The sequence below is a fragment of the Nonomuraea sp. NPDC049158 genome (assembly GCF_040648335.1).
GTDB lineage: Bacteria > Actinomycetota > Actinomycetes > Streptosporangiales > Streptosporangiaceae > Nonomuraea.
Map to the genome: position 1 here is coordinate 1 of NZ_JBEZDM010000026.1, position 115343 is coordinate 115343.

At 66.5% G+C, this 115343-nt stretch carries 102 protein-coding genes and 2 pseudogenes (1 of these 104 running past the window's edge); 43 read left to right on the plus strand and 61 right to left on the minus strand.

Features of this window, described 5'->3' with window-relative positions:
* A partial coding sequence (locus AB0B61_RS39765; RefSeq protein ID WP_358443917.1) for a hypothetical protein occupies positions 1 to 1292 on the minus strand: 1292 nt, incomplete at its 3' end.
* On the opposite strand from AB0B61_RS39765, the gene AB0B61_RS39770 reads away from it, so the two are divergent.
* Positions 1188 to 1493, plus strand: coding sequence for a hypothetical protein (locus AB0B61_RS39770; protein ID WP_358443925.1), 306 nt, complete (start codon positions 1188 to 1190; stop codon positions 1491 to 1493). The genes AB0B61_RS39765 and AB0B61_RS39770 overlap by 105 nt on opposite strands.
* Before the next feature lie 156 nt (positions 1494 to 1649).
* On the opposite strand, the gene AB0B61_RS39775 is transcribed toward AB0B61_RS39770, so the two are convergent.
* The 11 genes from AB0B61_RS39775 to AB0B61_RS39825 form a co-directional block, all read right to left on the minus strand.
* Entirely contained in the window at positions 1650 to 3494 is a 1845-nt protein-coding gene (locus tag AB0B61_RS39775) for a DUF262 domain-containing protein (protein WP_358443590.1), read from the minus strand.
* A 331-nt stretch (positions 3495 to 3825) separates the two neighbouring features.
* Complete coding sequence (locus AB0B61_RS39780; RefSeq protein WP_358443593.1) at positions 3826 to 5670, minus strand: ATP-dependent helicase; 1845 nt, start codon at positions 5668 to 5670, stop codon at positions 3826 to 3828.
* On the minus strand, positions 5667 to 7622 hold the full coding sequence (locus tag AB0B61_RS39785) for an AAA family ATPase (protein ID WP_358443595.1): 1956 nt from the start codon (positions 7620 to 7622) through the stop codon (positions 5667 to 5669). Before AB0B61_RS39785 ends, AB0B61_RS39780 begins: the two co-directional genes overlap by 4 nt.
* Before the next feature lie 120 nt (positions 7623 to 7742).
* On the minus strand, positions 7743 to 9704 hold the full coding sequence (locus AB0B61_RS39790; RefSeq protein ID WP_358443597.1) for an N-6 DNA methylase: 1962 nt from the start codon (positions 9702 to 9704) through the stop codon (positions 7743 to 7745).
* 3 nt (positions 9705 to 9707) lie between these two features.
* Complete coding sequence (locus tag AB0B61_RS39795; RefSeq protein WP_358443600.1) at positions 9708 to 10601, minus strand: serine/threonine-protein kinase; 894 nt, start codon at positions 10599 to 10601, stop codon at positions 9708 to 9710.
* The gene (locus AB0B61_RS39800; RefSeq protein ID WP_358443602.1) at positions 10598 to 12724 is read right to left on the minus strand and encodes a UvrD-helicase domain-containing protein; all 2127 of its coding nucleotides are present in this window, start codon (positions 12722 to 12724) and stop codon (positions 10598 to 10600) included. The genes AB0B61_RS39795 and AB0B61_RS39800 overlap by 4 nt, the downstream gene beginning before the upstream one ends.
* Complete coding sequence (locus AB0B61_RS39805) at positions 12721 to 19086, minus strand: DEAD/DEAH box helicase (RefSeq protein ID WP_358443605.1); 6366 nt, start codon at positions 19084 to 19086, stop codon at positions 12721 to 12723. Before AB0B61_RS39805 ends, AB0B61_RS39800 begins: the two co-directional genes overlap by 4 nt.
* On the minus strand, positions 19083 to 20165 hold the full coding sequence (locus AB0B61_RS39810) for a virulence RhuM family protein (RefSeq protein WP_358443608.1): 1083 nt from the start codon (positions 20163 to 20165) through the stop codon (positions 19083 to 19085). The genes AB0B61_RS39805 and AB0B61_RS39810 overlap by 4 nt, the downstream gene beginning before the upstream one ends.
* A gap of 55 nt (positions 20166 to 20220) precedes the next feature.
* Positions 20221 to 25182, minus strand: coding sequence for a class I SAM-dependent DNA methyltransferase (locus AB0B61_RS39815; protein WP_358443611.1), 4962 nt, complete (start codon positions 25180 to 25182; stop codon positions 20221 to 20223).
* Complete coding sequence (locus AB0B61_RS39820) at positions 25182 to 27926, minus strand: helicase-related protein (RefSeq protein WP_358443613.1); 2745 nt, start codon at positions 27924 to 27926, stop codon at positions 25182 to 25184. Before AB0B61_RS39820 ends, AB0B61_RS39815 begins: the two co-directional genes overlap by 1 nt.
* Before the next feature lie 10 nt (positions 27927 to 27936).
* On the minus strand, positions 27937 to 28938 hold the full coding sequence (locus AB0B61_RS39825; RefSeq protein WP_358443616.1) for a serine/threonine-protein kinase: 1002 nt from the start codon (positions 28936 to 28938) through the stop codon (positions 27937 to 27939).
* A gap of 350 nt (positions 28939 to 29288) precedes the next feature.
* Between AB0B61_RS39825 and AB0B61_RS39830 the strand changes: the two genes are divergently transcribed.
* The gene (locus AB0B61_RS39830; RefSeq protein WP_358443618.1) at positions 29289 to 29495 is read left to right on the plus strand and encodes a hypothetical protein; all 207 of its coding nucleotides are present in this window, start codon (positions 29289 to 29291) and stop codon (positions 29493 to 29495) included.
* A 179-nt stretch (positions 29496 to 29674) separates the two neighbouring features.
* Positions 29675 to 30913, plus strand: coding sequence for a helix-turn-helix domain-containing protein (locus tag AB0B61_RS39835; RefSeq protein WP_358443621.1), 1239 nt, complete (start codon positions 29675 to 29677; stop codon positions 30911 to 30913).
* Between the two features lie 667 nt (positions 30914 to 31580).
* Here AB0B61_RS39835 and AB0B61_RS39840 read toward each other — a convergent pair.
* The gene (locus tag AB0B61_RS39840) at positions 31581 to 31856 is read right to left on the minus strand and encodes a winged helix-turn-helix domain-containing protein (protein ID WP_358443624.1); all 276 of its coding nucleotides are present in this window, start codon (positions 31854 to 31856) and stop codon (positions 31581 to 31583) included.
* Positions 31857 to 31952: 96 nt separating this feature from the next.
* Here AB0B61_RS39840 and AB0B61_RS39845 point away from each other — a divergent pair, with 96 nt between their 5' ends.
* Together AB0B61_RS39845 and AB0B61_RS39850 are read left to right on the plus strand one after the other, a co-directional pair.
* Complete coding sequence (locus AB0B61_RS39845; protein WP_358181550.1) at positions 31953 to 32162, plus strand: hypothetical protein; 210 nt, start codon at positions 31953 to 31955, stop codon at positions 32160 to 32162.
* Between the two features lie 4 nt (positions 32163 to 32166).
* The gene (locus tag AB0B61_RS39850; protein WP_358443627.1) at positions 32167 to 32460 is read left to right on the plus strand and encodes a hypothetical protein; all 294 of its coding nucleotides are present in this window, start codon (positions 32167 to 32169) and stop codon (positions 32458 to 32460) included.
* Between the two features lie 187 nt (positions 32461 to 32647).
* On the opposite strand, the gene AB0B61_RS39855 is transcribed toward AB0B61_RS39850, so the two are convergent.
* The 3 genes from AB0B61_RS39855 to AB0B61_RS39865 all read right to left on the minus strand — a co-directional run bounded on the left by AB0B61_RS39855 (position 32648) and on the right by AB0B61_RS39865 (position 35546).
* Positions 32648 to 32917: a hypothetical protein gene (locus AB0B61_RS39855; protein WP_358443630.1), complete on the minus strand. Its 270-nt coding sequence runs from the start codon at positions 32915 to 32917 to the stop codon at positions 32648 to 32650.
* Positions 32918 to 33195: 278 nt separating this feature from the next.
* Positions 33196 to 35196, minus strand: coding sequence for a hypothetical protein (locus tag AB0B61_RS39860; protein WP_358443633.1), 2001 nt, complete (start codon positions 35194 to 35196; stop codon positions 33196 to 33198).
* Between the two features lie 41 nt (positions 35197 to 35237).
* Positions 35238 to 35546 (minus strand): hypothetical protein, encoded by a 309-nt coding sequence (locus tag AB0B61_RS39865; RefSeq protein ID WP_358181541.1) that lies wholly within the window; start codon positions 35544 to 35546, stop codon positions 35238 to 35240.
* 267 nt (positions 35547 to 35813) lie between these two features.
* On the opposite strand from AB0B61_RS39865, the pseudogene AB0B61_RS39870 reads away from it, so the two are divergent.
* Positions 35814 to 36002: pseudogene (locus AB0B61_RS39870) on the plus strand (hypothetical protein); the annotation flags it as partial.
* 110 nt (positions 36003 to 36112) lie between these two features.
* Here AB0B61_RS39870 and AB0B61_RS39875 read toward each other — a convergent pair.
* The gene (locus AB0B61_RS39875) at positions 36113 to 36790 is read right to left on the minus strand and encodes a PASTA domain-containing protein (protein ID WP_358443636.1); all 678 of its coding nucleotides are present in this window, start codon (positions 36788 to 36790) and stop codon (positions 36113 to 36115) included.
* Positions 36791 to 36913: 123 nt separating this feature from the next.
* Here AB0B61_RS39875 and AB0B61_RS39880 point away from each other — a divergent pair, with 123 nt between their 5' ends.
* On the plus strand, positions 36914 to 37357 hold the full coding sequence (locus AB0B61_RS39880; RefSeq protein ID WP_358443639.1) for a hypothetical protein: 444 nt from the start codon (positions 36914 to 36916) through the stop codon (positions 37355 to 37357).
* Positions 37358 to 37492: 135 nt separating this feature from the next.
* Here the strand turns inward: AB0B61_RS39880 and AB0B61_RS39885 are convergent, their stop codons facing one another.
* Positions 37493 to 37699: a DUF397 domain-containing protein gene (locus tag AB0B61_RS39885; RefSeq protein WP_358443642.1), complete on the minus strand. Its 207-nt coding sequence runs from the start codon at positions 37697 to 37699 to the stop codon at positions 37493 to 37495.
* Positions 37687 to 38520, minus strand: a complete 834-nt coding sequence (locus AB0B61_RS39890) for a helix-turn-helix transcriptional regulator (RefSeq protein WP_358443644.1) — start codon at positions 38518 to 38520, stop codon at positions 37687 to 37689. The genes AB0B61_RS39885 and AB0B61_RS39890 overlap by 13 nt, the downstream gene beginning before the upstream one ends.
* Before the next feature lie 184 nt (positions 38521 to 38704).
* Here AB0B61_RS39890 and AB0B61_RS39895 point away from each other — a divergent pair, with 184 nt between their 5' ends.
* Positions 38705 to 39388: an ATP-binding protein gene (locus tag AB0B61_RS39895; RefSeq protein ID WP_358443647.1), complete on the plus strand. Its 684-nt coding sequence runs from the start codon at positions 38705 to 38707 to the stop codon at positions 39386 to 39388.
* Between the two features lie 444 nt (positions 39389 to 39832).
* On the opposite strand, the gene AB0B61_RS39900 is transcribed toward AB0B61_RS39895, so the two are convergent.
* The 3 genes from AB0B61_RS39900 to AB0B61_RS39910 all read right to left on the minus strand — a co-directional run bounded on the left by AB0B61_RS39900 (position 39833) and on the right by AB0B61_RS39910 (position 42064).
* Positions 39833 to 41074 carry an HNH endonuclease gene (locus tag AB0B61_RS39900; protein WP_358443650.1) on the minus strand — a complete coding sequence of 414 codons (1242 nt, stop codon included), beginning with the start codon at positions 41072 to 41074 and terminating at the stop codon, positions 39833 to 39835.
* A gap of 204 nt (positions 41075 to 41278) precedes the next feature.
* A complete protein-coding gene (locus AB0B61_RS39905) occupies positions 41279 to 41725 on the minus strand; it encodes a nitroreductase family deazaflavin-dependent oxidoreductase (protein ID WP_358443652.1) in 447 nt (148 codons plus the stop codon).
* A gap of 63 nt (positions 41726 to 41788) precedes the next feature.
* Positions 41789 to 42064, minus strand: a complete 276-nt coding sequence (locus tag AB0B61_RS39910) for a S4 domain-containing protein (protein ID WP_358443654.1) — start codon at positions 42062 to 42064, stop codon at positions 41789 to 41791.
* Positions 42065 to 42399: 335 nt separating this feature from the next.
* On the opposite strand from AB0B61_RS39910, the gene AB0B61_RS39915 reads away from it, so the two are divergent.
* Positions 42400 to 43068, plus strand: a complete 669-nt coding sequence (locus AB0B61_RS39915) for an HIT family protein (protein WP_358443656.1) — start codon at positions 42400 to 42402, stop codon at positions 43066 to 43068.
* Here the strand turns inward: AB0B61_RS39915 and AB0B61_RS39920 are convergent.
* Positions 43065 to 43793, minus strand: a complete 729-nt coding sequence (locus tag AB0B61_RS39920; protein WP_358443659.1) for a class I SAM-dependent methyltransferase — start codon at positions 43791 to 43793, stop codon at positions 43065 to 43067. The genes AB0B61_RS39915 and AB0B61_RS39920 overlap by 4 nt on opposite strands.
* Before the next feature lie 143 nt (positions 43794 to 43936).
* On the opposite strand from AB0B61_RS39920, the gene AB0B61_RS39925 reads away from it, so the two are divergent.
* From AB0B61_RS39925 to AB0B61_RS39940, 4 genes are all read left to right on the plus strand, one after another.
* Positions 43937 to 44869, plus strand: a complete 933-nt coding sequence (locus AB0B61_RS39925) for a hypothetical protein (RefSeq protein WP_358443661.1) — start codon at positions 43937 to 43939, stop codon at positions 44867 to 44869.
* Entirely contained in the window at positions 44866 to 46308 is a 1443-nt protein-coding gene (locus tag AB0B61_RS39930; protein WP_358443663.1) for a sulfotransferase, read from the plus strand. The genes AB0B61_RS39925 and AB0B61_RS39930 overlap by 4 nt, the downstream gene beginning before the upstream one ends.
* 58 nt (positions 46309 to 46366) lie before the next feature.
* Positions 46367 to 47593, plus strand: coding sequence for a hypothetical protein (locus tag AB0B61_RS39935; RefSeq protein WP_358443665.1), 1227 nt, complete (start codon positions 46367 to 46369; stop codon positions 47591 to 47593).
* Between the two features lie 79 nt (positions 47594 to 47672).
* On the plus strand, positions 47673 to 47885 hold the full coding sequence (locus AB0B61_RS39940; protein ID WP_358443667.1) for a hypothetical protein: 213 nt from the start codon (positions 47673 to 47675) through the stop codon (positions 47883 to 47885).
* Between the two features lie 108 nt (positions 47886 to 47993).
* On the opposite strand, the gene AB0B61_RS39945 is transcribed toward AB0B61_RS39940, so the two are convergent.
* The 6 genes from AB0B61_RS39945 to AB0B61_RS39970 form a co-directional block, all read right to left on the minus strand.
* Positions 47994 to 48146: a hypothetical protein gene (locus tag AB0B61_RS39945; protein ID WP_358443669.1), complete on the minus strand. Its 153-nt coding sequence runs from the start codon at positions 48144 to 48146 to the stop codon at positions 47994 to 47996.
* 260 nt (positions 48147 to 48406) lie between these two features.
* Positions 48407 to 49012, minus strand: a complete 606-nt coding sequence (locus tag AB0B61_RS39950; RefSeq protein WP_358443671.1) for a DUF6461 domain-containing protein — start codon at positions 49010 to 49012, stop codon at positions 48407 to 48409.
* A gap of 9 nt (positions 49013 to 49021) precedes the next feature.
* Positions 49022 to 49537 (minus strand): VOC family protein, encoded by a 516-nt coding sequence (locus tag AB0B61_RS39955; protein ID WP_358443672.1) that lies wholly within the window; start codon positions 49535 to 49537, stop codon positions 49022 to 49024.
* A 254-nt stretch (positions 49538 to 49791) separates the two neighbouring features.
* Positions 49792 to 50205, minus strand: a complete 414-nt coding sequence (locus AB0B61_RS39960; RefSeq protein WP_358443674.1) for an RNA-binding S4 domain-containing protein — start codon at positions 50203 to 50205, stop codon at positions 49792 to 49794.
* 190 nt (positions 50206 to 50395) lie between these two features.
* Positions 50396 to 51958, minus strand: coding sequence for a protein kinase (locus AB0B61_RS39965; protein WP_358443677.1), 1563 nt, complete (start codon positions 51956 to 51958; stop codon positions 50396 to 50398).
* Positions 51948 to 53279, minus strand: a complete 1332-nt coding sequence (locus AB0B61_RS39970) for a DUF4407 domain-containing protein (RefSeq protein ID WP_358443680.1) — start codon at positions 53277 to 53279, stop codon at positions 51948 to 51950. Before AB0B61_RS39970 ends, AB0B61_RS39965 begins: the two co-directional genes overlap by 11 nt.
* A gap of 296 nt (positions 53280 to 53575) precedes the next feature.
* Here AB0B61_RS39970 and AB0B61_RS39975 point away from each other — a divergent pair, with 296 nt between their 5' ends.
* Genes AB0B61_RS39975 through AB0B61_RS39985 form a run of 3 tightly spaced genes read left to right on the plus strand, consistent with a single transcriptional unit; the run spans position 53576 to position 57931 of the window.
* On the plus strand, positions 53576 to 55021 hold the full coding sequence (locus AB0B61_RS39975; protein WP_358443682.1) for a hypothetical protein: 1446 nt from the start codon (positions 53576 to 53578) through the stop codon (positions 55019 to 55021).
* Positions 55008 to 56009, plus strand: coding sequence for a hypothetical protein (locus AB0B61_RS39980; RefSeq protein ID WP_358443685.1), 1002 nt, complete (start codon positions 55008 to 55010; stop codon positions 56007 to 56009). Before AB0B61_RS39975 ends, AB0B61_RS39980 begins: the two co-directional genes overlap by 14 nt.
* A complete protein-coding gene (locus tag AB0B61_RS39985) occupies positions 55997 to 57931 on the plus strand; it encodes a hypothetical protein (RefSeq protein ID WP_358443687.1) in 1935 nt (644 codons plus the stop codon). The genes AB0B61_RS39980 and AB0B61_RS39985 overlap by 13 nt, the downstream gene beginning before the upstream one ends.
* Positions 57932 to 57977: 46 nt before the next feature.
* Here AB0B61_RS39985 and AB0B61_RS39990 read toward each other — a convergent pair whose 3' ends face one another.
* The gene (locus AB0B61_RS39990) at positions 57978 to 59180 is read right to left on the minus strand and encodes an NAD(P)/FAD-dependent oxidoreductase (RefSeq protein WP_358443690.1); all 1203 of its coding nucleotides are present in this window, start codon (positions 59178 to 59180) and stop codon (positions 57978 to 57980) included.
* 66 nt (positions 59181 to 59246) lie between these two features.
* On the opposite strand from AB0B61_RS39990, the gene AB0B61_RS39995 reads away from it, so the two are divergent.
* Positions 59247 to 59840, plus strand: a complete 594-nt coding sequence (locus AB0B61_RS39995) for a PadR family transcriptional regulator (RefSeq protein WP_357943506.1) — start codon at positions 59247 to 59249, stop codon at positions 59838 to 59840.
* A 630-nt stretch (positions 59841 to 60470) separates the two neighbouring features.
* Positions 60471 to 60557, plus strand: a pseudogene (locus AB0B61_RS40000) (hypothetical protein); the annotation flags it as partial.
* Between the two features lie 29 nt (positions 60558 to 60586).
* Here the strand turns inward: AB0B61_RS40000 and AB0B61_RS40005 are convergent.
* Together AB0B61_RS40005 and AB0B61_RS40010 are read right to left on the minus strand one after the other, a co-directional pair.
* Positions 60587 to 61480 carry a sigma-70 family RNA polymerase sigma factor gene (locus AB0B61_RS40005; RefSeq protein ID WP_358443693.1) on the minus strand — a complete coding sequence of 298 codons (894 nt, stop codon included), beginning with the start codon at positions 61478 to 61480 and terminating at the stop codon, positions 60587 to 60589.
* 63 nt (positions 61481 to 61543) lie between these two features.
* Positions 61544 to 61951, minus strand: coding sequence for a VOC family protein (locus AB0B61_RS40010; protein WP_358443695.1), 408 nt, complete (start codon positions 61949 to 61951; stop codon positions 61544 to 61546).
* 200 nt (positions 61952 to 62151) lie between these two features.
* On the opposite strand from AB0B61_RS40010, the gene AB0B61_RS40015 reads away from it, so the two are divergent.
* The 4 genes from AB0B61_RS40015 to AB0B61_RS40030 all read left to right on the plus strand — a co-directional run bounded on the left by AB0B61_RS40015 (position 62152) and on the right by AB0B61_RS40030 (position 66166).
* Complete coding sequence (locus AB0B61_RS40015; RefSeq protein ID WP_358443698.1) at positions 62152 to 62832, plus strand: response regulator transcription factor; 681 nt, start codon at positions 62152 to 62154, stop codon at positions 62830 to 62832.
* Between the two features lie 47 nt (positions 62833 to 62879).
* Complete coding sequence (locus tag AB0B61_RS40020; protein WP_358443700.1) at positions 62880 to 64283, plus strand: HAMP domain-containing sensor histidine kinase; 1404 nt, start codon at positions 62880 to 62882, stop codon at positions 64281 to 64283.
* Between the two features lie 73 nt (positions 64284 to 64356).
* Positions 64357 to 65412 (plus strand): serine hydrolase, encoded by a 1056-nt coding sequence (locus AB0B61_RS40025; protein WP_358443702.1) that lies wholly within the window; start codon positions 64357 to 64359, stop codon positions 65410 to 65412.
* Between the two features lie 70 nt (positions 65413 to 65482).
* Positions 65483 to 66166 carry a hypothetical protein gene (locus AB0B61_RS40030; RefSeq protein WP_358443705.1) on the plus strand — a complete coding sequence of 228 codons (684 nt, stop codon included), beginning with the start codon at positions 65483 to 65485 and terminating at the stop codon, positions 66164 to 66166.
* Positions 66167 to 66200: 34 nt separating this feature from the next.
* Here AB0B61_RS40030 and AB0B61_RS40035 read toward each other — a convergent pair whose 3' ends face one another.
* The 4 genes from AB0B61_RS40035 to AB0B61_RS40050 form a co-directional block, all read right to left on the minus strand.
* On the minus strand, positions 66201 to 66512 hold the full coding sequence (locus AB0B61_RS40035; RefSeq protein ID WP_358443708.1) for an aldo/keto reductase: 312 nt from the start codon (positions 66510 to 66512) through the stop codon (positions 66201 to 66203).
* Complete coding sequence (locus tag AB0B61_RS40040; RefSeq protein WP_358443710.1) at positions 66502 to 67605, minus strand: FAD-dependent oxidoreductase; 1104 nt, start codon at positions 67603 to 67605, stop codon at positions 66502 to 66504. The genes AB0B61_RS40035 and AB0B61_RS40040 overlap by 11 nt, the downstream gene beginning before the upstream one ends.
* An 84-nt stretch (positions 67606 to 67689) precedes the next feature.
* On the minus strand, positions 67690 to 68160 hold the full coding sequence (locus AB0B61_RS40045) for a hypothetical protein (protein WP_358443717.1): 471 nt from the start codon (positions 68158 to 68160) through the stop codon (positions 67690 to 67692).
* Positions 68161 to 68268: 108 nt separating this feature from the next.
* Entirely contained in the window at positions 68269 to 68811 is a 543-nt protein-coding gene (locus tag AB0B61_RS40050; RefSeq protein WP_358443720.1) for an XRE family transcriptional regulator, read from the minus strand.
* A gap of 94 nt (positions 68812 to 68905) precedes the next feature.
* On the opposite strand from AB0B61_RS40050, the gene AB0B61_RS40055 reads away from it, so the two are divergent.
* A complete protein-coding gene (locus AB0B61_RS40055; protein ID WP_358443722.1) occupies positions 68906 to 70117 on the plus strand; it encodes a benzoate/H(+) symporter BenE family transporter in 1212 nt (403 codons plus the stop codon).
* A gap of 35 nt (positions 70118 to 70152) precedes the next feature.
* On the opposite strand, the gene AB0B61_RS40060 is transcribed toward AB0B61_RS40055, so the two are convergent.
* From AB0B61_RS40060 to AB0B61_RS40090, 7 genes are all read right to left on the minus strand, one after another.
* Positions 70153 to 71730, minus strand: coding sequence for an SMI1/KNR4 family protein (locus AB0B61_RS40060; RefSeq protein WP_358443724.1), 1578 nt, complete (start codon positions 71728 to 71730; stop codon positions 70153 to 70155).
* Positions 71731 to 71908: 178 nt separating this feature from the next.
* Positions 71909 to 72205, minus strand: a complete 297-nt coding sequence (locus tag AB0B61_RS40065; protein ID WP_358443727.1) for a GlsB/YeaQ/YmgE family stress response membrane protein — start codon at positions 72203 to 72205, stop codon at positions 71909 to 71911.
* A gap of 217 nt (positions 72206 to 72422) precedes the next feature.
* Positions 72423 to 73397 (minus strand): LysR substrate-binding domain-containing protein, encoded by a 975-nt coding sequence (locus AB0B61_RS40070; protein ID WP_358443730.1) that lies wholly within the window; start codon positions 73395 to 73397, stop codon positions 72423 to 72425.
* A 98-nt stretch (positions 73398 to 73495) separates the two neighbouring features.
* Positions 73496 to 73693, minus strand: coding sequence for a hypothetical protein (locus AB0B61_RS40075; RefSeq protein WP_358443733.1), 198 nt, complete (start codon positions 73691 to 73693; stop codon positions 73496 to 73498).
* A gap of 110 nt (positions 73694 to 73803) precedes the next feature.
* Entirely contained in the window at positions 73804 to 73977 is a 174-nt protein-coding gene (locus AB0B61_RS40080; RefSeq protein ID WP_358443735.1) for a CsbD family protein, read from the minus strand.
* Positions 73978 to 74310: 333 nt separating this feature from the next.
* Positions 74311 to 75279: an acyl-CoA desaturase gene (locus tag AB0B61_RS40085; RefSeq protein WP_358443738.1), complete on the minus strand. Its 969-nt coding sequence runs from the start codon at positions 75277 to 75279 to the stop codon at positions 74311 to 74313.
* 70 nt (positions 75280 to 75349) lie between these two features.
* A complete protein-coding gene (locus AB0B61_RS40090; protein WP_358443741.1) occupies positions 75350 to 75661 on the minus strand; it encodes a UBP-type zinc finger domain-containing protein in 312 nt (103 codons plus the stop codon).
* 385 nt (positions 75662 to 76046) lie between these two features.
* Between AB0B61_RS40090 and AB0B61_RS40095 the strand changes: the two genes are divergently transcribed.
* Together AB0B61_RS40095 and AB0B61_RS40100 are read left to right on the plus strand one after the other, a co-directional pair.
* Positions 76047 to 76340 carry a hypothetical protein gene (locus AB0B61_RS40095; protein WP_358443743.1) on the plus strand — a complete coding sequence of 98 codons (294 nt, stop codon included), beginning with the start codon at positions 76047 to 76049 and terminating at the stop codon, positions 76338 to 76340.
* Positions 76341 to 76662: 322 nt separating this feature from the next.
* Positions 76663 to 77061 carry a lipopolysaccharide assembly protein LapA domain-containing protein gene (locus AB0B61_RS40100; protein ID WP_358443746.1) on the plus strand — a complete coding sequence of 133 codons (399 nt, stop codon included), beginning with the start codon at positions 76663 to 76665 and terminating at the stop codon, positions 77059 to 77061.
* 72 nt (positions 77062 to 77133) lie between these two features.
* Here the strand turns inward: AB0B61_RS40100 and AB0B61_RS40105 are convergent, their stop codons facing one another.
* Complete coding sequence (locus AB0B61_RS40105) at positions 77134 to 77391, minus strand: hypothetical protein (RefSeq protein WP_358443749.1); 258 nt, start codon at positions 77389 to 77391, stop codon at positions 77134 to 77136.
* Between the two features lie 223 nt (positions 77392 to 77614).
* Between AB0B61_RS40105 and AB0B61_RS40110 the strand changes: the two genes are divergently transcribed.
* Both AB0B61_RS40110 and AB0B61_RS40115 read left to right on the plus strand, forming a co-directional pair.
* The gene (locus tag AB0B61_RS40110) at positions 77615 to 77980 is read left to right on the plus strand and encodes an STAS domain-containing protein (RefSeq protein WP_358443752.1); all 366 of its coding nucleotides are present in this window, start codon (positions 77615 to 77617) and stop codon (positions 77978 to 77980) included.
* Positions 77977 to 78198 (plus strand): hypothetical protein, encoded by a 222-nt coding sequence (locus tag AB0B61_RS40115; protein WP_357943585.1) that lies wholly within the window; start codon positions 77977 to 77979, stop codon positions 78196 to 78198. Before AB0B61_RS40110 ends, AB0B61_RS40115 begins: the two co-directional genes overlap by 4 nt.
* A 479-nt stretch (positions 78199 to 78677) precedes the next feature.
* Here the strand turns inward: AB0B61_RS40115 and AB0B61_RS40120 are convergent, their stop codons facing one another.
* Complete coding sequence (locus AB0B61_RS40120) at positions 78678 to 79097, minus strand: DoxX family protein (protein WP_358443755.1); 420 nt, start codon at positions 79095 to 79097, stop codon at positions 78678 to 78680.
* 127 nt (positions 79098 to 79224) lie between these two features.
* Between AB0B61_RS40120 and AB0B61_RS40125 the strand changes: the two genes are divergently transcribed.
* The 3 genes from AB0B61_RS40125 to AB0B61_RS40135 all read left to right on the plus strand — a co-directional run bounded on the left by AB0B61_RS40125 (position 79225) and on the right by AB0B61_RS40135 (position 83209).
* Positions 79225 to 79887: a hypothetical protein gene (locus AB0B61_RS40125; protein ID WP_358443758.1), complete on the plus strand. Its 663-nt coding sequence runs from the start codon at positions 79225 to 79227 to the stop codon at positions 79885 to 79887.
* Between the two features lie 188 nt (positions 79888 to 80075).
* Entirely contained in the window at positions 80076 to 80558 is a 483-nt protein-coding gene (locus tag AB0B61_RS40130; RefSeq protein WP_358443761.1) for a hypothetical protein, read from the plus strand.
* On the plus strand, positions 80555 to 83209 hold the full coding sequence (locus tag AB0B61_RS40135; protein ID WP_358443764.1) for a M48 family metalloprotease: 2655 nt from the start codon (positions 80555 to 80557) through the stop codon (positions 83207 to 83209). The genes AB0B61_RS40130 and AB0B61_RS40135 overlap by 4 nt, the downstream gene beginning before the upstream one ends.
* On the opposite strand, the gene AB0B61_RS40140 is transcribed toward AB0B61_RS40135, so the two are convergent.
* The 3 genes from AB0B61_RS40140 to AB0B61_RS40150 all read right to left on the minus strand — a co-directional run bounded on the left by AB0B61_RS40140 (position 83206) and on the right by AB0B61_RS40150 (position 85754).
* Positions 83206 to 83769, minus strand: coding sequence for a hypothetical protein (locus AB0B61_RS40140; protein WP_358443766.1), 564 nt, complete (start codon positions 83767 to 83769; stop codon positions 83206 to 83208). The two genes, AB0B61_RS40135 and AB0B61_RS40140, sit on opposite strands and share 4 nt — an antisense overlap.
* A 233-nt stretch (positions 83770 to 84002) precedes the next feature.
* Entirely contained in the window at positions 84003 to 84728 is a 726-nt protein-coding gene (locus AB0B61_RS40145; RefSeq protein ID WP_358443769.1) for a WYL domain-containing protein, read from the minus strand.
* A 36-nt stretch (positions 84729 to 84764) separates the two neighbouring features.
* On the minus strand, positions 84765 to 85754 hold the full coding sequence (locus AB0B61_RS40150) for an alpha/beta hydrolase fold domain-containing protein (protein ID WP_358443771.1): 990 nt from the start codon (positions 85752 to 85754) through the stop codon (positions 84765 to 84767).
* Between the two features lie 521 nt (positions 85755 to 86275).
* Between AB0B61_RS40150 and AB0B61_RS40155 the strand changes: the two genes are divergently transcribed.
* From AB0B61_RS40155 to AB0B61_RS40175, 5 genes are all read left to right on the plus strand, one after another.
* Entirely contained in the window at positions 86276 to 87070 is a 795-nt protein-coding gene (locus AB0B61_RS40155; RefSeq protein ID WP_358443774.1) for a GNAT family N-acetyltransferase, read from the plus strand.
* Positions 87071 to 87104: 34 nt separating this feature from the next.
* Positions 87105 to 87329, plus strand: a complete 225-nt coding sequence (infA, locus tag AB0B61_RS40160; protein WP_358443776.1) for a translation initiation factor IF-1 — start codon at positions 87105 to 87107, stop codon at positions 87327 to 87329.
* Between the two features lie 212 nt (positions 87330 to 87541).
* Complete coding sequence (locus AB0B61_RS40165) at positions 87542 to 88498, plus strand: AfsR/SARP family transcriptional regulator (RefSeq protein WP_358443778.1); 957 nt, start codon at positions 87542 to 87544, stop codon at positions 88496 to 88498.
* A 20-nt stretch (positions 88499 to 88518) separates the two neighbouring features.
* Complete coding sequence (locus AB0B61_RS40170; RefSeq protein ID WP_358443781.1) at positions 88519 to 88911, plus strand: hypothetical protein; 393 nt, start codon at positions 88519 to 88521, stop codon at positions 88909 to 88911.
* Positions 88838 to 89791, plus strand: coding sequence for a hypothetical protein (locus tag AB0B61_RS40175; RefSeq protein WP_358443784.1), 954 nt, complete (start codon positions 88838 to 88840; stop codon positions 89789 to 89791). Before AB0B61_RS40170 ends, AB0B61_RS40175 begins: the two co-directional genes overlap by 74 nt.
* Positions 89792 to 89849: 58 nt before the next feature.
* Here AB0B61_RS40175 and AB0B61_RS40180 read toward each other — a convergent pair whose 3' ends face one another.
* On the minus strand, positions 89850 to 91460 hold the full coding sequence (locus AB0B61_RS40180; protein WP_358443787.1) for a thiamine pyrophosphate-dependent enzyme: 1611 nt from the start codon (positions 91458 to 91460) through the stop codon (positions 89850 to 89852).
* 172 nt (positions 91461 to 91632) lie between these two features.
* On the opposite strand from AB0B61_RS40180, the gene AB0B61_RS40185 reads away from it, so the two are divergent.
* Entirely contained in the window at positions 91633 to 92736 is a 1104-nt protein-coding gene (locus tag AB0B61_RS40185; RefSeq protein WP_358443789.1) for an FAD-dependent oxidoreductase, read from the plus strand.
* A gap of 32 nt (positions 92737 to 92768) precedes the next feature.
* On the opposite strand, the gene prfH is transcribed toward AB0B61_RS40185, so the two are convergent.
* The 4 genes from prfH to AB0B61_RS40205 all read right to left on the minus strand — a co-directional run bounded on the left by prfH (position 92769) and on the right by AB0B61_RS40205 (position 96466).
* Entirely contained in the window at positions 92769 to 93464 is a 696-nt protein-coding gene (gene prfH, locus AB0B61_RS40190) for a peptide chain release factor H (protein ID WP_358443792.1), read from the minus strand.
* Entirely contained in the window at positions 93461 to 94657 is a 1197-nt protein-coding gene (locus tag AB0B61_RS40195) for an RNA ligase RtcB family protein (protein WP_358443795.1), read from the minus strand. Before AB0B61_RS40195 ends, prfH begins: the two co-directional genes overlap by 4 nt.
* Positions 94658 to 94904: 247 nt before the next feature.
* Positions 94905 to 95774, minus strand: coding sequence for a LysR family transcriptional regulator (locus tag AB0B61_RS40200; RefSeq protein WP_358443798.1), 870 nt, complete (start codon positions 95772 to 95774; stop codon positions 94905 to 94907).
* A complete protein-coding gene (locus AB0B61_RS40205; protein WP_358443801.1) occupies positions 95771 to 96466 on the minus strand; it encodes a hypothetical protein in 696 nt (231 codons plus the stop codon). The genes AB0B61_RS40200 and AB0B61_RS40205 overlap by 4 nt, the downstream gene beginning before the upstream one ends.
* Positions 96467 to 96817: 351 nt before the next feature.
* Between AB0B61_RS40205 and AB0B61_RS40210 the strand changes: the two genes are divergently transcribed.
* Together AB0B61_RS40210 and AB0B61_RS40215 are read left to right on the plus strand one after the other, a co-directional pair.
* On the plus strand, positions 96818 to 97354 hold the full coding sequence (locus tag AB0B61_RS40210; protein WP_358443804.1) for a beta-propeller fold lactonase family protein: 537 nt from the start codon (positions 96818 to 96820) through the stop codon (positions 97352 to 97354).
* A 3-nt stretch (positions 97355 to 97357) separates the two neighbouring features.
* Entirely contained in the window at positions 97358 to 97996 is a 639-nt protein-coding gene (locus AB0B61_RS40215) for a hypothetical protein (protein ID WP_358443807.1), read from the plus strand.
* A gap of 126 nt (positions 97997 to 98122) precedes the next feature.
* Here AB0B61_RS40215 and AB0B61_RS40220 read toward each other — a convergent pair whose 3' ends face one another.
* The 3 genes from AB0B61_RS40220 to AB0B61_RS40230 form a co-directional block, all read right to left on the minus strand.
* A complete protein-coding gene (locus AB0B61_RS40220) occupies positions 98123 to 98458 on the minus strand; it encodes a hypothetical protein (protein WP_358443810.1) in 336 nt (111 codons plus the stop codon).
* Positions 98455 to 98724: a hypothetical protein gene (locus tag AB0B61_RS40225; RefSeq protein WP_358443812.1), complete on the minus strand. Its 270-nt coding sequence runs from the start codon at positions 98722 to 98724 to the stop codon at positions 98455 to 98457. The genes AB0B61_RS40220 and AB0B61_RS40225 overlap by 4 nt, the downstream gene beginning before the upstream one ends.
* 68 nt (positions 98725 to 98792) lie before the next feature.
* Positions 98793 to 100007: a helix-turn-helix transcriptional regulator gene (locus AB0B61_RS40230; protein ID WP_358443815.1), complete on the minus strand. Its 1215-nt coding sequence runs from the start codon at positions 100005 to 100007 to the stop codon at positions 98793 to 98795.
* Positions 100008 to 100736: 729 nt separating this feature from the next.
* Between AB0B61_RS40230 and AB0B61_RS40235 the strand changes: the two genes are divergently transcribed.
* Positions 100737 to 101543, plus strand: a complete 807-nt coding sequence (locus tag AB0B61_RS40235) for an SDR family oxidoreductase (protein ID WP_358443817.1) — start codon at positions 100737 to 100739, stop codon at positions 101541 to 101543.
* Between the two features lie 27 nt (positions 101544 to 101570).
* Positions 101571 to 102464: a helix-turn-helix transcriptional regulator gene (locus tag AB0B61_RS40240; RefSeq protein WP_358443820.1), complete on the plus strand. Its 894-nt coding sequence runs from the start codon at positions 101571 to 101573 to the stop codon at positions 102462 to 102464.
* Positions 102465 to 102861: 397 nt separating this feature from the next.
* Here AB0B61_RS40240 and AB0B61_RS40245 read toward each other — a convergent pair whose 3' ends face one another.
* From AB0B61_RS40245 to AB0B61_RS40265, 5 genes are read right to left on the minus strand one after another with little or no spacing between them, the layout of a single operon-like run.
* Entirely contained in the window at positions 102862 to 104871 is a 2010-nt protein-coding gene (locus tag AB0B61_RS40245) for a hypothetical protein (RefSeq protein ID WP_358443823.1), read from the minus strand.
* Positions 104868 to 105989: a VWA domain-containing protein gene (locus AB0B61_RS40250; RefSeq protein ID WP_358443825.1), complete on the minus strand. Its 1122-nt coding sequence runs from the start codon at positions 105987 to 105989 to the stop codon at positions 104868 to 104870. The genes AB0B61_RS40245 and AB0B61_RS40250 overlap by 4 nt, the downstream gene beginning before the upstream one ends.
* Positions 105986 to 108232, minus strand: a complete 2247-nt coding sequence (locus AB0B61_RS40255; protein ID WP_358443828.1) for a DUF5682 family protein — start codon at positions 108230 to 108232, stop codon at positions 105986 to 105988. Before AB0B61_RS40255 ends, AB0B61_RS40250 begins: the two co-directional genes overlap by 4 nt.
* Before the next feature lie 3 nt (positions 108233 to 108235).
* A complete protein-coding gene (locus tag AB0B61_RS40260) occupies positions 108236 to 109312 on the minus strand; it encodes an AAA family ATPase (protein WP_358443831.1) in 1077 nt (358 codons plus the stop codon).
* Complete coding sequence (locus AB0B61_RS40265; RefSeq protein WP_358443833.1) at positions 109309 to 112881, minus strand: DUF4132 domain-containing protein; 3573 nt, start codon at positions 112879 to 112881, stop codon at positions 109309 to 109311. The genes AB0B61_RS40260 and AB0B61_RS40265 overlap by 4 nt, the downstream gene beginning before the upstream one ends.
* A 1310-nt stretch (positions 112882 to 114191) precedes the next feature.
* Between AB0B61_RS40265 and AB0B61_RS40270 the strand changes: the two genes are divergently transcribed.
* From AB0B61_RS40270 to AB0B61_RS40280, 3 genes are all read left to right on the plus strand, one after another.
* Positions 114192 to 114590, plus strand: coding sequence for a hypothetical protein (locus tag AB0B61_RS40270; protein WP_358443835.1), 399 nt, complete (start codon positions 114192 to 114194; stop codon positions 114588 to 114590).
* A gap of 92 nt (positions 114591 to 114682) precedes the next feature.
* Positions 114683 to 114955 (plus strand): hypothetical protein, encoded by a 273-nt coding sequence (locus tag AB0B61_RS40275; protein ID WP_358443838.1) that lies wholly within the window; start codon positions 114683 to 114685, stop codon positions 114953 to 114955.
* 304 nt (positions 114956 to 115259) lie between these two features.
* On the plus strand, positions 115260 to 115343 hold the start of the coding sequence (locus tag AB0B61_RS40280; protein WP_358443841.1) for an ISAs1 family transposase. 852 nt of this gene lie beyond the right edge of the window; the window shows 84 of its 936 coding nt (coding positions 1–84); the start codon lies at positions 115260 to 115262; its stop codon lies beyond the right edge, outside the window.

Consider the following 115343-nt stretch of genomic DNA (forward strand, 5'->3'; position numbering starts at 1 on the left):
AGGACACCAGCACGCTTGATCAAGAAGTAGTCAACTACGAAGAGGTGGGGACTTCTACATGGCCACCAGCGGCGACACCCACTTGGCCGTTGACAATTGTCCGGGGGCGCCGACTTCAGCAGGGTTCCGAGCTGGCGGAGAAGCTCACGTCCTCTGTTCCGATTGCCGACGCTGCGTGCTTGCTCAAGCCGCGTGATCGTTCTTGCAGCGGATTCACGGATGCGCATCTCCTCCCGGCGGTCGAGGTGGGCGGTCGACGGATCACCGGACATGGAGGTCGTAGGCGCCCTTCGCGCTTCAGGGAGCGCGGACTCTTCCTGATCAGTCTTGATCGCATGCTGCTTCGCGGACACCCGTGGATAGGTGTCAACCTGTGGGGCGAGCAGCGGGGTTTGTATCGCCGGAGCGATTGCCAGCCCGCCTGAGTCAATTATCCAACGAAGTCTCAGTTGCTGGGGATCTACATTAGCTCGCACCGAGGCCGGCCCCAGGATTTGATACTGCTGGTCGACAGCTAGCTCCGCGTAAGCGCACGGAAGTACGACAACGGCATCGCCGATGACGATTCCGGCAGGAGTTTGCACCTTGACCGTGAGCGACTGACTGTCCCTCTCGCCATCACCTATATGTTGCCAGGGGCGCGTCTTTGTTTCTTTCGGAGTGATTAGAAGCCCGGACACATCGAGAGGGAACCCGACAACTGTACGTTCTTCTCTATCGCTCAATTGACGGACACCAACTAGGTCTGAGTGTGACCGACGAACACGATCAATGTCAGCTGTGGAGATTCCGGATTGCGTCAGCCGCCAACCGGAGATGACCTCCCAGTCGACTGGCCGCCCCGGGAGTTGGACTGCGACAAAGATCCTTCGAGTGCCCGCTTGGGTCTCGCAGCGAATGCGTAAGGCGTACCCGTCCCGATCGAGCGCCGCGTACGATGCACGGGAATTCATACCGAAGATCCACTGCACGGCTCGGCCTTCGACACGGAGCTGCCTGTCTCGGTGCCACCAACTGCGCTCGTCACCGACGAGTTGGACGGCGACCAGAGGAAACTGTCCGGGCGGAGCGACGATTAGCTCCGTGCAGCCACCGCCTGAGGTGAAGCCATCGTTGATGACAGGGTTTCCTGCGGGGTTCATGCCGCGGCTCTTGAGCCACTTCGACAGCTCATGATGGATATAAAGGTGATCAGCAGAGTCGACGCCGAGGTTGACCCGTCGGCACACGTGAGTGGCTCGATCAGCGTGATGCGCGAAATGCGGAACCTTGACCTGGCCGATCCGGTCCATCAACTGCTTGCTACAACCGCCCAGGTGCGTTCCGCACCAGAACGTGTTGCCCATACGATCATGGTTTGCTCGGAACTGGAGAGCTTCAGTTCGGTCGAGGGGCATAAGGATCGGCTCGTAGGAGCCCGGCCCGCCAAGAACGGCAGTCTGGACTCTTCGCGTATCTTCCTGCACGCGGACATCACCTCGCACTTCCGCTGAAAATATCGCATTTGGAACCTGGATGGAACTCCTCTCGGCGGCCCCGTTGAGCTCGCATGCCGACGGGTGAAAACTGGCGCCCTAGGAATCGAGCGACGCCAAGGGGTCAGGATTCAGCCGTCGTTAACAGCGCATTTCCCGCCCCAACCGGTCTCGCTACGGTCGCGGCCAGATGATGGTGAGGCGCTGTCCCAATGCAGCAGAACGGGCAGCGATGGCTTCATCGGTCCACGTGTCCGGGTGGGCCGCCACGATCTCGGCGTTGAGTTTCAGGGTTGCATGCTTGAGGAGCAGGGTCCTCTTGCCGATGGTCGATGCCGGGTCGGATAGACCTCGTGCCTCCACCTCTCCGTCGGTCCATGGCCGGTTCGAGAGCTTGGGATTGAGACGGTCATTGACGAGGGTCAGATTCCCCAGCGTCTGGACGAGGTGGTCACGGCGTTGGCGAGCAGGGTGGTCGGCGATGTCGCTGTCCCAGTGCTCACCCCAGCTCTGGGGCATGACGTGCTCGATCGTGAGGCATCCGCGCGGACAGTGCTCATGCTCTGACCACTTTCCTCTGGCGTCGTCCTCCAGAGCTTCGAGGATCATACGAAGGCGAGTGCGGGTGAGGTCCTTGTAGACCTTGACCGTCTGAACGGCCTCAATGAGTTCTTGGTCGGATGGCCAGTAGCCGGCGGTGGCTGTACCTCTCGCGAAGAAGGCCTCGGTGATGTCTCCTGCGACTTCCGGTCCGTTGCGGTCCAGCGCTTGTAGAAGCTCGACAATGATCCGGTTGTAGTTCTTGGTCGTCAACTTGCAGAGCATGCGGCGAACCAGCCAGCTCTCCATCGCGCGCAGTGCCTTGAGGCGCTGCTCGATTGGCATCCGCGTCTCTGGCCATCGCAGGATCCACAACAGGAACGGCCCAACGACTGAGGCCTCCATGACGTTGATGACGCGATAGTAGAAGGTGCCTTCGGGCGAGTCCCAAGGGAGGCGCTCAAGCTCTGCGTATACCTTTGCATCGGCGGATAGATCCCGCATGACCTCCCAAGCTGCGAGTTCTGAAGTGCGGATGTGATCGCGGAACTCGGTAAAGACCCGGTCGGCAGGTATGTCATGGAGCCGCCGCATAGTCAGCCAGTAGTTAATGAAGATGTCGACATAGGGCCGATAGAGCCGCCCCTGCCGTACGGCGCGACGCCAGTGGTTGGAGTCAAACGGTTTCCAGTACTTTTTGTAGAGGTCTTCCAGGTCTTCATTTTGAGCCGTAGCCAGTTGGAAGACCATGTTTTTGATTAGATCGGCGGCGAGAAGCGGTGTGCCACGGTGGTTCAGGGTCTCGAAGATGACCTGTGCGTTGTCGCCGGGCTCGAGATCGATGACAACCAGCCTGAGATAGCTCCGGAGCGCATGTGTTAGTGCGGTGATCCTGCGCTTGCACTTGTCGGGGTCGCCGTCCGGATCCGCCCATTCGCTGATTTCCCTTATAAAATACACGTGCGCCGCCGCGATGCTGCTGCTGGCAAGCTCACCTGTCACCTCTCGCTCGTTGTCCATGACGGCGCGGAATGCGTCCTGATCACTATCCGTCGGCCATACCTTGAAGACCTCATCGGGTTGCTGTACCAAATCCCTGTTGTTGAGGACGAGTGCTTCTAGAGCTTTTCCATCGATGGCCGAGCCATGCTGCTCTGCCACGAGCTGCGCGGCATCGAGGAGGATCTGCAAGGTCGTCAAACGCTGCTGCCCGTCGATGACATGTCGTACGGGTATGAATGCGGTCGGCGTCAGCTGCTGTTCCAGGACGATCGCGCCCAGAAAGTGTGGAGGTATCGACGATCCTCCGTATAGCGAGTCCTTGGCATCTAGGACCTGCTCAGCAACAGCGCGCACGTCATCCCAGAGGGGCTCCCACTGGTCTACTTGGTTCCAGACGTAGGGGCGCTGGAAAAGAGGGATCAGGTATCGGATAGGGCTAGCGAAGATTTCGGCGGGGGTGCGAGTGTCCGCTTTCATGGTTCCTCGGGGGAGACGGTGATACCGGCGGGGTCTAGAAGTCAAGGCACTCAACTTCGGTGCTTCTTACACTCTGAGGCCTTTTGGAGGAAACTCTACGCTGACCAGAAGAGAAATTCAGCAGCTCCTGTAACTCTACGCGAGAGTAGCTGATCAGTCGTCGAGAGGGCTGAAGTGGTATGGAGGATTTATGGCTTAAGCATCGTAAAGGTGCCAGCTACATGTCCCCTCGAGCTGCACGGTGAGTTTTTGCCAGCGGCAAACCTTCCTCCTGAGCCAGCTCCGCTTGAGCATAGCGAGACCCTCCACCCTGGGAGCGACAATAGGCTGATTAAGTGGTCTCGGCGCTGCCCATCCGGCGGAGCATCTCAAGGACGAATCTCGATACGCCATGGGCGTTCCGAGCACCCCAGCCGGTTTCCCAGTAGCGGCCGTAGTAGAGCACGACAGCTATCTTTGCGCGGGTCAGTGCAACATAGAAGGCACGTCGTGCCTGGGCGAGGGCGTCAGGCGTCGGTTCGAGGAACTGCCTGCGCTGCCTAGACCATCGACGGTACGGCATTATGCCGTCCACCAGTCCCGGGAGGAGGACGAAGTCCCACTCTCGGCTCTTTGCTGAGTGGTAGGTGGTCAACGTAACTTTTCCTCGTCGAACTGAACCGGCAACGTCGCCAAGAGTAAGGCGGTGTTCCCGAGCAGCATCCTGGAATCCGCGCAGCGCAAACTGATCACGCTGGATCGGACTGCGGGCCCCGATCTCTTCGAGGCCAAGTGCCTCATCTAGCGAGGCCACCCAGGGGGCCAGGAGTTCCTCGGCGCTGCCTACCCTGAGTACTGCGGCTAGTTGGCCGCCTGCGCTATGAGTGAGGAGTTTGGGAAGCCCGCTGGCTTGGCGGAGTCGGTTGTACGTGTGCGCCAGGTCCGTGATCGTATTCACTTGGTCGATGTGGCGTTCTCCGTCAACCCAAGAGGAGGGTTGTGGGCCGACGATGGCTCGAGCCGCACAATCTTTAATGAAGTCTGCCAAATCACCCTTAGGTAGTCGCTGCTCAGCCTCGAAGACGTACGGAACGTTGCCGGCGTCCAGCGCCTCGGTCAGTGCATCCAGTAGCGGACCGCGGCTCGGATAAAGAATGGCGACACTGTGCAATGGCCATCCTGCTGAAGAGATCTCGGAGATTTTCTTGAGCACCGCGTGAGCGTGGTCTTCGAGCCCACCAGCGATAGAAACGGGCTCAACGACGCCGAGGTCCTCCCGGGCAGGATCTGCACACTGGTCACGCTGCTCATTAAGGGCCAGGTGGCTGGCGGCAATGATCGCTTGCCCGCAGCGATAGTTGATTCCGAGGAATACTTCATGAAAGCCCTGGCGGGCAGCCAATTCCCAAAGATAGCGGGGGCTGGCTCCGGCGAATGACATGACCGTCTGGTCTGGATCGCCGAAGGCGGCGACCCGTACGCCTTCCTTGTCATGAAGGTGGAGAACCAACGCGTGCAATACGGGGCCCAGATCCTGATACTCGTCCACGGTCATCCAGGGAAACCTGGCGCCGATCATTCGCGAGATGTTGGGGTTCTTCTGGAGAATGCGCAGCGACTGGGAGACGATGAGATCGTGGTCGAACAATTCCGCTTCTAGCAGTTGCTCGTCGAACCTCTTCGCAACCTGGGAGAGGTATGCGAGGTCCTCAAGATTCTCTCCCGCGGCGAGGATGCGCCTAGCCTTGACCACATCAGTGCTGGATGCCCAAACGCCCTCGGCGTCGAGGCATGCCTTCAGCCGAGAGGTCCACTCATCCGACTTCTCATCGACGATGCTGGCCGGCCCAGGTGCAGCGACACCGACCAGCGGGCCGTACGGGCGAAGGATGCTTCCGAGGCACCAACTGTGCGAAGTGCTGGAGACGAGGCGGCGGCCGGGGGTGATTCCCAGTGAACGGAGCCGGTTCGTGACCTCGCGCGCCGCAGAACGTGTGTATGTTATCGCGGCGACGCTCCGCCACGGCGATATTTGCTGTGTAGACAGGAGACAACCAACCTTCGCCACCAGCGTTCGCGTCTTCCCTGAACCCGGCCCTGCCAGCACCGCGAGGTCACCGACATGCAGCACTGCTTGACGTTGCTCCTCGTTCAGGGCAGCGAGTTCATTAGCCAGAGCAGAATCGCGGCGCCTCACACCTGCTCCCCAGCTTGTTCATGAGTGGCCTGCTCGGGGAGCAGTAGCCCGTGCCCGCGGATTCCCCATGAGATGCGATCAAGAGCTGCCAGAAGGTAGCCGTACGTCCCGTGGTCCATCCAAGCGGGCGCGCTCTGGTCTGGGTCTGTGTTGCTGTCGAGCTTGCTCGAAATGTCGGCCAGCACAGCTTCGGCGATGTCGGTAGCGTGTTCCACGTGGTCGGCCAGTCGCTGCGCGAACCGCCCCTTGCTCACGTAGTTGATCCGGCGAAGCAGTTCTTTGCGATCATCTGGCCCTCCGATTCCGGCGTCGATGGCCTTAACGGCTTGGTCGAATTTGGCGACGAGGGAGGATGACTCTTCCAGCTCTTGGTGTGCATCGCACATCTGCTCGTATAGAAGCGGAGCAATATCCACTTCGAGGGTCTGCTGGCCTACGAAGATATCCGCACGCGTAACGTCACGCCGCGCTCCGGTGGGATCAGCTGCTTCTCCGTCTTTGATGAGGCCTTGAACGATCGCGCTCAACTCTTCTTGCTGGGCCTTGGACGGAAGCAACGTTGCCGCACGGGCTAGGCCGCCGAACACATAGCTGTCCTTTCCGTACGGATCGCCATCTGTGATGATCACGTGGGGAATGTTCAGCGCGTCGGGACCCAGCAGTCTTCGATAGGGACTGAAGTTGACGCCGTCGATATTGGCGACGATCACACCGTGTGCATCCAGATCGAAGCCGAAGATACGTGCCAAAGCCGGCAGGAGATACACCTCAGACGGGCCCTCGACAAGGATGGCGGCCTGACAGAAGAGGAGTTCCGCTCGGCTGACTGTTAGGTAGCGTTCCAGATCGGCACGCTCACCCTTCGTGATTTGCATCTTGGTCGTGGTGGCGGCAGTGGTACCACCACCTGGCGCAGTTCGAAGTAGGACGAGCGAATCAAGCTTGGTCACCGCAGCGATGTGGGGACTGTGCGTAGTAACGACGAGCGCCGTCTCCATACTCAGCAGGTATCTGAACAACTGGCGCTGGAGCACTGGATGAATGTGCGCTTCCGGCTCCTCGACCCCGAGGATCGCGTGGAGCAGAAGGTCCGCCTTTTGGCCGCGTCGTGATTCCAGCCGCTGAAGCAGAAGACCGAGATAGAGCACGTTGGCGTTCCCGGTGGATGTCTCCCCAACGCCACGACTTCGGTTGGCGTCGACGAAGAGGCGGATGGATTTGAGCAGCCGGGCTGGGTCGCTGGAAGCGAAGCCGAGAGTGGGGCTGATGCCGAGTTGAGGGCCGGCCATGTTTGCCACGCGGGTTGCCAGGCCTTCAGCAACCGATGTGATCTTGCCATCCTCCGCAAGAACGTTCATGGCCTTCTTGATGCTGCCAGCCGCGGCGTCCAGAGCGTGGTCATCTGGTGGGCTGGCCTCCAGAAGGTCATGGAGAGGGGAGCCGCGATAGCGGGAGAGCTCGCCGATGGCGTCTCGCAGAGGCGGAAGCACCGTCACGGATACGCCGTGCCGGATATGCTTCGCGTTCCCTTCATCATTTGGTCCGCCGACGATGTCGAAATCGTAGTCCTTGATCGACAAGCGAGGGCCTTCGGCTAGATCCTTCGGTCGCCAGAGGTAGGTGATGCGGGCAGTCAGCGGCGCGGTGTTGACGATGCAGCCGTCAAGCGCGCCCTGCGTGTCCTGATCGTCCTCGAAGTCGGTGATGTCTATCTCGATACGGACTTCGACACCGTCGGCGACCGTTCCGTCGCCGTGCTCGCAGATGTCCTCCTTGCGGAGGCGCCGAGCGCTATCCGGCAGATCCGGGTCGAGCACCAGGCGGAGCCCGTACAGGAAGTTCGACTTGCCGATGCCGTTCTCGCCCACGAGCACGGCATTGCCCGGGAACGCCTCGATCTCAAGATGAGCGAAGTTGCGGAAGTTGCGGATGAGGACCCTGGCGATGCGCATGACCACCCCTGTCGCCTGGTTGGGAGTGTCGCTCGCCTCTCATGACCCATCAGGCGAGAACAGCAACAGGGCTCACAATAGCATGTGAGTCGAGTTCACGGCATTTAGGTTTGGGTACTGCTAGTCGGATCCTCCGATGCTTCCCGTTGTGAGCTCAGCTAGGCCAAGTTGGATCAGCAAGCTGGCCTGCCCCAATGACCGATCCACTGCCCGCTCGAAGAGCTCCAGGTGGCGGAAAGCTTCTCCAAGCCGCTGCTGTTCAAGTAGGGGAAGCCTCGGAATCTCTGCACGCCTGATGTCCGCACGCGATGTTCCCGTTTGCCCCCGTACCGGGCTTGATGCTCCGGAAACCCGGAGGAAGCCTGCCAGGCACGAGGGGTCGATGCGCTCGGGGTCCACGCGAAAGAGATAGAGGCCTGGACCGAGTACTGCCCCACCTTCTTCGATCACTCTGGCGACCAGGGCTCGCCCGCCCGAAGGGACGACGACGTCACCTGGTTCGAGGGCGACCGTGTCAGTGGTCAGCCGGGTGCGACCGCTTGGTCCGCTCCCGTCGAGCACGTCGTTCACGGTGAGGACGGGGAAATTGCCTGGAACGGCCTCGGTCTTCGGGGCCTGGAGGATCGTGAGAGCACCCGCACGGACCTGCTCGGCGATGGTGGTCTTGGGAAGTTCGACATGGGCAGACTTGAGTTTGCGAAGATTGCGGACGGCATGCTGAAGATCGCCGACGGAATCTGTTACTTCGTCCAATAGTGTGGAGAACCCCTGCTTCGTATTCTCAGGGGTAGGACTGCCTACATGACGCGCTGGTGTCAGGTCGACATCTTCATCCAGTAGGTCGATGACCGGGACAACGCATTCCGAGCCCTCGCCTGGCGACTGTGAGAATGTTCGCCATCGTTCGAGCGCGACGTCGCGTACTTGGTCTTCCGGAAGGTCAGATAGGTCGAGCATCAACACGTGTGACGGAATTGGATCCCCAGGTGAGGGGCGACGCAGGATCCACAGATGAGGGGAGGCCAGCGACCCGGGGGCGGTGCCGGGCGGCAATGCAACGACGGCACGCAATGTTCCAGTCCGCAGAAGTTGAGCCCGAATCCGACGACCAGATCGTCGATCGGAGGCGGATGGCGGCATTACCACGGTCATGTGGCGGCCTGGTTTGAGGTGGTATAGGCCGTGCTGGACCCACGGCAGTTCGGGTTCGCCGCGCGGAGGCAGGCCGTAGAGCCAGCGGACGTCCGAAGAGAGTTTTTCGTAGCCCCAATTGCGTTCCCCGAAGGGTGGGATGCAAGCCACGGCATCGGCTTGGATGGCGCCGAATTTGTCGTCTCGGATTGCGTCACCAGAACGCACGGCGCCTCGATGTCCGTGAAGATGGAGGCGGACTGCGGCGATGCGGGCGGAGTGTTCCTCGCGCTCTTGGCCGAAGAGTTGGTCGGCGCCATTCCCTGCTGCGGTCATAAGCATCGAGCCGAGACCGCATGAGGGATCAAAGAAAATTCCAGCATCGGCGTCAGCGAGGGTCACTAGGAGTTCGGCTATCTGCCTGGACACAGTGCCGACTCGTCGGGAGTGGGCTTCGAGGTAGCGCTCATACATGAAGTCAAAGACATGCGCAGTATTACGCTCGAGGGCCAGTTCAGCAATTGTTCTAAGTAGTTGGGCTTCCAGAAGGGATTCCGGCTCACCGGGCAGCTCGAGAGACGCCAGCTCATCTGTCAGGCGATCAGTTAGCTCGCGGTCAGGGCTCTTCGCGATCTGTTTCCACGTGCCCGAAGACCGTTCAAGAAACAGTAGAAAGGCACCCACGTGGCCTAGCACATGTCCAAGATGGAGATCATCGACGCTGGCTTTGATCTGCTGCCAGACCCGCTCCTCCTCCTGTACTTTTGTGAGCTTTCCCTGGCGGCGCAACCAGGCTTCGACATCTGTGAGGGAAAAGAGCGGGCTGCTTGAGGTGCCTCCTACAGGCGAGGGGAAGTCCTCGAAACGCCGACGCCAGTTGCTGACGGCGGCGCGCCCAACCCCCGCCAACCTTGCGATGTCGGCCGCTGCGACCGTGGCGCTGTCGTGCATGTGTTACCCCAAACTTGAAAGTGCCGCCGCATACATATGCACTGGGTCGGCAGAAATATTCCTACTCACCCAGCCATGCAATGGCGGAAGATCGCGGATCAAGGGAAGAAGCTGCTGATATACCGCGACGGCGGTCTCAGGGCGCCTTCCCGGGCTTTTAGCCAGCAACCATCGAATCAGGCCTTCCAACTCATCTGGAACGTCTTCTATGGGCGCGGGCTCTTCCTGCTGACTTCGGGCGATCTCTCGCAGCAGGTCGTCGTGCTGGAACGGTCTGGAACCGGTGAGCAGCTCGTACAGCAGGCAGCCAACGGTATAGAGGTCGCTCGCCCGGCTGGCCGGCTCCCCATCGACGAGCTCGGGTGCCATGTAGCGGGCCGATCCGGGGATCTGCCCGACCGCCGTGATCGTAGAGAACTCGCTCGCGCCGAGCGAAGTCGCCACGCCAAAGTCAATAACCTTGACCATGCCGTTCGGGCAGAGCACCAGATTTTCCGGCTTGACGTCGCGATGGATCAGCTCGGCGTTGTGTGCCGCGGCCAGCACCGCGCAGACCTGGGCTCCGATGAATGCCGCCCAGGGGTATGGCAGGCAGCCGTGCTCGTCCTTGAGCTTGCCAACCGTGTCTCCGGGCAGCGCTTCCATCACCATGAACAGGTCACCGTCGTTACCGAAGTCGTAGACCACCGGCACTCCGGGATGGCTGAGTCTGGCGGTGATTCTGGCTTCCCGACTGAACCGCCGCCGCGCGTCCGCAGCTGAGACAAGGTCGGCAGAACGGATCAGCTTGATGGCCACTGGCCGGTTGAGCCGCAGGTCCTTGGCTTCCCAGACCTGCCCCATCCCGCCCTGACCGATGGGTGATGTGATCTTGTAGCGCTCTGCGACGGTTCTCATGGCAGGAACCGGCTTTTCCGGCCGTTCCAGGAGATGACGATGCTGTCCCTGGCACGGGTGCTGGCCACGAACAGCAATGAGCGAGCCCGCTGCATTTCACGTCGGAACCGCAACGGATCGCTCTCCTCAAAGTCGAGGTTCCGCGGCACCAGCCCTTCCGCGACTCCCGCAATGATCATCCGCTGGTATTCCAGCCCCTTGAACCGGTGCATCGTCCCGACATGCACGGGCGCCTCTACCAACCGAGGGCCGTCACTGGTGATGGAGCAGGAGACGATCTCAGCTCGGCCAAGTCGGTTCTCCACCTCGGCGACCATCCACCGCTCCGGCACTGCGACAGCGATCGATCCACCGCCCCACTGCTTGACCTGCCGGACGATCCCGTCCAGCTCAGCATCCCAGGTGGAGTAAGGAACCAGCTGCGGCTCAGGACCGCGCAGCACCGACCGATAACCGGTCAGGTTGTCGGTACCGACGTCCAGATCATCCCATTCCTCCTGGCCGAGCATGCGTACAGCGGTGCCGAGGATCTCGTGCGTCGTGCGATAGCTCAGTGTCAGCTTCGAGGAACGCCCTCTGATATTGATCCCCAGGCTCCCTAGCGAAACGTAGTTGCCGTAGATCCGCTGGTGAGTGTCACCTGCGATGAACAGATCATCCGAACCTTCCGGAATCATCGCTCGCAGCATCTTCCAGTGCGCGACGGACAAGTCCTGGGCCTCGTCGACCACGATGTGCCGGTAGCGGGGCCGGTGCCAGATGCCCGACTCGCGCTGCAACCCGGCATTGGCCTCATACGACGCCCGATCCCTGGCCTTCTCCGTCTCCATCCGCGCCGCCCGCTCGGCGAACTGCTGGTTGGTCCACACACCCTTCGCATCCAGCCGCATCACGTAGCGCTCGGCGAGCCGCCAGATGGCCGCGCGATCCTCACGGCTGATGGGACGACCACGTCCGGCCCGACGTGCGCGGAAGTAGTCAGCCCGGGTGGCAGCGGCCTGACCGAGGATGACCTGGGACCACTCGGCGTGCAGGAAGTCGGCGTCCCACCGGGTCTCCCCCTCCTCCAGCAGCAGGTCCTCCCACTCCTTCACCGCCTTGGTGTCGTCGATCCACGACCGTCGCCCACCAGAAGGTGCCTCGGCAACGATCGCGCTGGCCACCTTGTCGACGTTGACAATGTCCGCGTACTGGAGGATCTCGGAGCCGGCCAGCGCGATCAGACGCTGTCGCAGATCGGCGGCAAGGTTGGTGTTGAACGTGGTGAGGAGGACCTTCCCCGAGCCCGGACCGAGCCGGTCCACCAGGTGCTTGACCCGATGCAGGGCGACGATCGTCTTGCCGGTGCCGGGACCGCCGCTGATCCGCGCAGGGCCGCTGTAGGCCCGTTCAACGATCTTGCGCTGAGTGGGGTGGAGGAACACCCTCCAGCGGCCGAAGTCGCCCTGCTCAAGCACCTCCTGCAGATCGGCATCCTCGGTGGTGACCGTGGCTGGGCGGACCAACGCCGCCTGGTAGTCGTCGGCGTCGATCTCCTCGGTGACCGCAACCGGTGTGGTGATCTGGTCGAGGACCTCCTCCGGGGTCTTGCCCGAGTACAGGGCGAGCAGGACCTCCCCGGTGAGCTGGGGTGCGTAGGAGGCCAAGCCCAGCAACTCGTCCTCGGTTGTGATCTTCGCGATCAGGCCGAGCAGCGGTTCCGCCACACCCAGGTCGAGGAGCTGCTCGGCGGAGAACTTGGCGAACAGCGGCTCCGGTCCGGTCGGCTTCTCGACAACCGCGGCCTCGATGGTGACCAGGTCGACGAACTCGATGCCACCGGTGACCGGGTTGATCTGGTAGGCGAACTTGTCGAGGTTGTCGTAGACCTCCTGCCGCGGCTTGACCGCGACGAGGATGTAGTCGGATCCTCCCGCGTGCAGGAGCAACGCACGGTAGTCCAGATTCACCCGAGCCGAGAACAGCCGTGGGTGTCCCTCCAGCCGCTTGAAACGCAGCCCCGGGTTGTTGATGTCCTGCCGGAACTTGTGCTGGAAGTCGTAGATGGCCCCCTTGACCGCCCGGGGCAGCTTGAGGATCTCCTTGTCGGCCTTGTCCAGCAGCCGAAGCGTTGCCCCACTCACGCCAAGCCTCCCATGAGCTCGTCGGGCGTCCAGCCCGCCACAGTTCGCGCGTCCCAGCCCGCCTCGGCGTAGGCGGCATCACGTCTATGCGCTTCGTCGTCCTCTCCAGCGAGGACGACAGCCACCTTGGCCAAGGGCCAAGCCAGCTCGGCCTGCCACAGCTGCTCTCCCAGCTCGAAACCCACCTGCGGCGCGACCGTCCCGGCAGCTGCCAACGCATGAGCGAATTCCGCCAACCCCGGCTCGTCCGGGTCCAGTAGGTCGAGTACTTCTTCCCATCTAGTGGAGACATCTCGTACGGCGTCCGCTGACCGTACGAGGCTGACTTCCTCATCAGAGCGCAGTTCCTCATCAAGCGGCATCAGGCTGAGCGCGCTCAGGAATCCAGCACCACCCGCAGCAGCGAGCTGCGCCGTATTGAAGAGGTCCAGTCCGGTGTAGGCGAGTTGAGCACTGTCTCCCTGTCCGGCGTCGAGGAACTGCAGCAAGTTCCCCCAATAGAGCCAGTCGGCCCACCGCCGTTTGTGGGTCACCTCGTCGGCAAGGATGGTCTCGGACCGATCGTCGATCACCGTGAAAGCGCTGAAGACGCGCTGATCGAGAATCATTGTCAGCGACTCGCCTCTGCACACGCCGATCTTGCCGAGCGCTGGCGCCGGAAGCGGAAGGCCCCGCACCGACGCGGTGACCCGCTCGGCCACACCTGCCATGTCACAGATGCTCCTGTCCGTGGCCGCCGACAACGCTCCCGCGACTACCGCCTCGGCTCTGCGCAACCACAGCTCCGGATCGGGCGAGCCCAGGTAGGCGAGCAGGGTCTCGATCGGATTGGTCCACATCGTGCGCACCAACTCGTCCGGGTCGCGGCCAGTGAGCTGCTGGTAGTAGGCACGCCCTTTCGCTTGGGCGTTCCCGAGGTACGGCACGCGCGACGGCTCACGCGACGAGCTGGGAGCGAACCCGTTCTCCTCCCACGTTTCGAGGTCTTCCCAGGTGAGCTGGAAGACCAGCCCACGATGAGCCCGCAGCCGGAGACGCTTCACCGCGTCGTCGGCAAGCCGGTTGATATCGGCGGTCGCGTGGTAGGCGTAGCCGTCCAGGTAGACCGAGACCTCCTGTGGCTCGGAGTCGACCAGGCGGAACACCACGTCGGGCCGGGTGCCGCGGATGGTGTTCTGCAGGGTCATCCGCCAGTGCCGAACATTGCCGTCCGGTCCTTCGATCCGCAGGTCGGCGGTCTTGCGCCCATTGACCACCTCGCCTCGCGCGAGGGTTCCTGGCGTGTCGCCACGTCGAGCCCAGTCCTCCATCCCACCGAGGAAGCGCGCCTCCAGTTCGCTCTCGACCTGGTCCCAAAGGGAGATATCGCTGGTGTTGACGACATCGGTGACTTGCCAGTCGTCCAGCAGTTCGGCCAGCATCTCCTCGGCATCGGCCCGGCTGACCTTGTCGTAGTCGCTGCCGGGCACGTGCGAGAGCAGACAGCGGTGGCAAGCCCGCTTGGCGCTGTCCTGCTTGCATCGGCACTCGGACACGATCTTGTATGCCTCGATCAGCACCTCGCGGAAACCCTCGGGTGCCGCGAGCCTGTGCAGATATCCGGTGCCGCCCGGCAGGGTGTCATGCAGCACGAGGAAGCGCCGCCTACGTCCGGTGGCATGGTCGGGCATGGTGGCGGTGACGATCGACAGGTGGTCCGGATCTCCGCCGTACTTGGCGGCGACCCCGCCCATCAGCGCCGCCGCGAAGGTGGCCGTCCGCTCGGCTGCCATCAGGGTGGCGATAGGCAGCAGGATGCGCAGCGCCTCGGTGTTCAGCTCGTGCGCCAGGATCACCTTGACGTGCTCGGTGTCTTGAGCCGCACGCCGGAAGACGCACCAGGGCCGATGATGCCGGCGACTCTTGTCCGCCCAGGAGGTCGCGATCAGGCCGTCCGACTCGGCGACGGAAGGCGGACCGTCCACGGTGGTGCCGCCACACGCCGGGCAGACGTGGAACGGGTTGAGCCGGGCATCCTCGCCGGCGAACTTCTTGAAGTCCTGCCGGTCGTTGCGCATCGTCCCCAGATTGAACCGCCGGACTACGGCCTTGCGGGTGAAGTCCACACCGAACACGACTTTGTGGTGCCGCCAGGAGCCAGGTGCGATGTCGGCGGCGTCGATGTCCACCGCGACCGCGCGCTCGTAGTACCGCTGCTGCCGATCGTCGCTGTCGTCGCCGATCTGGGCATCGTCGCGGCGGTCGTGCGCGTAAACCCTGGTGGGCCGCAGCACCTTGTAGAGGGACTCGACCTCGCCTAGGGCGGCGCTGCCGCAGCGCGGGCAGAGCGAGGTGTCTTCGACTGCCTGGCTGGTCCGCACGTAGCCGCAGTCCCCGCAAACCCGCCAATCCTCCCAGGTCGAGCGTGACGGCGTGCCGATGTCCAGACCGGTGACCTTGTGCTCGTACCCGCGCATGTAGAAGGAGTTGCCGGGCGCCAGCTCGGTCAGCGCCAGCCGCGCCGATCGCTTGTACTCGCGGACCTCAGAGTGATATTGCTTGCCGCCCGGGACCTGCTCCTCCCAGGTGATCGTCGCCTCAAGCGCGGTCGCGGAGTCGATCAGCGAGTAGTTGGGCAGCAGCCCGAGTTCGACCAGCGCGCTCTGGGCATTCTCCCGGCCGATCTCGCCGATGAGTTTGGCTACCGCCCGCCGCTCCGCCGACAGCGATCGCTTGACGGCCTGCTGGGTCCGGTCCGACTCGACGAGCGACTCGACCGCCTCATCGATCGACGACAGCCGCTCTCGCAGATCCGCCAACCGCTGACCCCACGTTTCGGCAGCCTTCTGTACGGCCTGTGCCAGGCCCGATCCGGCGAATGCCCGCAGATCCGAAGCGGCCTCGGGCGTCACCGCCGATCCGAACAGGTCAAGGAACCCTTCGACCGCACTCGAACCCAGCACCGCCGGGACGAAGGAAGCCAACCAACCCGTATCCGCGAACAACGCCGAAGCCCGGCGCGGCAACGGCAACACCCCTGTGATCTGCCCCCGAGCGCACAGGTCGACCAGGTGCGCGAAATACTGCCGACGCAAGATCTCCACCGCCGACAGATAGCTGCCGGGCGGCACGATCTCTCCGGCGATCATCTCGGTCGGTTCGTTGAGGAAGTACAGGTCCCGAGGCGAGCGTCCAACCATTGTCACCATGAAGGCGTTGCCCGTCTGACGCCCCGCGCGGCCGACCCGCTGCACATAATTGGCCGGTCCCGGCGGCAGCGAGGCCAGGATCACCGCTGACAGTTCGCCGATGTCAATGCCCAGCTCCAGCGTGGGCGTGCACGAGAGCACGTTCGGATCGTTGTAGCGGGTGCCCGTCCGGAAGCGTTCCTCCACCTGCTCTCGCTGGCGGCGAGTGAGCGCGCCGGTGTGCTCGGCCGTGACCACCCGGAACGGCTCGTGTCCCAGGTAGAGCCGCCGGTAGTAGTCGTCGCGGTACTTCCTGGTGCCCCGATCGGTCAGGTGGCCACCACAGCGGTAGCGCGGGCACGGCTGGCCGTACCAATCGGCGACCAGTTCGGGACGGATCGTCTGCTGCCACGCGCACCGGTCACAGCCGAGGCCAGCATCGTTGACCTGCTCGTCCTCCAGCGCGTACACCATGATGTGCCCGGGTTGCAGGCCGTACACCCCGGTCGCGCCGTCGGGCACTCGCTTCGCGATAACCCCTTCCGAAGCCAACACCGGCAGCAACCTGGCCAGATACTCCCCCGCTTGCCCCTTGCCCAGCTCCAGGCACCGGGTCGCCCAGTCCTGCGGCCAACCCTGGTCAGAGTCGATTCGATCGAACTCGGATTTGTTGTTCTTGAACCGGTCAAGCAGAAAGCTCGGCGCGCTCAACCCACGAGGAAAGGCCGGCATACCGTCCGGCCGCTGCCCCCAGATCGCCCGGTACCGGTTGGTCCCAGCGATTCTGATCCACTCGTCCAGCCAGACGTGCTTGATCGCGCCTCGATAACGCAACCGGTCCAGGAACCCACGCACGAACGCTAGATACCGCGCGTCGGGCTGCCGTTCGATCATCCCGGACAGCCCGATATGCACGTCCCGTGCGAGCTCCGCAATCTTCTGCGGGTCGTCAAGCACTACCTCGCCGACCGCGGTGCGGGTCAGGTCGAGAGTACGGCCCTGCCGGCTGCGCAGTCCGAACTCCAGAGTCGTCTGGAAGGCCAGCCGTTCCCCGATCAGGTCCCACGCCTGCGGACTGCCGCTGGTCGTCTCGGCGAGGATCGCGTCGATCTCTGGCCGGTCATGCAGGTCGGGGGGCACCACGGCGGGCAGCACACCCGACTCGCTGGCCGCCGCCGTCAGATCCCCGATCAAGTCGTTGAGTAGGATCGGCGCCTCCGGATCCAGCCGAGAACTGATCAGCCGCCGCAGCGAGAACGCGAACGACCGATTGGCCACGAATCCGGCCCGGTGCGCCGCGTCCTGCACCGAGTCGTTGAACAGGAGGGTCTTGCGCTGCTTGGCCTCAAGCTGACCACCCGCGAACAGCTGGGTGACCGCCACCGACGCCAGCGAAGCCAGGCCCGCACCGAGGAAGCGAATACCCTGCTCCATATCGCAGGCCGGGCACCGGTCCTGCGTCGCCGCGGTGTTCCCTTCCTGCTTGGTACTCAGGTTCGCCAGCACGAAGACGATGTCACCCTTGCCGAACGTGTCCCGCTCGGGATCGTAGGGGCGGACGCGGTCGCCATCGAGAATCTGCAGACCCTTGGCGCTCGCCTCGGCCTCACCCTTGGTGGCTTGAATGAGCGGGCGGACCCGCTTCTTCTCCGGGCCTACCGCCGAGCGGTAGATCTTCTCTGGGCTGGTAACCAGCTCGGCCGGGTCCTTCTCCGGTGAGAACGCCGCCCACCCCGACCGGCCACAATGACGGCAGTAGACGGCGGGCAGCAAGCTCTTGCCCAGCACGCTGAGGGTGGAGTCGGCGTCGGTGACCGGCAGCTCACCGATCCACCCGAATGCCGGAGAATTGTGCACCAGGCGCAGGAGCCGCGACACGGCGCGCACCCACATGTGCGTCTCGACCATCAGGAACGGCCGCTTCGGGTTGTCCGGGTCCCGAGCCTGCGACAGCAATGCCACAAAGCGCGCCAGCGCGGTCGCGGCCTTGACCGGGTTGTCACGGATGTAGGCACCCCAGTTGTAGGCGCCCTTCCTCGGCAACCGCTCCAGCATCTCCTCAAGCGTCTTTGGCTTCCCGTCACCGAGCAGGTCCAGCACCGCTTGGGTGAGTATGTGCTGCCTCAGCGTTCTGCCGAGTTCGGCGTCGCTGATCGTGTTCCTGCCCGTGACAGCCGCGGCGAGCTGGGTCATCGCCCCCTGGCTGCGCAGCGGATCACCGCAAGCGATCAGCTCCTCGGGCCCCGGGAGCGGCAGAGTGACGTCGATGTCGCCGATGAACTCCTCGGCAGTCAGCCGGTCCTCGCCCACCACGGCGTCCTCTGGGAATGCCGTGCCGAAGACCTGCTCGGCCACCTCACGGATCTGCGTCCCGTCTCCGCCCTCGCCCAGAGTCGCCGAGGTCGCGACCGGGCAGATGTCACCCAGCGGACTACCCGGTCGCGCATGCCCGGTCGCCGCCGACAGCCGCCGCAGCAGCATGGCCACGTCGGTGCCCTGGGCGCCGTCGTAGGTGTGGAACTCGTCTACGACCACGTAGGCCAGCTCAGCGTCCTTCCACAGCGGCAGATCGTCCGCTCGCTGGAGCAGAAGGTCGAGCATCTTGTAGTTGGTGATCAGGATGTCCGGCGGGTTGCGCCGGATCTCCGCCCGCTGCGTCATCACCTTCGGGTAGCCGACCTCCGGCGTGTCACCGATGTAGAGCGCGGCGGTGACCTCCTCCATCCCGGCCATCTGAAGGTAGTCGTTGATCCGGTGCGCCTGGTCGGCCGCCAGGGCGTTCATCGGGTACAGCAGCACGGCCTTCACCCCGTGCCTGCCCTGCGCCCTCTTCCTCCGGCAGTGGTCCAGCACCGGCAGCAGGAAAGACTCCGTTTTTCCTGAGCCCGTACCCGTCGTGATCAGCGTCGGCTCGGCCTGCTTTCCGAGCGTGCTCAGCCGTTCGAACGCCTTCGCCTGGTGCCGGTAGGGCGTGAACCCGTTCGGCACCCACTCCAGCCGGTCCCGCCACCCGTCCTCCGCCGTACGAAACGGCGTCCTGATGCGCAGGTACGGCCCGCGGAAGATGCCCTGCTCGGGGTCATTCAGGAAGCGCTTGAGCGCTTCACTGCTCGCGGGGTCAGAGAGGGCGAAGGTCGTGGTGAGGTACTGGGTCAGGCTTTCCCGCAACTCCTCCGCCGCGAGCGTCGGCTTCATCGGGCATCGCCTGGCCGGCCGTCTCGACGCCCTTCGATATCGTCCTCGACCTGCTCCAACTCATCGAGCAAGCCGGCCTCATACCGGGCCAGAATCTCTCGCACCTCGTCAGCGGACTCCTGATCGGCACGGGCCGCCTCCAGGGCACGCCGTTGCGTATCGAAGTCCATGAATTTCTCATGGGCGATGCTTTTGGCGTGCTCCGCGGAGACCTTCCCCGCATCAGCGAGAACCTTCATGTCGTTGGCTTGGATGAACCGATCGGTCGCCACGATCCAGTCGGACATGGAGAGTTCCTGCCGTCGCCGCGCGCGTAGCTCGGCGAAGTCGAGGAACTGTGTGGTCAGCATGTTCAGCATGCTGATCTCATCCGAGTCGAGGTAGTTTTTGGAGATCGTGACATCGTCCTTGCGAACCCGCACTCCCTTCCACGAGGTGAGCCCCATGTTGGGCTTGCCAGGATCCACCCGGTTGACGATCAGCTCCGCGGCGGTGCAGCCGGTGACCGCGTAGACGAGCTTGTTCTGGATGGTGGCGAAGAAGGTGCCGGCCACAGGCGACGACTTGTCGTAGTCCACGCTCGTCGCCGCGAAGACATCGCGGACCTTCTGGTAAAAGCGTTTCTCCGAGGCCCGGATATCACGGATGCGTTCGAGAAGCTCATCGAAGTAGTCGAAACCGCCGGGGTCCTTGAGCCGCTCATCGTGCAGCGCAAACCCCTTGACCAGGTATTCACGCAGGATGGTCGTCGCCCACTGCCGGAACTGAATCCCACGCGGCGACCTCACCCGATAACCGACCGCGAGGATCATATCGAGGTTGTAGGAAAGAACCTGGCGACGAACCTGTCTTGCGCCTTCCAGGCGAACTATTTCCTGTTGGGAAATAGTTGCTTCGGTCAGCTCGCCATCCTCAAGGATCGACGTGATGTGCTTGTTGACGTTCGGCACGCCGGTGTCGAACAACTCGGCCATCTCCGCCTGCGTCAGCCAGACAGTCCCGTCGGCCGCCCGCATGCTAACTTCTGCGCGTCCGTCCTCCGTCCGGTAGAGGATGATCTCCCCGTGCTCACCGGTCACGTCCCTCACATCCTTTCCCGAACGTTTCGGCGTCCCAACTCCAGAGTGCGCGCCTTCACGATCCGCCGCCTTCGCCCTGTACTGCCCGCGCCTGCTGGAGGCGTTCGGCGAAGACCGCATGGGCCTGGCGGTATTCACCCTCACGGTCGGCCTTGTAGAAGGGCGCGGCGTAGCCGTCTGGCACCGGTCCGTTGATCTCGGGGTCGAGGTGCGCCATGAGGGCTTCGAAGTCCGCCTTGGTCTGGCCGTGGCCGTAAGTGTTGTGGTTGGCCGCGAGCTTCCGGCCGTTGGCATCGAACCAGGTCTGCGCCTCGTAGTCGGATAGGACTGGGTAGCGGGAGCGGTAGATCGCAACGAGCTGTTCCGCGGTCATGCCAAGCCAGAGCGCAACCAAGGCGTCCAGTTCGACGAGGGCGGCGCGGCGTTCCCGTTCAGTGCGGAGCGGAGTGGCGTACTCCCAGCCGGGGGTGACCTCGCCGAGCGGCTGGACTCCCGGCCAGTCCATGGCCCAGCTCTCCTCCTGCCAGTCCCGGTCGTAAAGTTCGCTCCAGAGGCCCGCGTAGGCGTTGGTCAGGCAGTTGAGCCGGAGGATGCGCAGCAGTAGCGCAGATGCTAGGGGGTGGTCGGGATCTGCGGCGGGCATGGCGTTGGCCTCCGCATACTGGAGGTCCGACCGCCCGGTGATGCGCAGCAGGTAGTCGAGCGGTAGGGCTGCCCAGAATCCGGCGGCCAGCGCGGTTCCCCGGTTGTCGGCCAACGCTAGCGTGTGCACAGTGTGCACGTGCGCCGGGCCGGGTGGGATCAGCGCCGCGAACAACGACCGCTCGGTCTCAAAAGCAATCATGCGCCGCCAGGCCAACCTGTAGAACTCGCTGTAGCGGCGGGTCCCGCCGCTTGACTCCCAGCGATCTTGGACGGCCAGATAGGTGTCCAGATCGTTGGCAAGCTCGTAGTTGGTTACCGGCACAGCATCCCTCGGCAGGTTCGTGAGATTCCAGGGCGACCAGTCCTGATTGTGCCTGCAGGGGATATTCGGCTGCTTGTTGAATGGCGTCGCCTGCGCAACGTGCGGCCCTTGAAGAACGACCAAGCTCAGGGACTCCGGATTGCTAGTCCTCCATCGAATCAGCCCCTCTTTCTTAGCGTTCGCCTCGTCATACCCGCGACTGATTTGCGGCCTGAATGTGGCGAGACGTCTCTTATAGCTGGCTAGCGCCGCAATCGCGCCTCCTTCGGCAGTGGTCACTGGATACAGGAGCGGAGTTTGGTCCAATGGCGATTCATGGGACCCCGTAAGGGCTTGCCACGCAGTGAGCAACTCTTCGTCTACTATATTCAAACGAGTCCCGTGCGGACGCAGCTCCCATTTGCCACGATACTTGAGTCCAGGCGGCGCGCCTTCTCCATCATGCTGGAGCGACTCCGCAAGGGTAGCGGGATGCAGCATCCAGCTAACATGAGTAAAAGCTATCAGCCCCGAACTGCCGTAGATATTTACGCCAAATTGGCGAGTATCTTTGATCTCGAAGAGGCGAAGCGTGTTAGCGAAGTGCGCATGGAAACGCAAATGGCGATAAGCCGCCGCCCGGAGCCGCCCTTCCTTCACGCCGCCGAAGTGTGTGTCGGGATGTATGAGCCCTGCTGTGCCGGCCGAACCAAGATTGCTCCACGCGCGGCACATGAACGCGCGGTACAGATCGGGTTGGGTGCCAACGAGAAGGGGATAGGCAATGCCTGAGCCGAGAAACTCGACGGTACCCACATTTGTAGACAGCTCGGCCGTGAAGTAAGACTCATTCCCATTCCGCAAGGCTAGTTGCTTACGGTGCCGCCACTCGTCGGCACTCGGCTTCTCCGACAACATGAACCACGGCTCCAACTCAGCGAGAATTGGAGCCTCCTCCCAGCGGGGCCGGACCCAGGGTGGGTTGCCGACCTGGAGGTCGAAGCCGCCGCTGATGAAGATCTGCGCGAACTGCAACTCCCAGTGGAAGAATCCCTGATCCTCTGCGATGTCCTCGGCCACGCCCAGCCAAGGGAAGCGCTCCGACAACTTGAACGCCGAGTCCATCCCCATCCATGCGGGGAGCTGGTCCTCGTAGGTCTCCAGGTCAGCCAGTGACGCGAAGCTCGCGACCAGCGAATCCTCTGGAATGTCCGCCCGGCCGAGCACAGCCTCAGCGAAGTCGAGCCAGTCGTTCAGGTCCGCTAGCGGGATGACCTTACGCACCGGGTCAGGTTGTGAGCGCGGCTTGGCGGTCCTCCTTGAGCCACCTCCGACGATCGAATTCGCCTCGGAAAGGTCGAGTTGCTTATCTCCGGCCTCGAACAATGACTCGGTGACGTACACCTGCCCAAATCCGAGAGACTCCTCCGGCTCAGGCCGTACAGGTGACTCGGCCAGAACCACTGACTCCAGCTCAGCGGTCGTGGAGGGGGCATAGGCCGAGTCGGTGCCGTCAAGAAGGCCGGTCTGGTCGAGCGGCCAGAACCACAGCGCACACCAAGCGTCCATGACCTTCTTGAGTCGCCAGTAGGGCGTCCCGGGCGAGGTCAGGTCGTCGTACACCTTCTTCTTGCCAACGGCCTCGGCTGGCTGGGAGATCCAGTCGGCGCCCCAGACACCGATCTTGCGGCTGATCTCCCGCTCGGAGATGGTGAGGCGCTGGACGACCAGGTCCCACAGGTATTCGGCCCGGCCGGACAGTGCCTGGAGCCGCTGGAGCTGGGAGTGGCGCCGACCGGCGGACTTCTTGTCGGAGACCTTGGCACGAATCCTCTTCTGCCAGGTCTTGAGCTGCTTCGCCTCCTCCGGCGCGAGGTTCTTGGCCTCCTTCGCGTCGGCGACCGCCGCCCAGCCCTCGGCGGGCAGCAGGAAGTGGTGAACCTGGCCGGCAGGGACCGCCCCGGCGGAGAAGGGCAGGTCGGCCGGAGCCGTCTTGAGCCACTCACCCTTGGTGAGCTGTGCCGCACCATACACCCGGCGCCCCGCCCCGATGAGGGAGTTACCCCGTCGCAGGTGAAGCCCGAACCAGGGCGCCTGCAGGCCAGGGTGCATGACGTTGAGCCAGACGGAGACCTCGGCCAGCTCGATCGCCGTCTCGTTGAGGTCAACGCCATAGGAGTTGTGCAGGGCGACGTACGCCTTGACCCTCTGCAGTTCCTCCTCATACGACTCGGGGTCGATGGAGAGGCCGCGCTCCTGCTGGCGGCGCTTCAGGTAGAGGTCGGCGACCTGGTTGATGGCCTCGTTGAGGAACGCCCCGGAGCCGAGAGCCGGCTCGCAGATCTTCCACGACAGGATGTCGCGGGCAGTGGTGTCCTCGGTGACCCGGTGCTGAAGGGCGAGCTGCACTGTGACGCGGGTCAGCGATTCGGGCGTGTAGTAGGAAGCGCTGGTCTCCCGGTCGCGTCCAGCCAGGCGATAGACGAATGACCCGACGGGGTAGCGAACGTGCTCATCGGTTTTGTTGCCGTCGTCATCGAGCCGTGGGACGAAGACCTCGGACGGGTAGTCATCGACCTTGGACGCCGGGATCATCCACGAGCCGTCCTTAGGGTCGCCGCCCTTGGCGACCTCGTACAGGTCCTGGGTCGCGATGAAGCCGGTGTAGGACATCAGGCCCTCGTACACTGCCCCGAGCTGGTTAATACCGAGCTGCGCGTAGGAAATGAAGCCGCCACGCTCCTTGCGGCGACCGCGTGTGAGCATGAGCTTGCGCAGCACCTTGTAGAGCGTGTCGTTGCGCAGCCGGGTGTCGATCGTGCGGGCGTCGTCCTCGTCGATCGGCAGGTCGCGGCGGATCAGCCCGATCGACTTGGGCTCGAACAGCTCGGAGCGCAGCGGCTCGAACCGCAGCCCCTCCTCCTCGGATACCTCGTCGCTTGTCCGAGGGCGGTGACCGACGTTGACCATGCGGAAGAGCAGGTCGAGTGACTCGTACAGGTGGAAGCCGTTCCTGGCCTCCTCGCCGGTCAGGTCGCGGACGACCAGGTCGCCGAGGCGGGCCAGGCTGTAGCCGCGGGTGTAGTCCTCGTCATCGGTCGGCAGGATGCCCAGCTCGGGCCGGGCCTCGGCGTACAGCAGGAAGAGGATCCGGTACAGATAGCGCAGCGACTCACGGCCGAGTTCGCGAGCCAGGGCGGTGGGCTCCATGATGTCGCCGGCCCTCACCCCTGCGGCGCGGATGCGAGCGAGGACCTCGTTGGCGATGAGTTCGACCGACTCCTTGAGCCCGTCGCGCAGTTCCTTGGATACGCCGACCGCGTGGTTTCGCGAGCTGGCCAGCAGGTCGGCGAGGGGCTCGGAGCCACCTTCGGCAGGAGGCAGCAGTGAGTCGGCGCCGAAGAGAGCGGCGATGACCTCCAGTTCGGCGGGGTCGTTGCGGCCCAGCGCGACATCGAGGGAGGCTGCCAGGTAGCGGCCTTCACCCCAGGTCGCCCGGTCGGCGAGGATGACCACTCCGCCGGCCAGGATGAGGACATAGCGGGGAGGATTCTCGCTGGCCAGCAGCCAGGAGGCCAGCTTGGTGCCGTCCACGATCTGCTCGCGGCCGTCGAGCTGGACGGGGTGCAGGAGCCGCCCGTCGAGACCGGCGTCGACCTCGGCGGCCCAGCGACACTCGATCGCGACCAGGTGCTCGTCGGCGTAGGCGACCTGGACCGGGTAGTCCTTGCCTGCCCGCTCGACGGTGATTTCACGCGGCTGTGCCTTGTAGCCGAGTGCCTTGAGCACCTGGATGTGCAGCTCGCCGAGCTGCTTGTGCCACTGCGGCAACTCCTCGGAGATCTCGTCCTCGCGAAGCCGGACGTCCATGTCGGCGAAGAAGGGCCGGTCGGTGAAGTACGGCTTGCCGAGTGCGCGCAGTCCCTTGCGTGGTGTGGTTCGGCCGTCCTTCTCCTGGTCGGTCCAGCGGGCGAGCAGGCCGTCCTTCTTCTTCAGGTCCTTGGGCAGCACCTCGGCCAGGTAGTGGGCCGAGAAGTAATCGCCACGGTTGACCAGCGAGTCGAGTCTCATCACACATCCTGAGGAACGAGGACGGCGAGGACCCGCAGCAGCGGTTCGCCGGTGGTCTGCATGGAGTCGAGCAGGCGCTGCTGCCGTTCGACGGTGTCGCGGACGCTCTGCTCCTTACGTGTGCGCTGGGAGACGTGCACGCCGTCGAGGGTGAGCTGCTGCCAGGTGTCGAGGTGATCGCGGTAGTCGTCGAGCGGGGCGACGACCGCCGCGTCGTAGTCGGCCCTGCGGGCTTCCAGATGGTCGCGGGCGGTGGCGACCGCCTGCGGGAGGCGGGCCTGGAGGGGCTGGAGGTCGATGGGGCGGCCGGTGTTGGTCATGCGCGGCCCTACGTCGGCTTGGGCGAGGATGTCGGTCATCGGGTCCGGGAGCACCCCTTCGCCGCTGACTGCCATCCACTCGACGACGGTCGGCTGGCCGAGAGTGTTGGAGTAGATGCCCTGGATGAGGAAGGTTGGCTCGTCTACCTGCGCGGTGATAACAGGAGCCTTCTGGCGGCCGAGTCGTACCAGTACCTTGTCGGTGATCCAGTCGACCAGCGGGTGCAGGTCGGACAGGTAGGCGATCTCGGGCCACATGGTTTTGGTACGCCGGGCCTCGGTGAGTTTGCGCTGCGCGAGCGCGCGGTCGAAGGTGACCTTCATCCGCTTGCGGACATCGTGGGTGCGCAGGTAATCGGTGGGCAGGGCCGACAGCCGGTGGACCAGATCCGGCGGCGGGGTGAACGCCATCAGCTCGCCGTCGTCCTCCAGGTCCTTGAGCAGGCCAAGGGTGGCGATGGCCTCCTTGACGAAGGTCTCGGAGGTGTCGAACAGCTTGGGGACGTCGGCCTTCAGCGGGTCCGGGTTGGCGGGCTCGGCGCCGACCGAGCCGAGCAGGTCGGCGAGGAAGTCATCGATCGGGCGGTCCTCGATGGACTCCTCGACGGTCCTGCCTTCGAGGAGGTCCTGGATGAGGCGGCGTTCCTCGCGCTCGGCACGATATTCACCGGTGACCGCCTCGGCGGTGCCGAGGGTGCGGTGTGCGGTGGCTTCCTTGCCCAGGAGTTTCTCGGCGACGGTCCGGTCGTCTTTGGCGCCCTCGACGTCGGAGGTGAGGATGAGCGCCTTGAACTGCGGCTGATCCTCTTGGCCGTAGCGGTCGATACGGCCGTTTCGCTGCTCGATTCGGATCAGGCTCCACGGGACGTCGAAATGGATCAGCTGGTGGCACTGCCGGTGCAGGTTGACGCCCTCGCTGGTGACATCGGTGGTGACGAGCAGGCGGACCGGGCTCTCGGCCAGGCCGAAACGCTCGATGATGTCCTGCTGCTGTTGGTCGGACATGCCGTTGCCGAGCATCATGTCGACGGCGTCCGGCTTCAGGCCGAGGCGTTCGGGGAGGACGGCGGCCAGCCACTTGACGGTCTCGACGCTCTCGGAGAAGACGACGACACGGTTCTTCTTGAGGTCGATGCTCTGGAGTTCGTCGATGAGTGCGATGAGCTTGGCGGGTTCGTCGATCTGCGTGGTCAGGTACTGAAGAGTCTTCAGCGCGTCGATCTCCCGGGCCTCCGTGGCGTTCTTCAGCCGGTTGGCTACCGTCTTTGCGAGTGCCTTCGGGCTGGACAGAAAGGCCTTGAGCAGCGTGTAGGGGAAAAGCCGGTTTTTGGCGGAGACGACAGGGCCGCCGATGCGCTGGTCGCCCGCGAGCCAGACCTGGGTGAGCTCTTCGAAGACCTTCTCTTCGGGTGCGCCAGCCGCACACCTGACAGGGACGGAAGGCCCGCGATCAGGCCACTTGCCGCCCATCTGGTCGCGTACTTCGGGGCTGATCTTGGTGCGGCGGATATAGAGGTGGTCGATGTCGCTGGCCGAGTACTTGCTGTCGTCAGCGATCGCCGCGGGGTCGAGCATGCGGATCAGCTCGGCGAAGGACTCGCTGTTGCCGTTGTGCGGAGTAGCGCTGGCCAGCAGCAGCGCGTCGGTCTGGCGGGCCAGCAGCTTGGCCAGCTTGTTGCGGGCGGTGGTCTCGCCCATCAGGTTGTGCGACTCGTCGATGACAACCGCATCCCAGTGCAGCTTCTCCAGGTGCTGGCCGTACTTTCCCGCGTTCTTCAGCGTGTCGATGGAGACGATGATCCGCTTGTAGTACGTGAACGGGTTGCGCCCGGCGGGGATGTCCCGCTGGATGCGCTCGACGCCGACCGAGTCCAGGCGGATCAGCGGGATGGCGAAGCGAGTCCACAGCTCATGCTGGAACTGCTCCAGAACCTGCTGCGGAGTGACGACCAGGATGCGCTCGCCGCGCCCACGCTTAATCAGCTCGGCCAAAACCAAGCCGATCTCCAGGGTCTTGCCCAGGCCCACCACGTCGGCGATCAGAATGCGCGGGCGCAGCCCCTTGAGGGCCAACTCGGCAGGACGCTGCTGGTAGGGCAGTGGGTCGAGTAGGAACCGGTCACCTAGCGCCAGGCCCTTCTCCGTCTGCGGGAGAGGCGTTCTCCTGAGTATGGCCTCCAAGAACAGGCGGCTCTTGGCGAAACGGGAGGTCTCATCCTGCTCCAGGACGGTCTCCTCAGGCCTGAGCAGGCTGATCTCTTCGATCTCGGTAAAGAAGACCGCGTCCTCGTCTCTGACGAACTCCGACGCGCCGACCGCCGTGATCCTGTATCCGTCATGCGCGGTCTTCGCGCAGGTACGGACGATCCACTCGGCGTCCCGGACTTCGATCCGAGCGCCGGGCGGGTAGGAGGTCTCGGTCACTGGGTTGCTCCTAGAGGATGGCGTTGGCGGAGTAGGCGGCGCGCAGGCGATCTGCCAGCCTGGCGACGACCGAGCCTGGTATCACAACTTCGGACAAGTCTTTCCTGGGCGGCCTCGGCGGTGGACTTACCTCTTCGGGGTCGGTATCCCGTTCGACGTAGGTCGCTTCGACCAGCCGCTTCAGTGCAGCCGGGCCGCAGAGCTCCTTCAGCCAGTCGTGCGTCTGCGAGACGGTCGGCCGAGCGCCCGGATCATGCGCGAGCATCTTCTCGATCAGTGGCTTGGCGGTGTCAGACAGGCCATCGAGATCCGGCAGTATGTCGGCGCTCATGATGTTCATGAACATTGCCGCGACCGTCTTGCCGCTGTAGGGGTAGTGCTTGGTCATGGCGAACAGCAGGGTCGCGCCGAGAGAGTAGACATCGGCGGCTGCAGTGAGCTGCTTCGGGGTATTGGCCTGTTCGGGCGACATGCACGCGGGCGTGCCGATCGTGGACTCAGTCGTGGTTAGGTCTGTGGGGCCTTCGGCGAATGCGACGAGGCCCAGGTCGATAACCTTGGGTCCGTCCCGGCCGAGCAGGACGTTGGCCGGCTTGAGGTCGCGGTGGAGGAGCCCCGCGGTGTGGATGTCCTTGAGCGCCCCCGCCAGCGTGACGCCCAATGCTGCAGCGTCGGTGTCCTCAAGGGGGCCACGGCTCTCAACGAACTCTTTCAACGTTAAGCCGCGAATGAACTCGACCGCGAGCCACGGTTGTTCCTCATCCGCGTCCGAAGCGTCCACCAGCGCGGCGATATGTGGACCCTGGACCGTGCGCAGCGCATCTGTCTCACGGGCGAAGCGGGCGCGGACCTCGGTCCTGGTCACCAGATCCTCGCGGATGACCTTGACCGCCACGGCCTCGCTGTTTTCGGTGACGCCATAGAAGACGCGTCCCATCCCGCCAAACCCTAGCCTTCCAAGCAGGGTGATGACACCGACCCGCTTGGGATCGGAGCGGTCCAAGGGATCCACGCCTACCTACCTTGTCAATGAAGAGATCGGCCTGTCACTACATGCTCAGGATAGGCAGCCGCCCCCTGTCACAGCAGCCACGCAGATCACGGTAACCGATCTGATTTCACGAGTCTATACATAATTAGCTGTGAATCGGATTCATGAACGAGTACGTGGTCTCGGTCGAGGCCGCTCGCGCAAGGCCCTCTCGGTTGCCGCTTGGCTGCCGTACGCGACCTCCGCCAGGCCGCCACGCTGGTGCGTACCAAAGCGAGCCCGCTGGCTCCGGCCCAGCGTGGCTGGCTGCACGGCGTCTGCTTGGCGGGCAAGCCCCGGTCGCCCCTGAGGCCTTTCCGCAGGTGAAGCGAGTGGTGTCCAGCAACGGCAGCCTCAAAATCACCGACTGCAAGGTCCAGGTCGGCCAGGTGTACCGGGGCAAGGCCGTCACCGTCGTCCTGGAGAACGCCCAGCTACGGGTGCTATTCGAGGGTGAGCTGTTGTCGGTGCACCCCCGCATCATCGTCAAGGAGGTCAACTGGCTGCGAGCCAGCGGCCACATCGACTACGAGATCTAGGCACGGTGTAAAGCATCAGCCGATGTCAAACCGTCGAACATCAACTGAAGGTAGACATCGATCATCGATCTTGTCCGGTCCCCTGTTGCTCTGTTCCGGGACATGCACGTCAGTCGTTCGCTGGCAGGCAAAGGAAGGCGCATCGTAGCCTGAGGATGTCATCTTTCGGGAGGCAGGCTGTGGACGACGACCCCAACGGCTCCAGTGCACCGATACGCACTATCGGCCAGCGCATTCAATACCTGCGTGAGCGTCGCGGCATGACCCGTGAAGTCCTCGCCGGCCTGGTCGGCAAGTCCGAGAGTTGGCTGAAGGCCGTCGAGCACGGCCGCCGTCAGCAGAATCCCAGGCTGCCGATCCTGCTGCAACTCGCTGAGGCCTTGTGCGTTCGCGACCTAAGCGAGCTCACTGGGGACCAGTCCATACCTGTGCGGATGTTCACCGGTTCCGGCCATCCGGCGCTGAACGCTGTCCGAGGGGCCATCAACGCCGTACCGATCCAGCCGCGCGGCACCGTGCAGCCGCTCACCAGCCTTCGGGCACGACTCGATGCGGCGTGGCGGATCAGGCATGCCTCTCCCGATCACCGTACTGCCCTCGGTGATCTGCTGCCCGACCTGATTCGCGATGCCCAGCTGGCCGCCTGGATGTACCGAGGCGAGCACCGGCGCACTGCCCAGGCGCTGCTCGCGGAGACCTATGGTCTGACTCAGATGTTCGTCGCTTACCAGCCGGCGCCGGACCTGCTGTGGCGGGTGGCCGACCGGGCACTGGCCGCCGCGCGGGAGTCAGAGGATCCGCTGGCGTTGTCGTGTGCGGTGTGGTTCCTCGTTCAGGTGCATCGGGAGGCCGCCGACTTCGACGCCGCGCATGAGATCAACAGGCAGGGAATGGCGGCCATCGAGTCGCACATGGACGACCCGGACACGGACCTGCTCGCCATGTGGGGGGCGTTGTTGTTCGAGCTGGCGTTCACCGCGGCGCGTACCGGCGACATCGGTGATGCGTGGCGGCATTGGGATGAGGCGGCCCGGGTCGCGGATCGGCTTCCTGACGATTATTACCAGCCGTGGACCTCGTTCTCGCGGGTGATCATGCGTCCGCACGCCGTCACCATCGCGGTTGAGCTCCATCAGGGTGGGGAGTCGGCGCGGCAGAGCGACCACGCCGAATCCGTACCTATTCCGTCTCGTCCGCGACGCGGCCGGCATCTGATCGAGGTGGCCCGCGCCCACTTGCTGCAGCGAGACCACGCGGCGGTCCTCGGTACGCTGCAGCTCGCGCACCAAGCCGCACCGGAGACCATCCGCTACAACGGCTACGCGCGCCGCATGACCCTCGACTTGTGCGAGACGGGGCCGGCCATGCTGCGGCCGCAGGCACGGGAACTCGCGGACCATATCGGCCTGATGATCTGACAGGAGCGAAGGGATACAGAGTGTGTCCCTTCGCTTACGCTACGGCTTCTACGGTCGTCGCATGTCGCCTGAAGAGGCTTCACACGAGCCCTACGACCTTGATGTTCTTCGTGCGGCGTTCCCGGCCTGGTCGCTGTTCTGTAGCGACGCGGGCGTGTTCTACCGCGACCCTGCGCGGTGTCCGCCTCAGGGATGCCGATATCGACAAGGGCCTGCGGCAGACCGTGAGTGCGGACGACGCGAAGACCTTCGTGTCGTTGCTCAAGGATCAGACTCGGATGGCGGTGAGATCATGAGCTGCCTGCCCCCGCAATTCGACTATCACGGTCCGCGTGGCGCTCCTTGGGTGAGGTGATAGCGCCAGTAGACGGCGAGATCGCCATTAGCGATCAGAGCGCGAGGTTTCAGGACGGCTTGGGCTCCGGCCAGGCCCAGCGAGCACCGGTGATGTCGAGCCCAGCACCGGTCAGATAGCGGATCGGGTGTCGATCTTGCCCCGGTGGCGCGTAGGGAGCGCGGTCCTGGGTGTCCAGGGTGACGATTTGGTTGGTGTGCCCGGCGAGCAGGGCTAGGACGTGAGTGACGACTCAAGGGCACGTGGCTGTTCGGTGGGGGTGACCCTACGGGGTTGACGTAGAAGTTCATCCGCCGGGTCACGCCTTGGAGGCTACTCGGCGGAAGGCTGGCCGGCCGTGGGATTCTCGTTACTTGGTTCGCTGCGCTGGCCGACGAAGCTGCCCAGGTTGGGGATCGTGTAGATGAGTTTCTCGTCGCGCAATCGCTGCATGGCCTTGCGGAGAGTGCCGCGGGCCACGCCGAACTCCTGCATGAGTTGCACTTCCGACAGTAGGTGCTTGGGCCGGTAGGTGCCGTCGCTGATTCGCCGGCGGAGGGTGTCGGCGATCTGCTCCCACCTGAAGCGATCGGGCTCGAACTCAATCACTCTCTAACCATAGGAATACCTGCACATACACCTCGTTCCAACCCATGTCTTGTCATGGCATGGACAGGCTTGTACAGGGCTGGTTAGAGTGAAGCCATGGCGATGCGCACCTATGACCTCGACGTACTTCGCGCGGCGTTTCCGGCCTGGTCGCTCTTCAGCAGTGACGCGGGCGTGTTCTATGCCACCAGGCGCGGTGTCCGGCTCCGCAACGCGCAGATCGATGCGGGCCTTCACCAGACGGTGAGCGCCGATGATGCGGCGACGTTTGTGGCGCTGCTCCACGACCAGTGCGCCGGGCGGTGATGTCGTGGTCACCTGGACGCTCCTGGCCGACTACCACGGGTTGCACATAGCAGCTCCGCATGTGCAGGCCGAGCCGGTGGGCTGGGAGCAGAGCCGGCCACGGGCGAATCGGATACGGGTGCGCGAGCACACGTGCAGCTGTCAGCGCCTGATCTTCGAGCTGTGTACGTCGGGCGGGCTCTGGTTCGTCCGGCGCATCTCCGGCGAGGGCCCATCAGAAGCCGTGGAGAGTGCCTGGCTGTCGGCCCGAGATGCCAGGGATCTGTGGGTGCAGATCTTGACTGGTCAAGCGCAGTGACCCAGCAGCGGCACCTGCTCTTCGAGCATGGCGTCCATCACCTACCGGGCGATCTCCTCAGGCGCGGCCTGGTCGGTGCAGAAGCGACGATGAAACAGCCCGTTGCCAGCGCGGTGCAGGTCGACGAATGTCTCACCCCACGTTTGCGCGCGGTCAGCGGAAGATGCGGCACTCAGACTGCTGGGAGTCAGCCTGACGAGGAGGAGAGGAGGAAGGGCTTGAGTTGCTTGGCGAACTCGACGGCGTCGGCGCGAATGTCCCGACCAGGCGCGCCTCGTGCGATCTTGACGGAAAGCAGTTTGGATCCATCAGGCACCCAGGCAAGCGCGTAGGCGCCCACCGGGGTCCCCTCCTCATCCTTGATCAAGGCGCTGAACCCAGGCCCGAGGCCGTTCGGCAGAGACACTCCCTTGTCGCTTGCCTTGGTGGCTTCGAGGCTCTGGATGGACGTAGCCATCGGAGCTCGCAGCTCTATCAACATCCATGCGGGCTCTGAAGCGTCCGGCGCTCTCGTCACTTGGCAGTACGCGAAGTGCGCTATCGAGTCCGTGCCATCCGCATAGAAGTCATGTAAGCCTGTGGCGCGAGCAATGGCATCGCGGGAGATGAGGCCACATTCACGAGGCTCGGCGGTTACGTTGCCCAACGGACGCCGATCCTGTTGTACGGGAGGGGATGAGCAGCCAGCCGTGAGCAGGAGAGCGGCGAGAGCGGCTGACAGCAAGACGCGACTGCTCATTCGTCCGCCTTCGGATCTGGTGGCGACCCTGGGGGAGTGAATCCGCTTCGGACCGAGGAATCGATGCCGTTGAAGATCCGCGACGCTTTCGATTGCCCTAGCCATTCTGTATATGCGAAATCCTCTGTGGCGTCCATGGTGCTCCGCGGCTTGAGCTGTCCGTCCTTGCTGAGGAAGTCTCCCGGTGAATCTTTGGCGTAGTTGCGGAAGGCGTGCGGGTGTGTGCCGCCCGGGGTTGAACCCTCGCCGAACAGCCCGTGTCGTAGCATTGCGCCCGCGACAAGATCTTTGAACAAGTTCTGACTTTCGATCAGTGTAGATCCGGCTTGGGCTCGTGCTTTCTTGCCTTCCTCGAACTTGAAGGCGTCATCAAGGCTGTCCTGCATGCCCTCGTATCCCGCAACGACTTCGTCTCCGGCGGGCGTGAGGACCATCTTTGTCGTATTTATGATCGCGTCACTAAACGCCTCGTAGGATTCGTCCTTCCGATCTGCCTTATTAATGTCGGAAAGGTTGCCTGCGTCTACTACGAGGTAGAGGGACCTGCTCAGATTGAAAACCTTGGCCTTGAATTCTTCGGCTGTGGCGCTGACCATGCCCGCTTCGAGAGTTTTCTGCCACTCTTCGACAAGCTCGGACTTGGTGGCGTTCGGATGGCTTCTCTGCCACTCTTTGAATGCTTTGGTGCTTGCCTCTTCAATTTGGTTTGCTTGTGTGTCTACAACCTTCAGGCTGTATCTGCCGTGAGCTTCGGTGACCGTCTTGAGCGCCTGGGGGTCACCAAATGCCCACGTCATCATATCTTGGAGAGCCTTGCGTTCGAACTGGGCGCCGTACGGCTGCTGGCCCGGCAGATTTGGATCCGAGTCAGCCAGGGGTGTAACGCCCATGGTTTCTTTGGGGCTGCTTCCGGGGATTCGATTAACGTCGCTGATGTAGGCGGACAGGACGCGTGCTGCGCTGAGTTGCGTCTTTGGAAGCGCCCACTGAGCTTTGTTGTCGGCCCAGAAGTGCACTGCCCATGAGGCGATCAAGGCTGACTTGTACCCTCGAGAACTTTCCGGAGGTTCAGCATGGTCCTGATACGTGGTAGTGGCGGCTTCGATTGCTCGTCCCATCTCTCGGCCGCCGTCATCCCAACGGTTGTTCCGCATCAAGAAAGCGAGCGGTTTTCGCGCTTGGTCGGCGAAGAAATCTTGCGCAACCCTAGGATTGTTGGCCAGAGCCGCTGCCAGGCCTGAGCCAAACCCTATTATGTCTCCTCGATCACCAGGGCTCTTCTGCGTGTTGTCATATACCTTGTTCGCCAGGTCGCGCAGAAATGCGTCATCGAAGGTGCCGTGTCTCAGCAGTTCGTTCACGGTGGAGCTGTCTCGAACATCCTTGTTGCTGATCAACTGGTCGCCGTAGCCCTTTGGCAACCTCATGTCGCCGACTCCGCGCGACGCCGTTCCTAGTATGGTTCCGAGAGTGCTCAGAAGTCGCTGTGCGTCAGACTCAGGCCCTTTGTCATCCTTGCCGATGAGCATGGTTGCTTGAGACTGATCGAGGTCTCTGAGGAGCTCTTTGAGCTCCTCAGGTGGCATCTCTTTAGCGAACGCGATGGCAAAGTACGGATCATGCTGATGCTTCTCCAGCGCATCGAGCGTCCTGGCGCTGAGAGGCCGCTGTAGGAAGGGGAAGTTTTGTCGCGCGGCGCGCAACTCGTCGGCTACCTGCTTAGCCGCTGCCGCACCGCTGGTGGGTGAGATCGACACCCAGAGCGACTCATCCGCCCAAACCACACCCTTGTCGAGTCCGATCTTCTGGGTCGCGATGATGAGGTCCAGGCGTCGCTGTAAATCGGGAATTCGCTCACCGATCTGGAAGCTGATGTCCCTTAACATGCCTGGTCCGTACATGCTCGTGTCGGCTGCGCGCAAGGCGCTGCCGATCTGGTTGTCGATCTCAGGCCACGACTGCTTTAGTCGCCGAATCTCGTTGATCAGCTGATTCATCAGCGCCGGGTCTATACCGATGCGTGTCGGATGCGGGCTCATCAGCGAGGCGCCCCGGGATCGGTGCGAAAGGGAAGTTGTCCCCGCCCGCGTCCTAGGAGGTCGGTGGGCGACTCGGCGGAGCCGGGGGTCACGGGTGTGGATTCGAGCAATGCGAGTGCCCGGTGAAAGACGCCTTTGTAGGCGGCCTCCCAGGCTTGGCAGTCCTCGACAAGCTTGTCCGCTGCCTTGCCCTTCATCGCGCCGCTTTGGAGCAGACCGATGAGCTTACGCAGGTCATTGGCATGCTGGTCGCGTAACTGCTCGATCGTGCGCCGAGCGGCGCTGATCTGTTCCTGTGTCGCCATCATCCGGAAACCCTGGATCTCTGTGGACGACTATCTGTGGGATCAATGTGACGATAAGGGACGCTCGGAGCTTCGTCGAGTGGAACTACTGAAGCGGCATTGGTGGCACGCTCGATTCGACTGGCTGCCCCCTCTTCCGCAACTCGGGCCTTGAGGTAGTTCTCCATCGCCAGCGGAGTATGGGCGACGTACAGGGTGAAGTTGGCCAGCGGTTGCCAGTCCGGTCCCCCGTTGCCGCGGCGGAGCATGACCGACTGGTCGAGCCAGTCGATGCACTCCGGAGAGCCGGCACGGTGTTGGACCAGAGGTGGCGAGCGCGCACCACACAAGCCGCCCCTCCTGTAAGCCCTCGGCCACTTTCAGGGACAAGGCAACCGCCCTGTCCCGTTCAGCGCTACCAAGCTCGAGCTCAAGAAACTGCTCAAGGCATACGGTCCACTCCGCGACACCAGCTCTGGTTAACCCTTCCACATCTCCTAGCGGTCAGTTGCTCCGGCGGCATCGTCACTGTGGGGCGCGCAGGCTACGGTGCTGATCGTGGGCGCTGCCCGACGACGGAGAGCGGCCCGTTAGCACCACCAGCGTCGGCTGCAGAATCGCGATTCGCCTCCGTCGCCGACGTGTACGTCAATATCCGTGTTGCCGTATCTCATGTCCCCAGTGCTGGTGGACGACTCGTAGTTGTAGCCGATCACGAGCTTGATCTTCTGACCCAGTTTCAACGGCTTTCCGGCTTTCGGGGACTGCGCTAGCACCAAATGCTTCCCGGCGGGCACCTTTCGGCTCTCCCGTGTGGCCGTATCGTCGACTGCTGCTTCAACGGGCTCGAAGAAGCGCTCCGCCTTCTCCTCTGACCAGCCCACCACTTTCGGCATCTTTCGATGCTTGTTGTACCAGGTTCGCTCCTCGCTGGTCGCCCACGTGACCGACGCTTCTCCGAACTTTTCCACCACGGCGCCCGGTTTGGGAGACATCCGGAATATGATGCAGTCGGTCTTGTCGTGACAGGAGCTGATCATGCCGATGCCCTCGTCGTCCAAGCGGATGTCCATCGTCCGGGCGGTGTTCTGAGCCTCGGTGAGGGACTTGCCGACCAGATCCGGCAGGCCGGCTGCTCGCGCGGTCTCGGCTATGGCTGCAGCTTTTTCGGATTCGGTTTCGTAGCCGAACAGCCGCATGCAACCGCCCACGACGGCCAGGATCGCAAAGAGTGTGAGGCATCCGGCGGCCTTCGAGTTACCTGCCATATAGTGCGCTCCCGTGCTGGGTGTGGAACGGCCCTCTGACCTGCCATCGTGATGCTTGCGTCACTTCAGCGATGAGCAACGACAGCGATCTCTAGTCGCCCCATCTGACGCTCTGGTGCCCGCGTGGGTTTACGCCACCGCTCATCGGCCGATCTGACGGACCACACCGGTCCCTACAAGGCGGGTGAGGCCAAACGCGATCCTGTCGGGTATGACTGCGGCATCTCGAATGAAAAGCAGAGCCTCTTCTTCACAAGTTACGACGTCTCACGCTCCCGGAGGACCATCGAGCAATACCTCGACTGGGCGCAGAAGAGCAATCCGGCCGAACTGCCCAGAGAACTGGGCAAGGGATTGATCGCTGACTTCGAGGTCCGGCTCAATCCGTACCGGACGGTGGAAGCCTGGTTTCGCTGTGGATCCAAAAACTCGCTCATCGCAATCACCGTCAAACGGAACCCCGCACGAGACCAGGACCACGACCTCATTCAGCTCATGCAAATCGCCCAGCGGCGGTTCGCCGAGATGTTCAAGTGCCAACCTGACGGCTACCCACCAGACAAATGAGCAGTCCGACGCAAGGTGCCTGACGTACGCGTAAGGAGCGCGACGGCCTGTTGCTGATGCGGCCGTCGCGCTCCAGATCGTCCATCCAGCCGGTGCCGGCACTGACAGGGGATGGCGCCGAGAGCTTCCTAAGGGTCAGACGTTGAACTCGCCCTCGACCGCTCCATGCAGGAACGCCGCCCACTCATCGCGCGTGAAGATCAAGGAAGGCCCGGTGGGGTTCTTGCTGTCGCGCACCGCTACTACGTTGGGCAGATTGGTTGCCACTTCAACGCATTGGCCGTTGTCGCCGCTGGCAGTCGACTTGCGCCACTCCGCCTTGTCAAGGTTCAGTTCGCCCATTTCTTTATCGCATCCTCTATGGCCTGTTGCGACACTGTATGTGGGAGTGCGTCCGCTCTGATGTTGTCATATCTCACCTTGAGTTGCGCGACTGCATCGTGATCGCCAGTGACTTGGCCAGACAGGACCGAGTCGGCTGAGACAACCTCAGAGCCGTCGCGTAGACGCGCCAGCGCGAACGCGCTCATCGTGCCAGATACGCAACCAGCAGCGGTAGGCACTAGCTGGACAGTGATTCGTGGATGCCGGGAGAGCTCTTGCAAGTGGCGAAGCTGGTTCAAGAGGATCTCTGGCCCTCCGATCGGACGATGCAGCACGCTGTCTTCGATCAATGCCAGGAAGACCGGCGGGGTGGGACTGTCGAAGATCTGCATGCGTCGCGTACGAGCCTGAACCCGTTCCTCCGCCCGGTCGGGAGGGGACGTCGTGGAGAAGATCGCTCGGGCGTACTCCGGGGTCTGGAGTAGTCCGGGTACCAGGAGCGGATCCCACGACTGAAGGATGACCGCCTGCGGCTCTATCTCCTCCACCCAGCGTGCAAACCAACCGAGGGCGGGTGAATGGGTTATTTGCCTATATAGCTTTGCGAAATGCCCGTCAAGGTCGAGAGCCTGATCGGCCGCTTCGGCGAACTCCAGTGTCGGCGTCCGGCGCCCTCGTTCGACATGGCTGATGAGAGAGGTATGACATCGCATCCGGACGCTTAGTGATATTTGAGACAGCTTCGCTTTCTTCCGGAAGCGCTCCAGGTCGGAGGCGAAGCGCGCCCGCGGGGAGACCTGATCGCTGTTGTCGGTATCCACCCTGCCCCCGATCATCATGCCAGTCGCCCATGGAATATCCCGGGCTGCAGTAATAGAACGACAGGTGCGTGACAGATAATACAGGCTTTGCGCCTCCTTTTGTCGTCCAGTTTCGTGAGGTGGAGGCTCTGCTGTTCGCTGATATTGCTCATGCTTGGGTCCACGCAGCAACGAAAGACGGGGCTTCCGTCGCGTGCGCTGAATGGATTTCCAGTCCCATGCGGAGGTGGTCGGCGAGATGGACGCGTATTACTCGGCTCGTAGAGAAGTCGCCCGGCTCGTACATCCGGAGCCTGATCGGCAGGCGGAAGGCGGTGCGGGCCATGAACGTGACATGCAGTCGTCGCTGGCCTCAGCGAGCGCGGATTCAGGCGGCCGTCTTCGAGGGCACGATAAGAACGGGGAAGCAAAGAAGGGGGCAAATCTACACGACTGCATTGAGCTGCCAGCTTTTCCGGTATCTGTGTCGATCGCGCGCAGATATGTCGCGCTGGTGCTGGAGAGGTGGGGGTGCGAGGAGCTGATCGACGATGCCAGGCTCATCGGCAGTGAGCTGATGACCAATGGCATAAAAGCGGTCGAGCTAAGCGAAGTAGCTCGTGAAGCAGAAATCGAGATGCTCGGGATACTCGCCGGATGTGATCGACACGTGTGGATCGCCCTCCACCGCACAGCCGATGACGTGGTCATAGAGGTGTGGGATCCCAGCCTTAAGCCGCCGCGAATCGGCCATCCCAGCGCCTCGGAGGTGGGCGGACGAGGGCTGCAGGTGGTCGACAAGACAGCCGCGGAGTGGGGCTATCGATGGCTGAGCACGGGCGGGAAGATCGTCTGGGCCCGGCTGAAGATCAGGCAGCAGCCTGGAGCGCTGGATGAGGTGCATTGAGGCCATGACGGACGCGAAGCGAGCGGCTGGCGTCTTGGCCCCACCCACAGGTCTGGTGACGAAGGCATGGCCGTGCCCTGGACTTACTCCGCACCCACCCCACCGGACAGGCGGTCCGAAGACCCTTCTGGAGTGGACCACGGACAACCCGTCCCGCTGCCGGATCCTCGAATACACCTGCTCATGCAGCACCGTCGTTTACGAGCTCCTGGCTTGCGGCGGCAACTATCGAATCCGTCGTAAGGACCAAGGATCGTCTCCTCGTGAGTCATACGCCGGCCCGTGGCGCCGCCAGGTGGCCGAACGCATGTGGGCGTTGATCCTCTCGGGCGAGGCCAGCTTATGTTCGTGTCTCACCTCGGCCGCGACTGTTGAGTTCGTCGCAGGGGGATCATCGCTGAGAGATCCGACAGTTTCGATCGCAGGCTGAGCACGCGTTATGAGTCAGTACAAATTGCGGTGGTACGTCAGATACCGCGGATCGACGTCGTGACCGGGAACGGTGCGCAAGAACCCCCGCGACTCGCCGGTGATCCGGTTGATCACCGTGAGGTCGTCCTTGACGATGATTGCGCCCTGATCGAAGAGCACGTGGTGGTTGGGGCAGAGACAGAGGAGATTGCCTGTCACGTCGTACCCGTCATGCGGGCTGCCGAGCGGCCGGATATGCGCACCCTCGGCGTACGGGCCGTTAGGGAGCAGCAGCCGGACTCCGCACATCTGGCAGGTGTGATCGTGCAGAGTCTTAATCAGCAGTGAGAGCGCACTGTCCCGGACGATCCGCTTGACCGTGGTCGGGCGGCGTTCCGGTGTACGGACATCGTCGTGCGGCGGGAGCGGCTTATTGTCGAGGTCGCTCAGACCGACGCGTACGAGCAGCGCGTTCTGATCCACGTCTGGGAAGTACGTGCTCAAGAGGTACGCGCTCGCTTGAGACCGTACCGCCTGGTCCTCCGTCACCAGGTCGTACACCCACTCGCGTAGTCCAGAGACCGGCTGGTTTTGGCTCATCCACCCCAGAGGTGGGCTGCCGCTGGGGCGAGGCGGTTCCGGGTGGTCGGGCAGCGTCCATAGCCCGAAGTCCGTGAGCTTCAAGACCGGGTATTCAGGAGTGGGCCGGTCGCCCGGCAGGCCGAACTCTCTGATGAGTGCGCTGATCTCGGCCCGTGTGGCATCCCAAGGAACAAGGCGTGCCGCTCGGTGTGCGGCGCGGCCGAGGGCCCACAGCAAGGTGAGCGGCTGGTGCCGTTTGGGGCGGCCGTTCGAGACTGCGGTGTCGAGATTTCTGATCATTTCGAGGAATGCCGCAGCAGGCGACGCGTCTTCGCGCGAAGTGACGAGGAACCCGAGGTGGCCAAGGACCCTGCCGACCGTTGCGGCCCCTCCGGAGAACTCCGAAGCGCGAAGCGGATGCCCGTCGACACCGCGGTGTGCCACGCCGGCGATGGCCTTGGAGTCGTAGCGGCGGCCGTTGCGGATGATGAAGTACTCGCGTGCTCCTCGGTAGCCGTACAGCTCCAGGAAGGCGTCGCGACTCAGCTGGTCGTACTCCTCGATAGCCGCCAGGACCATCGCGCGATCGAGATCGGATAAAGCCATTGGATCACGATATGTCCGGGGACCGACAGCCGCGTGGATGCTGGGCCTCCCTCTGGCCCTCGAGCACGGGCTGGACTGGCGTGCCACCGGACGCAGCGTCAATTAGCCGGTCCAGGCTTGTACCCAGTTAATCAAAGGGCGCCGAACAGCGCGATCACCAATGTGGCGTCGCCCGTGAGAGCCCGCCGCAAGAGGCAGGCAGGAGTCCCGCCGCGAGGGCGAGCGCGGCGGGACTCACAGCTGCTGGTGGACGCGGTGGCAGGCGTCCAGTGGGGCAGGCTTTCCCGGCGGTCAGACTTCGACCGGCTCCAGCACGAACACCGGGATCTCCCGATCCGTCTTCTCCTGGTAGTCGGCATACGGCGGATACGCCGCCACCGCACGCTGCCACCACTCGGCCCTCTCCGTGCCAGTCACTTCACGGGCCCTCATGTCCTGCTTGACCGGGCCGTCCTGAAGCTCCACACGGGGCTCGGCCTTGAGGTTGAAGTACCAGACGGGGTGCTTGGGAGCGCCGCCCTGCGAGGCGACCACGGCGTATCGGCCTTCATGTTCGACACGCATCAGTGGTGTCTTGCGGATCTTGCCGCTCTGGGCACCCAGGTTGGTCAGCACAACGACGGGCAATCCCGTGTCCATCAAGGTCGTGCCCTTGGTACCGCCGGAGCTCTCGTACAGCTCCACTTGCTCACGCACCCACTGCGCGGTGCTGGGTTCGTACTCACCTTCAAGAGGCATGTCATCCGTCCCTAGGTCGGCCGACTCGTGTGCGACGGGTTCAACGCCCGCACCGTGCGGGTTTCATCCATGCCTGGTCTCGGTCGCTTGCGGTGACGGCGCCGGCAGCCTTCCGGGGCGGGCCGCAGTGGCGCCGACGCGCTCGGTGATGATCCGGGAGACGGCCACTATCCGTTCGTGGCCCTCGTGCCGCAGTCGGACCTCGTCACCGACCCGGACGGCGCGTGAGGGTTTGACCCGTACTCCGTTGACCCGGATGTGTCCGCCCCGGCAGGCGTTGGACGCGATCGAAAGAGTGATGCGCGCCCTGCCCCTCCAGGCAGGCTGCGGATCACACACGCCCAGCTCACGGTCTTACCACATGAGAACGCTTCGGCCCTGCCCCGTGCGGACGACGTGAATGCTTACCCGAAGTGCTGTGGCCCCTTATTTATCCTTGTGGACGGCCTGATAGCGGCCTTGGCCGACATCAGGCCATCGCCGTCCGACGGCGTTGCCATCATGTGCGCCGTCGCAATTCAGCTGCCGGGGAAGTGATAAATATAGCCCCCGAGCCATCTCAAGGTGGCAATCCGAGTACTATTCCTGAGATCGCATCGCCCCGTATCAGAGTAACTATCGACAAGTGAAGATCGAAGTCGGACGGCCGATATCCTCATTTAGGGTGGTGTCACATGGTCATCTATAACAGGACTCTCGATTGCCCTTTCTGCGTCCTGTCGGCGGAGGGGCGATCGCCCGTTTGGGAGCATTTGTTTCACGCTGAAAATGGCGATGAGGTCATCTTCCGAAGCGAATCGTTCTCAGTCGTTCTCGACACCGCGCCGCTCGCGGAAGGTCACGTGCTCATCATCACCGATCGCCATGTGCCCTCACTTGCGGGCCTCTCGAAAGCCGAACGCGACGAACTCCAAGTGGTCAAGCGTGACGCTGAATCGAAACTCAGGGATGTGTACGGTCCGATCACCTACTTCGAGCATGGCGCGGAGAGTTTCGCGCGGCATGCGGGAGCGTGCATCGACCACGCCCACCTGCACTTGGTCCCGGGAGGCGTCGACATCTTCCCACTCGTCGCTCACGACTACCCGAATGTCGAGTCGTTCACTTCATATGAGGACGCGCTCGAAAGCCTGGCCGGCCGTGCCTACCTCATGTTCGGCCGGGACGCGGGTCCGGCTTATGGAGCGCACGCCCCCGCCTGCGTCACGCAATACCTCCGACGTTTGGTCTCCCAAGTGGCCGGGTCCAAGGCTGTATGGAACTGGCGTGATTCCGTTCGTTGGGCCGATACCCTCTCGGTCCGGGACCAATTGCTCAATGCCCGGAAAAAACTACGTTCTTAGCCTTGCGAGCGGTGTGCGAAGCCTTGCACGACGCTGGCGCGATGATTGTAGATGAGCTCGTCGCGTAGCATAAGGCTGTCAATCGTGAAGCTCTCCTCGGCCAAGACGCGCCGGGTGTATTCTTCGCTGAAGAAATGCCTGACCTGGCCCTCGCTTCGAAAGAGGTCAGGGCCGAGCTCATCGCCTTCGCCGTAGAGCGGGTCGTCGGTAGACCTGCAGGTGAACAGAATTCTTCCGTCCGGGCGTAGCACACGGTGTATCTCGCGGAAGATGTCCCGGGTGACCGTGTCAGAGAAGTAATGCAAGGAAAGTCGTGCGTAGACCGCGTCAAAAGCGCTGTCCGGAAAAGCCAGGGGCGCTTGCAGGTCTTGGACGAAAAAGCTGACTCCGGACTCTCCCTGAAAGCGTATGTTCTCATCGATGGCGAACTCTGAGAAGTCTGTCGCCGTGACCGTGTGTCCCTGTTCCTGCAGGAAGACGGCATCTCTCCCGCTGCCACACCCCAGCTCGAGAATCCGCTGGCCGCGGCCAATGCTGTCGGCGAGGAGGCGGGCGAGCGGAGTTGGGCTCATTCGTTCATCGTTGTTCCAGTATTTACGATGATGCCCATTCCACAGTTGCAACTGGTCGACATCGTCGATCGATGAGACTGGTGTCCTATTCGATGCGATGAGGTCGTCGATGCCCTGAATGCCTGCCGCTTGGTCCTTGATCAGGTAGGCCATAGCTGACCATATCAAGGCGGGCCAAGGTCAAGCGAGGCTGGGGGTTGATTTTCTGTTCCGCTTTACACATACCGGTCGGTTGCTACACTCAGGACTGAATGTGCCGCAGGCTGGTCGTGAGGCGTGAAGGCTGAGGGCGACGCATGTCTAGCGAACCAACGGCGATGTGGAGTCCCGTTGAGCATGAGTGGCTGTTTCGCGTGCCAGGCCGCCGCAATCTAGAGCCGCAGGCCGATATCCGCCCCCATGCCGACTTAAATGCCAAATGTCCATTCTGCCCCAGCGGGGAAGACGTGGCAATGGCGAGCGGTGCCCGCCTGGTGCCGAGCAAGCATCCCATGATTTCCCTGGGAGAGCCGCATTCCCCTGGGCAGGAGCAGCTGCATTGGGTGCTTGTGTACGGCAACTCCCATTCCCAGAGGCTAGGTGATCTTCCGGCCGACGTCACCCGGGAGTTCCTGGAGCTGATCTCTATCAAGACCGCACGCCTTTTTGACCGTCCTTCGGTGAAGGCGGTCTTCGCTTTCGAGTCCGTGGGGGACCACTTCGGTCCGACAGTCGCTCATCCGCACGGTCAGCTCATCGGACTCCCCTTCGTTCCGAGGCGACTGACTCTCGCGCCGGCCGCTGATTCGTGTGCCGTGTGCGAATCCGTCATGAGGCGAGACCTGACGGTGATGATCACGAACCATTCACTCGTTCAGGTGCCTCCGTGGTCGCGGCTGCCCTTCGAGATGATCATTATGCCGAGGGTGCACCGGCCGGATCTCGCGTCGCTGTCTGTCGAGGAGATCACGTCGATGGCCGACTGCCTGCACACCGGCCTGCAACTGTGTCGGTTGACCCACGATGGCGAGATGCCGCCTTATCTGATCAACGTGATGCAGGCCCCCAAGGGCGACACCTCACACCACCTGCGGGTGGAGCTCGTCCCACTGCACAAGGACGAGAGAACGCTCAAGCGGCCGGGTGGCATGGAGTTGGGCCTGGGAATCTACCTCAACCCGCTGCTTCCGGAGGTCGCTGCCGGGATTCTCCGCGAGGTCTTGCCGGACGTACGGAGGTGCTCGATATGAGGCGCGTCCAGATCGTCGGGACCCAGCGCTCCGGATCCAACCTGCTTCGCCTGCTGTTGGGGTCACTCCCGGGCGTCTTCGCGCCGCCTTCGGCGCACAAGCTGAGGGACTTCCAAAGCCTGACCAGCCGGTACGGCTCGTTGCACGTGCCCTCGAACCAGGGGCGCCTGGCTGAGGACATGGGCCGGCTTGTCGATATGAATGCTCTCGCCTGGCCACGTATACCGGATCGGAGGCGGGCGGTTTTAGCAGAGATGGGCGGATCTACGCTGGCTCACGCAGTTTTAGCCTTTTACGATGCGCACGCCCGATACTTCGGCAAGCAGCTATGGGTCAGCAAGTGTCTGGAGAATGTCCACTTCATTGATCAGCTCATCGACTCCGGCTTGCCCATTCTTTATCTGCACCTCGTAAGAGATCCACGCGACGTGGCCGCCTCGTTTTCCCGGGCTCCGATAGGTCCGAAGGAGCCAAGAGCTATCGCTTTGCGCTGGTTGGCGGACCAGGAAGCGGCCATGACAGCACGCGAAATGGTCGGCGAAGACCGTTGGCTTACCTTGCGTTACGAAGATCTGGTCACGGATCCGGAGGCTGCTCTGGCGCCGCTGTGCGATCGCGCAGAATTGAGGTGGTCTCCTACCGCGCTCGAGTTTTACCGCCGAGAAGAGGCGCGATCGGCTGCATCGATATCCGAGCTGTGGAACAATCTCGACCGACCGATTCGGCGCGATCGCGTGTCCGCGTACAAGAGATCGGCGAATATCGAGCTGGTGACGGCTGTCGAGGGCATCACGTGTGATCTGATGTCCGCATTTGACTACGCCGCTGAATATATATCTGTGCCGACCGGAATCAGTGCCGGCGAGAACGAGGACATTCTGAATCGTGATCGTGAGATGCGCGCAGAATTCGCGGCCGCCCGCGATCCGGAGGCGGAGGCCGTACACCTCAGGAGAGTGAGTTTCCTGGAGGATCTCAAGGCCACGAGGCCACCCAAGAGTTTTGCGGAGGATCTTATGTATGTGCAGTTCGCACAGAAAGCCGTGATCGAGTGGCAAGGAAGACTGCTTCTGATCAGGAAGGGTCAGGATGACCCGCACCAGCCAGGGAGATGGGAGTTGCCGGGCGGACGCATGAAGCCTGATGAATCGCCGGATGACGCGCTTGTTCGCGAGGTACGCGAGGAGGTTGGGCTGGATGTGTCGCCTGGGCGTCCGCTGGCTCTGTGGTCATGGCGGCTGGGCAACGAACAGGACGCCCCTACGGTCATCGCCGTGGCCCGGCTCTGTATGACGAGTACAGGGGATGTGGACATGAGCCGGAACGACGAGGATGATTTCATCGAGAAGTACGGCTGGTTCGAGAGAGACGAGGTCCTCGGTCTAGATCTCATTCCAAGCGCCAGAGGCCCCATCGAGACGGTTCTCGCAAACCTCTAGCAATTCTGTTCAAACGGATGAGGCGCCTACGGGCGTGTGTGAATCAAGGACGAGTTAGTTGCTGACGCGCCAGATCCTGAGGGACGCTCAGTTAGAGATCGAGCGGCGGATCGAGTTGCGTCTACAAGTCGAGGCCGGGCGGCTGCCGGACTGCGCCCTGGCTTCGGGGCAGTATCTCGACCATCCTCGCTACGAACAGCGCGGGCTCTACGGCACTGCGGCCACGATCCACATTCTCGCCCGTCGGGCCACAACGGATCCCGCCGTCAAGGAGCAGGTGGCGCGGTTAATCTATTACGTCGTCAACCGCAGCCAGGTGGAAAGGGCCTCGGTAAGCTCTGCCGTGTACCGGGACCTGGTTGCGCGCAGAATCCGGCTGCAGAAGACGGACATTTTTCGGATGGCCGATATCGGCTTCGCCCTCTCCTCCGTGAGCCCCGCCATCGCGCTGAAGTCCGAGGCGTTGACGCTGGTGCAGGGGGCTTTCGAGGGCGCGCTGGCCAACCCGGCGGGATATGCGGTTGGTAGCGAAGGCGGAGAGCCGGATCCGCTGGCCACGGCGCATGTCGTGCGCTGTCTGGCGGCGAATAATCTGCCTATCAGGCCGGAGGACTGGCGCTATCTTCGCGAGTACCTGAGTAGCGGTGACAATGACTTCGTTCGCTGCTTCGTGCTTCTCGTGCTCACTGCCTATGACTCCCAGATGGAGCGGAGGCAGCTGCAGGTCTCCTGGAAGGATCTCTTCTCGGCGCTTTCAGCCGCGTTCGGCGGCCAGTCGGAGGCGAACCATGAGTACACCCGGTACGGCGCGCAGGACTATGTCCGGATACCTTGGCAGATCTACCTGGTCCAATCGTGTGCCAAGCTGTTCCCTCTGACGAGATTCAACGGGTTCACGATCCAGCGGAAGATGCTGGATGTGGTCCAGCAGATCTGCGCTCCGACCGGGTTCAGGTACGAAGCCTCAGGTAGCTATCTCTCCACTCGCACCTATGCGTGCGTTTGGCAGGCGATGGAGGAGATCTTAGCCTTCAACTTCAGGCAGCCTATTCCACGCGTCGTCGTCCGCACGGTGACTGGGGCAACGCGTCTGCTGTCCAGTCGGCTCGTCGGGGTGCTCACGTATCTGCTGCTCGTCGCCGTTGCGGCCGGATCGCTGGTCGAATGGCTCAACAGCCCTCACCGCTTCATCGGTGACCTGGCGCCCAATCTGCTGGCCGAGGTCATGCTCATCATCGCTGCGAGGCTCGAGCTTCAGGTGAGGCGGGCGAAGTATCGTCGCTGAGCCGTCGAGCGGGTCGCAGCCGGCCTAGCCCGTGTGCCGGGGTGAGCGGGGAATGCGGGCCACATGATTCGGCGGCGGTATGGCCGCCGCGGTCCTCCTGCCGCAGAGCACATCACTCGGGTTTGCCCAGTTTGCCGAAGATCCGGATGGCGTAGGCGTTGATGACGCGGCCGACTGGCCCCGCCGCCTTGCTGGCGTTCTTGCGGGTCGTTTCCTTGATGACGCGCTCGACCCGGGGACGGCGTTCGGCCTCATAGGCGGTGAACGCTTCGGCGTAGGGGAGGTCGCGTAGGCAGCGGGCGAGCTGGATCGCGCTCTCGATCGACAGGGACGCGCCCTGCCCCGAACTGGACGACGGCCGTCACGGCGTCGGTGGTGGACTGCAGACCGCGCTGACCGGTCAGGCCGAGGGGGTCTGCACCGGGCCACCCTGCTCGAACTCGAATATCTGCACGCGGTGGCCGTCGCCGAGGAGCGCTGGCTGGCCGCCCTGATCGACGACCTCCGCTTCGGCCGCCTGACCCGGTCCCCGGCCGACTTCGCCGACCCGCAAGCTGGCCCGCAATAGGTACTCCGCCAGGCGCTAGGGCAAGACGGTGATCAAGACGACGGGCCGAGTACAAGTGTGGGGGTGACGTAATGTCCCCCCGGGGTTCGGTCGTCGGCGAGGACGTTCGCGGCGGCGAGTTGTCCCATGGCCCGGAGTTCGAGGTGAGCCCTTATCGCCCCGCCCTGGGAGCATGGTTACGGTGATCCATCAAGGTGATCTCACTGTTTGGCCTCGCCATTGAGTCCGACAATAAGCCCTCTGTGTCAGCTGGACTTGAGTGAGTAATTGCTGTGCACGGCGCTCAACCATTTGGCGTCGATCTCGCGTCCGGTGATTCGGCCTGCCAGCCGGAGGGCGGATGTGACGCTGACCTGGATGTTCACGGGGTCCTCGATCCCGTCGTCATCTGGGTTGTCCAGCTGGAAGGCGAGACCTTCCATGAGCGTGTCGAGGGCGTGTGAGTCGGTGCCTCCACGTTCGGTCGGCCAGTCGATGGCGAAGAGGGTGACAACGACTCCGTTGATTGCCCAGTCGAGGCGGTGGTTGTCGTAGCCGCACTGGATGCTGAGCGCTCGTGTGTCGCGCGACACCTCTTGAAGGAAGGACAGCGGTGACCGGTAAAGGTTGAACAGTAAGGCCTGTGCCCAGCCGTTGGCTGTACCGGCCCACATAGCGGGGCCCGGTTCAGCTTCGGGTCGCGCCAGGTTGTTGATGTCGCACCGGAACGCGCTGGCCGGGTCGCCGCCCAGACGACGGCACAGCTCATTGCCGCCCAGGCCCTCTGCCCACAACAGGTGGAAGCCGGCGTATTCCTCGCTGTCGAGATCGAAGGAGACCAGCAGGTCGTACAGGTCGGTTGGGTGAGGCATGAGGGCCTTTCAATGAACAGCGGAACAGGCGCCCGGCACGACCCGGGCACCTGTTCCGCGGACTGCTATTGACCACTCGGTAAAGAGCGTAGAAGAGCCAGAGATCTCGTTTGGCCACCTGGCTGTGCGCTGTCTTCGCCACGGACACGCGTCGTGTCGGTGGCCAATGCCAACGGCGGGGGTCAGCCAGCCACTGGGCGTGGGGATGCTGATCGGACAACTGTCGCCCGAGATGGCAGATGGGCCCTGCTCGGGAAGGTGCGGTTTCGCGGCCGCGCGGAAGGCTTTGATGACCTGTCGTTGTCTCGTCGAACGATCGTCGGCCGCTCGGTTGCCTGTACCTTTCTGCGGGCCCGGCTGGCGATCATCTTGGTGGCGTCGACGGACTTGCCGAGGATCTGGCCGATCTCGGCGAACGCCCGGGTAGTCGATGCGCTTCTCCAGACCGAGCCCGTCGGTGTAGAACTTCAGCGCGCGGTCCTGATCGGTGACATTGACCGTCACATACATGATGTTCGTCAGCACCCTGGTCTCCAATCTCGTTGTTGGTCCGACGGCCGTGGGCGTACACGGCAAGTCGCCCGTATGACGGGCGCGGGCGCCAGAAGGTAACGAGTGGACCGAGCCCTGCGCAGGAGGGCGTCACGGGTATCCGCGCGGATCCGGTGGAGGATGAACCGCCATCGCGTGATCTTTTAGGCGGCCTCTGATTGCTCCTCGCCAGCGGAGCGTCCGACGAGCTCGCTACCGCGCCCACCTGTTCGATGCGGTATGCCCGTTCACTCCGGGGCGGGCCCGGTGCCCCGCCCCTCCGCCGTCGGGCGTCCGAGTAGCTTGTCGATGCTGCGGCGTTCGCGTTTGGTGGGACGGCCCGCGCCACGAGCTCGTACGGCCACCGTGACAACCTCCTCGCGCGGAGGAGGCGGAGGGCTCTTGTCGACGTAGCACTCGGCGGCCACGGGGGCGCCGACGCGCTTGGTGATGATCCGGGAGACGACCACAATGCGTTCGTGGCCCTCGTGCCGCAGGCGGACCTCGTCACCGACCCGGACGACGTGCGCGGGCTTGACCCGTACTCCATTGACCCGGACGTGACCGCCCCGGCAGGCGTCGGACGCGATCGATCGGGTTCTGGTCAGGCGCACCGACCAGATCCAGCTGTCCACCCGAGCACTCAGCTGCTCACCTGCCACTCCCACACTGTACTGAGACCGTCGCGTCGCCAGCATCCAAACCTCGCCTGACCAAGGGCAGGCGCCCGCCGGTACTGCTGGCCATGTCCTTCTGGCCATGTCCAGAAGGACATGGCCAGAAGCTTGGTGTCGACGCGCGGATTTGCGGTTGATAAGGACCACCGTCGACGAGCGCGGCCACGGACAGCGGCTATCCCTTGGCGGCGAGTCTCCGCGCAACGTCCTCGCGGGTCGCGGACGGCAGCAGGGGCAGCAGGCGGTCGCGGCAGGGAGGCGGGCAATGCGCGAGCAACCCGGCGATCGTGGCGGATGGAAGGCGGCTCAACGCCTGACCAGCCGGGCCCTCCGGCATCGCGGCGACGACGAGACCGGCCTGCCGGGTGTCGATGACGGCCATCGCTTCGAGGGCCGCCGCGGAGTGCCGATCGTGCATGTGACCGAGCATGCGTCCGCGGTGGTGGGGCTCCATCGCCAGTACGACCCCGGCCACCAGGTTCGGGTCTCGTACCTGGTCCAGCAGCCGGCCGACGCGGTGCGGGAGCAACATTTGCAGGATCTTCGCGCTCTTCGTCGCCTGGCGGCACAGCTCCTCCACCGCGGCGGTCGTGAACAGCTGCCACTGCTGGGCGAGGAGGACCGCCGCCTCAGCGGCGGGCAGCGCGAGGACCATCGAGCCTCTTTCCGCGGCGCCGGCACCGGCGAGCGCCCGACGCACTCGTTGCGTCGCCCCGTCACCACCCGTTCCAGCGCCGTTTCCACCTCGGCCGCCGCTCCGTCCGGGGATACCGCCGTTCCGTCCGAGGATGCCGCCGTTCGCTCCGGCTCCGTTCGCTCCAGTGACGTTCGCTCCGGCTCCGTTCGCTCCGGCGACGTTCGCTCCGGCTCCGTTTGCCCGGTGAGGCGGACGTGGTCGAGTGGCGGAGTCTTGCCGCGTCCGCCGCGGCCCTGTCCCGGGATCGCCCCGGGGGACCTGTTGCAGTCGCCGCGCCAGTTCATCGGCCGTCATCCTGTTGGCCGGGCTCTTGACCAGCAGGCGGTTGATCGTCGACTTGAGTTCGCCCGCCCGGGTCATGGGGTCCGGGGGGAGAGCGAGGATCGCGAACTTGGTGGCTTCCTCAGTGCTCCGGTGGAAGGGTGGGCGTCCCTCCAGGGCCGTGTAGAGGGTGGCGCCGAGCGACCACAGATCGGCCGCTCCGTCTATCGGGATGCCTCGTAGCCGCTCGGGGGCGATGAAGTCCGGGGTGCCGACCACGTGACCGAGCGTGGTGATGCGCTCGTGGCCCTCGATGGCGGCGATCCCGAAGTCCACCAGGACGACCTCGCCGGAAGCGGTGATCAGGATGTTGTCCGGCTTCACGTCGCGGTGGAGCACCCCGACCGCATGCGCGGCCGCGAGCGCGGCGAGCGCCTGGGCACCGATCCGCGCCACGTCGCGCTCGGACAGGGGTCTCTTCTCGATCAGCGCGCCGAGCACGGTGCCTGGCACGTAGTCCATCACGATCCATGGGCCGTCAGGGGCGTCGAGCACGTCATGGACCCGGACGATGCCCGGGTGGTCGATCCGGGCCAGCGCCTGTGCCTCCTGCTCTGCCCGCGCCTTCAGCTCCGGCAGGCGCCCGACGTCCGCGCGTACCTGTTTGAGCGCCACCACGCGGTCGAGCTTGCCGTCCCGGCCGCGCCAGACCCGTCCCATGCCGCCGCTGCCCAGTCGCGCCTCGATGACGAACCGACCGGCGACGCGCTCACCAATCATCGTTCAGTCCGGCGTACTCGGTCCGCTGGCCGTCGCCTGTCCGAGAGGCGCGGTTGTCTCGGAGGTTGCGAAGTGCCTCGTCCTCGAAGCTCCTGTCCTCAGGGTGCTCCGCCGGCGGGGGTGAATACGGGATGCCGGGTTCGTAGAAGACTCCGGTACGAGGTTCGTCCGCGACGTACGGCCGGGTCGTGCCGTCCCGCCAAGAAGCGCGACGTGGCCGGTCTGCCTCGTAGATCTGGTCGATGGCCACGTTGACCTCCCGCTTCTCCAACGCGGCCAGGATCATGTCGTAATTACCAGGCCGCTGCATCAGCTTGACGAGGACCGGCAGACACTCGATGAGCAGGATGAACAGGAACAGCAAGGTCCGGGCCATGTTGAGGGTCGCGTTGTCCCGCGACACCCTGCCGAGCGCCTCCAGTCGCAGCATCAGGCCGTCGGATCCCCGGATCTCGGCGGCGAAGCCGTCCCTGAGCCCTCCCTGCTGCTTGGTCAGTTTGCCCAGCTCCGTCTGTACGCCGCGCAGATTCTGCTGCGCCTGGGCCAGCCTGCTCGCCTTTCCGGCCTCCTGGCCATCGCCGAGTTGTTTCCTGCGCAGCGCCATCTGCCGGTCGATGTCCTTCACCCGGTCGTCGGCGGTTCTGTACGCCTTCTCCGCCGCCTTCGCAAGAGGCCCGGACCCCTTCTTCGCGCATTTGGGCGGCCCGACGTACAGCTGGCACTGCCATTCCTGGTAGAACGTGTCCCGCTGCTTCACAGCCTGGTCGTGCGACTTACGCAGTTCCCGGATCCGCGGATCGGCCGCCGGATCGAGCGTGACCTCCCCACGGGAGGCGATCACAGCTTGCAGAGCCACCGCGGACTTCTGCAGTTCGGCTACGCGCCGGCCGGTCTCGCCGCTCTGCTGCGCGCTGGTGAACGCGTCGGCTTTCTCCTGCTGGATGTCGACGATCTCGGCATCGATCTCGGGCTTGAAGATCTGCAGGACCAACGGCGTGGAGATGACGGCGCCCAGCAGCAACGCGAGGAGCACCCGGGGCAGGGCCAGCCACAAGCGCCGTCCCCCTTGTGCCGGCAGGGATGTGACGAGCCACCGGTCCAGGCTCAGAATCGCCACACCCCAGACGATGCCGATCAGGACGGCGAGCGGTGCGAACAGCTTGAGCGCCGAGGCGAGCGCGAACGTCATGGAGATGGCGGCGACGCAGGCCGTGGTCAGTATGGCGCCGCCCAGGCCGTGAAACCTGGCGCGCTCCCCCTTGCACCGCTCCAGCACATCCGGACGGGCACCCGACAAGACAATCAGCCATCTACCGACCACGCGCGGCTCCGGGGGGAGAGGGGGGAGGGGACAGGACGCCGTACGCCCTACCCCGTGAGTAATCCACTGACTACCATAAACAACCGGCAATCTTGATTTATCACAAGAGGATAGATGTCAACTCGCGGAGGTTACGTCCAACGGCCCGCCACGGACGGCTTTCCCAAGGGCGACCAACGGTTACAAATCACCATAGAACGGACAAAGATTGGCGATCCACTCTTATCGCCATAAGTTCCAATTAATGCTGCCATAAGGGCTCATCGAATAAAGGTTCGAAACGGGCGGGGAAATCTTTGAACCATTTCGCAGAGGGCGGGTTGCGTGGCGATCTCGCCGATCTGGTCGTCTCGTTCAGGGAACGGTTGGCCGTCGTGGAGATCGACGCCGCCGGAATACGGATCTTCGAAGTCCGCGTCGACGAGGTCGGCACGCCGTTCCACACGCGCAGAGCCTCCGCCAAGTGGCCCACCTTGACCGCCTCCGGCGATGAGGTCTTCGACGCGGTGCTCCGGATCGCCGGAGATCTGATCTCCGCCGACGAGGAGGACCCGGTGATGGTGGTGTGTTGCGCCGACGGGCACGAGCAGGAGGCGGCGCTGCGCGCGCTGCGACAGTGGCGCCCATCGGCTCAGGTCGTCGAGGCGTCCGGGGTCAAGCTCGGGGAGCTGCTCCCCGAGCTGATCGTCGCTGCACCCCTGCGTCATGCGTACGACCTGATCGTGGCCCGGGAACGCGCGGACGACGGCAGGCTCGAACTGGTGGGACGGCGGCTCTTCGGCTCCGGAGCGAAGCCCGGGGACGACGCCCATGTGACCATTACCTGCACCGACGCGGGCGGCGTGCTGCTCGCGGTCTCCGCCTGGTCAGGCCTGCTCCAGCCTTCGGACCTGGTGTCGGTCGACCACGCGCCGCTCTCGCCCGGACCACATCGGCTGCGGGCGGTGTTGGAGCGGCCCGGCGTCGTCCGCTTCCCCGAGATCCCCGGTCTTCAGCCGGACACGCGTCCGTGGACGGAAGTGGTGGCCACGCTGCCGGCACTGCTGCCGCCCATGCCCCGGCCCGCGCACCTGGTGTGCGCCATAGAGACGGCGGGAACGCTGAAGGAGTTCGAGGATCGCTGCCACTGGGCCGGCTACGTCATCGACCTTCTCACCGAGCACCGTCTCGGCCCCCAGCACCTCCAGGTGTCCGTCGTGGGATACGGCACCCACGTGTTCGGCACCAGGCACGCAGACCGAACGCGACCGGCCTTGGCCGTCTGGTCCGGCTCCACAGCGCAAGCACGAGCCGCCCTGGAGTCCCTGCAACCCACCGCGCCGACGTACCCGAATGCCGCCCAGCTCGAGGACGTGCTCGCGGAGGTGAGCGACCGGCTGCTCCCGCAGCCGGGCAACACGCGGACGGCGCTGCTCACCATCGGGGCGCGGCCTCCGCATCCCCCGCGGTCCGGCCTCGACCGCGTACCCGCCTGCCCCGCGCGGCACGACTGGCTGGCGCTGCTGCGCGACATGGAACAGCGCCACGATTTGAGAAGCGCGGCCATCTGCGACAGTCCGCCCGCCTCCCGCTCGTCCCCCTGGCATCGGCTCGGCTCGGCCGCGCTGTTCCAGGTGGATGCGGTGAACGCGGAAGAACTCGTGATCCGGCTCGGCCTGGTGGGATCGTCCGCCGCGCTTTCCCTTCCCTTCGTCTCCCAGAATTTCGTCTCCCAGAATGAGGACATCGGTGGTCGACACTGACTCCGCCCCCGGCGATCCCGAGCGCGATCGCGAGCCCGACATCGCGATGTGGGGGGCTTCGGGCAGCGGCAAGACCGCCTTCCTGGCGGCGCTGAGCATCGCGCTGAACAAGGCCCGCGACGCGGGCTGGAGGCTCATCGGGGAGAACCCGGTGTCCCGGACCGAACTGGCGAAGCTGCGCAACACGCTGCTGCAGGCGCGCACGTTCCCGGCCCCGACCGAGGCACTCACCCACTACAGCTGGTTGATCATCGGCCCGGCGGCGGCGGCGCGCAGACGATGGTGGTGGCCCTGGGCGACGCGCGTGGCGAAGGCGCCGAAGTTCAAGCTCGACTTCCTGGACCTGCGCGGGGACCTGTACGCCGAGTCCGAGTCCAATATCGACAAAAAAACCCTGGTCGACAGCCTGGTCAAGAGCCGGGGGCTGATTTACATGTTCGACCCCGACCGTGAGGCCCGGGTGGGCGACGCCTTCAAACATCTGGACGCCGCACTGCACGAGGTCGCCGGGCGGATGCTCGTCGGCGACGAGTTCGAAGACGGCAAACTGCCCCACTACATCGCGGTCTGCATCACCAAGTACGACGACCCGAAGGTGTTGAGAATCGCGATGGAAGAGGGGTTCTCGGAACGAGATCCCGGCGATGAGCTGCGCATCCCCCGTGTGCCCGAGGACCGGGTCCCCGATTTCTTCCGAGTGCTGTGCCGGGAGACCCACGACCACAACGCGGAGATGATCCTCGACCTGATAGAGGCGTTCTTCCACAAGGATCGCATCAAGTACTTCGTGACTTCGTCGGTGGGCCTGTTCATCGATGAGGACCTCGGCCGCTTCGACCCGGACGACTTCCTGAACGTCATCGACAACGCGAACGGCGGGCTGACGATCCGTGGGGCCGTCCGCCCCCTGAATGTCATGGAGCCCGTGATCTGGCTCGGCCGCATGATCCGGCCCGGCGCGATGAGGAGCAGGCGATGGGATGGCTGACCGCCCACTGGGCGATCCTCGGTAAGACGCCGGAGAGCCTGGACGACTACGGTGTGATCGGCTGCAGCTCGGGCCCGATCACCAGCGCGGAGTTCGGCATGTGGCTCAAGGCGTTCACCTCCGGCACCATGGAGCCCAAGGCCCTCCCTCGGGTGGCGACCAACTACTTCGCCGTCGGCCCTGACAAAGAGCCCTGGCTGGGGTTGTCCCTGCAGACCGAGCCGGAATCCCAGGACGGCTTCCAACGCCCGTACGCGATGACGTACTACGCCTGCGTACGCTGGGCGGACATCGCCTCCGAGCCGACCAGGCTGTCGTACCGTGCCCTGTACGAGGCGCTGACGAAGGAGAGCTTCTCCGGCGACGCGCCCTTCGAGCTCTCCCCTTCGGGGTACGACGAGCGTCATCTCGCCGGCGAGGTGCACAGCACGGCACGGCGGGCGGCGGCGCTGCTGCTCACCGGGCGGCCGGTCTGCGTGGTGCGGGCCGGCCACCTGCCGCTGGATCGGCGGCTGGACTTCCTGGACTCCGTGGCAGCGCTGCTTCCGTACGGGTTCCGCCCCTCGCTGGCGGCCTCCACCTGGACCAACAGCGCCTCCCGGCACCGGATCCGCCTCTCCTTCGCCGAGGTGCCGCCCACCCACGGGGTGTGGGAGCTGCCCTGGGAGGACGATGACCCACCAGAGGCGTATCCGCCCCAGGCTCTGTCGTACGAGAAGGAACTGGAGCGCTATCAGGGTGCTGACCTTCACGAGCTGATGAGGTGGTTCACCACCTTGGCGGAACCGCGCGACTTCGACGACGTGTCCCACCGCGCCGCGGCGTTCAGGCTGCTCCGAACCGGTACCTCCGCTCAGCTCCCGGGCCCGGGCGAGCAGCGCACCGCCGTCGCAGGCTCCCCGAAGCCCTCGGTGGAGCAGCTGCTGCACCAGTGCCGTGAGAGCATCGCGAACTCCGAGGAGCAGCGGCTCGGTGTCCTCAACACCCAGCTGGCGCAGCGGGCTCGCGAACGTGTGCCGGACAAGGACCGCAAGACCTACCGCGTGTTCATCAGGGCGAACCCCATCCATCCGCCCCAAAGGCTGGCCGATTCGATTGTCCTGCAGAACTTCTTTGAGGCCCTGCTACGACTGCTGTACGCATCGCCGATGCACGCGGCCGACGTCGAGGAGATGCTGGTCGATCTGGGTGGCCAGCGCCGGGCGGCGCCCGGCCTCCCGCCGGCGCTGCTCGCTGCGATGAGCCGGCTCCTCCCGCGGAGCTCTCCCTCGGGAAGGTTGCTCATCGCGAGCCTGCAGGGCCCCGAGCACCTTCTCAAGATCCTCGACGGCATGTCGGAGGACGAGTTGTTCTCCGTCGCCGTCCAGTCCCGCAACCGCAAGGTGCTGGACATCGTCATATCTGAGGCGGACCGCCGTGCCCTGCCCACTGATCCACGGGCCATGGAGGCTGTCAAATACGCGCTGATGCGACACCGCTACCTCATCGACGCGATCAGCTCCATCTGCGCCGCCGAGGAGAGCGTCCTCTACTACCAGGACGTGCTCCAGGTGAGCCATCGCCGCCAGCTTTCCTCGGCGGACATCGAAGAGATCCTCGTGGACCTGGACCGCCCTCCCGAGACCTTCCTGCTCGCGATCGTGGCCCTGAGCGCGCCCGGAACGGCCTCGACCCTGCTGTACTCCCTGGCAGGCGGCGCGGTGCGCAGATTCGGCCTGACCGGAACGCCCGTCGTCAACAGCATCAAGGCCGGCCTCGACCGGATGACCGCCCCCGAGGATGAGGACCATGGCCGGAGGACGTGGTGGCGTCGAGGTCCCAGCCTGAGAAGGCTGAAACCGCCTTCCACCCTCGGGAAGGTGCTCATCGGCACATCGATCATCATCGTCGTCGCGGCCATCGCGCTGTGGCTATGGCTTTGACCCGCGCCAAGCAGGATCTTCGGCTGTCCATGATGAGCCTTTGTGATCATCCGGTCACCTTTGCGTCCCAGTCGATCCGGTAGTCGAAGATCCAGGTCATCTTCTCGGGCTTGCCCAGCTTGCCGAAGATCCGGATCGCGTACGCGTTGACGACGCGCCCGACCGGCCCCGCCGCCTTGCTGGCGTTCTTGCGGGTCGTCTCCTTGATGACCCGCTCGACCCGGGGACGGCGCTCGGCCTCATAGGCGGCGAACGCCTCGGCGTAGGGGAGGTCGCGTAGGCAGCGGGCGAGTTGGATCGCGCTCTCGATCGACAGGGACGCGCCCTGCCCCGAACTGGACGACGGCGCGTGCACCGCGTCGCCGACCAGCACGATCCGGCCCCGGCTCCACGTGACGGTGGTGGGTGGCATGTTCTCCATCGGCCCGACGATCACCACGTCCGACGGGTCGGTCCGCTCGATCAGGTCCCGTGCCGGGGTGCCGTCGGCGGCGAACTTCTCCGCCAGGATCGGCAGCCACTCGGCGGCCGGGGTCGCCTGGACCTCGGCGGCGGTCATCGGCTCGGGGTGCGGGAGGTTCACGAACCAGACGGCGTCGTCCGCGCTGAAGACCTGGTAGCCGAAGAACGCCTTCTTGCCGAAGGTCATCGGCATCTTGCCCTCGGTCGAGGGGATCCCCGGGGCTCGGACGCGGGCGCCGAAGCTGATCAGACCTGCGTACTGCGGTCCCGGGGCCGCTGGGTCGATAAGGGAACGGACGGTCGAGCGGATGCCGTCGCAGCCGATGAGGATGTCGGCGGTGGCCTGGGTGCCGTCCGCGAAGTGCGCGGTCACCCCGTCGGCGGTCTCCTCGGCCCGGACCAGGCGCTTGCCGTGCTCGGTTCTGACACCGCGCCGCGCGGCCTCGTCGTGCAGCGCCCGGTAGAGCTCGTCGCGCCAGACGAACTGCATCGGCCGGATCCCGGGCGGGTTGCCGAACTCGGCGAGCGGACGGCCCTTCCAGTCCTGGAGCACGATGCCGGTCATCGGCGCGCCGAGCGGGCGGATCAGGTCGGCGCAGTCGATCGCATCCAGCGCGTCGACTCCGTTGGGGGCGAGGCTCATGCCACCGCCGACCCCGTCGGCGGTCTTCTCGTACGCCTCGTAGACGGCGGCGTCGATGCCCGCCTTCTGCAGGGCCATCGCGGTGACCGGTCCGGCGATCCCGCCGCCGATGACGAGTGCTGTCTTCACGGTGTTCTGCTGCATGGTTGAGATAGTTTCACTGCAACTAGTGGCTCGTCAACTAGTGGTTTTCGGAGTAGTGTCGGTGACATGGGTACTGCGTTCCGAGGTTCGCCGCTGGCTCTCACCGTCCTGGCGCTGCTGCACTACAAACCCCTGCATCCGTACGGGATCCAGCGGCTGATCAAGGACTGGGGGAAGGATCTGGTCGTCAACGTCGAGCAGCGGACGAGCCTCTACCGGACGATCGACCGGCTCGCGGAGGCCGGCCTGGTGGCGGTGCTGGACACCGAGCGGGACCACGCCTACCCCGAGCGGACCGTCTATGAGGTCACCGACGCGGGTCGTGAGGCCGCCCGTGAATGGCTGGTGGACTTGCTCACGGTGCCGAAACGGGAGTTCCCGCAGTTTCCGGCGGCGTTGTCCCACCTGCTGCTGCTTTCGCCCGAGGAGATCCCCGACCTACTGGAGCGCCGGCGGACGGCTGTCACAGCGTCGGTGGCGGAACTGCAGACCGCGCTGACCGGTCAGGCCGAGGGGGGTCTGCACCGGGCCGGCCTGCTCGAACTCGAATACCTGCACGCGGTGGCCGTCGCCGAGGAGCGCTGGCTGACCGCCCTGATCGACGACTTCCGCTCCGGCCGGCTGACCTGGTCCCGGGCCGACTTCGCCGATCCGCAATAGGTACAGGCTAGGCATGCCGAGGCCGCAGGGACGGCTTCTGCGGTGCGGCGTTGCCAGGCGTGTAATCACCTTTGCCGGCAGGAAGGGGCTGCGTGGCATGAGTGGGCACGTGAGCAGGCACTACATGAGCGCGCAGCAGAGGCTCGCCATGAACGCCAGGCTAAGGGGGAGGATCTTATCCCACCACCTGCGAATAGCATGGAGCGTCTGGAGCGCCTGCGTCGCCAGGCCAGGTACGAAGATACGGACTAGTACTCCACTGACACTTCGCGATCCTGGGCGTTCAGGTGGCATGAAGACGGCCACCACGTGATCATTCGGAGTTTGTGAAGACATCTGAAGATCGCGTGATTGCCGCGGCCGACACTGTAGACCCTGACGGCTGGATGGTCACTTTCAACGACCTGATGAGCCGGATCGCCGGCCGGATCGGGCGGGTCGAGCCACGTCGCACTGCCACCGCCTACGTCCGTGGGCTACTGTCCGACCTCGAAGGCAAGAACTGCTGGAATCTGGCCGAGCAGCTCGGCGAGGACGGGGTGCTGATCGTGGACGGCCCGAGCACTCCTGGATGGGGCTTGCCGTCGCCGCGGACCATACCCAGCGCGTTCATACCTGCGCAGCGTCAGGTTGCAGAAAGCGCGGGAGCTACTGAGCGAGACCGACTTCACCCTGCAGAACATCGCCGAACAGTGCGGGTATCGCAGTTCGTTCTATCTCAGCCGAGTCTTCAAAGCCAGCACTGGTCAGTCGCCTTCTGAATACCGAGCGGGAAGTCGCATTCGAGATTGGGCAGATGCGAGCTTGGCGGGATCGGCCACGATCGCGATGGCGGCAATCCGGCCGTCGGCGACCGTGAACGAGATGACGGAGAGCGGGGTTCCGTCCTCGCGCCACGAGATGTACCCGGGAAGGCCGTTGACGAGCACCGCTTGATGTCGTGCGACAGAGCCGGAGACCATCTTCGCGCCGGTGGCGACGGCGGTGGCGCCGAGGGTGACGACCACTCCGTTCGGAGTGTCGACCGTCAGTTTCACGTCCGGGTCGAGCACGCGCAGCAGCGCCTCGAAATCGCCGCCCATCGCGGCCGCGCGGAAGGCGTTGATGACCTGTCGTTGTTCTCGTCGGACGATCGTCGGCCGCTCGGTTGCCTGTACCTTTCTGCGGGCGCGGCTGGCGATCATCTTGGTGGCGTCGGCGGACTTGCCGAGGATCTGGCCGATCTCGGCGAACGGCACCGCGAACAGGTCGTGCAGCACGAACGCCAGCCGCTCGCTGGGCTCGAGCGAGTCCAGGACGACGAGCAGCGCGAGCCCCACCGAGTCGGCGAGCGCCACGGTTTCCTCAGGCTCAGCGCTGTCGTCGACCGTGATCACGAGCTCGGACAACCCGTCTCCGTAGGACGCCTCGCGGCGCGACCGCAGGACGTCCAGGCTGATCCGGCCGACCACCGTGGTCAGCCAGCCCGCCAGGTTCTCGATGGTCGTCGCGTCCTGGCGGGCGAGCCGCATCCAGGCCTCCTGGACCGCGTCCTCGGCGTCGGCGTGCGATCCGAGCACGCGGTAGGCGACCGCGCTCAGCCGGTCGCGCTGGGCCTCGAACGCCTCGGCCAGCAGGTCCGTCCGGCTGGTGTCAGTCATCCTGTGGTTTTCCTCGGATCATGGGTTATGACGGGTCTGGATCGTCGTATGGTCTACGGTCGGTCAGCCATCGGCGCGGTTCGGGCGGCGCGGCTGGCGGAGCGAGATCTGGTTGCCGTCCGGATCCACCGCCTCGATGCGAACGCCGAACGGGTAGTTCTCCGGTTCGGGTCGATCGAATGTTACGCCTCGCTGGCGAAACATCTCGAAATCCTTCCTCAGGTCGTCCGACTCGAGGATGAGCGGGCCGGCGGCGGCATCCGGCCGCTTCTCGACCGGCTGTCCCGCGGCCGGTGCATGCGACCAGAGGAGGATCTCGACCGGACTGTCGCCAACGCCCACGGTGAGGAAGCGTCCTTCCGGCCCCGGGTAGTCGATGCGCTTCTCCAGGCCGAGCCCTTCGGTGTAGAACTTCAGCGCGCGATCCTGGTCGGTCACATTGACCGTCACATACATGATGTTCGTCAGCACCCTGGTCTCCAATCTCGTTGTTGGTTCGACGACCGTGGGCGTACACGGCCGTCGCTCCTATGACGGGTGCGGTCGCCAGAAGGTAACGAGTGGACCGAGCCCTGCGCAGGAGGGCGTCACGGGTATCCGCGCGGATCCGGTGGAGATGGGCCCCGGACTTCTAACCCACCCCGCCGGGACAACATCGGTAGTCTGCGGCCGTGACCGCGTACCGGATCCTGGCTGTGGACGACGATCAGGCCATCCTGCGTTCGCTGCGGCGTGGGTTGCGGCTGGAGGGCTTCGTCGTGGACACCGCCGAGTCGGGGCGGCAGGCGTTGGAGCAGGCGGCCAGGCAGCCCGATGTCATCGTGCTGGACGTGTCCATGCCGGAAATGTCGGGCATCGAGGTGTGCGGTCGATTACGGGAGGCCGGGTCGCAGGTGCCGGTGCTGATGTTGTCGGCGATGGACGAGGTGGCCGACCGCAGGGCGGGGCTGGCGGCGGGTGCAGACGACTACGTGATCAAGCCGTTCGACCTGGGTGAGCTGGTGTTGCGCCTGCGTGCCCTGCTCCGCCGGGCCGGGCGCGCCGCCACGGGCACTGCGGTACGCATCGGGCCGCTGGTCATCGAGCCGGACGCTCGTGGGGTCACGTTGCGCGGTCGCCCGGTCGAGATGACGCGGCGCGAGTTCGACCTACTCGAGGTGCTGGCCCGGAACGCCGGGATCGTGCTGTCCCGTGCCGTGCTGCTGGAGCGGGTCTGGGGGTACGACTTCGAGGTCAGCGACAACGCGGTGGACACGTTCGTCGGCTACCTGCGGCGCAAGCTGGAGGCGGACGGCGAGCCGCGCATGCTGCACACCGTACGCGGCGTCGGCTTCGTGCTGCGCGAGCCATGAAGCGGTGCGAGCCACGAAGCTGCGTGCGCCATGAAACTGCGAGAGCCATGAAGCTGTCCACGCGCTTCGCGCTCTGCCTGGCCGTTGCCGTTCCGCTGCTGGTGGCGTTGGCCGGGCTCGTCGTGCTGATGCTGGAATCGCAGGATTTGCGCGCCCAGCGAGATGATCAGCTCGCGGCGCGGTTGCGGGCACTGGACCCAATGGCGACGGCGTACGCGTGGCGGACCGGAGCGCTGCGTGCCGTGCCGCCCGAACTCATGGAGCAGCGGCTGCTGGCCGCGGCCACCGGCCCGGGTGGGGCGTGCGTGGTGGCGGGTAGCGAGAAACTGCTGGTCATCGGGGATGTGCCCAGCACGCTCCCGGCCGGTGACGGTCCCGGCGACTACGTCGAGGGGGATCGGCAGTGGCGATTCGCGGCCGCCGAGCTGGGGCAGCGGGGGAGGGGGCGGCTGATCCTGTTCGAGCCGGAGGAGTTGCTCGCCGGTCAGATCGCGGCCCTGCGCGACCGGCTGGCCTCGGTTACGTTGGTCGCGGTCGGTGTGGGCGTGGTCACGGGGCTCGTACTCGGCAGGTTCGCGGTGCGGCCGCTGTCGAGGCTGGGCGGGCAGGCACGTGGGATCGACGTGCCCTCCTCCACCGGTACGCGACTGGCGACCACGGCCGGCGTCACCGAGATCGACGAGCTGGCCCGCCTCCTGAACGACCTCCTCGACCGGCGCGACGCGGCCGTTGCCCGTACCGGCGAGGCTCTGGAGACCGCGCGCGCGTTCGCGGCCACCGCCGCGCATGAGCTGCGCACCCCGCTCACCAGCATGGGCACCAACCTCACCCTGCTGGACCACCCCGGGCTGGATGCGGCGGATCGCGCCGAGACCGTCGCCGACCTGGCCGCCGAACACGGCCGCCTCCAGCGGCTCATCACCATGCTGCGCCGGCTCGCGCGCGGCGAACTGCTCGACGCCTCCGCCTTCGCCGAGACCGACCTGGCCGGCATCGTCAACGACGCGATCGAGGACGCCCGGCGCCGCCACCCGCACGCCACGATCACCGCTCACGTGCCGGACGTCGTCCTGGTGCGTGGCTGGGCGGAGGGCTTGCGCCTGGTCGCCGACAACCTCCTGGACAATGCCGCCGTGCACGGTACGGACGCGTCCGGCCGCACCTCGATCACGGTGACGCTGGAGCGTGGGGATGAGATCGTCCTCGCCGTCCAGGACACGGGGCCGGGGATCGAGCCCGAGTGCCGCGAGGCGGTGTTCGCCCGCTTCCACCGTCGTCCCGGAAGCCCAGGGTCGGGGCTCGGTCTCACGTTGGTACGGCAGCAGGCGGACCTGCGCGGCGGCACCGCCTGGCTGGGCGCCTCCCTTGACGGTCCGGGTACGCGAGCCGAGGTACGCCTGCCCGTAACTGAGCAGGAATCCCCGCGATCCGGACGGTCCTGGCTGGAATAGCCCGGCCCTTGCCAGAGAAATGCCAGAAAAGCACGTCACCATCCCTCCGAACTAACCCTTCGGAGGAGATGACATGCGCATCACCCATTACGTGGTCGCGGTTGCGGCTGCGGTCACGCTGGCCATGCCGGCAGCGGCCTTAGCCGAGACCGCTGACGTCATGCGGCCATCGGCGCACCCGGTCAAGCTGCGTACCGCCCTCAGAGAGCTCTCGGTGACCTACACCTACCAGGGCCAGGAACACACCCTGGACGACTTCCTCACCCGTACGAAGACCAACGGCTTCCTCGCCCTGGACGGCCAGAACGTCGTCGCGGAGCGCTACACCGGCGTGAGCCGTGACACCCGTTTCCAGTCCTGGTCGATGGCCAAGTCGTTCACCGCGACCGCCGTCGGCATCGCGCTCAAAGAGAAGCACATCCGATCGATCGACGACTCCGTGGACAAATATCTGCCTGAGCTGAAGGACTCCGGCTACGCCGGGGTGTCCATTCGCGAGCTGCTGCACATGTCGTCCGGCATCGACTGGAACGAGGCCACCGACGCGCCACGCCTGATGGCCGCGGCCAACAAGGGCTACTCGATCAGCAAGATGGCCGCCCTCCAGAAGCGCGGCTGGGAGCCGGGCACGCAGTTCGAGTACACCAGCATGAACTCCTTCGTCCTGGCCCGGCTCGTCACCAAGACCACCGGAATGCCGTACTACGACTACGTCGAGCGCAAGATCTGGCAGCCCGCCGGCATGGAGTCCACGGCGACCGTCGGCAACGACTCGCACGGCGACAGCCTGGGCTACTGCTGCTACTACGCCACCGACCGCGACTTCGCCCGTTTCGGCCTGCTGTACCTGCACGGCGGCAAGGCGAAGGGCCACCAGGTCGTACCGGCCTCTTGGGTGAAGGCGTCCACCAAACCGTCCTCGGTCAACCCGAACTATGGCCTGCACTGGTGGCTCGGCGGCGGCGGCGATTTCATGGCGGTCGGGCTCGGCGGCCAGTACATCTACGTCTCACCCGAGCAGGGCGTCGTCATCGTCAAGTCGTCCATCGCCGGAAGCGCTCCTGACCAGGAAGAGGCCATCGTCGCGTTCCGCGCCGTGGCGGCCGAGGTGGCCAGGACCCGAGGATGAGGATGACGCGAATGGGCTTGGTGCGAAGCCGACAGCCGGCCATAGCTTTCGAGTGTGACTGGGAGGCCGCGTGACTTTCCGGCTTCTGCGTTTCGTCGTCGCCGCCGGCGTGCTGACGTTCGCGATCGGGCTGGGCATGCTCATGGACGGTGACGTACGAGGGGGACTTCCGCTGTTCGTCGTCGGACTCGTTCTCGCCGGCGTGCCGACGGGCCTGCTGGTCCGTCATGTGATCGCGAACTGGACGACGACGGATTTCCGGCGCTCACCGGCGATGGCGGATCCCGCGATACGCCGCAATTTCCGCAGCGTCGCCGTGCTCGTGATGGCCTACAGCGTGCTGTGGTTCCTCGCGGCCGTCGCGATCCTCGTCTTCGCCTATCGGATCCCACACGACAGCGGCAGCAGCGGCGGCTCGATCGCCACCGTGATGGTGATCGGATGCTTCCTCGCCGGGATACCTACGCTGCTCGGCATCCAGTTCCTCCGGTGCGGGCAGCTACTGCGGCACGGAGACACTGAGGGCATCGCGGCCGGGCTGCGGCTCGGCTGGATCGTCGTCGTCATCGGCGGGCTCGCCACCGTGGGCTCGCTGACTCATGACCGCCCCGGCTACGGCACGGTCGGACTCGTGGCCGGCTGCCTGGCCGCCCTCACGCTGGTCAACATCCTCCGATTGCGCATGCTGGGCGCTCGGGTCGTCGCGTACGAGCGGCAGGCGCGGGCGCCGAGGCCGACGACGTCAGAGACGTAGGCACCTCCTAGCCCGGCTTCACGACCACCTCACCCTATGGAGGGGAGGGTGACTTCGAGTATCTGCTGGAGGTGCGGACCATGCGCAACAGCTCAGGTGTGTCGTCGATGCTGGAATGCGCACCGAAACCGAAGACGACGTCATGTGTGAACAACGTGTCGGTGCGGCCTTCGCCGTACACGTCGGCGGTGTCGAAGAAGTTGATGCCGTGCTCGTGCGCACGGCTCATGATCGTGTGACTGTCCTGTTCGGAGGTTTCGGTCCCGAAGTTCATCGTGCCCAGGACGAGCCGGGACACCGAGAGGCTGCTGCGGCCCAACTGGGTGTAGTCCATGTCAGGCGGCACCGAACTGCTCGGTGAAGCGGCCGGTGAACAGGTCGGCCCCCTTGTACGCCGAGACCGTCTCGGCTGGGACGACGGCCGGTCCGTCGGGGGTGGGCAACTGGCCGACCCCGCCGTGCGGGCCGAGCGGGAGCAGGATCATGGGGTGAGGCAGCGGCTGGTAGGTGGCCGTCGGTCGCTCGCCGCGTAGTTGGGCGATGATGTTCTGGGCCACCACCTCGGCGTGCTGCATCGCGTACCCGGCCATCTTGGCCTCGGCGACGTCGGTGATGTCGCCGATGGCGTAGACGTGCTCATGAACGGCGTCGTGCCCGTGGACGTTGAGGGTATCGCTGACGGGAACCTGCCCCTGTGGCGTAAGAGTCGTCAGCCGTCGGTCGGCGAGGTAGTCGTTGTTGACGCGCACGCCGTGCGCGCGGAACCAGATGTCGGCGGTGATCTCCTCCCCGCCGGTCGTGGTGACGGTGAACGTCGCCGCCTGGCCGGGTTCGGTCGCCGGAGGCGCGGTCAGGCCGGTGCCCAGCCGCAGGTCGATATTCCGCTCGTCGAGCTGGCGGTGCAGCTCCTCTCGCATCTCCGCGGGGAAGGCGGCCAGCAGCTGCTTGGCCGGGTCGACGATGGTCACGTGCTTGTGGGGCCAGACCTCCTTGATCTCCCCGGCCAGTTCCAAGCCGACCGGCCCGGCGCCGAGGATCAGCGCTCGCTCGGCACCCGCCAGCTCCTTGTGGGTCCGGAGCAGGTCGTCCAGGACCTCGTCTGTGGAGTCAGAGGTGGGCTTGGCGGGGTAGGCGTAGCTGGAGCCGGTGGCCAGGACCAGGTAGTCGGCCTCGACCCGCCGGCCGGAGGCCAGGGTGACACCGCCGGGGTCCACCGAGACCGCGCGCTCCCGCACCACCGTGCCGCGCCTGAGCCACTGGTCATAGGGGAAGAACATGTTGCCCGCCCAGTCGGGCTGGGTCAGTGCCCGCAGCGAGCCGGCCGAGTTGATGAACGCGTCCCGAGGGTCGATGAGGACGACCTCGGCCTCCGAGTCCAGCGCCTTGGCGAGCGCCGAACCACCGTAACCTCCGCCGATGATCACGACTGTACCGCTCATAATTTACGCTCCATCGCAAAAGGAGTTGAGTTCGTGTCACGAACCATATTAGTTCGTAGTACGAACTGCAAATCCTCCTCGCGGTCAGCGCGCGCGATCCGGTTCCAAGAAGACGGTGGGGACCTTGTTGTCCGCCACGACCCGGCCGAGCAGGGCGGCGAGCTTGTCGCGTTCCGCCAACCGCACGGCCACGTTCCGGACATAGGAACGGAAGGCCGAGACGATCTCCGGATAGCTGAGAGGCTGCTCTGACCGGCTCCACCCGCCGCTCAGCTGCGCGTCCACCCACGTCGGGAATTTGACGGTGCCCGACCAGCCCGCGGTCTGGGTCTGCAGATGGCGAATCTGCGCCAGCCGGCGACGTGCCCGAGCCTTCCATTCATGGGCGAGATCCTGCCTGCGGCCCTCGCGGCGGATGGACAGGACGAAGTGAACCAGGCCGATGAGAATGACGAGGTGGGACATCCACTGGCCGACGAGCTCCGGGGTGAGGCCGTCGCCGTATTGGTCGACGATGTCGGCCGGCCATTGGGGCGCCGGGCCTACCGCGTACATGAGCCGTACGAGCGCGCCGGTGGCGAATTCGGCCAGGAAAGCGGGCCAGGAAAGCGGCCAGGTGGCCAGAGCCGAGGCTCCTCACCGCGTTGATGATCTTTCGATGGCTCAGGTCTGCCGGGGCGAGCGGATCAGTAGGGTGGCCAGGGCTTCGTCCGGGCCGACAGCGCAGTAGATGTGTGGGACGTCGGCCTGCCAGGAGATGTGCTCGCCGGCCGCGGCCAGCAGGGGGACGTCGGCCGGGCCGGCGCGCAGCACGCCCGCGTAGACCGTTACGTGTTCCGTCACCCCGGGGGCGTGGGGTGGCGAGTGCTGCACGACGCCGGGGCGGACGCGCATGCGCAGCAACTCGAACGTCGCGGTCGGCTCCTCGAAGACCTCCAGCAGCGTGGCCGTTACGGAGGCGCCGGGCACGTGGACGGCCTCCGCGGGCGGTGCGCCGGGCTCCAGAACCAGGGCCGTCAACGGTACGCCCAAGGCTCCCGCCACCGCGTAGAGCGTCTCCAGGGTCGGGTTGCGGGTGCCCAGTTCCAGGCCGGACAGGGTGGCTTTGCCGATGCCGGCGCTGCGGGCCAGCGCCGACAGGGAGATGCCGCGGGCCTCCCGCAATCGCCGCAGCCGGCTCCCGATCTCCGTGTCATGGCCGTCCACCCGGCAATCCTTGCATTCCGCCGCCGGACTTGTCCCACGGTGCCCACCTGGCTATGGTTCGTTCCGTAAACGGAACGATTCTCAAGGGGTGTTCGTGCGGGTGCAGGCCGTCATGGCGGGGCTGGTCAGTGCGGTGGTCGGCTACGCCAGTTCGTTCACCGTCGTACTCGCCGGGCTGCGTGCCGTCGGGGCGACGCCGGGGCAGGCCGCGTCCGGGCTGCTCGCCCTGTGCTGCGGCGTCGGGGCGGTGGCGATCTTCCTTGGGCTGCGGTACCGCATGCCGATCAGCATCGCCTGGTCCACCCCGGGCGCGGCGCTGCTGGTGGCGACCGGTCCCGTGCCCGGCGGCTTCCCGGCGGCGGTCGGCGCGTTCATCGTCTGCGCCGGGCTCATCGTCCTCGCCGGCCTGTCGCCCTGGCTGGCCCGGGCGATCGCCGCCATCCCGCGTTCGATCGCCGGTGCCATGCTGGCGGGCGTCATCCTCAGCCTGTGCACCGCACCGGTCCGCGCCGTCGTCGACATCCCGCTGCTGGCCGTGCCCGTCGTCCTGACCTGGGCGGTGTTACAGCGGTACCTGCGGCAGTGGGCCGTTCCGGGCGCGCTCGTCGTGGCGGTCATCGCCATCGCGGTGCACGGGCCCGGCGACGGCCTGTCCGGCGCGTCCCTGCGGCCCGTGGTCGAGCTGACCACCCCGACGCTGAACCTGTCCGTAGTGGTGAGCATCGCCATCCCGCTGTTTCTCGTCACCATGGCCGCGCAGAACGTCCCTGGTATGGCGGTCATGGCGACATACGGGTACACGCCGCCCCTGCGCCCGGTCCTCGTCGCGACCGGCCTGGCGAGCGCGGTGGCGGCGCCGTTCGGTGGACACGCCGTCAACCTGGCCGCGATCACCGCGGCGCTGACCGCCGGCCCGGACACCCACCCTGACCCCGGCCGCCGGTGGATCGCGACGGTGGCCCTCGGCGCCGGGCAGCTGACGCTCGGGCTCGGCGCCGGCCTGGCCATGGCTCTGGTGTTGCTGTCCCCACCCGTACTGGTCATCGCGGTGGCCGGCCTCGCGTTGCTGCCGGCGCTCGGCTCGTCGCTGGCCGGCGCGGTGACCGAGCCGGAGGGACGGGAGGCCGCGGTGGTCACCTTCGTGGTCACCGCATCGGGGATGACGATCCTGGGCATCGGCGCGGCGTTCTGGGGCTTGGTCGCGGGCGGCCTGACCGCACTCCTCCTGCACAGGCGACCACCGTCGTCACCCACCGCGGAAACCGGAGCGGAACGTCCCGTGAGCCAGGTGGCTCAGCCGTCATAGTGGCACGGGAAGATCACGAACGCTCTCCTTGCCTCTCAGAACCACATCATGGGCCCGTCAGCTGACGGGTCCAGGCCGGTGAGCGATGCGGCCAGCCTGCTCGTCAGGTCGGCGATCACCAGCTCCGTGAGGGTGCCGGGGAAGGTGTGCCGGTCGAATTCGACGTCCCAGACCATCGTCCACCGGTCGGGGTCCGGATCGCCGGTGTCCCACCAGATGCAGTCGCGGCCTTCGGTGTTCGCGCACCACAGCAGCCCTCCCGGCGCGGGATGTACGGGCATCGCCTCGTCTTCGTCCCAGTCGAGATATTCGACCTGCTCTTCGTGCTGCGGCTGGAGGTCCTCCGGCTGCCCGATCATGATGCCGTTGATCCCGATCGTCCCGTACGCCGCGAACAACCGCTTGTAGTCGCTCGGAAGCCGTACGCCGAGCGACTGCTCGATCCGCGGCCAGTCATAGGTGTGGCCACCGGTCCGCGGCTCGCCGATGATCGTCGCCAACTGCGCCAGCGCGTCTCGCGGCCCCTCTTCTGCGGGCGTGGCGGGAGCTGTGGGGTCGACGCCCGGCGGGAACAGCACACGTGGACGCGGCACCGCGGACAGCGACAGCACGGGCAGGTCCAGCCGCCCGTCCAGCCACCGGTCGAGGAACCCCGACGCGCCGTACGGCAGCCGCTGCCACCCCAGCCCGTCGGCATCCAGCAGCACCACCGGCCACTCGTCCGGCTCACCGCTGACGGGAAGCCACCAGCACGTCTCACCTCCGTCGAACACTCCCCACAATCGCAACCCGCCCGGCTCGGGCGCGATCGGTGACGGGACCACCCGCTCGCCCGCCGCCCGCCGCGAACGCAACCGCTCGCTCACCACGGCCTCCTCCGCATCCACGTCGAAGCCCTCCGGCGCCCCGGGACCGAGCAGCCGCAGCACGCCGGCCAGCCTCCCCACGCCGTACTCGCCGACAAGCCCGGCATAGTCCTCGGGCACGCCCGTGACCGCCTCGACCCTCGCCGCCGGGCCGGCGACCTCGAGAGCGAGCGGCACTCCCGGGAAGGAGACACTCTCCGGCACGTCCTCAAGTACGAGCGGGGCGAAGTCCCAGGCGTACGGAGGCGACACCGCGGGCAGGGCCTCTCCCAGATCCAGACTGCCGCTCACTCGCGCGGCGAGCACCTCCGTCATGGGTGCGTTCACCAGCCGCCACGTCTCATTCGGCCAATGCTGGGTGAAGATCCTGGTCGGCCAGTCGTTCGGGTCAGTGGAGACCGAGGTGTCCCAGAAGTAGTACTCGCTTCCGCGCGACTCACCCCACACCAGGAGCCCGCCCGGTTCGGGATGAAAGGCGTGCGGGTGAGCCGGCGGGTCGGCGGCACGGATGGCGCGTTGCAGCCCATGCCGCTGGTCGAGCTGTCGGTAAGAGCCGCCGCGGCCGGAGTGATGGGGCACCACGACCCAGATCCACTCCCCGACCAGCACAGGTCCGTACCTCTCGGCGAACTCTTTGTAGTCGTCGGGAAGCCGGAGACCGAGCCACTGTTCAACGCCGGGCCAGTCGACGGGAAAGGCGGCAGGGGGCGGCGGGCCGATGACGGCGGCCAGGGCGGCAAGATCCATGCCTGGATTGTGCTGCATTGCACCCGGCCGCTGTTTCGCTGAGATCGCCTGACCAGGCCCTGCGGGCTCGTGACCCGGCCACCCTGTGGACATCCTCGGCCTGCGCGCTTGGGCGGTCACTCCCCGCTGCGGCAGGCGTGTGAGCACGGGGGAGAGGTGAGAGGCGTGCTGGGCGGGGTCATCGTCGGCTGGCCCAGCGGCCCGAACGACGGCCAGTGCGCCGGCCGGTGATCAGGTTGTAGACGAGCAGCAGGACTGCCGCGCCGACGATGGCGCAGACCCAGGTGGACAGGTTGAAGAATCCCTGGATGCCCGAGACGTGGAACACCTTGGTGGCCACGAAACCGCCGAGCAGCGCGCCGGCGACGCCGAGTAAGAGGGTGATGATCAAGCCTTGCTGGTCTTTGCCGGGGACCAGCGTTCTGGCCAGCAGTCCGGCGACCAGTCCGAGGATGATCCAAGCGATGATGCCCATGACCGAACTCCCTGTGGCGGTGCGTCGATGTCTGCGCGGGATCGGTCTTCCGGACCGGTCGAAGCAGGAGGCCGGCCACCGCATGATTGGCGGCACCGACCGTCGAACACTTCCAGCCAACAGCCTGCGTAATGGGGCAGAAACCGGCGATATGTGAAGGATTCATCTCCAGGACCGATCACCAGGGTGCGGCGCGACCAGGGTTGAGCCCGGCGCGTCACAACGGATCATCGCTGCGGCGGCTGGTGGCTGCCGGAGCACCTTCGCCGGACGCCGGCTCGGCGGCCGGGGCGACGGGCTCCAGCCAGTCGAGCCGTTCGGCCAGCCGCCGGGCGATGTCGATGACGGTGGCGATGTGCGGGGAAGGGTTGGCGTCGTGCCACAGCAGCGACCAGGGGTAGTGCGTCGCGGGGTCGGCCAGAGGCCGCCAGGTGGTGCCCGGCCGGTTGGAGGAGCGGAACGAGGAGGGGACACAGTGCACGCAGCGATGCTGGAGTACGAGATCGGCAGCGGCCCGGGAGCTTTCGACGGTGCCCTCGTAGAGGGTGGGCGCCAACCCGGCCGAGCGGCACAGCGCGAGGACGAACTGATTGAGCTCCGGCGTCTGCGATTCCTCGCCGAGCAGTAGCAGCTCGTCGGCGAGGGCGGCTACGGGCACGCCGTCGAGGTCGGCGAAGCGGTGGTCGTCGGGTATCAGCACGCCGAGCCGATCGAGCCTGATGAGCTTGGAGGTCACCTCGGCCGGGGTCTGGGAGGCGTGTCCGATGGCGATGTCCAGGCGGCCGTCGGCCAGTTGCCGGTACTGCTCCGGGGTGCCCGCCTCGACCTGGTGGATCGTGATGCCGGGATGGTTGCGCTGGAGCTCGCGCAGGATCTGCGGCATGGTGTCGTAGCCGGCGTCGATGATGCCGACGCGCAGCGTGGGCGCCGAGGCGGCGGCGGTGCGCGCGACCTGCGCGGCTCGGCTGACGTGATCGAGGATCTGGCGCGCTTCGACGAGGAAGGCCGCACCGGCCGGGGTCAGGTCGACGTGGTGGGTGCTGCGGTCCAGTAGTCGCACGTCCAGCTCGCGTTCGAGCCGCTGGATCTGCTGACTCAGTGCCGACTGCACGATGTGCTCGCGGGCGGCCGCGCGGCCGAAATGCAGCTCTTCGGCCAGCGTCACGAAATAGCGCAGCTGCCGTAATTCCATGCTCGCCACCCTCTCTGCCCAGGCGGCGCCGATGCGGACTGTCGTCTCCCACTCTAGGTTCCTCGTGGGCGGGTGAACTTCTGGAGGCGAGCCGGGCCCTATTTGCTGGGCTGAGGTGTCTGGCAGGCGATCTGCGGCTTCATGCCGAAGTAGTTGAGGGGGCCGGCCAGGATCGTCACCGCGATAGTGGCCACCTGATTGCAGTTCTTCGCCGGCGCCGTGTAGTAGTTGCGCTGGCCTGCGGCGACGGCACCGACGATCAGCCAAAGGATCAGCGCTCCTGATGCTACGCGCATCGGTTCTACCTCCATCTTCGTGCTTGCACGGGGGAGGACGGGGTCATCGCGGAGCTCGCCGGCGTCCGACCTCGACTCCGTAGCCGCCGAGCGGTTGTCGAAGCGGAGGGTCAGCGTTTGAAGGCGTCCCAGATCTTTCCGCCGGCCTGCTTCAGATTGCCTGCGACCTGATCGCTCTTGCCCGCGCTCTGCTGGCGCCGGTCGCCGGTGAGGCGGCCGAAGAGTTGCCTGACCCAGCCCTTGAGGACCTGGACCTTGTTGCTGATTTCCCAACGCAGACTCATCGTGATCTTCCTTCACTGCTGTGCCGCGGTCAGGCGGCTTGGAATCCCAGTGTCCGTCCCGGCCTGATGGGGGGAAACGAGCAATGGCGGCGCCGGTTATCACCGGAACCGATGAGCGCTGGGCGTATCCGGGATCGTGATCGTGGAATGTCCTGTTTGTCTGTGTCACGGGCTGTGCGGGCGGTTGGATGCCGGATGCCGTGCCGTCCGGGGCTTGCCTCTCGCGCCGGGGCGCTGCCAGGCCGGCGATCGTGGTCGTGGCCAGAACGGTGAGGATCACGGTAGGGGAGAGCCACACGAGGATCCGGGGCAGCGGAATCGACGGGGAATCGGTCAGTCTCCGGCCGGTGAGAGCGGGCCGGTACGGCGGTGCCGGAGGCGTTCGGGGTCGGGCCAGTGCACGTCACTTGCCCAGCCCAGCCGCTCGAACAGGCGGATCACCCCGCTGGACAGGTCGATCTGGCCCCGGTCGAGACCGTGACGGGCGCAGGTCGGCTCGCTGTGATGGCCGTTGTGCCAGCTCTCGCCGAACGACAGCAGGGCCAGCGGCCACAGGTTCGTCGCCCGGTCGTGGTTGCGGGTCTTGAACGGCCGGCTGCCGATGAGGTGGCACAGCGAGTTGACGCTCCAGGTGACGTGCTGCAGCAACGCGATGCGGATCAGCCCGGCCCACAGGAAGGCGGTCAGGCCGCCGTACAGGGTGCCGGTGATCGCCCACCCGGCCAGGAACGGCAGTGCCAGCGACACCACGCACAGTGCGGGGAAGGCGCGGGCCACCCGGGTCATGGCAGGATCGGCCAGCAGGTCCGGGGCGTAACGCTCGGCCGGAGTCTGATCGTCGGCGAACAGCCAGCCCAGATGGGCGTGGGCAAGCCCCCGAAGCTGCCCACGCAGGCCGGTCCCGTACCGGTAGGGCGAATGGGGATCGCCCGGTCGGTCGGTGAAGGCGTGATGGCGGCGGTGCACCGCCACCCAGTCGATCACGTTGCCCTGGAAGCCCATCGACCCCGCGACCGCCAGCGTCACGCGCAGCCATGGCCGGGCGGTGAACGAGCCATGGGTGAGCAGCCGGTGGAAACCGACCGTCACCCCGAGCCCGGTCGCCACGTAGAAGCCCGCGGCCAGAAGCAGGTCGGTGAGCGCGACCCCCTGCCCCCAGGCCAGGTAGATCACCGCGCCGAGCGCGGCGAACGGCGCGATCACGATCGACGAGGTCAGCGCCATCTGCGCCCGCCCGGCCGGCACGTGCTCTCCGGCCCCGGGGAACGGCGAGGTGCCGTCGTAGTCCTGCCGACGTTTCACCGGTCGTTCGGAAACCGCTCGTTCGGAAACCGCTCGTTCGGAAACAGTCATGAAGTAGCTTTCTCCTCATCTATACCGTCCGCCGGTGCACGTAGCACCAGCGCCAGGTCGACCTGGGCCCCAGAGTGGCGGCCACCGGATGGTCGGTCTCCCGGTAGTGGGCCTTGGCGTGACCGCCCCGCGAATCGTCGGAACAGGCCACCCAGCCGCAGGTCAGGCACACCAGCAGGCGTGTCCAGGTCTGGCCGAGGGCCAGGCATTCCTTGCATTCGGGCGGTCCATACCGCACGGTGGGGAGCTGGTCGATGTGATCGCAGCGGGGCGCCTGACCGTTCAGGCCTGCACGGTCGGTCGCGTCCATGCCCTGTGCGTCCAGGGTCATCGCGACCCCCTCACGGTGACAGCGACGCAAGGTGCGCCAGCTGGTCACTCACCAGTCAAGGTGCTCAGCCGTCCGGCGGAAACACGCAATCCCAGCTCGCCTCATCAGCTGCGGCGATAGCCACCTGCGAGCACGTCGGCCGCGCCATGTCCGCCCTGCCAGGGGCGGAGAGATCTTTCCAGAGGCCACCGGATCGGCTTGACCTGCCGGATCGCGACTTCGAGGCCCGCCGGACAGCGAAATCGGCCGGAGAATTCAGCGGTGCGAAACCTCCTGCCATCTTATGCCGAGAGTGGAATTCGCTCAGTTGTGCGAAATTTCCCTTGCTATTTATTGCGGATGGGTATTGAATGAGGAATGCAAGCCAAAGAAAAGGGAGGCTCTTATGAGCTTCGTACAGATTCTAGAATTCGATACCAAGCGTGCCGGCGAAGTCGAGTCGCTCATGAACGAGTGGCGGACGCAGGCCAAGGGCAAGCACTATGTAAAGCGCGAGGTCGTGGCGAAGCACCGCGATCGATCCGATCACTACGTGGCCATCGTGGAGTTCTCCTCCTACGAGGAGGCCCAGAACAACAGCAAGCTGCCGGAAACCGACCGGTTCAACGCGCACATGGCCAAACTGTGCGAGGGCCCGATCGAGTTCGCCAACTACGATGTGATTCGCGACAAGAGCTGATCATCAACTGAACATCGCGGAAAGCTCAGCCTGTGCTGTGGCGTGCGAGAATATTCTCGCGTCATGGCGCGGGCATTTTTTATGCCGGCCTTCAAATATCGCGCGGGCGGCAAAGGAGCTGCCGGCGTCCCGGGCGCCCGGGATTCACATCCCGCATGACCGAAGGCCCCGAACGGGGCCTGCGGCGTTGACCGCCTGGCCGGTGTCGGCCGAGCGCCCGCTTGGCGTGCCGGGTGAGTGACGTAGATTCGAGGTATCCGGAAACGACGACATCCCGCCGCATTAGAGGTGCCTGCCAGGCCGGCTCACCGAAAGGGTTGTCATGGACATCCTGCACCGCTTCCGCACCAGATCCGGGCCATCTGCTGAGACGGCTGAAGCCGATGTGCCTCAAGGCGAGAGCTTACCGGCGCCGGCCGAGCGCCCCGCGGGCACGGGCTCAAGCGCCGAGAACTCCAGGCCGGTGCCCGTCACCCGTACCAGCGTGGCCTGGGCGGGTGTGTGGGTCGCCACGCTCGTGTCCGTCGCCTTCATCGTGTTCATGCTGCAGAACACCACAGCCACGCAGGTGTCCTTCCTCGGCCTGCACGGCACGCTGCCGCTCGCGGTCGCGATGCTGATCGCCATGCTCAGCGGGATCCTGCTCACTCTCGTGCTCGGCACCGCTCGCATCACCCAACTCCGGCGTCTGGCCAGCCGGCGACGCCGTCAGAACCGCTGACCGGCGAACACTTTCCCCGCCCCGGCGACCACGCCTCCTGATCACACGTCTTGGCGGGACACTGCCCGAGCGCTACGGGTTCCTCCTGGCGAGCGCCTGCTCGGCCGCGGCGCTCAGCAACCGGGAGGCGGCGGCCACCTCGGCGAGCCGACCAGGCGTCATCGTCTCCAGACAGGCGCCCAGCCGCTGCCGGTCACCACGACAGGCCATGCGCATCGCGTGCTGAAAGGCGAGGGCGCGCGAAGCGGTATCGATCGCCATCAAGACGTCGGTCAGCGCCTGGTCCACGCCGTCGTTCTGATCCGGCGGCAGCGGAGGTTGAGCAGTCAACCTATTCACCATGCCGTCCTTGAGCTCCGACCGCGATCCGCCCCGATGATCACGGCTGATGATAAGCCTTGTGCGGATTGCCGCTTTCCACCTGGTCGAGCCCGACAGATGATCAGACCATCGCACCAGACGGCTCCGCTCACGCCGCCCCTCCGCAACGTGTTCATGACCGCCTCACACCCGCGGCCACCTTATCTCGCCCTCCCCGCCCGTAGGAGCCAGCATGAACACCGGGGACACAGTCGGCGCACGCACCCCTGACACGCTCGCCGATCGGCTCTTGCGCATCACGCCGCTGGTCGATCCCGTGGGCCTGCGGATCGAAGGTGAGCTCGACCACGCCACCCTACCGGCCCTGACCGGGGCACTGGCCGCGCTGGCGGGCGGCGGCGGCTTCTGCGTCGACCTGAGCGGCCTGGTGTTCTGCGACGTCGGCGGACTGCGCGCCCTGGTCGCCGCCGCCGCCGGTATGCGCGACGGCCATGCTCTGACGTTGCGCTCGCCCTCCCCGCAGCTGCGACGCCTGTTCCAGCTCACCGGCTGGCACCAGACGGCCGGTCTTCGCCTACAGGATCGGAGCACCTCATGACGGCCCTCCATCCCCGCATCGGGACAGGTCTGTGGCTCGTCCCCGCCACCGCCACCGTCGTCCGCCTGTGCGACGAGTTGGACATCGTCCTCGGCCTGGCCGCCCCCCGCCCGCACCTGGCCAGAGTGCTGCGCCTCACCGGCCTGGACCACAGCTTCCCGATGTACGGCACCCCGGGCCGAGGCAGGGCCGGGTTCAGCCGCGCGGCAGCGCGCTGAGACGTCGTCGGCACATGTCTGTTCTCGCCGCCGCTGCCACCAGGACGACCGCCGGGCCACGCCCTTGCCTTCCCGTTGAGGCGACGGCCGAGCTGGATCGGCTACGCCATCAGGTGCTGGGCGAAGCCCGGATCCAAGCCGCCGCGATCCTCGCCCAGGCCCGCACCGACGCCGAGCAGATCATCGCCGCGGCCAAGCTAGAACGAGTGCGATGCCGGCATCCGCCCCCGCGCCGGGCCCAGGCAGGCCAGGTCACGCAGCCGGCGCCCGCACTCGCTGCCGGCCCCGCGCCGATCATGGTGCTCAACGACCGCTGGCGGATCTACGCGCCCTTGAACGCCGACGCCAGCGCCATGGCCAGCCTGTACCAGGCCTACGAACTCGCCGACCCCGCCACCATCAAGATCATCGACTGGGCGCGAAGGTTCTTGTTGGTAGTTTTGGGAGCCATCCGGGGCTGCTCAGGGATCGGCGGGCGGTCATCTGCCGCTGTCGTACTCCAGAGTTCGCGAGGGCAGCAGCGTGGCCAGTGCCCAGCGTCCCGGCCCGAAGACGGCGATGATCAGGAAGGACCAGCAGAAGAGGGCGGCCTGTTCGCCGCCGCTCTGGATCGGGAACAGCGCCTGGGGCTGGTGGACCACGAAGTAGGCGTACGCCATGGTGCCGGAGCAGACGATGGCGGCGGTGCGGGTGCCCAGCCCGAGCAGGACGAAGATTCCGCCGGCCAGTTCGATGACCGCGGCCCACCACCCGGGCCACTGCCCGAAGCCGGGTGCCTGGCCGTGCGGCCCGCCCAGCACGTTGAAGAGGGTCGCGGCGCCGTGGCAGGCGAACAGCAGACCCACCACGAACCGGTACAGGGCCAGGACCAGTCCCTGATTCTTGGCCAGAAGCTCCATGGCGCATCCCTTTCAGAAAGAGGTCGAGAAGCGGGTTCATGGCATGTCGGCAGTCGGCCCGGCGGAGGGGCGGCCGCGATGCCGTGCCACGGCATGACCCGCTAGAAGGACATTGGGTGCGCTCCCAATGAGTTTCTGGGCGCAACTGGCTCAAAGTGCCGACGACCGCACCGTGGTCTTCTGGTCCGGCAGGGGGGAGCGCCTGCGGGACCTTCTCGTCGCGGCCAAGGACAGCGCCGCCTGCCCCGCGTCGTTCACGGTGGTCAGCGGTGGCGACATCTCGACCACGGCCGTCCTCAAAGAGCGATTTCCCACCGACTTCGCCGGCGTGACGCTCTTCTACTCCGCGCACGCGCTGCCGAGCAGCCCGCCCAACAGCGCCGGGGATGACTACGCCCACCGTTACCTGGACCTGTACAAGACCACCAATGATCCCTGGTACGACAACTGGCGAGGACCGATCGCCTATGACGGTCTCGTCACCATGGTGTCGGGAATCAACACCGTGTGCCGGGAGAACGGGCCGGCCGGCTGCGGGAGGGGATCAGTGGCCAGCCATTTCCGCTACCGCATCGGCGGAGAGTCCGGGCTTCGGGGCGCGACAGGGATCATCCGTTTCGTCAAGGATCCGTGGGCGACCGCGGTTCCCGCGCCTCTCCAGAAGCGGTTCCCGATGCTCCGCGCGACGCCTTCGGGACCATCGATCGTCATGGAGTGCGGGCAGCGCGACACCAACGACATCAGGACCACCTGGGGGCCCAAGGACGCGTTCGACTGCCCGAGCACATAAAGGTCTTGCGGGCGGCCGCCCTTGGCTGCCCAGCCGGACATAGCGCATCATTTCCGCCCGAATCGGAATTACTTTTGGACTTGACGCGCAACACGTACCACGCTGGCCGGAACTTTTCTTTCTGGTGTTCCTGTCGGAACGGAAGTTAGCATGCGGTGACTCTGGCCGTTCATTCGCTAAGGACAGATATGGCGTTGGAATCGGAGAACGGGTCCGTTCGGCGCCTCGACGACATCGCGCGCGCCATTGTCGCCGAGGCCGCCCCCAAAGAGGCGGAATACTTTCCGGCGATCGCCCAGGCCACCCGGAGAAATCCTCGGCGAGCCTTCCGCGGCGGCGGTGACGACCTTCTCGGGTTCTCGCTCGCGGACGCGGTGACGCTCCTGACTCCCATCGTCCTGACCGTCCTGACCGGCGCGGCGACCAACACGCTCACGCAGGCCGTCGAACGTACCTCGAAACAGGTCTCCAAGAGCGTGCGGGAAAGGATCTTCCCTCCGCGACCGGCGCCGATCGCCGACTCTGAGACCGTCGTGCCCGTTCTCGACCCCGCTCAGGTGAAGGAGACCGCGCAGGCGGTCGAGGAGATCGCGCTCGCGCTGGGCGTGGACAAGGCCACCGCCCTCCGCCTGCGACAGGCGACCTTCGGCCACTTGTCGGGCGAGAGGTGACCGCGGCGGGCGAGATGGTGTCAGCCCGCAGGCTGAACCCGTTCACGCTGCCGTCCTCGACGACGTCCCGGTTCCTCATCCTGATCACCGCGACGGTCGCCTGCTCCCTCTACCTCGCCCTGTTCCTGTTCGAGCTCCGGCTGCGCGTCGCCTATCTGCCCGAGCACGTCCGGCACGCGGAGTGCCTGGCATCGCTGCGTTCCGGCGTGAGCTCGGTCGAACCGACCCTGCTCGTGGACCAGTACGGCGAGTGCACCGCAGGCGTGACGGCGGGCGAGGCGCTCCTGCCGATCGGGTCGCTCGTCGTGCCCGCGCTGTTCGCCCTGCTGCTGTACGCGTTTCACCCGCTGTGGGCGTTCCGCCGCGGACTCATGGCCCTCGCGGAGGTGAGTGGCGGCGAAGCCCACGCGGAGGTGGTACGCAAATTCACCTCCATCGCCGAGGAGGAGGCGCCCGGCAAGAACGTCCGGTTGCTGGTGGATCCGGGAAGAGGAGAAGTCGCCGGGCGCGCGCTCGGCCTGCCGCGCCGCCACATGGTGGTGCTGAGCATGGGGCTGATCCTCGCGCACGCGACGACGCCCGCCAGTACCGAGGCGGTCCTGCGGCACGAACTGGCGCACCTTCGCAACCGCGACGTCGGTATCGCGCACTTCACGGTGGCGATCTGGTGGTCGTTCCTGCTGACGGCCTGCGTGCCCGCGCTGGTCGCCACGGCGATCTGGATTCCCGGCGATCTGCTCGCGCAGTGCGCCAGGCTGGCGGTGATGACCCTGGTGCTGTGGCTGGCCAGGACCGCGGTGCTGCGCGCCCGCGAGCACCACGCGGACGTCAGGGCGGGCGACACCGCCGAACGGCAGGAGGCGATGGCCGCGGCGATCGAGACCGCCTCGTCGAACCGGCGCTACCCGGGGCCGCTGCGCTTCTTCAGCAGCCATCCCGCCCTGCGGTATCGCCTGGACGTACTGAACGAGCCGGGTAGGCTCCTGCGCCTGGACCAGTGGGAGATGTTCAGCGCGGGGTCGCTGGCGGGCCTGGGTTTCGCACCCGTCTACCACTCCTATTCCCAGCTCGACACCGAGGGGCTGATCGACACCCGCTTCTTCACGCCCGGGCTCATGTTCGGCCTGCTCATCTCAGGCGTCCTTGTCGTGGCTGTCTGGAGGGCGAGCATCGGGCGGCTCGCGGGACATGGTTCGCGGATGAGTCTGTGGTGGGCCTCGGCCGGCTTCACGGTGGGCGTCATCGCCGGTCAGTACGCGGCCATGATCCGCGCGGAGGTGTGGATCTGGACCCTCGCGTTCGTGAACCCGCTGGTCGGACTCGCCTACTGTCTCGTGCTTCTGCTGATCATCAGGGCATTCCTCTCCTGGGCCAAGGCCTGCTCCGCGGCCTGGCTGGCCGGTTCCACTCACCCTCGGACGATCACCCTGGCGGCCGTGGCGGTGTCGGCGGTGGTGATCGGCCCGTGGCTGGGTTTCTGGTTCCATGGCATCGCCACCATCGTCCAGGCCGGCGTCACATGGGACCTGCTGGTGGTGACAGTGGTGACGATGGTCAGGTACACCCCACTGCTGCTCACCATCGCGCTGGCCTGCGCCTACCTCGTGGCGGCCGGGACGCGAGCGGGGCCTGCCCCGGGGAGCGGCCTGCGGCTTCATCTCGACGACGCCGCGCCCGTCCCGCTCCAGCGCCTGCCCGTCCACCTCGTCCGGGCATCCCTGCCGTTCGCCGTGGCCTGCTGCCTCATGGCGGTGGGCGGTTTCGCGCTGCACCCCATGCTCACCGCGGCCAGGAGGCAGGCGGGTACGGGTCAGTTCCTCGAGGCCGTCTACGTGACCATGGGCGTGGCCGTGGGCCTGCTGGCGCTGGCCGCGCTGGCGGCCGGGATCCTGGTCGGAGGCCGCGGCTCGGGAACGTGGGCCGTGGCTCACGCGGGGGTCATGCTCCTGGCGGCGGCCGTTCCGATGGGCCTGGTGATCCTCGGCCATGTCGCCGTGGCCGAATGCGGGTGGGAGCGGGCGGGCACCTGCTTCGCGCAGGGCGCGCCGCCCCAGGTGACGATCGGCAACTACGCCACGCTCACGTACGCGTACGCGATCTACCCCGGTCTGCTGCTCGCCGGGTGCGGCAGCCTCATCAGAGCCCGGAGGCGACCGCCCGTCCCCGAACCGCGTCGGGGCGTCAACCGCCCGGTCGTGGCGAGCGCGACGATCGTGATCACGCTCGCCCTGGCGGCCGGCGTCTACGGCGCCCTGCTGAACTGGCGGCTGACCGTCGGGGCCATCCCCACGGCGCGTATGACCTGGCAGCGGGCGGTCATGGAGGCGGCCAACCAGCCGATCAAGCCGGGCTCGATTCCGCAACTCGACGCCTGCCGCCACGCATTGGGAGTGTTCGCCAGCCCGGGAGTACGCGACGCGCTCAACACCGATCAGCGCTACTACGTGCTGGCGGCCGGGCTCATCAACCATGTCGCCTCCTCCGACGACCCCGCTCTGCGGGCGATGGCCCAGGCCGGATACATCTGGCTGGGCAGGGGTCGCGCGGACATGGTCACCAAAGTAGTCACCAGAGTGCTGCACTACTGCGTGCTCGTCGGGGGCGAACACCAGGTCGATCTGCGGGCGAGCGTCGATCCGCGGGCGAGCTAGGCCAGGCACGCCCTGACGCCGTACCGGACGCCGGTGTTGAACGCGTTGATCCGCTCGGTGGCGCTGCCGTGATCGCGCGGATTCGTCCATGGCGTGTCACCCGACAGCCCCCGCAGCGTCGCCGCGATCTCTCGGTTGTCGCCCCGCTCCCACGTGAGCGTGCCGTCCCTCGACGCCCCCGCGAGTGCCGCCCCTCCCATGCAGTCCGCCTGCAGCTCGATCTGCGGCACCAGATATCTGGGCGGCATACGATGCTGGATGGAGTGGCTCCATTCATGCGAGATGACCTGGTACACAAGCCCGTCACCGTAGGTGTAGCTCATTCTCATCAGGTTGATGTCCCAGGCGATGAAACGCTGGGACGTGCAGTAGGAGGCGTTGTAGGGCAGCACCTTGTATCCCGAGCACGCAGGCCGGTTCGGGTCGCGCCCGTCGTAGGAACCCAGGACCCGGGGCGGCGAATATCCCCCGGGGAAGTAATCCGACCAGTGATCTGACCAGAATCGATGGACCGCGTAGACGGCCGTCCCGATGTCCTCCTGGAGACTGTCGACTTTCACCGCCGCCTCGGCCCCGCTCGCCCTTCCTCCTCCGACCCATGTGACGGCGAGAATGGTCACCACGGCCAGTCGTAAACGCGCTGACATGGAGCCCCCAGTTTGTTGGTTCGCTTTCGCCAGGCTCCGAACGATAAACGCGCGCATACGCTGCGAATAGTCTCCGCTACCGAAACATCACCGTCGTCTTCGGGCGGGCGAGCGCCAAAGGAAATGCCATGGGGCGACGGCTTGGATCACGAGGGCGTCGTACCCCGGCTGAGGGTCCGTAGCGTTTCGGCCCGGCGGACGCGTTCGGCCAGCGTGTGGTCCAAGGATGTCACCGTACGGGCTGGGCAGGGCTCGTCCCGCAGTTCGGCGGCGAGGATGCGGTCGAGGCGGAAGCCCCGCCCTGCTCGGCGGCTGCGGCACCAGCCGATCAGATACCACGAGCCCGAGGCGGTGAGCAGGCCGCCCGGCTCCACCTCGCGCTCGCTTTCCCGCCCCGCCGAGTCGGCGTATCGGATCCAGACAACCCGCCGGCGGGCCACCGCCTGCTCAACCACCGGGAGTACGCCGGAGGCGGTGCGGGCGGGCAGCACATGGATGCGTTCGGTCAGGGCGCGCACTTCCTCCACGGCGGACTCGCTCAGGGCGGCCGCCAGTTTGCGCATGGCGGCCGGCCCCGCGGCCGAGAACGGCGTCGTCTGCTCGGCCCCGGCCAGCGCCGCGGCCACCGCCAGTGCCTCCGCGGCGGTGAGGTTGATCGGCGGCAGAGCGGTGTCGCGGTCGATGAACCAGCCCCCGCGCGGTCCGGCCTCCGCACGTACCGGCACCCTGGCCTCCATCAGCGCCTGTAGATCGCGCTGGATGGTACGCCGCGACACCCCGAACCGGTCCGCCAGCCAGCCCACGGTGCGCGGCCGGGGCGCGGTCGCGCGCAGCTCGTCTACCAGGGCATAGAGGCGTTCGGTACGGTTCATCGCGTCATCGGGTCACGGGCACGGACGCGTACCAGGTTAGGCCAGACATCTGCGTAGGAACTCCTCCTGGGCCGCCAACTCGCGCTGGGCCAGCGTCGTGGGATGCAAGGTGAACCCGTGCCAGCCCTCCTCCGCCACCACCAGTTCGGCCGCGTTGCCGGCCGCCGCCCAGCGGGCCGCCATGAACAGCGTGTCGTCGAGCAGGGGATCGGCTGTTCCTACCGTGAACCGCGCCAGCGGCAGACCACGCAGGTCGCCATAGAGGGGCGAGATGTCAGGATCGAGTCGTTTGTCGGGCGACAGTCCCGGAAACTGCTTGCTCCAGAACCATTCCTGGATCGGCCTGTTGATCAGCCGGTTTCGATCGCCCGACGCGCGGCCGCTGGGTGTGCCGTGACCCACGTCGTAGCCGCCGAAGGAGAGCTGCGCGGCCAGGAACGCCTCGGCGGGTGCCACGCCATGCCGGTCACGCAGTCGCAGAAGGGTGGTGACGGCCAGCCGCGCGCCGCCCGACTCGCCGCCGATGAGCAGCCGTCGCGTGCCGAACTCGGCGGCGGCGTTCGCCACCAGCCAGAGCGCCGCCTGCTCGGCGTCGTCGTTGCCCGCGGGGTAAGGGTGTTCCGGGGCCAGCCGGTACTCGACGCTGAGCACCGCCACACCGCAGTTGGCGGCCACATCGCGAAGGCGCGGATCCTGCCCGTCCGCCGAGCCGATCACCCCGCCGCCGCCGTGGAAGTGCAGGAACACGCCCTCCGGCGCACGCCCGTCCGGAGGGAGAAAAGCTCGGAGCCGGAGCCGGCCGCCGTCGGAGGTGGTCACGGTCCGCCAACTCGCCTCGGGAACCGTCGCGAGGGTGGGGAACCCGCCTCCGCCCGCGCGCTGAAACTCACGAGCCGCCAAGGGGTCGTCCTGGACATGCAGCGGCACCTGGCCGTCGAGCAGGCTCTCCATGCGGTCATTGACGGCACGGGTCTCAGCCAACTCATCGGGATCCAGGCCGAGCAGATGAGTGGTGGGTACGTTCATGCAGCCAACCGTGCCGCTACGCCGCGACACCCTTATGTCACGGTCTACGCGTGACGTCTCTCACAGTGGATACGCGGAAGAAGATTCTTCTACCAAGTCGTTCTTTCGACGGTGAGGTCAGAAGCCTCGCGGGCCACGACAAGGCAGACGCTCATGAGCGCGCCCACATGCTGACGTAGCCGTTCCTGCCGATCGGGCGGAACTCCAGGGGCCGCGGCGGGCGGGCGTGCCGGTGGACGCACACGCGGACCTCGCGCACCACTGCCTTGACCAGTCGTCCTCACGCCACACCAAAGGTTCGGTACGCGGGGCAGCCTCGCCGGCGTAGAGGTGCGCGATAAATGGTTGGACGGGATGACAACCGCTTTGATAGCTTCCGCAGGCCGTGACTTCGTACGAGGAGGTGAGACCCATGAACGCTGTATCGATGTGGGTGCTCCACCTCGTCGTCACGGTCGGGCGGTTGACGTAGGTGTCACCGGGAGCGCCTTGACCAAGGCAATCCCGAAAGGCGACAACCTATGGATGATGTGCATTTCACCCCGGGCGGGGGAGAGCGTGCCGTACTGATCGCGCAGGTCGCGGAGAGGCAGTGGCACGCTCTGGAGGACGACCGGGTGGTCGGCCACGGCGACACTTCCCGCAGGCCCGACGGGCGGCTCTTCATCAGCATCGACGCGTGGCACGGAGCCGTCTTCGACCAGCTCGCCGAGGCCATGCTGGCGGACCTGCCGAAGCCGCTGTACACGGTGGTGGACGAGGACCACGTCGACCTGACCTCCCACTGGGAGCAGGCCGGCTTCACGACGCGACGCCGCGAGTGGGAGTACCTCGTGCCCACCGACCCGCGCGTCACGGGACTCGACCCGGCGCCGCCCCCTGGCGTGACGATCGTGGGCGTCGGCGAGGCGGAGGAGGGTCCTCTGCGCACGCTGGACCGCGTGATCCGCGACGAGGTCGAGGCCACCGTCGGATGGCAGGAGATGCCGGCCGAGGTGCTGCCCCGCCCGGACGGCGTCACCGTCGTGGACCCGTCGAGGTACGCGGTGGCGGCGTGCTCCGATGAGTACGTGGGACTGGTCCGGCTGGCCGCGGTGACCAGGAGGCCACGGATCGGGCTGATCGCGGTCCGGCGCGACCAGCGCCGCCGCGGCATCGCCCGGGCGCTGCTCGCCGAGGTGCTGGGAGCGCTGCACCGCGGCGGGGTCGAAGCGGCCTCGGCGGAGGTGAACGAGTCCAACCGGGCGGCCATGGCGCTGATCGAGGGCGTCGGCGCCCGGCGTGCGAGCAGCAACCTGGAGCTGGTGCTCCGCTGAACCCCCCAGCCAACGATCGGAGAGACGCTGGAACATGCCAAGAAAAGCAGGCGGTATCGAAATCGAGGGCACTGTGGTCGAGTGCCTGCGCAACGCCACCTTCAGGGTGGAGCTGGAGAACGGGCACAAGGTGCTGGCCCACATCAGCGGGAAGATACGGAAGAACTACATCAAGATCTTGCCGTATGACCGCGTGCTCGTGGAGCTCAGCCCGTACGACCTGACCCGCGGCCGGATCCTCTACCGCTACCGGACCTAGCGGCGAGGCGGGACGCGCCGGCGGTATCTCGTAGCCGATACCGCCGGCGCGAAGGCGGAAGACGCCCTGGAACGCCGACCCCCGTGTCGCATCGCGTGCTCGGAGGATCGATGGAACGAGCACGAGCGAGTCGCCCGAAACGCGAGTTTTGCCGCGCTTCAGGATGCGGAAGATATTCTCACAGCGCGTTTGGTGCGGCGGGAGGTCTGCTGGTGAGCGTGGTGGCCGAGGACGTGAGATTCGGCGTTCTCGGGCCGCTCCGGGCCGAGGTCGGCGGTCGCCCGGCAGGGCTTGGCGGACCTCGCCAGCGGGCCGTGCTGGCGCTGCTGCTGATCGCGCGGGGCAGGAGCGTCTCGGCGGAGCGGATCCTGTCCGACGTGTGGGAGGGCTCGCGACCTCCCTCCCTGACGACACTCCATGGATACGTCGCCGATCTGCGCAGGACACTGGAGCCGGAAAGAGCGCCCGGCGCCCCGGCCCGGTTGCTGGTGCGCGAGGGGCCCGGATACGCCCTTCGGGCAGTACCCGCCGCGGTTGACGCCGAGCGCTTCACCGATCTGGCCGCTCGTGGCCGGCGCGCGTTGGACGGCGGCGAACCGAGACTCGCCGCGGACCTGCTCGGACAGGCGCTCGCGCTGTGGCGGGGCCCGGCCTATGCCGACTTCGGCGGAGCCGCCTTCGCGGTGCCCGACGCGACCCGGCTGGAGGATCTGCGGGCCACCATCCGCGAGGACCGGCTCGCGGCCGTCATCGCGTCGGGGGAGCACGCCGCCGCCGTAGGCGAGCTGGAGGCGGTGATCGCCGAGCAACCGCTGCGGGAGCGCGGCTGGGAGCTGCTCGTCCTCGCCCTATACCGGTCAGGACGGCAGGCCGACGCGCTCGCCACCCTTCGAGCGGTACGCGGAAGGCTGGCCGACGAGCTGGGCATCGATCCGGGACGCGGCCTGCGCGACCTGGAGACGGCCGTACTCGCCCAGGATCCGCGGTTGGCCCCGGCGCCGGCCGAGCCCACCCGCATGTCATACCCTCCGGCCGCGGCTCCGGCGCGGCCCTCGGGCAATCTGCCGTTCGCGCTGTCCAGCTTCGTCGGCCGCGGCGGCGACCTCACGGCCATCGCGTCCCTGCTGGACGGGCACCGGCTGGTCACGCTCACCGGCCGGCGCTGCTGAGCCGCTGCGGCGGCCTGCGGGTGCTGTCCACCAGCCGCGAAGCGCTGGGCGTCGAGGGCGAGGCGGTCTACGAGGTGCGGCCGCTCGACCCTGACGGCGATGGCGCCGAACTCTTCCGGGAACGGGCGGCCGCGCTGTCCGCATGGTCCCCCGACGTGGACGACCTCGACCGGATCCCCGGGCTCTGCGCCGGCCTCGACGGCATTCCGCTCGCCATCGAACTGGCCGCCGCGCAATGCCGGATGCTCTCCGTCGGCCAGATCGCCGACGCCTTGGAAAACCGCTTCGGCGTCCTGGTCGGCGGCCACCGAGCGCAGGCTCCACGGCCCTCAGGCGGCCGTGCTGCTGGACCGGCTGACCCGGGAGCAGCCGGAGTTCCGCGCGGCCTTCGCTTCCGCGCTCGCCGCCGGTGATGGCGACTACGCGCTGCGATTGGGCGGAGCCCTGTACTGGTTCTGGTACCGCATGGGCCACATCGCCGAAGGCCTGTCCTGGATGTCGAAGGCTTTCGCCGCGGCGCCGCACGCCGAGCCGGCGGTCCGGGGGAGGGCCCGGCTCGCCGTCAGCGGGCTCAGCTACCTGGCCGGGAATCCGGCGCGGGCGTATGAGTCCGTCGTGCTGGCGGAGCAGGAGGCACGGGAGGCCGGTGACCTGGTGGTCGAGGCCTCCGCACGGGTCTACCAGACGCACTTCGGCGTACTCGCCGGACTACCCGTCGACGCTCCGGCGCTCGCCCGCAGCGCGGTCGAACTCGCCCGGCGGGCCGGCGAGGACTGGCTGGTGGCCGAGGCGCTGATGGTTCAGGGCACGCTCGCCCGCGTTCTAGGAGATCTTCCGACCGCCGCCGCGGTCCTGGCCGAAGCCGTCGCGGCCGCCGATTCCTGCGGCCACGACTGGGCGGCCGGCTCTGCCGCGTGGGCCGCCATGAAGACCGCGTGCGATCGTGGCGACGGCGGGGGCGCCCTGGAGATCGCCGCCGGCATCCTGACCGCGCTCGACCGTCACCAGGACGTCACCTCCAGGCTTGTGCTCATCCACACCGCCGCCCACGCCCTCGTACTGACCGGCCAGGCCGAGCAAGCAGCCGTGCTGATGGGCGGCGTGGAGGCGGTCGGCCACCGGGTGGGCTTTTCCCCCGAGCTGATGGACCCGAGGGATGGCCCCCGCGAGGCCGCCGCCGTACGCGAAGCCCTCCCGCAGGACGCGTACGAACGCCTGACGGCCCGGGGACGCGAACTGTCCCTGGCGGAACTGACCACCCTCCTGGTGAGCCTGCTCACGAGCCGCTCATAGATGGGCCGGCAGCATATGCGGCCGCCGCGGGACTGAGGGCTGAGAGCCACCCCGCGGGTCAGAGCAACTGCGCCGGCAGGCCGCGCGGGTCGACCTTCGCGACGATCAGCGCCGGGGCCCTGGATGTCTTCACGGTGGCGAGCGCCTGGTCGAGCTCCGCCGCAGTGTCGACGGAGTGGGTGGACCGGAGGCCGAGGCCGTTGGCCAGCTTGACGAAGTCCCATTGGTTGAGCTGGACGTAGGGCTTCGGCGGCACGCTGGGATCGCTGAAGTAGTGCGAGTCGATGAGGTACTGCTCCAGGCCGTAGATGCCGTTGTCGATGACCACGACGACGGGGTCGCGGCCGTAGTGCACGAACGTGGACAGCGCCTGGGCGGTCATGTGGAAGCCGCCGTCCCCGCAGATGACCAGGGGGCGTCGGCTCGACCCGAAGGACGCGCCGACCGCGGCGGCCACGGAATGGCCGATGGAGGCCCACACAGCGCCGCACAGGAACCCGTCGCGGCCCTTGACCGGCAGGTTCGCGGCTGAGGCGCCGCCGAGGAAGGTGTCGGGGATCACGAGCCATGAGGTGTCCAGAGCGGCGCCGACGCGGTCGAACACCTGGCCATAGGTCAGCGGGCCCGAGGCGACGGGCGGGGCCGGGTCAACGGCCGCGGGCAGGAGCTCCGGCGCCTCCTTGGCCGCCTCGGCCACGAGCGCGGTCACCAGGGCGGCGATCTCCGCGTTCTGCTTGCTCCCGTTCTTGATCTTCACCTTGCCGTCGTACGCGATGACGATGCGGCTGACGCCCTCGCGGACGAACGTGGCGTAGCTGCTGGGGAAGACGCAACCGAGCATCACGATCAGGTCGGCCTCCTGGACGGCGGCGGGCTGAGAGTTCGGCGGGGCGAAGACCCCGGCCCAGCCGTCTTCCTGCTCGGAGAGCACCGACTTGGCCGGCACCTGGGTCACCCACAAGACGCCGAGCTTGGCGATCAGCTCGGCCACCTTGCCGGCCAGCCCGTAGCGCTGGATCTCGGTGCCCACCATGAGCACCGGCTTCGCGGCGGCGCGGACGAGGCCGACGATCGTGGTGGCGAGCCGCTGCTCGGTGCCCGCCGCGGGGTTGGTGACGGACAGGGTCCCGGCGGGGGGCGCACAGGGCGCCGTCCAGATGGTCCGGTCGATCTCGATGTAGACGGGCCGCTTCCTCCTGATCGCCGTCGAGATCGCGTGGTCGACCAGCGCGGGCACGTCGGTGGCCCGCTCGGCGCGGGCCGCACTCGCGGTGACCAGCCGATAGGCGTTGAGGTCCCCGTCCGGCTGGCCGGTCGAGTGGGAGAACAGGACGTCGAAGTCCTTCAGGTTGGCCAGGTTGGCGGCGTTCGGGCCGCCGTTCAGGACGACGACCGGACTGCGCTCGACGTACGCGCCGGCGATGGCGTTGATCATGCTGAGCATGCCGACGCCGTTGGCCACCGCGACGGCGCCGAGCCCCCTCGTACGCGCGTAGCCGTCGGCCGCGTAACCCGCTTCGAGGTCGGTGGCGGTCACGACCGGCTTGATGGTGTGCGCGCCTACGGCGTCGAACAGCGGCGCACAGTACGTGGCGGGCACGCCGAACAGAGTGTCGACCTGCTGCTGGCTGAGCCGCTTGAGGATGTAGTCGGCAACGGTGAAGGGCACGATGACGCTCCTGGAAACGCCCGCCGTACGGCAGCTCGGTCGGATAGGGGCAGGCGCGGATCGTCCGGCCGCTTGGGATGCTTACCCAGAGTAGTGGAGCGAACACGCGGGTAGGCATACCGCACAGGGCAGTACTCATCGGAGGTCGGAAATGCTGCTGGACGAGCGTGGTGTGAGCACACTCCCTAACCTGCCCACCCCGGATTTCACCTTCGATCCTCATCAACCGGGCGCGTGCGTCGCAGGTCTGAGGCCCTACCGCAAAGGGTCCTACCGGCTCGACAAGGAGGCGCTGGGAGACAAGTTCGTCGTCCACAACTATGGCCATGGCGGCGGAGGCATCACGCTGAGCTGGGGCTGTGCCGCCAAGGTGCGCGACATGGTGCTCCGGCGCCAGACCGAGACCGGGACGGTCGACAGGGAGATCGCGGTGCTCGGCGCCGGCGTCATGGGGATGACCGCCGCCACGCTGCTGCTCGACCTCGGCCTCAACGTCACCATCTACTCCGACCGCAAGCCGGTCGACACCACGTCGTACAAGGCCGGCGGCCAATGGGCCGTGTCCATCTTGGAGTATTCCAAGGAATTCACGAAGGTCCAGGAGCTCCAATACATCATCAGAACCGCCTACACCATGTTCAAGGCCTGCATCGGCAGGGGCTTCGGCGTCTCCGAGTGTGACAACTACAGCGTCAACGCCACCTCAGGTATCGAGGTGGTGCACGACCTCGTGCCAGGGCTGTTGCCGCAGCGCGAATACCTGCGGCGTCTGCCGTTCGAGGGGCACAACACTTCCGGATACAGGTATCGGACGTTGCTCGTCGAACCGCCGATCTTCATACCCAGGCTGGAACGCGACCTGAGGGCGCGCGGCGTCACGTTCGTGAATCGGAGATTCATCAACAGCGCGGACGTGCTCACGTCCTTGACGCAGAAGGTGATCATCAACTGCACCGGGCTCGGCGCGAAGGAGCTGTGGAACGACGCCGAAATGCTCTCACTCAGGGGACAGCTCGCGATGTTGCGGCCGCAGGTCGACCTTGAATACCTGTACGGCCAGAACGGGTACCTGTTCCCGCGCAACGACCACGTCGTCATCGGGGGCACCGTCGAGGATACCTCTGAAGAGGTGGTCGATCCGGAGAGGTGCAGGGGACTGGTGCGGTATATGGCTGGGGCGTTCGGCCAGCTACCGGCGGTGCCGATGCCGGACTTCCACATCCACCACCCGCGCAACGAGCGCCTGGTCGATCCGAGGTTGTCGATCTCCACCTGACCCAGAGCGGTGGGCGTGGCCGGGGTGGACTCTCACCGTCGCCGGCGGGTCCGCACCTGCGGGATCAGGTCCTGCTTCGACGGTTCCGGGCGTTCGACGCGGGTGGGGTCGCCGCGTACGAGCTCATCGTGGATACGCCACCGGGCGGCGGTGACGGCGCGCTCCGCCGCCTCGTCGCCATGCTCTATGCGCTCCCGCAGCAGCCGCATGGCGATCCGGCGATTGAGGCTGAACTGCCGCTCGGTGTCGACCACGACGACGATCCCCGTGGGCCGGTGGGTCGCTCGTACGGCCGTGCTGGCCTTGTTGCGATGTTGACCGCCGGGGCCGCCGGTGCGGCAGGCGACGATGTCGACGTCTCCTTCCGCGAACGTCGTGCGCGGGGCGTCGACCTGGCACGGCTGGGAGATGACATACCAGTTCTTCCGGCCGGTGTTGACCCGGTAGGGGCTGGGCGCCTGCCAGCACAGAGTTCCGGTCCATGAGGCGGCGAACGCCTCGGCGTCGTCTCCCGCGATCCGGATGAGGACCGATCGGTAGGTGCCGGGCCGGTCACCGGGAGCGATATGGGCCCGGTGAGTCTCCAGATTCCGCTGGGCAGCGTCGGCTTCCAGGCGGTGCAGCAGCCGGGCCAGTGCCCAGGCACACTCCTGCGGGCCGCGCCCGGCCGACAGGAGCAGGTGGACGCTCACGGCCGGGTGGACGCTCACGGCCGGGTGGACGCTCACGGCCGCCCCCGCTTGCGGCGCTGGTCCCGGTGGTCCCTCCGGGACGCCGGCCCGAGGTCAGGCGTCTTGTAGGTGACCAGAGGGATCGTGGTGGCCACGGGCGTGGCCAGGTCGTGCTCGACGAGGTCGGCGATCACTTGCTCGATGCGCTTGTACGCTGTCGGCGCCTCCTCGAAGAGCAACTGGCGGTCGCCGCACACCACCAGAGATCCCATCGGTGTGCGGCGCAGTTCTTCGACCGTGTGCTTGGCCCGCCCGCGGCGCAGGGCGTCGGCACGGGACATCTTGCGACCCGCGCCGTGCGCCACGGAATGGCCGGCGTCCGGCCCGGCGTGGGCGGCCACAAGGTAGGAAGGGGTGCCGCGCGTGCCGGCGATGAGCACGTCGCGGCCGTCACCCGGCGCCGCTCCCTTGCGGTGCAGGTAGATCCCGTCGCGGATTTCGACCAGGTTGTGGCACTGATCGATGATCGGCTCGGTGGGCTCGGTGGGCTCGGTCCCCAGGGCATGGGCGACCCGGGCGGCCAGCAGCCGCCGGTTGAGCGATCCCCAGCGTACGGCGTCGTCATGCATTGCCAGGTAGGCATCGGGATCAGGGGCGGGGCCCGCGCCGTGGACCTCGGTGTGCGCGCGCAGGATCCGTTCGCCCAGCCCTCGGGAACCGCTGTGGACGATGAGAACCAGGTCATCGGTGGCGAGTCCGAGCCGGCTCGCGTGGTCCGGCTCGAAGACGGTCCCGATGCGCGCCAGCTCGACGAAGTGGTTACCTCGGCCGACCGTCCCGAGACCTTCGACATGACCGGCCGGAATATCGCCCTTCAGAACAGCCCAGGCCGGGTCGTCGGCATCCCGCTCAGTATCGAGCGCGCGATCGAGGTCGGGGAACCGGGCGGCGAGCTTCTCGGGTACGGCGCGCTTGAGCTTGACCGGGAACACGGCGATGCCGCAACCGATGTCGGAGCCCACCAGGAACGGGTACAAGATGGTCGACGCCATGGCGGCGCCGATGGGGGCGCCCTTGCCGGGGTGCAGGTCTGGCATGGCGGCGACGTGCGTCATGCCGTCGAGGGCGGCCACCTGATGGCATTGCGCGACGGCATCGGACTCGATCCAGCTGGTGGGGGAGGCGAACACGGTGACGCTGGCCGACCCCGTGGCCGGGGTGGACGGCAGCTGGGAGTGTTGCTGAGACAAAGACGCTCTCTTCGCTGAACAGGGGGATGGGCGGGCGGCATCACGGCGCGAGCCGGCGCCGTGGCATCTCGGATTAGTGGGGTGCTGTCCGTCAGAGCCTCATGGACACCACATTCCCCTGAGCCCGCCAAGCGGGGCAAACGGTTTTCGGCCGTACGGGCTCACGTGTCTGCACGCACCCTTTGGAAGACGATGTCGCTGAGGAGTGGAAGCGCTGGGGGCTTGCGGTAGAGAGCGCCAGCGTGCTTCAGACCGTTTCGAGCGCATGGTCGAGGAGTGCGGTGGCCGCAGGGAGCGGGTCGGCCGGGAAGGCCAGCAGGATAGTGCGCACGGAGGGCGGTTCGAGAGGGATGGTGTGAACGCCAGGGTGGTGAGCGGGTAGGGAGAGCTCGGGCAGGATGCTCACGCCGAGCCCTTCGGCGACCATGGCGAGGATGCTGTTGGTGTCGCGGACTCGATAGTGGCAGCGCAGGCTCGTGCCTGCTTCCCGCGCGAGCGCCGTGATAAGCGGCTCGCATCCGCCCGTCGACATGATGAACGGCTGCCGGGCCAGGTCCGCGACCGGCACGCCGTGGCGTACGGCCAGGTCGTGGCCGCTAGGTAGGGCGGCCAGCATCTGGTCGGTGGCCAGCGGTCGCATGACCAGATCGGGCACGCTGGCGGAGACGGCCCCGGCCGTCAGGGTGCCGATGTCGGCGGCCCCGGTCTGCAGCCAGTCGAGTACCTCCCCGTCCGACCCCTCGATCACGGTGAGCCGCACGTGCGGATGTGCTTCGCCGAACGTCCGCAGGATCTGCGGCAGCAGGCGGGCGTTGGCACTGGGGATGGCGCCGACGCGCAGGCTGCCGCGACCGTCCCCGCGCGCCGCGGCCGCCTCCTGCTCCAGGGCTTCGAGCTGGGTGAGGATGAGCGCGGCGCGGCGGCAGACGGCTCGCCCGGCCGCGGTCAGGCTCACCCCGTGGCCGCCCCTGGTGAGGAGGGCCAGCCCCAGCTCCCTCTCCAGGCCGCGCACGGCGTGGCTGACCGCAGACTGCGTGGTGTTCAGCTCCTCGGCCGCGCGGGTCATGTTGCCGGTACGCGCGACCGCCTGGAGGATCCTGAGCTGCGTGAACGTCATAGCGCCGCGCGCAGCAGTCCCACGACCAGCGGGTGCGGGCGCCCGGGCCACGAGCTCGTCTGCGGCACGAACAGTGTGGCCAGATAGTACGGGTGGCCGGAAATCTCCAGCACCCGGGCCTCGCCGGTGTCGTCCACGCCCGTCACCCGTAGTCCGCCCACGTGCAGGGCGCTCTGGTAAGCGGGATTGAGGCCGAAGTTGCAGTAGTACTGCTCCTTGGCCTCCTCGCGCCCGTACACGTCGGCCACCAGGGAGCCGGGCGTGAGCGTGACGGGCATGGTCCGGCCGGCGAGCGAGCAGGCCAACTCGGTGACGAACAGGCTGGAGGCGTAGGGGTCGTACTCGGCGTGCTGCGCGTCCTCGAACCCGAGCACGTGGCGGGCGTACTCGAGAATGATGTGCTGGCTGCCGCCGCACGTCCCCAGGGTGGGGATGCCGTGCTCGCGGCCGTGCCGGAGCGCGGCCAGTGCGCCGCGCAGGCTGCGGTACGGGCTCCCTGGAGCGCACCACAGCACGTCCGCGGCGCGGACGGCGGACAGGTCCGTTTCGAGCGGCTCGGTGGCCAGCCAGCGGACCTCGATCTGGATCCCGAGGTGGTCGGCGGCGTGGCGCAGCGCATCATCGGTAGCCACGTGCGGGGTGTATGTCTTGTCGTAGTCGCCGATGACCGCGACCTGCAAGGAAGGCTTCATGCGCCCACTATGCGGGGACGGCGGCATGAGCTCCAATACCTGATCGCGCAGACGTCATGAGCTCACGCTCATGACGTCGTCGGTCTCAATGTCCATATGGAAACGGGGCGCGTCGTGGACCGACTGCACGACCACGAGCGGGCCAGGCTCGGGCAAGGCGCTGTGCCAGGTAGAGGCAAGACCGCCGGCGCCGGTTGTCACCGAGCGCGTTTCTCGCCACGTTCCGCCGAACCGTCGGCCGCTACCTCTGTAGGGACGGCGGAACGAGCCCATGGAACGGTATGGCACCCCGGTGGAACGCCTATGAGGGTGTCGGCAAATCAGGTTCAAGGAGTGATGAAGGAGACGTTCGTGTCATCCGTATTCAGGAGAGCGCGTGCTGCCGTCCTGGCCGCCGCACTGCTTTGCATCCCAGCTCTCGCTCCGTCCCCGGCCGCTGCGGACCCGGTGTTGCCACCCTCCGGCGGCGTGCTCTACGTCACCAACGCGGTCTCCGGTGATGTCTCGTCCCTGGCGATCGGTCCGGGGGGCACCCTGTCGCCGCTGGGCACGCCCGTGTCCACCGGCGGTTGCACCCTGGAGGGCACAGGCCCCGGCTGCACCCCGCGGGGCATAGCCCTCACCCCGAATGGGGCCACCGCGTACGTCGTCAACAGCGACTCGAGCACGCTGGCGGTGTTCCGAGTGGGAGTGCGGGGCGCGCTCCAGCCGCATCCGCTGCTCGTCGAGACCGGGAAGGAGCCGTGGGGGGCGACGGTCGCGCCCAACGGCCGCACTCTGTACGTCACTGATACCGCCGACCGGACAATTTCGGCGTACCGCATCGGAGCCGACGGCACGCCCAGCCGGTTCGCCGTATTCCGCACCACCTCGAACCACCCGAAGTAGACGGTGCTGTCCCCCGACGGGCGCTTCCTCTACCTCTCGTACGCGGACGCGGACGAGACCGAAGACAGCCCGGCGCGGCCCATCACCAGATACGCCCTGCTGCCGGACGGCTCGCTCGGACCCCCGCAGGACGTGGCGAAGGCCGGGCCGGCCAACTACGGGATCACGATGAGCGCGGACGGCGGCCTGTTGTACGTGACCTCGAACGTCGCGCAGAACGTGCAGGGGTTCCGGGTCGGTAAGGATGGCTCGCTGAAACCCGTGCCCGGGTTGCCGGTCTCCGTGCCGTTCCCGGTCGGTCTCAAGGTCACGCCCGATGGGCAGCACCTGTACGTCTGCGCCAACCTCGACACTGGCTCGCCCCCCGGCGGCCTGCTCGGCTTCACGATCCACGCGGACGGCTCGCTCACGCCGACCGCCGACTCGCCCGCCCCCACTGCTGGCACCGCGGCGGTCGCGATCACACCGGACGGCCGGGACGTCTTCGCCAACATCCAGGACACGAGCCAGGTGGTCGCGTTCGCGATCGGATCCGGCGGCACGCTGAAGCAGGCTCCCGGATCGCCGTTCAGCACCGGTGGGAAGCGCCCGCTGAGCCAGTCGCTCGCCGTACGCCCGGTTCCCGCAACCATCCCGCAGTAGGGATCAGGCCGACCGTGATGCGCAGAACGCCGCTACCGGCGATCTGCGCATCACGGTCGGCACCCACCAGTACTTTTGTGCTGAGTGCTCACTTGGCCGGGTGACGGCTGGAGGCTTCGGCCGGCCTTACGGCGGCTCTGCGCGCAGGCGTGCGGTGTGCAGCAGGGCGGACTGCCAGGCCAGCGCCGCAGCGAGTCCGATCGCGTCCGGCTGGCCGGCCTTCGGCAGTACTCCGGCCGCAGCCATCTCCAGGGTGACCGGCTGGCGCAGAACGGCCGTCCACCAGAACCGACCGGCGGTATCCTGCTCGCGGTCGATGTCCCATGGCGCGTACGTTGTGCGCAGCACGGACAGTTGCAGCTCCCACAAGTCTGTCGACCGCTTGGCCTGTGCGACGACCTCGTGTGCGTGCAGGCGGGCGGTCTGGAGCAGGGCGTGTAGCGTGGCGTCGGGGTCGGTCATGTCCCAACCAGCCGCAACACGTGCACGATGCGATCGGTGATCGCCCGCACGTCGTCGACATGCCCGAGGTCCGGGCCCCAGTTCCAGGAGAATCGCCCGGCCACGACCGTGACGGTTTCGTTCAGGTTGAGGTCGAGGGGATTGAGTACGTGCAGGAGGGGTCGCCCGTCGGTGCCGTGGTGGACGGCTTTCCATCCGCGCTGTTCCAGCTCGGTGCGGAGCCGGTCAAGGTGTTGCCTGGCGCTGATGACTGTGTCTATCTCCATGGCTACGCACCGTAGGAAATAGATCACATAGCGCATTCCGCTGGAGCGGAATTTCGGAAAACCCCTGGCTAGTGGGGAATGCCCAGCCGCGCCGCCATGCCACGCAGTTCCCGGCCGATCGCATCGAGTCTGGCCCGCTCCAGCATCACGGTAACTGTTGAGCGTACTTTGGGATCATTTCTGAATCGTTGAGGGGCGATGGTTTCGCCCATTTTAAGCCATTTGATGGCTTCTTCTCTGGTTTTAGGGTCGCGCGCTAGACCGCGACCTACGTCTGAGTAGAACGAACTGCGTCGCGCGGTATGCATCCGGAGCTTGCTTTCATCGACGTGTCCGGCCTTGCCTGCGACCAGCGCGCCCGATTCCCCGTACTCCACACCGACCGCTATCCGCCAGGTATTGACGTTGGTGGTGCAGAATGCCTGCCAGTTGGAGCCCATGTCATCGGGCACCCGCCGAGCCAGCTCATCGGCTTCGTTGAGCCAGTGGCCGGCCGCTTGGTGGTTGTTGGTGGCGGCGCACGCCATTGCCGCATTCAGGGTCAGCATGCCGAGCACCTGAAGGTCACCCGGGGTGCGGACGTGCGGCTCAAGTTCGTTGGCCGCGCGCTCGGCCATGACCCTGACCCGGTTCCAGTTGCTGGCGTTAGGTCGGATGAGGGAGAACGTCACCTTGCCTCGCGTGATGGGATCGCCCAGCTTGACCGCAACCTCATCGGCGCGCATGGCCGCCATGTGCCCAAGGTCGGGATAGGTGAGGGTGCGGGCCATGCCGGCCGCGCACATGTACGCCTCAATGAGCGTTTCCCACGCTCGGCGCTGCGCATACTCGTCGCCCTCAGAGGCGTGGAAGTGGAGTTCGTCAATCAGGTCGGGCAGCAGTTTCCCGACCTCGACGTAATCGTACTCGCGCCGCCTCGCCTCGATGTCACCCGCCATGAGCGCGGTCAGCTCGTCCAAGGGTCGGGCGCGGTCGACCACGGGATGCAGGTACACTCCATTGGATTCCAACGCGTCTCTCAAGGGCGGAATGTAGGCGTGCGGCGCCGACTGTACGTCGTCCTGAGTCAGATGCGGACCACCCACGATCTCGGTCTCCGACACCCGCAGCGCGTTGGCCAGACCGGCGATCCAGGACCGCCGATCGAGCGCCTTTCGCCCGCGCTCGATATCGGACAGATGGCTCTTGCTCATGCCCGCCTGGCCGGCGAGCTGGACCAGGCTCAACTTGCGCCATTTGCGAAGGGTCCGCAGCCTCGGCCCGACGGTATTTTCGTCGTACACAAGCCCTGCACCTCCTGAAGTCTCGTCAACCTCAGGCTACGGTGCAGGGCATTTTCATTCCATGGATGCGATGGACAGGACATGCTCATCTGCAGGAAGACGAGCATCGGCGTCGAAAAGCGGGTGTATCTACCTATTGATCAGATAATCCGGAATTGCCCGCGCCGCCGGCGCACTGGCCTCCGCGTGCCATGCCAGGGCGACCACCGCCACCATCCGTGACCGCCTGATCAACGTGCCCGCCCGCCTGGCCCGCTCCGCCCGCCGCCTCACCCTGCACCTGCCCGAACGCTGGCCCTGGAGCGAGGACTTCACCCAGCTGTTCAGCACGGTGCATGGCACCGCCGGCCCTCTGACGCTCCCTGACCGACCTGCCCGAAAGGGCCCGAGACCTGTGGACAAAGCGGAAGAGCTGGGCAGACCAGCGGCCACCCATGCCCGAATCCGCAACTCAGCCCCAACACGGCCTGCACGACCCCGAAACGATCAACCGGGAATCAAGCCGGTGGATCCGGGGTGAGTCAGCGCACCAGGCAAGGGGGCTCTCACAGTACCTGGATCACCAGGGTCTCCCAGACGTCCAAAACGCCTGTCAACCTGGTTGAGTCGAAAGCGCCGACAAAACTCCATGGACACGCACTGCAGCTTTATCCCCAACAGTTCAATTCAGCTGCCCCGAATGCGCGACCGTGTCGGCGCATTCTTCCACGACAGAAGAGGCGGAGACCAATGGCGAACAACCAATTCACCACTCACAAAGAACTTTTCGATCTGAGTGGGAAGTGCGCCCTTGTCACTGGCGGCACCAGGGGAATTGGGATGATGATAGCGCGCGGCCTTCTCCAGGCGGGCGCCCGCGTCGTCATCAGCTCACGCAAGGCAGACGCGTGCGCGGAGGCACAGCATCTACTGTCCGAATTCGGTGACGTTCAAGCAATCCCTGCCGACCTGTCCAGGCACGACGAGTGTCAGCGCCTCGCTGAACTTGTCAAGGTCGACTCGGAACGCCTGGACATCCTTGTCAACAACGCGGGAGCGATGTGGCGCGAGCCGCTGGCAACGTTCCCGGACGAGGCCTGGGACGCAGTGATCGACCTCAACCTCAAGTCGCCGTTCTGGCTGGTGCAGGCGCTGCTCCCCGCACTTCGCAGGGCGGGCACCGCCGATGATCCCGCGCGGATCATTAACATCGGCAGTATCGCCGCCATCCACGTCGCCCAGTCGCCCAACTACTCGTACGCCAGCAGCAAAGCGGCACTCCATCAACTCACCAGAGTGCTTGCCAGAGAGCTGGGCCCACAGCACGTCACGGTGAACGCGGTAGCACCGGGAGTGTTCCCGTCGCAGATGATGGCGTCCACGCTCGATGCCATAGGCGACACGATCGCGGCGGCGGCCCCTCTGCGCCGGCTCGGCCGCGACGACGACATGGCGGGTATCGCCGTGTTTCTCGCTAGCCGGGCTGGGTCCTACCTCACGGGCACCATCATCCCGGTAGACGGCGGCATTGCGACGACCGCATCGGGTACCCCTTAGGCTGCGGGACGGGTTTACGGTGAGGGGATGGCCACGATGGATCCACGCACCGAGATCCGGGAGTTTCTCAGCTCGCGTCGCGCCCGCATCGCACCCGAGCAGGCGGGCCTGCCCGCTTACGGCGGCAACCGTCGGGTCAAAGGTCTGCGCCGCGAGGAGGTTGCGCTACTGGCGGGGGTATCGGTCGACTACTACGTGCGCATGGAGCGCGGCGGCCTCGCCGGTGCCTCCGATGGCGTGCTCGACGCGTTGGCCTCCGCCTTGCAGCTCGACGAGGCCGAGCGCGACCACCTGTTCCGCCTCGCGCGCCAATCCAGGGCGCCCAGCGGCCCACGCCGGCGTAGGCCTGCCGTGACGGTGCGCTCGACGCTGCAGCAGGTGCTCGACGCGATCTCCGATGCGCCGGCCTGGATCGGTAACGGCCGTTATGACGTGCTCGCCATGAATCAACTCGCTCGCGCGCTGTATTCACCGGTGCTGACCGACCCGCGACGGCCCGCGAACACAGCGCGGTTCGTCTATCTAAACCCCGAGGCGGCCAGAGATTTCTTTGTCGACTACGACCAAATTGTCGGTGACGTGGCCGCGAAGCTACGTATGGAAGCCGGCCGCAATCCGCACGACGAGGAGCTGATCGCCCTAGTCGGCGAACTGTCAACGCGCAGTGAGCTATTTCGGCAGCGGTGGGCATCTCAGGACGTGCGGCTACACCGGTCCGGCCGCAAGCGTATGCGCCATCCGATCGTGGGCCAGCTCGACTTGGACGTCGAGTCCCTGGAACTGCCCGCCGAACCCGGCCTGCACCTCAACGTCTACACCGCACCCGCGGGCACACCGACCGCTGACAATTTGGCGCTCCTGGCGTCGTGGGCGGCCACCCAACAGACACTGGCGACCGAGCACGAAGCACACAACGGATAGTCCAACCCCTTCAGGGCGGCCTGTGCGAGGTTCACCGCCATGCCGTAGTGGCCCAGGTAGTTGGCCTGGTGGCTCATGCCGGCCAGGGTCCGGCCGCCGAGCATCCGATTGTCAGCCCCGCGTGCCAGGTGGAGCGCCTTCGTCATGTACTGCTGGGCGAGGCCGTGCCGTCCGGTGTCGTACGCCATCCAGGCCGCGAGGCGCAGCATGGCCGCCGCGGCCGAACCGGTAGTTCAGCTTCGCGAACATCGCCGTCGGCGAACCGCTGTGCGGATCGCAAGGAGATGCTGGAGGGCGTCCGGTCAGCGATGGAAGCGTTGCACGGCGAGATCCGATACCCCTGGTGCCCTGCGGACCACCGCGTAGTGCCAGGCGTTGGCGGAGGGGCCGGATTCGGTCAGGTCAGATCCAGGGCCACTTCCAGGCGTAGGTAGGCGTCGATCCAGGTCTGCTCTACCGCCTCGCCCGAGTCCTGGGATCGCGCCGCCGCGAACGCCGTAACAGCCTGGGCGATGCGGTGGAGCCCCAGCGTGGTCAGCCGTCGCGCGGCGGTGTCGAGGCGGGCGTCGTAGGTGGGCGGCAGGTGGGACAGGCCGTGGTGGGCCGCTTCTGCGAGCAGCCCGCGGGTGTCGATCAGTACGGCGGTCAGCGGGTCGTGCTGGTCGTCCTCGGCGACCGCGAGCGGGCCGCCGCCTCCGGCGGCTCGCAGGTCGGGTACGACGACACGGTCGCCGGCGGCCAGGCCGATGGGGTCAATGACGACACCGCCCGCAGTACGGCCGGCCACTCCGCTGACGAAACGCAGCTCGCCCTCCTCCCCGGCGAGTACGGCGGCCAGCGAGTCGAGGCGGCCGGCGGCGGCACCGGTGTGGGTGGCGGTGACGGTGGCGGTGTTGCCTGCCTGGTCGGCGATGAGGGCGTCGAGGCGCTGGTCGCCGGCGGCGTAGGTCATGGTCACCACCTGGGAGACGGCGAAGACGCGTACCAGCTCCGCTTCGACGCGCGGACGGATGGGCCGGAGCGTGAGGGCGTCGAGCTCGCGGCCGAGCGCGGCGAGGTCGGTCACCAGCAGGGACGGCGAGAGCTCACCCCAGTCGCCACGCGACGGGCTGACCGTCGTCTTGGAGATCCGCCCTGTGGCCAACCGCACGGTACGGCTGGCGCTGCGGACGGCGGATTCCGTGACGAGGTTACCTGTGGCCAGGGCGGCCAGCGTGGAGCCGGCGATGCGTCGCCGTGCCAGCGCGGCGCCGTCGTCGTCGCCGTCCCATTCGCGGCGGAGTACCAGGACCATCGCGCTGTCGCTGTGGGCGAGGTAGATCTCGGCGATCCGCCGGTCGCCGAGGCCGCGGATCCGGCAGCCCAGGCTCTCCAGCCGGGCCCGGCGCAACGGGGTCTCGGCGGCCTCGGCGGTGCCGAGCACGCTGCTGCGGAGGGTGGCGTCGGGGCGGGTTACGGCCCGGTGCCGGGCGTGGAGCTCGGCGAGGTGGCTCGCGAGCAGCTCGGGACGGTAGTAGGCGCTGCGGTCGCGGTAAGCGGTCAGTTGCTCGGCGAGGTCGCCGACGGCCAGCAGCGGCCAGCGCGATCCGGCGGCGTCCAGATGGCGCTGTACGTCGGCGATGGTGGCTTCGAATCCCTGACCGAGGTGCGCCGCACCTTCGCGCAGGACCGTGCCGGCCAGCCCCAGGGCCCGCTCCAGCCCGGATCCGGTACCAGTTCCGGCTTCGCCGCCGACGTCGACCCGTACCTCCCGCATCCCGGGATGCAGCTCGTCGGCTACCCGGAACGCCCACACAGCGAGGGCGATGACGTCGTCGCGGCTGCCCGCGACGGCGTCGGTGTGGACGAAGCCGAGGTCGCCGGGGATCAGGAAACGCACGGTCGCGGTGGCGAGCTCGACCTGCGGCGCGGGATCGGCGGCGGTGGCGCGGCGCACGCGGGCGGTGTATCCAGTCCTTTCGGTACGGCGGGCGGCGCTCATCAGGCGGGCGCCGATCCTGGCGGTCAGCTCGTCGTCGCTCACCTGCCCCGGCGACCAGACGGGGGGTTCGGGATCACGGCCCTCAACCTGCGAATGTTCGCCGGTCTCGACGGGCGGGCCATCGGCGGTCGCAGCGGGCAGGCGATCGGTGATCTCAGCGGCGGGTCCGGCGTGCCGGCGCTGGTAGGCGAGCACCACTCCGACGACATGCCGGCAGACCCCGGTAGCGCCGCACGTGCAGCGGGCCGCGTCGAGCCCGCCGGGTGGCAGGCTCGCGGTCGGTCCGCCCGCGAAGTCGCCGTGCACGGTCCCGTCGGCGTCGGTACGCAGGTCCGGCGCGGTTTCCTTGCCCGCCCGCTTGACCAGGCCGCGGTTGGTGAGCGCGGCCAGGGCGTCTGTGGTGAGCCCGAGCAGATCCGTTCTCATCGGCCCACGTGCTCCGCGACGAAGGACGCCAGCTCCCCGGGGGTCATCGCGCCCACGTACGCCCCGGCGTCGGCCAGGCGTTGCGCGAGTTCCCGGTCGTAGGCGGGGTTGGCCTGCTCATCGAGGGCGGCGAGGCCGAGGACCTTGCTGCCCTGCTCGACCAGGTTACGCACGATGCGTACCAGCCGGTGGGGATCACCGCCCTCGTAGAAGTCGGAGATCAGCACGACGATGGCACGCCGCGGCTGGTCCACGAGTCCGGCGCCATACGCCGCCGCGCGGGCGATGTCGGTGCCGCCGCCGAGCTGAACCTTCATGAGCAGTTCCACGGGATCGTCCACGTCGGAGGTCAGGTCCACCACTTCGGTGTCGAAGGCGACCAGGTGGGTGCGTACGCCGGGCAGGCCCCACAGGCAGGCCGCGGTGACCGCCGAGTGGATCACCGAGTCGGTCATCGAGCCGGACTGGTCGACGAGCAGGATCACCTGCCACTGTTCGAGGTGGCGGCGGGTACGGGAGAAGAACAGAGGGGTCTCGATCACGACCTTGCCGGTGTCGGGCTGGTAGCGGCCGAGGTTGGCGCGCAGGGTCCTGACCATGTCGAAGTTGCGAGCCAGCCGCATCCGGCCCGGCCGCCGTACTTTGGTGCCCGAGAAGGCGCTGCGCACCTCGGTGGCGAGCTTTTCCATGAGCTGCCGTACGACCTGCTCCACTATGCGCCTGGCCAGCCGCAAAACCTGCGGGTTCATCAGGTGTTTGGTGTGCAGGACCGCCTTGAGCAGCGCGGGGTTGGGCTCGATGCGCGCGAGCACGTCGGGGTCGGTGACGAGGTCGTGGATCTCGTAGCGTTCGACGGCGTCGCGTTGCAGGCGTTCGATGGTCTCCTTGGGGAACAGGCGGGTGATGTCATCGAGCCAGTCGAAGGTGGTCAGGGTCGACGGGCCGCTCCCGGCCTGCCGCCGTACGCCGCGCCTGCGCAGGTCCTCGTCGCGGCCGTACAGCCAGTCCATGGCGGCGTCGCGGCCGGCGGCCTCCTCGTCGAGCTGCCCGCCGCCGAGGCAGGCGCCGCCGGCCTCGCCGAGCAGCAGGCGCCACCGTATGAGGCTGCGGTCGGTCATGGCGTGATCAGTCCCTCCCGGCGCAGTGCCGCATCGACTCGTTCGTCCAGTGCCATACCTGCGGCCACCAGTTCCGGCGCCGCCTCCAGCCGCATCAGGTCCCACGCGGACGCACCCGCGCCGGAGCGCGGTTCGACCAGGCGAGTGGCGATGAGGTGCCGCTCGCGGGGCGGGAAGTAGCCGAACGCGTGGCGCAGCGCCGGCAGGGCCACCAGGAAGTCGTGGTCGCTCATCGCCGAGACCAGTTCGTCGAGCAGCTCCAGCATGCCGCCGGTGTGCAGGACCTCCTCCCGGGCGAGCGCGAACAGCCCGGCCAGCCAGTCGCCGGCCGACGCGGGGACGAACGCGCCGCGTACCGCCCGCGCGGGGTCCGCGGCGGCGGTGCCGCGCAGTGACCAGCCCAGCCCGAGTGACGCTCCGCGCAGGTCGGGCGGCGCGTCCTGGCAGGCGGCGATGCGGTCGGCGACGCCCAGCGCCGCGTCCATGTCCAGGCCGAGCGGCGGGCCGGCGTGTCTGAGCGCGTCGCGTACGGCGGCCATGGCGTCGATGCGCTGCGGATCGGCGGGCACGGGCCCGCCGAGCACGCCTTCGGCCAACCACAACGCCCGGAGGGTGGCGGCCCGTACCACGGTGCCCAAGGTGGTGCTGCCTCTGGTGGCGAACAGGTCGTCGTGGCGCCACATCGCCAGGGTAACGGTGAGGGTGCGGCCCAGGGAGCCCAGGTCGGCCGCCGCGACGATCGCCCGCGCGAGGTCGTCGAGCACTTGCCCCGCCAGCTCGCCGATGCCGCACAGCGCGGTGTCGAACAGCACGTCGGCCAGCTGGTCCAGGTCGGCGTCCCTGATCCGCTCGGCGAGTACGGAGGCCGCCGCCTCCTGCGGGTCCACGCCGTACCCGCCTGCCTCGATCAGGGCGGGCAGGCGGTCGTCGGTCTCGGTCAGTGTCCACTGTTCGTCCAGCTCGGTGCCGCCCGCGGGGCGGGGTCCCGCAGTGCGGACCACGCCCGGGATGCCCAGTACGCGCAGCCTGTGCAGGAAACGGCTGCGCTCGCGGTCGGCTTGCCCGCCGAGGTGGAGCCGTTCGTCGCCGGGGCCGCCCAACTCGGCGAGCACCGCGTGGACCAGCGGCGGCAGCGGGGTCGAGCGGTGCAGGCGGCCTGCCCGGTCACCGCTGAGCGCCGCGATCATCTCCACGATGACCGGATGGTGGCCCGCCTGGAGGGGTCCGCGGGACGCCCAGGGCAGCGGGGTCTCGATCGCCTCGCCGACAAGCGCGGTGACCAGGCCGTCGAGCACGTCGACCCGGGCCGGATGCGAGTGGCCGCGCATCAGCGCGATCCCGTCGGCGGTGGCGCGCGCGGCGATGAGGTCGGCGGTGGACACCGGCTGGCGCTGGGCGCGCAGCCTGGCCGTCACCGCTTTGGTGAGCCTGCGGGCGGCTCCGTCGGGGCCGTACTCCCACAGGTCCTGGTAGTAGCCGGGCGACGGCATGCCCGACTGGTAACCGCCGAAGGCGTCCAGCCGGCGGAACGAGTACGGCACCAGGTAGCTGCCGACCGCCGCCCCCTCGGGCGGCTGCGGCACCTCCGGCCAGCTCCGCTCGCCCTGCTCGGCCAGCCGGACCAGCGCGGGACGGTGGAAGCCGCCCATGACCACGACCACCGGCCGCTCGCCCGCGTCGCCGGCGGCCGCCCGGACCCACTGCGCCATGTACGCCTCGCGGGCCGTGTCGTCAGGACCGGTCTCGGTGTCGCCGCGTACGAGGTCGAAGTATGTGGCCAGCCGTTCGGCCAGTCCGTCGGCTGGTTCGATCTCGAACAGGTGGTCCCACAGCGCGTCCACGTTGTCCACGGCGAAGGCGCGGCAGAGCCGTCCGGTCACCTCGTTGTAGCGGGCCTCGGTGTCGGCGTAACGGTTGCTGAGGTCCGCCAGCGCGGGATGCCAGGCGGGCAGGTCGATGAAGCGCAGCTCGGCGCCGGCCTCGCGGCCCGCGGTCAGCGCCGCCCACTCCGGGGAGTAGTCGCACAGCGGTGTCCATGAACCGTGGCGCCGCTCATGATCGCGGTAGCTGGTGTAGACGGCGATCGGCAGCTCGTGGCCGAGCAGGAGCTCGTCCATCCTGTGGTTCATGTCCGCGGGGCCTTCGACCAGCACGTACGCGGGGCGTACGGAATGGATGGTGTCGGCGACCAGCCGGGCGCAGGCGGGACTGTGGTGCCGCACGCCGAGGAAGATGACCGCCATCGTTCAGCCCGGCAGCAGGTGGCGGGCCTCGTACAAGGCCTTCCACTGGTCGCCGTGCCGCCTGCGCTCCAGGTACCTGCGGAGCTTGGCCAGATCCTCCGGGTTGTCCTTGGCGGCCGTACCGGCGAGGCAGGAGACCAGGTCGGCGGCGGTGCCCGGCTCGCGGCGCAGGAACCAGCCGCGCAGCCCGACGGCATGGGCGACCGAGACAGCCTCCGCGGTGCTCATCACCCCCGACAGCCGGTCGGTGGCGTCGCCGCGCGCTGTCTGCCCCTGGCGCAGCTCGCGGAAGGCGGTGACCAGGACCTCCAGCACGTCGCGGCGCGGCGGCACGGTGACGCCCGAGCGTTTGAGCAGCGCCCCTGCCTCCGCCTCCACCAACGCCAACTCTGTGTCGAAGTCGGCGATCGGGAAGACGGTCTCGAAGTTGAAGCGGCGCCTGAGCGCGGCGCTCATCTCATTGACGCCGCGGTCGCGGGTGTTGGCGGTGGCGAGGATGGTGAACCCCTCCTGGGCGAACACCATCGACTCGGGACCGCCCAGCTCCGGTACGGCGAGCACCCGGTCCGACAGCGGTGACAGCAGGCAGTCCTGCACCTCCAGCGGGCACCGGGTGATCTCCTCGAAGCGCACCACCTTGCCCTCGGCCATGCCACGCAGCAGCGGCGCGGCCACCAGCGACCGGGCGGAGGGGCCCTCGGCGACCAGCAGCGCGTAGTTCCAGGAGTATTTGATCTGGTCTTCGGTGGTGGCCGCGCCGCCCTGGATGGTGAGCGTCGAGGTGCCGCTCACGGCCGCGGCGAGCAGCTCGGACAGCAGCGACTTCGCCGTGCCGGGCTCGCCCACCAGCATCAGCCCGCGGTTGGTCGCGAGCGTCACCAAGGACCGGTCGATCAGCGAGGGATCGCCCACGAACTTGCGGCTGATGCCCAGCGTCTCGTCCCCGAGGACGAAACGGCGGGCAGCCCGCAGGCTGAGCGCCCAGCCGGGCGGCCGGTCGTCGGTGTCGTGCTCCCGCAGCCTGGCCAGCTCGCCGGCGTAGCGGATCTCGGCCGGGGGCCGCTGGGCGTGTTCGTTCATCGGGTGATGTCCCTCAGGTCTCGAAGGATCTCGGAGGTGGTGATCGGATCGAAGCCGTCGAGCCCCAGCTCCACCAGGGTCTGCTCGTCGGCGAAGTCGGGGTAGCCGATCGAGATGCCCGGGTAGAGGCCGATCGTGAAGGTCCTGCCGCCGGGCACGTCCCGCTCGATCCAGCCCTGCCAGCCGGCGTCCTGAGGCGCGCCGCGCCGCCAGCCTCGCCGCTCCAGGCCGATCACCGCGCGGGTGGGGATCTTGGCGGCTTCGATCTCGGCCACCAGTGCCGGATCCAGCTCGTACGTCTCCCTGCCCAGCTGCGGGAACGGCTGCAGGATCTCGTAGTCGGCCAACACCTCGGACCAGGCGGCCAGGTCCTCCCCCAGCTCCAGCGGGTGCACCACGCCAACGAGGGCGTCTTCGGGCAACGTCAGCGTGTCGTCCTCGACGTCGGCGAAGCTGCGGTCCTCGGCCACGCGCAGGGTGCTCGTGAGCTTGCCCGACGGGTCGTACAGGCCCCATACGAGCCGCCGTACGATGTGCCAGAGCAGCGGGTGGCCGACGAGCAGCCGGCCGAAGTCGCCGGCGCTCCAGCGACGCCGGTTCACCATGGCCTGCTCCAGGCGGTGGATGGCGTCCCCGGCCACGGAGCGCACGTCCTTCTTCAGCCCGGCGAAGCGCCGGTAGGCGGCGGGCGCGAGCTCCGGATCGTCGTTGGCGCCCGGCTTGGGCAGGTTCTTCAGCCGCTTGCCCGAGGCGTCGGCCACGTACGGCTTGAGCTGCTCGTCGAAGCCGACCACGAACTGCCTGCGGCCGTAGTCGAGGGTCAGGCTGCCGTCGGCGGACAGGCCGAAGTCCGGCACCAACCGGTCGGCCAGCTCCTGCGGCGTCAGGCCGAGCTCGGCGGCGACCTCGTCCATCTTCAGCTTGGCCCGGTTCTTCAGCCCGCTGAACTTGACCTTCTCGGCGATGCCGTGCAGGTGCATCAGCGCGACCTCGGAGCCGATGGAGGCCAGCAGGTCCAGACCGGTGACCGCGCGCGCGTGCCCGCCCTCGCCCGGCCAGGTCCTGATCAGCGGGGTCAGCCGCCGTACGGTCTCGTCGTCGCCGAGCAGCGCCTGCGCGTCCATCACCCAGCTCTCCTTGGACGGGTAGCCGGCCGCCTGCCAACGCTGGAACAGCGCCCAGGCGAAGTCGGCGAGGCTGCGGCCGTCGCAGGCCTCCTTGACCACGGCGAGACCGGCGTACGGGTCGCCGGGCTTGGAGATCGCCAGCATCGTCATCACATGGCGGACCGCCTCGGGAGGCAGCGCCCCCGCGTCGCCGCGCAGGTGGATCGGGGTCATGATCGCGATCTGCGTCCACTCGGGCAGCACGGGCATCTTGGCGGGCAGCGCGTCGAGCGGGTCGGCCACGAGCAGGTCGGCGATCGCGGCCTCGGCGGCGGACCCGTACCCTGCGGCGGCCTCGGCCACAGTGTCGCGGTGGCCGCCCGCGACCAGCGCCGCCAGCGCCTGCTCGGCCCGGAGCCTGGCCACGCCGGGCTTGCCGAGAGCCGCCGGGATCAGTGCCCTGGCGGCCGTTCCGGGGTGCCGGTTCAGCCAGGCCAGTGCGGTGGCGCGTACGGACTTCAGCCGGGACAGCCAATCGGCCATCAGCCCGGCGGCCTCCGGCGCCGCGAACGGCAGCAGCGACGCGGCGACCGAGCTGGGACCGCGCCGGGCGCTGTCGAGCACCATGGGCAGCGCCGCCGGCCCGAACCTGGCCACCACCTTCGGCATCCATTCGCCCGCCCCCCACAGGTCGCCAGGGCGCCACTTCCCGATCAGCGGCGCGGCCAGTTCCTCGGGCCCGCCGACGAACAGGGCGATCCCGTCGGACCAGTGGCCGTCCCGGCCCTCGGAGATCTCGCGGGCGATGTCCTTCCAGCTCCGGCGCCAGGACTGATCCCATGACCCTTCACCCGCCCGGGGGGAACGCCAGTTGTCCTGCTCGCCCGGCGCCCACACCAGGGCCGGTTCGTCGGTGCACACCAGGCCGTTCACCACGACCACCTTGCGCGCCTTGCGCGGGCGGGTCCAAGGCGGGCTGACCAGCACCTCGGGCAGGGCCTCCGGCGGAGCGGCGGCGACGGTCTCAGCGGTCACGATCTTGTTGATGCGCTCGGCGGCGGGGCCGTCGCCGAGGCTCGCGAGCACCTCGTCCACCAGGTCGGGATGGGCCGCCACATGGGCGCGCAGCAGCAGGTCCACGTCCTTGCCGCCGGACTCGGCCAGCATCCGCACAGCGCGGCGGGGGAAGCGGGAGGCCGCGCGCAGGAAGGCCGGCTGGGTGTACTTCTGCTCGATGCGGTCGAGGATCGCCCGCATCGCCGTGTCGTACGGCAGGTCGGCGAGCACGTCCAGCAGCCGCTTCCGGCTGTCCGCGCCGTAGGCGTGGTCCACCCAGAGGGCCAGTAGCGGCACGGCCGCCTCGCCCATGCCGTCGACGACCGTGGCGGGCAGGGCGAGGGAGTCTCCTATGTAGTAACCGCGCACCTGGTCCGTGATCAGCTCGGCGTGCTCCGGCGTGCTGATGGCGGCGATCAGATGGCAGGCGAGAGCCGGGAGGACCCGGCTCACCTCGGCGCAGTCGGCCGCGACCCAGCCGGTCTCGGTGGGCACCAGGTAGGAGGCGGCCACGCGGTGATGGAGCCCGCCTTCGCGGCTCACCGCCAGCGCCGCGACGACCTCGGCGTACTCGGCGTCGGACGCGGCGGCGAGCACGGCGCGGACCCGGGCGTCGATCTGCAGGGCGGAGGCCCAGCCATGCCACCGGTCGGGGGCCTCGCCGTCGGCCAGCCGGCGGACTATCCAGGTGTCCCCGTCGTGGACGTAATCCAGCGAGGCAAGCTCGGTCACGGCCACCGCCGCGAACACCGGGCCGCGTTCTGCCAGCCAGGCCTCGGCGAACAGGGACAGCATCTCGCGCTCGGTCCATGGCAGGGACGCGGCCACCGTCTTGGCGACCACCGCTGCGCCCAGCGGTGTGCCGGCGGGCTCCCCTGCCAGGTACGCCGCGCCCAGCGGTGTGCCGACGGGCTCCCCTGCAAGGTACGCCGCACCCGCAGACGTGAGCTCCGGATCCGGGCACTTCGCCACCGCGTCGGCGAGCTCCTTCCGGCGCTTGTCCAGCTCGGCGGCCAGTTTCTCTGGCGCGCTCGCGTCCGGCCGCTTCACGGAGACTTTCGCTCCGCCCCTCCGGGGGTAGAGAGCGCGCAACCAGGTGGGCGGCAACGTCAGCCGGTCCTCGTCCTCAACGCTGCCAGCGGCTGCAGGGGAAGCCGCCTGCGGCGAGGAGACTCTCTGCGACGAGGAGGCCGTTTCGTCCTCCGTGTAGCCCTTGCGTAACTTCTCCGCCACCAGCTTGTCCGCGGCCGCCGTGGCGACGGCGGCCGAGCCGAACGACTTGACCTGCGTCTGACCGGCCGCGCCCAGCCGTCCATAGCGGATGTGCAACTCCGCGCCGTCCTGACGCACTTCCCAGAACTTGGCCGAACCCCCGCCGACGAACGTCAGCGTGCGCTCCACGCTCATGCCGATACCTCCACTCTGCATCCCGTCAGCCTCTTGATCGACAGCGGCGAGTATGGCGTTAACGACCGACAAAGTCGCGCGGAAGGTCAGCTGGGGAGGTCGGGGAAGGTCCTCGGCGGCGGCGGCGGTCTTGGGCTGGCAGCGGCCGACTGCGCAACGCATCTGGATGAAGGCCGTCAGCGGTTGTCCCACGCGGGCCAGCCGACATCGCCGGAACGGGTAGGGGCACCTTGTCGATCTAGGGAACGCTCCGCCGCGGCGCGGCCAGGCCGTCCTGTTTCGCGGCCCCGTCGCCCTGTATTTAAAGTCGGTCGAGTGCAAAAGCGATGCCGGAAAATTTAAAGGACTTGGTTGCTATCCACTGTGATTCGGTAAGGGAGCCGATGATGATGACCGCCCGGTGAGTGGTCCGGTCGACTTATTCTTGGCTCGGTGTTTGGAAGTCGTACGTTTGGGGATGCGGAACAGATGCGCACGCGGCGGACTTCCTCTGGGCGCGCGTTACGCTGCTACTCCTCATACCCAACCGCTGACTTAGCCCTGCCCGGCGCGAGCAGCCCCACGAGTTGACGAATCTAACTGATGCGTCTCCGGCAGTTCCGAGTCATCCATAACGATCGCAGGCGTTATGCCGATAAACGCGCCCCGGCCCGTAGAAGTCCTCTGCATAGGCCATAGGATCTTTCAGCCTGCGATGGCTTGGGGTGCCCGCGCAGGTTGTTGAGGTTTCGATCGTCCCATCATCGAGATAAGGCATGTGATGTGCAGGTTAGCTGGTGTTGTCATGGCTGTCACGCTTCTGCTGGGCTGCTCGGCCCGGGGTCGGGCGGAACAGAGTCCATCCGCCGCCGCAGAACCCTCTCGTCCGCTCCCTTCGGTCAGCCGTTCTCCTTTCAAAGCGCGGCCTCTGGTGGACTTAAGAAGAAAGGTTGAGGGAAAAGTTCTATTATTTCATGCCGACGAGAAGGCGGAACGGATTTACTGGACCGCAAAAGTAAGGCTTGGTGCCTCTTTCACGGTTGCCGTGGATTGTGTGGGGCTCGAGGGGGAATTGGTCATCCAGGCAGTTGGTGCTGTGCATATGGTTCGCCAGTGCATCGCCGGCTATACCACGTATACAGTCGATGACTACCCCCCGCAACGGCCGCAAGCTTACAAACTCGTGGTCCGGGCACCGCGCGGGGCCAATTGGGCCGTACTGGTCAGCCAGTTGCCTTGATGTCCGGTGGCGAGGCGCTTGTCGTACGATAAGAGCGATCCTCAACAACCGCACCGACGAGACCGGACACGGCCGCCGCGAAATCCGCCGCATGAAGATCTGCACCGCCCGCCCCGGGCTGCCCTTCCCCCACGCCGCCCAGGCGATCCAGGTCAAACGCCGCCGCACCGACCACCGCACCGGCAAGACCACCATCGTCACGATCTACGCCGTCACCAGCCTCCCACCAGGACGCATCACCCACGCCCAGCTCGCCGCGCTGATCCGCGGACACTGGAGCATCGAAGCCCCGCACCACATCCGCGACGTCACCTACCGCGAAGACGTCTCCAAAGTCCGCACCGGCACCGCACCCCGGATCATGGCCAGCCTCCGCAACCTGGCCATCGGCCTGGCCCGCCTCATCGGCTGGACCAACATCGCCGCCGCCACCGACCACTACCGCAGCCACCCCACCGACGGACTCCAGCTACTCGGTCTTACAACATGAGAACGTTTCGACCCTGGGCTGAAAGCGATCGGTGAGCGATCTGTAAGCGCCGTTTCCTACGGTTGCGGCATTCCCAACTTCGAGGAGAGTCGATGCGAGTATCCAAGCTGGCCGCCGGTGCGCTGATGGCCGCCGCGCTCGTCACCCCCGCCCTGGCGGCCACCCCCGCCCTGGCGGCCACCGCAGCGCAGGCGGCGCCGCCGCCGACCACGACGGACTGGACCCAGGAGGGGCCGTTCTCCACGTTCGACGCCTGCGATCACCGCAGGCGCTTCTGGGACCAGCTCGACGGGCGTTCGCACTACTGCCAATGGGCCGACGGCACCCACGAGAACCGCGGCTGGTGGATCCGCACCCGTGGCTGAGCCGCGCTAGCGCCGCCGCAGCAGGTACGTGTCCATGGTCCAGCCCTTGCGCGCGCGGGCCCGCGCACGCACCTGTTCGAGGTGGCCGGCCACCTCGGACAGCGGGCCGGCGATCAGGATCTCGTCGGGCGTGCCGGGGTAGGCACCCAGTCAGGGGCGAAGCGTTCTCGGCTGGTAGGACCTACGCGGGCTCGACGAGGCCGGGTGGTGGTTGAGGGCACCCCCGGGGTGTGAATGACAAACGCGGCCCCTGATGATCGTTGGTTGTCTACGCCAGTCGATCAAGAACAGGGGCCGCGTTCGCGTGCCATCTTCCCCGATAGACGTGCTCGCCTGCCACCTGGAGCACGTCTCCCTCACCGACCCACTGACCGACCTGCTCGATCTG

Bases quoted from the DNA above. Each gene is read 5' to 3' on its own strand.
- AB0B61_RS40065 (WP_358443727.1), bottom strand. From the start codon at position 72,205: ATGGGCATCATCGCTTGGATCATCCTCGGACTGGTCGCCGGACTGCTG.
- AB0B61_RS40045 (WP_358443717.1), bottom strand. From the start codon at position 68,160: ATGTACGCGGTAGGCCCGGCGCCCCAATGGCCGGCCGACATCGTCGAC.
- AB0B61_RS39930 (WP_358443663.1), top strand. From the start codon at position 44,866: ATGAGGCGCGTCCAGATCGTCGGGACCCAGCGCTCCGGATCCAACCTG.
- AB0B61_RS40255 (WP_358443828.1), bottom strand. From the start codon at position 108,232: ATGGCGGTCATCTTCCTCGGCGTGCGGCACCACAGTCCCGCCTGCGCC.
- AB0B61_RS39845 (WP_358181550.1), top strand. From the start codon at position 31,953: ATGGCGATGCGCACCTATGACCTCGACGTACTTCGCGCGGCGTTTCCG.
- AB0B61_RS39950 (WP_358443671.1), bottom strand. From the start codon at position 49,012: ATGCCTCACCCAACCGACCTGTACGACCTGCTGGTCTCCTTCGATCTC.
- AB0B61_RS40155 (WP_358443774.1), top strand. From the start codon at position 86,276: ATGGATGATGTGCATTTCACCCCGGGCGGGGGAGAGCGTGCCGTACTG.
- AB0B61_RS39940 (WP_358443667.1), top strand. From the start codon at position 47,673: ATGGCCGCCGCGGTCCTCCTGCCGCAGAGCACATCACTCGGGTTTGCC.
- AB0B61_RS40220 (WP_358443810.1), bottom strand. From the start codon at position 98,458: ATGACCGACCCCGACGCCACGCTACACGCCCTGCTCCAGACCGCCCGC.
- AB0B61_RS39795 (WP_358443600.1), bottom strand. From the start codon at position 10,601: ATGAGAACCGTCGCAGAGCGCTACAAGATCACATCACCCATCGGTCAG.
- AB0B61_RS40005 (WP_358443693.1), bottom strand. From the start codon at position 61,480: ATGACTGACACCAGCCGGACGGACCTGCTGGCCGAGGCGTTCGAGGCC.
- AB0B61_RS39860 (WP_358443633.1), bottom strand. From the start codon at position 35,196: ATGAATCAGCTGATCAACGAGATTCGGCGACTAAAGCAGTCGTGGCCT.
- AB0B61_RS40150 (WP_358443771.1), bottom strand. From the start codon at position 85,754: ATGAACGTACCCACCACTCATCTGCTCGGCCTGGATCCCGATGAGTTG.
- AB0B61_RS39790 (WP_358443597.1), bottom strand. From the start codon at position 9,704: ATGCACGACAGCGCCACGGTCGCAGCGGCCGACATCGCAAGGTTGGCG.
- AB0B61_RS39895 (WP_358443647.1), top strand. From the start codon at position 38,705: ATGGATTTCCAGTCCCATGCGGAGGTGGTCGGCGAGATGGACGCGTAT.
- AB0B61_RS40130 (WP_358443761.1), top strand. From the start codon at position 80,076: ATGGCGTTGGAATCGGAGAACGGGTCCGTTCGGCGCCTCGACGACATC.
- AB0B61_RS39855 (WP_358443630.1), bottom strand. From the start codon at position 32,917: ATGGCTACGTCCATCCAGAGCCTCGAAGCCACCAAGGCAAGCGACAAG.
- AB0B61_RS40265 (WP_358443833.1), bottom strand. From the start codon at position 112,881: ATGAGCGTGGAGCGCACGCTGACGTTCGTCGGCGGGGGTTCGGCCAAG.
- AB0B61_RS39805 (WP_358443605.1), bottom strand. From the start codon at position 19,086: ATGAAGCCGACGCTCGCGGCGGAGGAGTTGCGGGAAAGCCTGACCCAG.
- AB0B61_RS39925 (WP_358443661.1), top strand. From the start codon at position 43,937: ATGTCTAGCGAACCAACGGCGATGTGGAGTCCCGTTGAGCATGAGTGG.
- AB0B61_RS39875 (WP_358443636.1), bottom strand. From the start codon at position 36,790: ATGGCAGGTAACTCGAAGGCCGCCGGATGCCTCACACTCTTTGCGATC.
- AB0B61_RS40245 (WP_358443823.1), bottom strand. From the start codon at position 104,871: ATGAGAACGGATCTGCTCGGGCTCACCACAGACGCCCTGGCCGCGCTC.
- AB0B61_RS40040 (WP_358443710.1), bottom strand. From the start codon at position 67,605: ATGAGCGGTACAGTCGTGATCATCGGCGGAGGTTACGGTGGTTCGGCG.
- AB0B61_RS40115 (WP_357943585.1), top strand. From the start codon at position 77,977: ATGACGGCCCTCCATCCCCGCATCGGGACAGGTCTGTGGCTCGTCCCC.
- AB0B61_RS40080 (WP_358443735.1), bottom strand. From the start codon at position 73,977: ATGAGTCTGCGTTGGGAAATCAGCAACAAGGTCCAGGTCCTCAAGGGC.
- AB0B61_RS40225 (WP_358443812.1), bottom strand. From the start codon at position 98,724: ATGGAGATAGACACAGTCATCAGCGCCAGGCAACACCTTGACCGGCTC.
- AB0B61_RS40100 (WP_358443746.1), top strand. From the start codon at position 76,663: ATGGACATCCTGCACCGCTTCCGCACCAGATCCGGGCCATCTGCTGAG.
- AB0B61_RS39815 (WP_358443611.1), bottom strand. From the start codon at position 25,182: ATGAGACTCGACTCGCTGGTCAACCGTGGCGATTACTTCTCGGCCCAC.
- AB0B61_RS40250 (WP_358443825.1), bottom strand. From the start codon at position 105,989: ATGACCGACCGCAGCCTCATACGGTGGCGCCTGCTGCTCGGCGAGGCC.
- AB0B61_RS40070 (WP_358443730.1), bottom strand. From the start codon at position 73,397: ATGGAATTACGGCAGCTGCGCTATTTCGTGACGCTGGCCGAAGAGCTG.
- AB0B61_RS40025 (WP_358443702.1), top strand. From the start codon at position 64,357: ATGCGCATCACCCATTACGTGGTCGCGGTTGCGGCTGCGGTCACGCTG.
- AB0B61_RS39985 (WP_358443687.1), top strand. From the start codon at position 55,997: ATGGGATGGCTGACCGCCCACTGGGCGATCCTCGGTAAGACGCCGGAG.
- AB0B61_RS40090 (WP_358443741.1), bottom strand. From the start codon at position 75,661: ATGACCCTGGACGCACAGGGCATGGACGCGACCGACCGTGCAGGCCTG.
- AB0B61_RS39915 (WP_358443656.1), top strand. From the start codon at position 42,400: ATGGTCATCTATAACAGGACTCTCGATTGCCCTTTCTGCGTCCTGTCG.
- AB0B61_RS40125 (WP_358443758.1), top strand. From the start codon at position 79,225: ATGAGTTTCTGGGCGCAACTGGCTCAAAGTGCCGACGACCGCACCGTG.
- AB0B61_RS40260 (WP_358443831.1), bottom strand. From the start codon at position 109,312: ATGAACGAACACGCCCAGCGGCCCCCGGCCGAGATCCGCTACGCCGGC.
- AB0B61_RS40235 (WP_358443817.1), top strand. From the start codon at position 100,737: ATGGCGAACAACCAATTCACCACTCACAAAGAACTTTTCGATCTGAGT.
- AB0B61_RS39890 (WP_358443644.1), bottom strand. From the start codon at position 38,520: ATGATGATCGGGGGCAGGGTGGATACCGACAACAGCGATCAGGTCTCC.
- AB0B61_RS39920 (WP_358443659.1), bottom strand. From the start codon at position 43,793: ATGGCCTACCTGATCAAGGACCAAGCGGCAGGCATTCAGGGCATCGAC.
- AB0B61_RS40095 (WP_358443743.1), top strand. From the start codon at position 76,047: ATGAGCTTCGTACAGATTCTAGAATTCGATACCAAGCGTGCCGGCGAA.
- AB0B61_RS39775 (WP_358443590.1), bottom strand. From the start codon at position 3,494: ATGAAAGCGGACACTCGCACCCCCGCCGAAATCTTCGCTAGCCCTATC.
- AB0B61_RS40120 (WP_358443755.1), bottom strand. From the start codon at position 79,097: ATGGAGCTTCTGGCCAAGAATCAGGGACTGGTCCTGGCCCTGTACCGG.
- AB0B61_RS39905 (WP_358443652.1), bottom strand. From the start codon at position 41,725: ATGCCTCTTGAAGGTGAGTACGAACCCAGCACCGCGCAGTGGGTGCGT.
- AB0B61_RS40200 (WP_358443798.1), bottom strand. From the start codon at position 95,774: ATGACGTTCACGCAGCTCAGGATCCTCCAGGCGGTCGCGCGTACCGGC.
- AB0B61_RS40020 (WP_358443700.1), top strand. From the start codon at position 62,880: ATGAAGCTGTCCACGCGCTTCGCGCTCTGCCTGGCCGTTGCCGTTCCG.
- AB0B61_RS40240 (WP_358443820.1), top strand. From the start codon at position 101,571: ATGGCCACGATGGATCCACGCACCGAGATCCGGGAGTTTCTCAGCTCG.
- AB0B61_RS39990 (WP_358443690.1), bottom strand. From the start codon at position 59,180: ATGCAGCAGAACACCGTGAAGACAGCACTCGTCATCGGCGGCGGGATC.
- AB0B61_RS40205 (WP_358443801.1), bottom strand. From the start codon at position 96,466: ATGAAGCCTTCCTTGCAGGTCGCGGTCATCGGCGACTACGACAAGACA.
- AB0B61_RS40075 (WP_358443733.1), bottom strand. From the start codon at position 73,693: ATGCGCGTAGCATCAGGAGCGCTGATCCTTTGGCTGATCGTCGGTGCC.
- AB0B61_RS40060 (WP_358443724.1), bottom strand. From the start codon at position 71,730: ATGGATCTTGCCGCCCTGGCCGCCGTCATCGGCCCGCCGCCCCCTGCC.
- AB0B61_RS40110 (WP_358443752.1), top strand. From the start codon at position 77,615: ATGAACACCGGGGACACAGTCGGCGCACGCACCCCTGACACGCTCGCC.
- AB0B61_RS39785 (WP_358443595.1), bottom strand. From the start codon at position 7,622: ATGCGCATCGCCAGGGTCCTCATCCGCAACTTCCGCAACTTCGCTCAT.
- infA (WP_358443776.1), top strand. From the start codon at position 87,105: ATGCCAAGAAAAGCAGGCGGTATCGAAATCGAGGGCACTGTGGTCGAG.
- AB0B61_RS39995 (WP_357943506.1), top strand. From the start codon at position 59,247: ATGGGTACTGCGTTCCGAGGTTCGCCGCTGGCTCTCACCGTCCTGGCG.
- AB0B61_RS40145 (WP_358443769.1), bottom strand. From the start codon at position 84,728: ATGAACCGTACCGAACGCCTCTATGCCCTGGTAGACGAGCTGCGCGCG.
- AB0B61_RS39865 (WP_358181541.1), bottom strand. From the start codon at position 35,546: ATGATGGCGACACAGGAACAGATCAGCGCCGCTCGGCGCACGATCGAG.
- AB0B61_RS39965 (WP_358443677.1), bottom strand. From the start codon at position 51,958: ATGATTGGTGAGCGCGTCGCCGGTCGGTTCGTCATCGAGGCGCGACTG.
- AB0B61_RS39885 (WP_358443642.1), bottom strand. From the start codon at position 37,699: ATGGGCGAACTGAACCTTGACAAGGCGGAGTGGCGCAAGTCGACTGCC.
- AB0B61_RS40270 (WP_358443835.1), top strand. From the start codon at position 114,192: ATGAAGATCTGCACCGCCCGCCCCGGGCTGCCCTTCCCCCACGCCGCC.
- AB0B61_RS40275 (WP_358443838.1), top strand. From the start codon at position 114,683: ATGCGAGTATCCAAGCTGGCCGCCGGTGCGCTGATGGCCGCCGCGCTC.